Annotated in this window: 101 protein-coding genes and 1 pseudogene (1 of these 102 running past the window's edge); 61 read left to right on the top strand and 41 right to left on the bottom strand. The window is 59.7% G+C overall.

The window, feature by feature from the left end; all coding sequences use genetic code 11:
• The 6 genes from RDL77_RS06620 to RDL77_RS06595 all read left to right on the top strand — a co-directional run.
• Positions 1-88 carry the end of a transporter substrate-binding domain-containing protein gene (locus RDL77_RS06620; protein ID WP_223614896.1) on the top strand. 671 nt of this gene lie to the left of the window's left edge, so only the last 88 of its 759 coding nucleotides appear in the window; its start codon lies off the left edge, out of view; its stop codon occupies positions 86-88.
• A 46-nt stretch (positions 89-134) separates the two neighbouring features.
• Positions 135-1,460: a diguanylate cyclase gene (locus RDL77_RS06615; protein WP_288192249.1), complete on the top strand. Its 1,326-nt coding sequence runs from the start codon at positions 135-137 to the stop codon at positions 1,458-1,460.
• Positions 1,461-1,789: 329 nt separating this feature from the next.
• A complete protein-coding gene (locus tag RDL77_RS06610) occupies positions 1,790-2,461 on the top strand; it encodes a hypothetical protein (protein ID WP_288192248.1) in 672 nt (223 codons plus the stop codon).
• A 41-nt stretch (positions 2,462-2,502) separates the two neighbouring features.
• Positions 2,503-2,823: a DUF982 domain-containing protein gene (locus RDL77_RS06605; RefSeq protein ID WP_288192247.1), complete on the top strand. Its 321-nt coding sequence runs from the start codon at positions 2,503-2,505 to the stop codon at positions 2,821-2,823.
• A 138-nt stretch (positions 2,824-2,961) separates the two neighbouring features.
• Positions 2,962-4,032 (top strand): P1 family peptidase, encoded by a 1,071-nt coding sequence (locus RDL77_RS06600; RefSeq protein WP_288192246.1) that lies wholly within the window; start codon positions 2,962-2,964, stop codon positions 4,030-4,032.
• Positions 4,033-4,072: 40 nt separating this feature from the next.
• Positions 4,073-4,942 (top strand): D-amino-acid transaminase, encoded by an 870-nt coding sequence (locus tag RDL77_RS06595; protein ID WP_288192245.1) that lies wholly within the window; start codon positions 4,073-4,075, stop codon positions 4,940-4,942.
• A 54-nt stretch (positions 4,943-4,996) separates the two neighbouring features.
• Here the strand turns inward: RDL77_RS06595 and RDL77_RS06590 are convergent, their stop codons facing one another.
• The 7 genes from RDL77_RS06590 to RDL77_RS06560 form a co-directional block, all read right to left on the bottom strand.
• The gene (locus tag RDL77_RS06590; RefSeq protein ID WP_288192244.1) at positions 4,997-5,905 is read right to left on the bottom strand and encodes a LysR family transcriptional regulator; all 909 of its coding nucleotides are present in this window, start codon (positions 5,903-5,905) and stop codon (positions 4,997-4,999) included.
• Positions 5,906-5,996: 91 nt separating this feature from the next.
• A complete protein-coding gene (locus RDL77_RS06585; RefSeq protein WP_288192243.1) occupies positions 5,997-7,511 on the bottom strand; it encodes a serine hydrolase in 1,515 nt (504 codons plus the stop codon).
• An 11-nt stretch (positions 7,512-7,522) separates the two neighbouring features.
• Complete coding sequence (locus RDL77_RS06580) at positions 7,523-8,263, bottom strand: ABC transporter ATP-binding protein (protein WP_288192242.1); 741 nt, start codon at positions 8,261-8,263, stop codon at positions 7,523-7,525.
• Positions 8,260-9,090 carry an ABC transporter ATP-binding protein gene (locus RDL77_RS06575; protein ID WP_223614889.1) on the bottom strand — a complete coding sequence of 277 codons (831 nt, stop codon included), beginning with the start codon at positions 9,088-9,090 and terminating at the stop codon, positions 8,260-8,262. Before RDL77_RS06575 ends, RDL77_RS06580 begins: the two co-directional genes overlap by 4 nt.
• 8 nt (positions 9,091-9,098) lie before the next feature.
• Complete coding sequence (locus RDL77_RS06570; RefSeq protein WP_223614888.1) at positions 9,099-10,001, bottom strand: ABC transporter permease; 903 nt, start codon at positions 9,999-10,001, stop codon at positions 9,099-9,101.
• Positions 9,998-11,011: an ABC transporter permease gene (locus RDL77_RS06565; RefSeq protein WP_223614887.1), complete on the bottom strand. Its 1,014-nt coding sequence runs from the start codon at positions 11,009-11,011 to the stop codon at positions 9,998-10,000. Before RDL77_RS06565 ends, RDL77_RS06570 begins: the two co-directional genes overlap by 4 nt.
• The gene (locus RDL77_RS06560; RefSeq protein ID WP_223614886.1) at positions 11,008-12,606 is read right to left on the bottom strand and encodes an ABC transporter substrate-binding protein; all 1,599 of its coding nucleotides are present in this window, start codon (positions 12,604-12,606) and stop codon (positions 11,008-11,010) included. The genes RDL77_RS06565 and RDL77_RS06560 overlap by 4 nt, the downstream gene beginning before the upstream one ends.
• A 334-nt stretch (positions 12,607-12,940) precedes the next feature.
• Between RDL77_RS06560 and RDL77_RS06555 the strand changes: the two genes are divergently transcribed.
• On the top strand, positions 12,941-13,981 hold the full coding sequence (locus RDL77_RS06555; protein ID WP_288192240.1) for a dipeptidase: 1,041 nt from the start codon (positions 12,941-12,943) through the stop codon (positions 13,979-13,981).
• A gap of 33 nt (positions 13,982-14,014) precedes the next feature.
• Here the strand turns inward: RDL77_RS06555 and RDL77_RS06550 are convergent, their stop codons facing one another.
• Positions 14,015-14,404: a nuclear transport factor 2 family protein gene (locus RDL77_RS06550; RefSeq protein ID WP_223614884.1), complete on the bottom strand. Its 390-nt coding sequence runs from the start codon at positions 14,402-14,404 to the stop codon at positions 14,015-14,017.
• Between the two features lie 166 nt (positions 14,405-14,570).
• Complete coding sequence (locus RDL77_RS06545) at positions 14,571-15,953, bottom strand: FAD-containing oxidoreductase (RefSeq protein ID WP_288192239.1); 1,383 nt, start codon at positions 15,951-15,953, stop codon at positions 14,571-14,573.
• Between the two features lie 119 nt (positions 15,954-16,072).
• On the opposite strand from RDL77_RS06545, the gene RDL77_RS06540 reads away from it, so the two are divergent.
• The 4 genes from RDL77_RS06540 to RDL77_RS06525 all read left to right on the top strand — a co-directional run bounded on the left by RDL77_RS06540 (position 16,073) and on the right by RDL77_RS06525 (position 20,931).
• On the top strand, positions 16,073-17,233 hold the full coding sequence (locus RDL77_RS06540) for an FUSC family protein (RefSeq protein WP_288192238.1): 1,161 nt from the start codon (positions 16,073-16,075) through the stop codon (positions 17,231-17,233).
• Positions 17,234-17,459: 226 nt separating this feature from the next.
• Positions 17,460-18,359 carry a substrate-binding domain-containing protein gene (locus RDL77_RS06535; RefSeq protein ID WP_223614881.1) on the top strand — a complete coding sequence of 300 codons (900 nt, stop codon included), beginning with the start codon at positions 17,460-17,462 and terminating at the stop codon, positions 18,357-18,359.
• Between the two features lie 92 nt (positions 18,360-18,451).
• Positions 18,452-19,966 carry a sugar ABC transporter ATP-binding protein gene (locus tag RDL77_RS06530; RefSeq protein ID WP_288192237.1) on the top strand — a complete coding sequence of 505 codons (1,515 nt, stop codon included), beginning with the start codon at positions 18,452-18,454 and terminating at the stop codon, positions 19,964-19,966.
• Entirely contained in the window at positions 19,963-20,931 is a 969-nt protein-coding gene (locus RDL77_RS06525; RefSeq protein WP_223614879.1) for an ABC transporter permease, read from the top strand. Before RDL77_RS06530 ends, RDL77_RS06525 begins: the two co-directional genes overlap by 4 nt.
• Here the strand turns inward: RDL77_RS06525 and RDL77_RS06520 are convergent.
• On the bottom strand, positions 20,928-21,707 hold the full coding sequence (locus RDL77_RS06520) for a helix-turn-helix transcriptional regulator (RefSeq protein ID WP_288192236.1): 780 nt from the start codon (positions 21,705-21,707) through the stop codon (positions 20,928-20,930). The genes RDL77_RS06525 and RDL77_RS06520 overlap by 4 nt on opposite strands.
• Before the next feature lie 221 nt (positions 21,708-21,928).
• On the opposite strand from RDL77_RS06520, the gene RDL77_RS06515 reads away from it, so the two are divergent.
• Together RDL77_RS06515 and RDL77_RS06510 are read left to right on the top strand one after the other, a co-directional pair.
• Positions 21,929-24,151 carry a marine proteobacterial sortase target protein gene (locus RDL77_RS06515; RefSeq protein ID WP_374042678.1) on the top strand — a complete coding sequence of 741 codons (2,223 nt, stop codon included), beginning with the start codon at positions 21,929-21,931 and terminating at the stop codon, positions 24,149-24,151.
• Positions 24,151-24,771 carry a class GN sortase gene (locus tag RDL77_RS06510; RefSeq protein ID WP_288192234.1) on the top strand — a complete coding sequence of 207 codons (621 nt, stop codon included), beginning with the start codon at positions 24,151-24,153 and terminating at the stop codon, positions 24,769-24,771. Before RDL77_RS06515 ends, RDL77_RS06510 begins: the two co-directional genes overlap by 1 nt.
• A 2-nt stretch (positions 24,772-24,773) precedes the next feature.
• Here the strand turns inward: RDL77_RS06510 and RDL77_RS06505 are convergent, their stop codons facing one another.
• Together RDL77_RS06505 and RDL77_RS06500 are read right to left on the bottom strand one after the other, a co-directional pair.
• Entirely contained in the window at positions 24,774-26,381 is a 1,608-nt protein-coding gene (locus tag RDL77_RS06505; RefSeq protein ID WP_288192233.1) for an acyl-CoA synthetase, read from the bottom strand.
• The gene (locus RDL77_RS06500; RefSeq protein ID WP_374042672.1) at positions 26,378-27,247 is read right to left on the bottom strand and encodes an IclR family transcriptional regulator; all 870 of its coding nucleotides are present in this window, start codon (positions 27,245-27,247) and stop codon (positions 26,378-26,380) included. The genes RDL77_RS06505 and RDL77_RS06500 overlap by 4 nt, the downstream gene beginning before the upstream one ends.
• A gap of 225 nt (positions 27,248-27,472) precedes the next feature.
• On the opposite strand from RDL77_RS06500, the gene RDL77_RS06495 reads away from it, so the two are divergent.
• From RDL77_RS06495 to RDL77_RS06475, 5 genes are read left to right on the top strand one after another with little or no spacing between them, the layout of a single operon-like run.
• Positions 27,473-28,489: a TRAP transporter substrate-binding protein gene (locus RDL77_RS06495; protein WP_288192232.1), complete on the top strand. Its 1,017-nt coding sequence runs from the start codon at positions 27,473-27,475 to the stop codon at positions 28,487-28,489.
• Positions 28,490-28,500: 11 nt separating this feature from the next.
• A complete protein-coding gene (locus RDL77_RS06490; RefSeq protein WP_288192231.1) occupies positions 28,501-30,402 on the top strand; it encodes a TRAP transporter large permease subunit in 1,902 nt (633 codons plus the stop codon).
• Positions 30,402-31,205 carry an SDR family NAD(P)-dependent oxidoreductase gene (locus tag RDL77_RS06485; RefSeq protein WP_288192230.1) on the top strand — a complete coding sequence of 268 codons (804 nt, stop codon included), beginning with the start codon at positions 30,402-30,404 and terminating at the stop codon, positions 31,203-31,205. Before RDL77_RS06490 ends, RDL77_RS06485 begins: the two co-directional genes overlap by 1 nt.
• Entirely contained in the window at positions 31,198-32,055 is an 858-nt protein-coding gene (locus tag RDL77_RS06480) for a PCC domain-containing protein (protein ID WP_288192229.1), read from the top strand. Before RDL77_RS06485 ends, RDL77_RS06480 begins: the two co-directional genes overlap by 8 nt.
• Positions 32,056-32,089: 34 nt before the next feature.
• Entirely contained in the window at positions 32,090-32,857 is a 768-nt protein-coding gene (locus tag RDL77_RS06475) for an SDR family NAD(P)-dependent oxidoreductase (RefSeq protein WP_288192228.1), read from the top strand.
• A gap of 12 nt (positions 32,858-32,869) precedes the next feature.
• Here the strand turns inward: RDL77_RS06475 and RDL77_RS06470 are convergent, their stop codons facing one another.
• Complete coding sequence (locus RDL77_RS06470) at positions 32,870-33,916, bottom strand: LacI family transcriptional regulator (RefSeq protein WP_223614869.1); 1,047 nt, start codon at positions 33,914-33,916, stop codon at positions 32,870-32,872.
• A 350-nt stretch (positions 33,917-34,266) separates the two neighbouring features.
• Here RDL77_RS06470 and RDL77_RS06465 point away from each other — a divergent pair, with 350 nt between their 5' ends.
• The 6 genes from RDL77_RS06465 (at position 34,267) to RDL77_RS06440 (ending at position 40,453) form a co-directional block, all read left to right on the top strand.
• Positions 34,267-35,511 (top strand): ABC transporter substrate-binding protein, encoded by a 1,245-nt coding sequence (locus tag RDL77_RS06465; RefSeq protein ID WP_288192227.1) that lies wholly within the window; start codon positions 34,267-34,269, stop codon positions 35,509-35,511.
• 75 nt (positions 35,512-35,586) lie between these two features.
• Entirely contained in the window at positions 35,587-36,480 is an 894-nt protein-coding gene (locus RDL77_RS06460; protein WP_223614867.1) for a carbohydrate ABC transporter permease, read from the top strand.
• A gap of 2 nt (positions 36,481-36,482) precedes the next feature.
• Positions 36,483-37,379: a carbohydrate ABC transporter permease gene (locus RDL77_RS06455; RefSeq protein ID WP_374042677.1), complete on the top strand. Its 897-nt coding sequence runs from the start codon at positions 36,483-36,485 to the stop codon at positions 37,377-37,379.
• Between the two features lie 50 nt (positions 37,380-37,429).
• Positions 37,430-38,530: an ABC transporter ATP-binding protein gene (locus RDL77_RS06450; protein ID WP_288192225.1), complete on the top strand. Its 1,101-nt coding sequence runs from the start codon at positions 37,430-37,432 to the stop codon at positions 38,528-38,530.
• A 22-nt stretch (positions 38,531-38,552) separates the two neighbouring features.
• Positions 38,553-39,299, top strand: a complete 747-nt coding sequence (locus RDL77_RS06445) for a sugar phosphate isomerase/epimerase (RefSeq protein WP_288192224.1) — start codon at positions 38,553-38,555, stop codon at positions 39,297-39,299.
• A 14-nt stretch (positions 39,300-39,313) separates the two neighbouring features.
• The gene (locus RDL77_RS06440; protein WP_288192223.1) at positions 39,314-40,453 is read left to right on the top strand and encodes a Gfo/Idh/MocA family protein; all 1,140 of its coding nucleotides are present in this window, start codon (positions 39,314-39,316) and stop codon (positions 40,451-40,453) included.
• Positions 40,454-40,511: 58 nt separating this feature from the next.
• Here the strand turns inward: RDL77_RS06440 and soxR are convergent, their stop codons facing one another.
• Positions 40,512-40,982, bottom strand: coding sequence for a redox-sensitive transcriptional activator SoxR (gene soxR, locus RDL77_RS06435; RefSeq protein WP_223614862.1), 471 nt, complete (start codon positions 40,980-40,982; stop codon positions 40,512-40,514).
• A 218-nt stretch (positions 40,983-41,200) separates the two neighbouring features.
• Between soxR and ggt the strand changes: the two genes are divergently transcribed.
• Positions 41,201-42,877, top strand: coding sequence for a gamma-glutamyltransferase (ggt, locus tag RDL77_RS06430; RefSeq protein ID WP_374042676.1), 1,677 nt, complete (start codon positions 41,201-41,203; stop codon positions 42,875-42,877).
• 39 nt (positions 42,878-42,916) lie between these two features.
• On the opposite strand, the gene RDL77_RS06425 is transcribed toward ggt, so the two are convergent.
• Complete coding sequence (locus RDL77_RS06425; RefSeq protein WP_288192222.1) at positions 42,917-44,092, bottom strand: aminotransferase; 1,176 nt, start codon at positions 44,090-44,092, stop codon at positions 42,917-42,919.
• Between the two features lie 11 nt (positions 44,093-44,103).
• Positions 44,104-45,150, bottom strand: a complete 1,047-nt coding sequence (locus tag RDL77_RS06420; protein WP_288192221.1) for a LysR substrate-binding domain-containing protein — start codon at positions 45,148-45,150, stop codon at positions 44,104-44,106.
• A gap of 223 nt (positions 45,151-45,373) precedes the next feature.
• On the opposite strand from RDL77_RS06420, the gene speB reads away from it, so the two are divergent.
• The 10 genes from speB to RDL77_RS06370 all read left to right on the top strand — a co-directional run bounded on the left by speB (position 45,374) and on the right by RDL77_RS06370 (position 54,508).
• Positions 45,374-46,438, top strand: a complete 1,065-nt coding sequence (gene speB, locus RDL77_RS06415; protein WP_288192220.1) for an agmatinase — start codon at positions 45,374-45,376, stop codon at positions 46,436-46,438.
• A 75-nt stretch (positions 46,439-46,513) separates the two neighbouring features.
• Entirely contained in the window at positions 46,514-47,323 is an 810-nt protein-coding gene (locus RDL77_RS06410; RefSeq protein ID WP_223614857.1) for a transporter substrate-binding domain-containing protein, read from the top strand.
• A 3-nt stretch (positions 47,324-47,326) separates the two neighbouring features.
• Positions 47,327-47,995, top strand: a complete 669-nt coding sequence (locus tag RDL77_RS06405; protein ID WP_223614856.1) for an amino acid ABC transporter permease — start codon at positions 47,327-47,329, stop codon at positions 47,993-47,995.
• Positions 47,992-48,639 carry an amino acid ABC transporter permease gene (locus tag RDL77_RS06400; protein WP_223614855.1) on the top strand — a complete coding sequence of 216 codons (648 nt, stop codon included), beginning with the start codon at positions 47,992-47,994 and terminating at the stop codon, positions 48,637-48,639. Before RDL77_RS06405 ends, RDL77_RS06400 begins: the two co-directional genes overlap by 4 nt.
• Positions 48,640-48,707: 68 nt before the next feature.
• On the top strand, positions 48,708-49,796 hold the full coding sequence (locus RDL77_RS06395) for a PotD/PotF family extracellular solute-binding protein (protein WP_226904731.1): 1,089 nt from the start codon (positions 48,708-48,710) through the stop codon (positions 49,794-49,796).
• A gap of 129 nt (positions 49,797-49,925) precedes the next feature.
• Positions 49,926-50,963 (top strand): ABC transporter ATP-binding protein, encoded by a 1,038-nt coding sequence (locus RDL77_RS06390; RefSeq protein WP_288192219.1) that lies wholly within the window; start codon positions 49,926-49,928, stop codon positions 50,961-50,963.
• On the top strand, positions 50,960-51,814 hold the full coding sequence (locus tag RDL77_RS06385) for an ABC transporter permease (protein WP_288192218.1): 855 nt from the start codon (positions 50,960-50,962) through the stop codon (positions 51,812-51,814). The genes RDL77_RS06390 and RDL77_RS06385 overlap by 4 nt, the downstream gene beginning before the upstream one ends.
• Positions 51,811-52,611, top strand: a complete 801-nt coding sequence (locus tag RDL77_RS06380; RefSeq protein ID WP_288192217.1) for an ABC transporter permease — start codon at positions 51,811-51,813, stop codon at positions 52,609-52,611. Before RDL77_RS06385 ends, RDL77_RS06380 begins: the two co-directional genes overlap by 4 nt.
• A complete protein-coding gene (locus tag RDL77_RS06375) occupies positions 52,608-53,387 on the top strand; it encodes a carbon-nitrogen hydrolase family protein (RefSeq protein ID WP_288192216.1) in 780 nt (259 codons plus the stop codon). The genes RDL77_RS06380 and RDL77_RS06375 overlap by 4 nt, the downstream gene beginning before the upstream one ends.
• Positions 53,384-54,508 (top strand): FAD-binding oxidoreductase, encoded by a 1,125-nt coding sequence (locus RDL77_RS06370; protein ID WP_288192215.1) that lies wholly within the window; start codon positions 53,384-53,386, stop codon positions 54,506-54,508. The genes RDL77_RS06375 and RDL77_RS06370 overlap by 4 nt, the downstream gene beginning before the upstream one ends.
• On the opposite strand, the gene RDL77_RS06365 is transcribed toward RDL77_RS06370, so the two are convergent.
• Positions 54,490-55,401 carry a LysR family transcriptional regulator gene (locus tag RDL77_RS06365; RefSeq protein ID WP_223614849.1) on the bottom strand — a complete coding sequence of 304 codons (912 nt, stop codon included), beginning with the start codon at positions 55,399-55,401 and terminating at the stop codon, positions 54,490-54,492. The two genes, RDL77_RS06370 and RDL77_RS06365, sit on opposite strands and share 19 nt — an antisense overlap.
• Positions 55,402-55,704: 303 nt before the next feature.
• Between RDL77_RS06365 and RDL77_RS06360 the strand changes: the two genes are divergently transcribed.
• From RDL77_RS06360 to RDL77_RS06335, 6 genes are all read left to right on the top strand, one after another.
• Positions 55,705-56,910: an ABC transporter substrate-binding protein gene (locus tag RDL77_RS06360; protein WP_223614848.1), complete on the top strand. Its 1,206-nt coding sequence runs from the start codon at positions 55,705-55,707 to the stop codon at positions 56,908-56,910.
• 83 nt (positions 56,911-56,993) lie between these two features.
• Complete coding sequence (locus tag RDL77_RS06355; protein ID WP_223614942.1) at positions 56,994-57,737, top strand: ABC transporter ATP-binding protein; 744 nt, start codon at positions 56,994-56,996, stop codon at positions 57,735-57,737.
• On the top strand, positions 57,730-58,440 hold the full coding sequence (locus RDL77_RS06350) for an ABC transporter ATP-binding protein (RefSeq protein WP_288192214.1): 711 nt from the start codon (positions 57,730-57,732) through the stop codon (positions 58,438-58,440). The genes RDL77_RS06355 and RDL77_RS06350 overlap by 8 nt, the downstream gene beginning before the upstream one ends.
• Positions 58,441-58,443: 3 nt before the next feature.
• Positions 58,444-59,331, top strand: coding sequence for a branched-chain amino acid ABC transporter permease (locus RDL77_RS06345; RefSeq protein ID WP_223614846.1), 888 nt, complete (start codon positions 58,444-58,446; stop codon positions 59,329-59,331).
• 55 nt (positions 59,332-59,386) lie between these two features.
• On the top strand, positions 59,387-60,316 hold the full coding sequence (locus RDL77_RS06340; protein ID WP_374042675.1) for a branched-chain amino acid ABC transporter permease: 930 nt from the start codon (positions 59,387-59,389) through the stop codon (positions 60,314-60,316).
• A 1-nt stretch (position 60,317) separates the two neighbouring features.
• Positions 60,318-61,910, top strand: coding sequence for a GMC family oxidoreductase (locus RDL77_RS06335; RefSeq protein ID WP_288192212.1), 1,593 nt, complete (start codon positions 60,318-60,320; stop codon positions 61,908-61,910).
• On the opposite strand, the gene RDL77_RS06330 is transcribed toward RDL77_RS06335, so the two are convergent.
• The 6 genes from RDL77_RS06330 to RDL77_RS06305 all read right to left on the bottom strand — a co-directional run bounded on the left by RDL77_RS06330 (position 61,911) and on the right by RDL77_RS06305 (position 69,004).
• The gene (locus RDL77_RS06330) at positions 61,911-62,774 is read right to left on the bottom strand and encodes an energy transducer TonB (RefSeq protein ID WP_288192269.1); all 864 of its coding nucleotides are present in this window, start codon (positions 62,772-62,774) and stop codon (positions 61,911-61,913) included.
• Positions 62,774-63,223, bottom strand: coding sequence for a TonB system transport protein ExbD (gene exbD / locus RDL77_RS06325; RefSeq protein WP_288192211.1), 450 nt, complete (start codon positions 63,221-63,223; stop codon positions 62,774-62,776). Before exbD ends, RDL77_RS06330 begins: the two co-directional genes overlap by 1 nt.
• A gap of 11 nt (positions 63,224-63,234) precedes the next feature.
• Complete coding sequence (exbB, locus tag RDL77_RS06320) at positions 63,235-64,098, bottom strand: tonB-system energizer ExbB (RefSeq protein ID WP_288192268.1); 864 nt, start codon at positions 64,096-64,098, stop codon at positions 63,235-63,237.
• A 292-nt stretch (positions 64,099-64,390) separates the two neighbouring features.
• On the bottom strand, positions 64,391-65,485 hold the full coding sequence (locus RDL77_RS06315) for a siderophore-interacting protein (RefSeq protein WP_288192210.1): 1,095 nt from the start codon (positions 65,483-65,485) through the stop codon (positions 64,391-64,393).
• Positions 65,486-65,642: 157 nt separating this feature from the next.
• Positions 65,643-66,839 (bottom strand): RHE_PE00001 family protein, encoded by a 1,197-nt coding sequence (locus RDL77_RS06310; protein WP_288192209.1) that lies wholly within the window; start codon positions 66,837-66,839, stop codon positions 65,643-65,645.
• A gap of 74 nt (positions 66,840-66,913) precedes the next feature.
• Positions 66,914-69,004 (bottom strand): FUSC family protein, encoded by a 2,091-nt coding sequence (locus RDL77_RS06305; protein ID WP_288192208.1) that lies wholly within the window; start codon positions 69,002-69,004, stop codon positions 66,914-66,916.
• Positions 69,005-69,218: 214 nt separating this feature from the next.
• Here RDL77_RS06305 and RDL77_RS06300 point away from each other — a divergent pair, with 214 nt between their 5' ends.
• The 4 genes from RDL77_RS06300 (at position 69,219) to RDL77_RS06285 (ending at position 72,620) form a co-directional block, all read left to right on the top strand.
• Complete coding sequence (locus RDL77_RS06300) at positions 69,219-69,920, top strand: phosphatase PAP2 family protein (RefSeq protein ID WP_288192207.1); 702 nt, start codon at positions 69,219-69,221, stop codon at positions 69,918-69,920.
• A 262-nt stretch (positions 69,921-70,182) separates the two neighbouring features.
• The gene (locus tag RDL77_RS06295) at positions 70,183-70,530 is read left to right on the top strand and encodes a hypothetical protein (protein ID WP_288192206.1); all 348 of its coding nucleotides are present in this window, start codon (positions 70,183-70,185) and stop codon (positions 70,528-70,530) included.
• A gap of 18 nt (positions 70,531-70,548) precedes the next feature.
• The gene (locus tag RDL77_RS06290) at positions 70,549-71,982 is read left to right on the top strand and encodes a HAMP domain-containing protein (RefSeq protein ID WP_288192205.1); all 1,434 of its coding nucleotides are present in this window, start codon (positions 70,549-70,551) and stop codon (positions 71,980-71,982) included.
• Positions 71,979-72,620 carry a response regulator transcription factor gene (locus tag RDL77_RS06285; protein WP_223614835.1) on the top strand — a complete coding sequence of 214 codons (642 nt, stop codon included), beginning with the start codon at positions 71,979-71,981 and terminating at the stop codon, positions 72,618-72,620. The genes RDL77_RS06290 and RDL77_RS06285 overlap by 4 nt, the downstream gene beginning before the upstream one ends.
• 18 nt (positions 72,621-72,638) lie before the next feature.
• On the opposite strand, the gene RDL77_RS06280 is transcribed toward RDL77_RS06285, so the two are convergent.
• From RDL77_RS06280 to RDL77_RS06270, 3 genes are all read right to left on the bottom strand, one after another.
• Positions 72,639-74,390 (bottom strand): cation:proton antiporter, encoded by a 1,752-nt coding sequence (locus RDL77_RS06280; RefSeq protein WP_288192204.1) that lies wholly within the window; start codon positions 74,388-74,390, stop codon positions 72,639-72,641.
• A gap of 192 nt (positions 74,391-74,582) precedes the next feature.
• Complete coding sequence (locus tag RDL77_RS06275; RefSeq protein WP_288192203.1) at positions 74,583-75,509, bottom strand: SDR family oxidoreductase; 927 nt, start codon at positions 75,507-75,509, stop codon at positions 74,583-74,585.
• 48 nt (positions 75,510-75,557) lie between these two features.
• Positions 75,558-76,298, bottom strand: a complete 741-nt coding sequence (locus RDL77_RS06270) for an SDR family oxidoreductase (protein WP_223614832.1) — start codon at positions 76,296-76,298, stop codon at positions 75,558-75,560.
• Between the two features lie 113 nt (positions 76,299-76,411).
• Here RDL77_RS06270 and RDL77_RS06265 point away from each other — a divergent pair, with 113 nt between their 5' ends.
• Positions 76,412-77,302, top strand: a complete 891-nt coding sequence (locus RDL77_RS06265) for a LysR family transcriptional regulator (RefSeq protein ID WP_288192202.1) — start codon at positions 76,412-76,414, stop codon at positions 77,300-77,302.
• On the opposite strand, the gene RDL77_RS06260 is transcribed toward RDL77_RS06265, so the two are convergent.
• Positions 77,286-77,702, bottom strand: coding sequence for a VOC family protein (locus RDL77_RS06260; protein ID WP_223614830.1), 417 nt, complete (start codon positions 77,700-77,702; stop codon positions 77,286-77,288). The genes RDL77_RS06265 and RDL77_RS06260 overlap by 17 nt on opposite strands.
• A 55-nt stretch (positions 77,703-77,757) precedes the next feature.
• Positions 77,758-78,438 (bottom strand): outer membrane protein, encoded by a 681-nt coding sequence (locus RDL77_RS06255; protein WP_288192201.1) that lies wholly within the window; start codon positions 78,436-78,438, stop codon positions 77,758-77,760.
• Between the two features lie 221 nt (positions 78,439-78,659).
• On the opposite strand from RDL77_RS06255, the gene RDL77_RS06250 reads away from it, so the two are divergent.
• The 3 genes and pseudogenes from RDL77_RS06250 (at position 78,660) to RDL77_RS06240 (ending at position 83,217) form a co-directional block, all read left to right on the top strand.
• Positions 78,660-79,718, top strand: a complete 1,059-nt coding sequence (locus RDL77_RS06250; RefSeq protein WP_288192200.1) for a histone deacetylase family protein — start codon at positions 78,660-78,662, stop codon at positions 79,716-79,718.
• A 288-nt stretch (positions 79,719-80,006) separates the two neighbouring features.
• Positions 80,007-82,722, top strand: a pseudogene (locus tag RDL77_RS06245) (ABC transporter transmembrane domain-containing protein).
• Between the two features lie 45 nt (positions 82,723-82,767).
• Positions 82,768-83,217 (top strand): cyclic nucleotide-binding domain-containing protein, encoded by a 450-nt coding sequence (locus RDL77_RS06240; RefSeq protein ID WP_105733445.1) that lies wholly within the window; start codon positions 82,768-82,770, stop codon positions 83,215-83,217.
• Between the two features lie 18 nt (positions 83,218-83,235).
• On the opposite strand, the gene RDL77_RS06235 is transcribed toward RDL77_RS06240, so the two are convergent.
• Positions 83,236-85,005 carry a metallophosphoesterase gene (locus RDL77_RS06235; RefSeq protein WP_288192199.1) on the bottom strand — a complete coding sequence of 590 codons (1,770 nt, stop codon included), beginning with the start codon at positions 85,003-85,005 and terminating at the stop codon, positions 83,236-83,238.
• A gap of 200 nt (positions 85,006-85,205) precedes the next feature.
• Between RDL77_RS06235 and RDL77_RS06230 the strand changes: the two genes are divergently transcribed.
• Entirely contained in the window at positions 85,206-86,036 is an 831-nt protein-coding gene (locus RDL77_RS06230; RefSeq protein ID WP_223614825.1) for an MBL fold metallo-hydrolase, read from the top strand.
• Here the strand turns inward: RDL77_RS06230 and RDL77_RS06225 are convergent.
• Entirely contained in the window at positions 86,033-86,803 is a 771-nt protein-coding gene (locus RDL77_RS06225) for a polysaccharide deacetylase family protein (protein ID WP_288192198.1), read from the bottom strand. The two genes, RDL77_RS06230 and RDL77_RS06225, sit on opposite strands and share 4 nt — an antisense overlap.
• Positions 86,800-87,891 (bottom strand): glycosyltransferase family 4 protein, encoded by a 1,092-nt coding sequence (locus tag RDL77_RS06220; protein ID WP_288192197.1) that lies wholly within the window; start codon positions 87,889-87,891, stop codon positions 86,800-86,802. The genes RDL77_RS06225 and RDL77_RS06220 overlap by 4 nt, the downstream gene beginning before the upstream one ends.
• A 265-nt stretch (positions 87,892-88,156) precedes the next feature.
• On the opposite strand from RDL77_RS06220, the gene RDL77_RS06215 reads away from it, so the two are divergent.
• The gene (locus RDL77_RS06215; RefSeq protein WP_288192196.1) at positions 88,157-89,890 is read left to right on the top strand and encodes an adenylate/guanylate cyclase domain-containing protein; all 1,734 of its coding nucleotides are present in this window, start codon (positions 88,157-88,159) and stop codon (positions 89,888-89,890) included.
• A gap of 34 nt (positions 89,891-89,924) precedes the next feature.
• Here the strand turns inward: RDL77_RS06215 and RDL77_RS06210 are convergent, their stop codons facing one another.
• Positions 89,925-90,404, bottom strand: coding sequence for a class I SAM-dependent methyltransferase (locus RDL77_RS06210; protein WP_223614821.1), 480 nt, complete (start codon positions 90,402-90,404; stop codon positions 89,925-89,927).
• A 323-nt stretch (positions 90,405-90,727) separates the two neighbouring features.
• Here RDL77_RS06210 and RDL77_RS06205 point away from each other — a divergent pair, with 323 nt between their 5' ends.
• Positions 90,728-91,246 carry a sigma-70 family RNA polymerase sigma factor gene (locus RDL77_RS06205; RefSeq protein ID WP_288192195.1) on the top strand — a complete coding sequence of 173 codons (519 nt, stop codon included), beginning with the start codon at positions 90,728-90,730 and terminating at the stop codon, positions 91,244-91,246.
• Here the strand turns inward: RDL77_RS06205 and fhuB are convergent.
• From fhuB to RDL77_RS06170, 7 genes are all read right to left on the bottom strand, one after another.
• Positions 91,233-93,230 (bottom strand): Fe(3+)-hydroxamate ABC transporter permease FhuB, encoded by a 1,998-nt coding sequence (fhuB, locus tag RDL77_RS06200; RefSeq protein ID WP_288192194.1) that lies wholly within the window; start codon positions 93,228-93,230, stop codon positions 91,233-91,235. The two genes, RDL77_RS06205 and fhuB, sit on opposite strands and share 14 nt — an antisense overlap.
• On the bottom strand, positions 93,231-94,100 hold the full coding sequence (locus tag RDL77_RS06195) for an ABC transporter substrate-binding protein (protein WP_288192193.1): 870 nt from the start codon (positions 94,098-94,100) through the stop codon (positions 93,231-93,233).
• A 17-nt stretch (positions 94,101-94,117) separates the two neighbouring features.
• Positions 94,118-94,897, bottom strand: a complete 780-nt coding sequence (locus RDL77_RS06190) for an ATP-binding cassette domain-containing protein (protein WP_288192192.1) — start codon at positions 94,895-94,897, stop codon at positions 94,118-94,120.
• A gap of 13 nt (positions 94,898-94,910) precedes the next feature.
• The gene (locus RDL77_RS06185) at positions 94,911-96,989 is read right to left on the bottom strand and encodes a TonB-dependent siderophore receptor (protein WP_288192191.1); all 2,079 of its coding nucleotides are present in this window, start codon (positions 96,987-96,989) and stop codon (positions 94,911-94,913) included.
• Between the two features lie 269 nt (positions 96,990-97,258).
• Complete coding sequence (locus tag RDL77_RS06180) at positions 97,259-98,446, bottom strand: PLP-dependent transferase (RefSeq protein ID WP_288192190.1); 1,188 nt, start codon at positions 98,444-98,446, stop codon at positions 97,259-97,261.
• Positions 98,443-99,870 (bottom strand): MATE family efflux transporter, encoded by a 1,428-nt coding sequence (locus RDL77_RS06175; RefSeq protein ID WP_288192189.1) that lies wholly within the window; start codon positions 99,868-99,870, stop codon positions 98,443-98,445. Before RDL77_RS06175 ends, RDL77_RS06180 begins: the two co-directional genes overlap by 4 nt.
• Positions 99,867-100,808, bottom strand: coding sequence for a GNAT family N-acetyltransferase (locus tag RDL77_RS06170; RefSeq protein ID WP_374042674.1), 942 nt, complete (start codon positions 100,806-100,808; stop codon positions 99,867-99,869). The genes RDL77_RS06175 and RDL77_RS06170 overlap by 4 nt, the downstream gene beginning before the upstream one ends.
• A 260-nt stretch (positions 100,809-101,068) precedes the next feature.
• On the opposite strand from RDL77_RS06170, the gene RDL77_RS06165 reads away from it, so the two are divergent.
• Genes RDL77_RS06165 through RDL77_RS06155 form a run of 3 tightly spaced genes read left to right on the top strand, consistent with a single transcriptional unit; the run spans position 101,069 to position 106,681 of the window.
• Positions 101,069-101,275 (top strand): MbtH family NRPS accessory protein, encoded by a 207-nt coding sequence (locus RDL77_RS06165; RefSeq protein WP_288192187.1) that lies wholly within the window; start codon positions 101,069-101,071, stop codon positions 101,273-101,275.
• A gap of 39 nt (positions 101,276-101,314) precedes the next feature.
• Complete coding sequence (locus tag RDL77_RS06160) at positions 101,315-105,298, top strand: amino acid adenylation domain-containing protein (RefSeq protein WP_288192186.1); 3,984 nt, start codon at positions 101,315-101,317, stop codon at positions 105,296-105,298.
• 36 nt (positions 105,299-105,334) lie between these two features.
• The gene (locus RDL77_RS06155) at positions 105,335-106,681 is read left to right on the top strand and encodes a lysine N(6)-hydroxylase/L-ornithine N(5)-oxygenase family protein (RefSeq protein WP_288192185.1); all 1,347 of its coding nucleotides are present in this window, start codon (positions 105,335-105,337) and stop codon (positions 106,679-106,681) included.
• On the opposite strand, the gene RDL77_RS06150 is transcribed toward RDL77_RS06155, so the two are convergent.
• Complete coding sequence (locus tag RDL77_RS06150) at positions 106,678-107,445, bottom strand: 4'-phosphopantetheinyl transferase superfamily protein (RefSeq protein ID WP_288192184.1); 768 nt, start codon at positions 107,443-107,445, stop codon at positions 106,678-106,680. The genes RDL77_RS06155 and RDL77_RS06150 overlap by 4 nt on opposite strands.
• A 28-nt stretch (positions 107,446-107,473) precedes the next feature.
• A complete protein-coding gene (locus RDL77_RS06145; protein ID WP_288192183.1) occupies positions 107,474-108,373 on the bottom strand; it encodes an alpha/beta hydrolase in 900 nt (299 codons plus the stop codon).
• A 390-nt stretch (positions 108,374-108,763) separates the two neighbouring features.
• Between RDL77_RS06145 and RDL77_RS06140 the strand changes: the two genes are divergently transcribed.
• The 6 genes from RDL77_RS06140 (at position 108,764) to RDL77_RS06115 (ending at position 115,294) form a co-directional block, all read left to right on the top strand.
• On the top strand, positions 108,764-109,036 hold the full coding sequence (locus RDL77_RS06140; RefSeq protein ID WP_288192182.1) for a hypothetical protein: 273 nt from the start codon (positions 108,764-108,766) through the stop codon (positions 109,034-109,036).
• Between the two features lie 489 nt (positions 109,037-109,525).
• Positions 109,526-110,518 carry a helix-turn-helix transcriptional regulator gene (locus RDL77_RS06135; RefSeq protein ID WP_288192181.1) on the top strand — a complete coding sequence of 331 codons (993 nt, stop codon included), beginning with the start codon at positions 109,526-109,528 and terminating at the stop codon, positions 110,516-110,518.
• A 114-nt stretch (positions 110,519-110,632) separates the two neighbouring features.
• Positions 110,633-111,784, top strand: coding sequence for a polysaccharide biosynthesis/export family protein (locus tag RDL77_RS06130; protein ID WP_288192180.1), 1,152 nt, complete (start codon positions 110,633-110,635; stop codon positions 111,782-111,784).
• Between the two features lie 108 nt (positions 111,785-111,892).
• Positions 111,893-112,756, top strand: a complete 864-nt coding sequence (locus tag RDL77_RS06125; protein WP_288192179.1) for an FkbM family methyltransferase — start codon at positions 111,893-111,895, stop codon at positions 112,754-112,756.
• A gap of 54 nt (positions 112,757-112,810) precedes the next feature.
• On the top strand, positions 112,811-114,142 hold the full coding sequence (locus RDL77_RS06120) for a glycosyltransferase family 1 protein (RefSeq protein WP_288192178.1): 1,332 nt from the start codon (positions 112,811-112,813) through the stop codon (positions 114,140-114,142).
• Between the two features lie 9 nt (positions 114,143-114,151).
• The gene (locus tag RDL77_RS06115) at positions 114,152-115,294 is read left to right on the top strand and encodes a hypothetical protein (protein ID WP_288192177.1); all 1,143 of its coding nucleotides are present in this window, start codon (positions 114,152-114,154) and stop codon (positions 115,292-115,294) included.
• The last annotated feature ends 49 nt before the right edge of the window (positions 115,295-115,343 follow it).

The raw sequence follows: 115,343 nt of genomic DNA, 5'->3' as shown, positions 1-115,343 counted from the left end.
GCAGGTCAACGAGGCGTTGAGCCAGATCCGGCTCAACGGAACCTATGACCGGATCAACAACAACTACTTTCCCTTCAGCATCTATTAGGCCGTTACCCGACATGCGTAATCCTTTTCAGGGAATGCAAATTTCGATGCGGGCTGCAGGTCAGCTCCTGATTGCGCTTGTCCTCGTCTATGCCGTTGCGGCGGCCGGCTATTCATTCTTCCTGCTGCAAAAGATCGAAAGCAACGCCGATTACGCGCAGGAAAACCAGCTGCCGCTCGTCCTGGCCCAGAACCGCAATGCCCTGAAGATCGAACGGCTGGCCTCGCTTGTCCGCTCAGCCTATCTCGCCCGGGATCGCGAACTGGAACGGCAGGTGCAGCTGCAGACCCATGTCCTCGCCAGAAGCTTCACCCTGGATAACAATGCGCAACTGGCCGACAAGGTGCTGGAAGTCGCCGAACAGGTAAAGCGCATCATTGCCAAGCGGGAACAGATCAGGCGAAGCGAGACACTGGCCCAAACGAAAACCGAAGGGATTTCCGCCGCACAGCTGGATAAGCAGGCGCTCGAGGCCTATCAATCGGCCATGCATCTGACGGACAGCTTGACACAGGACCTGACGACGGACGCCGCAGCGCTCGCCTATGCGATGTCGGGCGATATTCAGAAGACCGCCAGGATGATCCAGCTGGCATGGATCGTCATCCTGATACTCCCGGTGATAATCGCCATCGGCGCGCTGTTCGTTGTGGCCCGCCACATCATTGCCCCCATCCATACGGCGATCAACTATCTCGGGTCGATTGACCGGCAGGAAGCGGGCGACGTCAAGTTCCGCCATCCCCTGTTCCGCGAACTTTCCACCATTTTCGATGCCATTCAGGCCTATGGCCGGGTGTCACGCGACCTGTTGGAGACCAACACCATTCTGCACACCCTGTCCGAGGAGGATGGCCTGACCCGGCTCGCCAACAGGCGCAGTTTTGAGCGAAAGCTCGTCGAGGCGTTCAACACATCCGTCGAGCGGGGCGATGATCTGGCCATCGTCATGGTCGATCTCGATCACTTCAAGTCCATCAATGACCGCTACGGCCATCAGGCCGGTGATACGTGTCTCAAAGCCGCCGCCAGCGTCCTCAGCGGCGTCTGCTCGGACCGGGTATGTCATATCGCGCGGTATGGCGGAGAAGAATTTGCACTTGTTCTTCCCGCCTGCAGCCTGGAAGACGGTGTCTGCGTGGCAGAGGCCATCCGGACCTCGATCAGCAGCCTGCGTATCAAGGCCCCGCAGGACGACATCATAAGAATGACCGCCAGCCTTGGCGTCGCGTCGATGCGAAGCGGCGTTTTCGACAGTTCGGAACAGATTCTGGAAAATGCCGACAAAGCGCTGTACCGGGCAAAACACAGCGGCCGGAACAATGTCAAGGCAATCGCCGGACACGACATTGCCGTGCCGATCGTCGCTTGAGCCGATAACCGGGCAGCCAACGCGCCGTTCTGACGCTGTGTGGATCAATCGGGAAGAATCCGGACAAATTGCGTCACTAGAAAGAAGGCGCGGAAACGTATAGGTTGTCGCTGCAACTTAAGGTTTTATTCATCCGAGGACAAAGCGATGAGTCGGCCCTCAAAGTGACAAAGGCCAGCACCACTTGCCTGGCAAATGCCGACCTATCACCCGAGCGGCTGACTGCCGTCGACCTCGGTTCCCCATATCCGATTGCATCGAACGATACTGATATAGGCAAGGCGCTTGATCGCCCGATCGAATTCTCTGTCAAATAGGAGAGAACGGCAATGACCTATCTACTTTCGACGTACTGGCCTTGGATGTTGATTGCGCTTCTTCTGGGCATCGCAGTGGGTTTCATGACCTTCCAGCGATCGGTCCAGGCATGGCGGCCGGTTTCCTGGCCAAGCTGGCTTAGACTGCTTTGCCTGCTCTTCGTCGTCGGCCTCGTCGTCGCGGTGCTGAAATGGCTGCCGGGTCTTGCCGGGCAGTATCTGGAAGCGGCTCTGCTGCTTGTCGGCAGCTACATCGTCGGTTATTTCGCCGGCAGCTGGCTGGCAAGTCTGCGCGCCGCCGAACCGGCTGTCCAACTGCAACCCGCCATGGCCCCGGCGGCGGCACCGGTTGCCGCCGCGCCGGCCGCAACGGCTCTGGCCAGCGACGGTCATCCCGGACAGCGCCCGCCGTCAATCGACAGGGTTGCGACCCCTGACAATCTGAAACGGATAGCAGGCGTCGGCCATACCAACGAGATCAAACTCAACGAGCTCGGCATCTGGACGTTCAGCCAGATCGCGGCGTGGAACCATCAGAATGCGGAATGGGTCGGGAGCTACCTCGCCTTTCCCGGACGCATTGAACGGGAAGACTGGATCGGTCAGGCGGCACGGCTTGCACAGGGCCTGGAAACGGAATTCTCACGCAGGGTGGATCATGGCGATGTCCCCACATCGCTCTGACCCAAGCATGCCGGAACGCCGGTTGCGGCAGGGATGACTCATTGCTGCCCCAAAATCCTGCGATCATCGAGACGTTGGAATCATGCGATGGAAAAGAGGAAGAGATGAGTGAAAAACGTTTTTCTGTCCCCGTTGCAGTACGATTGGGCATTGCGGGACAGAGGATGATCTACAGCACATGGGAAGCGGTAGAATGTCTCAAAATCCACTGGCCGCGCAATCACGGCCCCAAATACCGGAAGGCACTCCAATCCTGTATGGACGCCCTTGATGGGTGGAAACCAGCCCACAAGGCCCGGCGTGCATTTGTCGATGCGGCACGCGAGGCCGGCATTTTCCTTGAGGTCAAACCTCAGCATTAGCCTGCCTCGCCTGATCGTTATGGTCGCGGTAAATTGCGGTGCCATGCCTATTGCGCATTCGACATAGAACTATTCCACATTTGCGATGCCATCCCGTGCGGAAGAGCGCTATGAAAACGCCATAAGGGAGCGCACGGGATGGCACAGGCCAACGGCAATACACAACGATCGCGAGCGCGGGATATCGGCATTGCTCCCGGCCACTATCCGCCCGGTCCGCTCAACGCGATCACCGATGTGGCTGGCGTGCGTGTGGGGCACGTGACGATTGTCGAAGGCGAAACCATCCGCACCGGCGCCACCGCGATCCTGCCGCATGGCGGCAACCTGTTCCAGGACAAGGTACCGGCCGCGATTGCCGTGCTCAACGGTTACGGAAAGTTCGCCGGCTCGACCCAGATCGAAGAGCTGGGCGAGATGGAAACGCCGGTTCTTCTGACAAACACATTGGCAACCGGCAGGGCCATTGAAGCCATCAACCGCTGGACCCTGTCGCAGCCGGACAATGGCCAGCTGGTCTCCATCAACGCCGTGGTCGGCGAAACCAATGATTCCCGTCTCAATGACATCCGCAGCGGGCGCCCCAGCATCGAGGAGATGGGCGAGGCGCTTGCAGCGGCCACCGACGGCCCTGTCGCGGAAGGCAGCGTCGGCGCGGGCACGGGTACGGTGGCCTTCGGCCTGAAAGGCGGCATCGGCACAAGTTCCAGACGCGTCAGCACGGGCGGAAAGGATTATACCGTCGGCATTCTCGTCCAGTCCAATTACGGCGGGCATCTGCGCATCGATGGGTCACCCTATGCCAGTTCGGCAAGCGAAGACCGGGACGGCTCCATCGTCATCATCGTGGCCACCGACGCGCCCCTGTCGGACCGCAATCTGAAGCGTCTGGCCACGCGCGCTTTTGGCGGCCTCGCCCGAACCGGTGCGGCGCTGAGCAACGGTTCGGGCGATTACGCCCTGGCCTTTTCCACCGCAACAGAGGTTCGCCGCACGAAAAGGCAGCGCAAGAAAGTCACGGCAATACCGGATCTGCCGAATGAGCTTGCGTCGCCGCTGTTCGAGGCAGCCATCGAAGCAACGGAAGAAAGCATCCTCAATTCCCTGTGCATGGCGCAAACCACCGAAGGTTTCAACGCCGGCACATCGAGCCCCAACCGGGTCGAGGCCATCTCGCTCGAGACATTGAAGCGCCTCGCCCGCCGGTGATTTTCCGGCCGACGCACCCTTTTCATACCAAGGAGTTCCCATGAAACACACGGCCGACAGCCGCATCGCCTACGTCAACGGCGCGTTCGTTCCCGCTGCGGAAGCACGTATTTCCATCTTTGATCGCGGCTTTCTTTTCGGCGACGGGATTTATGAAGTCACTGCCGTTCTTGGCGGCAAACTGGTCGACAGCAAGCCTCACACCACGCGGCTGCAACGGTCGACGAATGAGATCGGCATCCGGATGGCGGTCTCCCCCGAGGAGATCGAGCAGATTCAAAAGACCCTGATCGAGCGGAATGCGCTCGTCGAGGGATTGATCTATCTCCAGATGACGCGCGGTGCCGAGGAACGGGACTTTCTGTTTTCCGATGACCTCGAGCCAACCCTTATCATGTTCACCCAGGTCAAGAAGCTGCTCGATTTGCCGGCCGTGAATACGGGGCTCGCCATCAAATCCGTCGACGACATGCGCTGGGCGCGCCGGGATATCAAGAGCACCTGCCTGTTGCCGCAGGTCCTGGCCAAGCGTATCGCAAGGGAAGCGGGCTGCCAGGAAGCATGGATGATCGAAGATGGCCTGGTCACCGAAGGCGCATCCTCGACCGCCTATATCGTGACACCGGAAGGCTCGATCGTCACCCGCGCCAACAGCAGCAAGACGCTGCCCGGATGCACGCGTCTCGCTCTTCTGCAGCTGGCACAGGAAACCGGCATGCGCATCGAGGAGCGCCCGTTCAGCCTCGCCGAGGCTCTTGCCGCCACGGAGGCGGGCATGAGCAGCGCATCCAACTTTGTCCTGCCGGTCACGACGATCGACGGACTGCCCGTTGGCAACGGTACACCCGGCCCCGTCATGCGGCGGTTGCGTGAATTGTATATCGAGCACGCATACAAGACGGCGGTCTGACCCTCGGCGCCGCGGATCTGCCTTTCCATATGCGGCAAGGCAGATCGCACGGCGTCAGTGCGATGACGTCATTTCGGCGATGGCTTGCCAGACGCGGCGAACCACGGGCCGCCGGTTTTGCCGGGACCGGTAAAGCCGGATGTCGACGCTGATATCCCAGCTTGGATCGGCAGCGCGGACCAGCGCGCCCTGCGCGAGATCGGCTCGCGTCAGGCTCTCCGGTGCCCAGGCGACACCCCAGCCGGCAAGCGCCATGCCCGTCAGTCCGACAGCCATGCTGCCCTCATGCACAAGCGTATAGTCCGGCTGCCGCCTGGCAAAGAGGTCGGCCATCAGCTGGCCGAAGAACGAAGCCTTTTCATAGCTGATATAGGCGACCGGTTTCCCCTCGCGGCCAAGCGCGTGCAACGGCTCTCCATCAGCGCCGGGTGCCGACACCGGAATGATATTTTCCGAACCGAGCAGCTGATACTCGAATTCCAGGGGATCGAGCAGCAACGGCACCGACGCATGGGCGTAGGTCAAAAGGAAATCGCATTCGCCATCCACCAGGGAATTGGCGTTCTGCTCCATGATGCCGGAGTCCGGGCGCAACCGGGAAAGGACCGGTCCGGTTTTTGTGTTCAGCGCCTTCAGCCATTCCGGGAAAAGAGTGAATGACAGGGTGTGCAGCGCCGTGAAGGTAATCGTGTGCGCATCGATCCCCTCGTCCACCTTGAATTTGCGCCGGGCCTGATGAAGCGTCTTCAACGCCTCCTGCGCGACGGGCACAAACTTGTCTCCCGCATCGGTCAGGCGGGACGGATAGGTCGCCCGGTCTATGAGGGTTGTTCCGAGCCAGGCTTCCAACTGCTTGATGCGCCGGCTGAAAGCGGACTGCGTGACATGTCTCTCATCGGCAGCTTTCGAAAAATTCAGCGTATTCGCCAGCGCGAGAAAGTCTTCGAGCCACTTGATTTCCAATGGGACGGTTCCTGCTTCACAACAAAAAGGCACCCGCGGTGAGCGGGCGCCTTCCCGTATTACGGAAAGCGATGCGGATTTCAAATCAAAATCAGCGTGCCAGCGTATATTCCATCATGCGGCTGCGGCTGAGAACCAGCTCGACTTTTCCATCGGCGAGGCAATGCAGGCAGATGCGCTTGCGCCAGGGTCCATCGATGAGAGTGAAGAGGAAACGGCCATTGCCCAGGGGAACCAATGGCATAGCATGGCGCGTCGGGCCGATCCCCATGCTTACCATGCCATCGCGTATATCGAAACGCGCCCCATATTCAGCGGCGACCCAATGGCCGTCCAGGTCGGCGGATGCCAGTCCCGGCTTTACCGGCAGGAACCGCCGGTTGATATAACCCGCCTCGCCTTCCAGGGCCGTGCCGGTCCAGCGCAGCCGCATCGGCGAGGAAGCGGATCGCGATGAAAACCAGCCGTCGCCATCGTCATAGAGCGTATCCTCGGCGTCGAGATAGGTGGCAATGCCGCCCGCCATTTCAATCCAGTACGGGCCGGTTTCCGTGACGTAGAGACCGTCGGGAATGGTGCAGTTTGTCTGTGGCAGCGGCAGTCCCGTGAGGGCACCCATCGCGGCCAGGGCAATCTTGTAGCCGTTGGTATCGTCGCGATTGGACACAACGACAAACCCGGTTCCCGCTTCCGGATCAAGGAGGAAATAGGATTTGTAGCCGGGGTGAGAACCGCCGTGGCCGACGAATCGGCGCCCGGCCAATTCCGACCAGCGCAAACCAAGTCCGTAGTTGGATGGGCGGCCATCGCCCATGCAGCGGGTGGCGGAAAGTGCCCCGAGCAGGCCCGCATGGCGATCACCGCCTGCAAGCAAATGCTGCAGCCATACGGCAAGGCTGTTGCCGCTCCCCGTCAGACTGCCGGACGCGGAGATATGCAGGCCAGCAGCACTGAGCTGCCACGTTTCATCATCCTTGAAATAGCCCGGCACGAGACCGGAAACCGGATCGTTCCACACTTCCGGTGCCTTGAGGAAGATACCCAGCGGACCGGCAATCTCATCCTGGACAAAAGCGTCGAAGGTCTTCCCCTTGCGTTCGAGAGCCGCTTCGACCAGACGATAGCCGGTATTGGAGTACGAAACGTCCGTGCCGGCGTCGAAGTTCAGCCGTGTCAATGAGCTGAGAAAATCCAGGAGCGGCTGTTTCTGTGTTTCCGTATAAACGGACAGCCCGAGAAGCGTCAGGCATTCGCGCACATCCGGCAGACCACCGCTCATGTCGAGGGCACGGCCAACGGTCACGTCGGCGAGCGGCGGCTGCAGCTCAGCAAGATGGTCACCGAGGCGATCATCCAGCGCGATAAGACCAGCGTTTTGCAGCACCATTGCCGAAAAAACATGCTTGGTCACCGAGGCGTAGCGTACCACGCTGTCAGCTGAAAACGCCGTGCCTGTCGCGAGGCTTTCCAATCCTCCGGCATAGGCGAAGCGGATGCCTTGCCTATCGAAACCGATGATGGCCCCGCCCGGCTCGTTGGCCGGCCATTGACTTGCAAAGTTTTCGGCACAGGCCGCAGCGGCCACCCAATTCAAACTGACGGACATCCGGTCCTCCGTTATGCCGGTTCTTCGAGATTGATGCTCAACGTGCGAAGCGCCGATGTATGCGCGTGTTTCGTGCGTCCTGCCCGCAGATCATCGGCACTCAATTGCTCGACCATCTCGCCGTTCAGCATGACGCCAAGCTGCGGACACAGATGCGCGATGACCGCCAGATTGTGACTGACGAGGACATAGGTCAAATTCCGTGCTTGCCTGAGATCGGCCAAGAGGTTGAGAATTTCTGCCTGCACCGACACGTCAAGCGCGCTGGTCGGCTCGTCCAGCAGCAGGACCTGCGGTTCGGCAATCAACGCGCGAGCAATGGCAACACGTTGGCGCTGGCCGCCGGAAAGCTGGTGCGGATAGCGAAAGCGCACGGTCTGCGGCAAGGCAACGTCCGAAAGTGCCTGCTTGATGCGTTTTTCGACGTCCGGCAGTTTGTGCACCAGGAGGAGTTCACTGAGAATCCGGTCGATGGTCTGGCGCGGGTGCAGCGAACCGAACGGATCCTGGAACACCATCTGCACCTGACGGAAAAAGACGGGAGGACGTTTCAGCGGCGCATCCGTGCCGTCGAAGGCGATGCGCCCGCTCCAGTCTTCATTGAGACCGGCCATCGCGCGCAAAACCGTTGATTTGCCCGATCCGCTTTCGCCGACGATGCCGAAGCTGCCGCCCTTGGCAACATCAAAGGAAACGCCGCGGACAACTTCATGCGTGCCGAATGAGATTCTGAGTTGATCGACCTTGATCATGGGTTGAGCCACGCTGCATCGCGAGTGAGAACGGGAAGTCTTTCCTTGGGGTGCATCAGCGACGGCATGCAATTCAGCAGGCCCTTCGTGTAGGGATGCTGTGCCTTGGCGAGTTCGGAAGCCTTGAGCTCTTCCACAACCCGGCCGGAATACATGACGGCAACCCTGTCGCAGAAATGCGAGACCAGCGGCAGGTCATGGCTGATCAGGATGAGGCCCATGCCCCGGCGCGACACCAGATCGTCGATAAGACGCAGGATTTCCGCCTGCACCGTTGCATCGAGTGCGCTGGTCGGTTCATCGGCGATCAGCAGTTCCGGATCGGGCGCCAGCATCATGGCGATCATGACGCGCTGTCCCATGCCGCCCGAAATCTCGTTGGGGTAAGCACCGGCCACCTTGCGAGGGTCGCGGATCATCACCTGATCCAGCAGTTCAATGGCAGCTTCCGCCGCTTCTTTCCGGCTGCCCTTCTTGTGGGTACGCCATGATTCGGCAATCTGGCTGCCCACCGTCTTCACCGGATTGAGCGAATATTTCGGGTCCTGCAGAATGAACCCGGCACGCTTTCCGCGGATCTGGCGCATGCCGCGTTCCGAAGCACCGAGAATATCGATGCCATCGAACGCAAGCCTGTCGGCTTCAATCTTGGCATTGCTTGGCAGAAGCTTCATCAGGGCGCGCGCCGTCAGGGACTTGCCCGAACCGCTTTCGCCGACGATGCCGAGTTTTTCGGTACCCAGCTGCATGGATACGCCGCGCACGGCCTCGAACCGGCTTGTTCGCGTTTCAAAGGCAATACGAAGGTTCTTGATATCGACCAGCATCCTGTTTCCTAATTCTGCTTCGGGTCGAGGACGTCGCGCAGGCCATCACCCAGGAAGTTGAAGGCGAGCGATACCATGAAGATCGCTATTCCCGGGATTGTCGCAACCCACCACTGTTCGAAGATGAAGCGTTTGGCCGTGGCAATCATCGCGCCCCATTCCGGGGACGGCGCCTGCGCGCCCATGCCGAGAAAACCGAGACTGGCCGCAGTGATGATGATCGAACTCATGTCGAGCGTGGTGCGCACGATCAGGCTTGGCACGCACAGCGGCGCGATATGGCGCAGCATGATGCGCCAGCGCGATGCGCCGGTCAGGCGGTACGCGGCGACATAATCGGTGTTGCGGATCGTCATGGTTTCCGCCCGGGCCAGCCGGGCATAGGGCGGCCATGCGGTCAAGGCGATCGCAAGGATTGCACTCTCCACGCCGGGCTTCAGCGCAGCGACGAAGGCGAGGGCAAGAATGAGACGCGGAAACGCCAGAAACACGTCGGTGATCCGCATGAGAGCGGAATCGACCACCCCGCCCATATATCCGGCAACACAACCCACAGCCAGACCAATCGGCGCAACGACGGCTACCACCGACACCACCATTCCAAGGGTGACGCGGCCGCCGAACAGGATGCGCGACAGGATATCCCGCCCCAGTTCATCCGTTCCGAACCAATGCACAGCCGAGGGACGCGCCAATCTGTTGCCGAGATTTTGCAGGCTCGGATCATAGGGCGCGATCAAGGGTGCCAGCAGCGACAGCAGGGCAAACAGAAGGATGATGCCGAGGCCGATCATCGCCAGAGGATTGGACTTCAGGCTCAGCCAGATACGGTACCGGCGTCCCCAATTGGCTTGCGAGCGCGAGGCGGGGGTTTCATCCAGCGCCCAGTTACGAAAAGATGTCTGTATCATCGGACGCGTGGATCCAGGAGTTTGTATAAGATATCGGCGAGCAGGTTGAGAACGACATAGATCAGGCCGATCAGCAGCGTTGCGCCCACAACCGGGTTCATGTCCGCATTCATCAGCGAGATGGTCAGATATTGCCCAAGGCCCGGCCAGCTGAACACCGTTTCCGTCACGACCGCCCCTTCCAGCAAACCGGCATAGGTGAGCGCGAGAACCGTGACGAGCTGGACTGCGACGGTCGGAAAGGCATGTTTCCAGACAACGGCGGCGGCAGAAAGCCCCTTGGCACGCGCGGTAATGACAAACTCGCCCTTGAGCGCATCCAGCATGAAGGCGCGGGTCATGCGCGTGATGTAGGCCATGCTGAAATAAGCGAGGATGCAGACGGGCTGTATCATGTGGATGAGCGCGTCATAAAGCGCATCCCAATCCCCGGCAATGATGGAGTCGATTGTCAGGATGCCGGTGACGTGCGGCACCATATCCTGAAAAATGATGTCCTGACGCCCCGGCCCCGGCGCAATGCCGAGCACGGCGTAAAACACCAGCAGCGAAATCATCGCCAGCACGAAAACCGGAACGGAATGGCCGGCGAGGCAGATGACGCGGATGGTCTGGTCGACATAGCTTCCCTGCCGAACGGCGGCCCAGACGCCAAGCGGAATGCCGATCACGGCGGCAAGAATGAGCGCCGCGGTTGCCAGTTCCAGCGTGGCCGGGAAATAACGCGCGATATCGGTCGCCACAGGATTGCGGGTCAGGATGGATTTGCCGAGATCACCCTGAACGATCTGCGCGAGATAGTGGAGGAACTGGATCACCACCGGCTGATCCAGTCCCATTTCGATCCGCGCCCGGGCGATGACGGCCTCGGGCGCATTGTCGCCCACGGCGGCGATCACGGGATCGACCGGCATGACGCGGCCGATCATGAACGTGATCACCGTCAGCCCGAGCAGTGTCAGGAAGACACTGCCGAGAAGGCTGGACAGATTTTTTATCCGCGCGTTCAAGCCTTTGCGATCCCTGCATAGGAGTGGGAGTCGGACAATGTGCCAAGGCGCATGCCCGAAACAGCCTTGCGGCAGGCAGCCGTGGTTTTTGTCTGCAGCATCAGGGCAAAGGGGCTGTGCTCCATATGCGCCTTCTGCAAGGCTTCGTAGAGCTCGATGCGCTTCTGCGGATCCTTCTCGTCGCGGGCTTCTTCGGCCTTTTTGGTCATTTCCGCATCCTGCCAGGACGAGCGCCAGAGGAACGGCTTGGTCTTTGCGTTGTCCGAGTTGTCGAGATTGATGTTGAACACATCGGCATTGGCATGCGGATCGAAATAGTCCGAACCCCAGGCGGACAGCGCCATCTGATGTTCACGGGCACGCATTTTCGTCAGAACCTGGCGGTTTTCGGCCGCCTGCAGCTGAACGCGAATACCGATTTCGGCAAGGTTCGCCTGAAGAGCCTGTGCAATATCCGGATAGGGCTGGGCCGAATAATGGTCCATGACGATATCGAAACCACCGGCAAGGCCTGCCTCGGCCATGAGTGCCTTGGCCTTTTCAACATCCTTCTGGAAGGGTGTGTCGTTCACGGCGCCGGGAAAGCCCTCAGGCAGGAAGCTCTGATGGATTTTGTGCGTCAGCGGCACGATGTTCTGCTGGATGCCCTTGTAGTCGATCGCCCACTTGACCGCCTGCCAGACCTGCGGCTTGGCCAGATTAGGGTTCTTCTGGTTGAGCGAGATAAGTACCAGCGAAGCCACGCCCTTCTGCACCAGCGTATAGTTCTCGTCGCCCTGAAGCGTGCGCAGCTGCTCGGTCGTCAGGTTGCGCGCGATATCGGCGTCGCCCTTCTGCAGCATCAGCAGCTGGGATGACGGATCGACCACATGGCGCAGGATGATGCGCTTGATGTTGCCCTTATAGGCGCCTTCCGGATTGACCTTGAGCGTGACGCTTTCGCTGGGCTTCCAGGCCATGAGCACCCACTCGCCGGAACCGGCGCTGTTCTTCTGCAGCCAGCCATTGCCGAAATCGTCGCCCGCCACGTTTTCCAGAACCACCTTCTTCTCGACGATGCTGCCGACATTGGCGGACAGGCAATAGAGCAGGAAGGACAGGGAAACCGGCTTTTCAAGCGTGATCTTCAATGTCTTGTCGTCAACAGCCTTGATCTGCTGCTCGACATTCTCGGCGGTAAAGCCGAACTGCGTGATGATGAACGCGGGTCCCTTGTTCATCTTGACGGCGCGCTGCAGGGAAAATGCCGCGTCTTCGGCTGTCACCGGCGCACCGCTGGCAAACTTTGCACCCGCGCGCATCTTGAACGTGAATACCTTGCCGTCGGTATCGGCTTCCCATGATTCGGCAAGGCCGCCATCAACCTGATCGGCATTTTCGAGATTGGGATGTACCAGCTTGTGATAGATATTGCCGGCAATCTCGCTGCCGACCGCCTCAAAGCTTTCATGCGGATCGAGGCTTGTCATGTTGTCGATCTGCTGCGCGACAACAAGGATGTCCTTCGGTGTATCGGCAAATGCCTGGGTCAGATTGACATAGGATAGAAACGGTATCGCTGCGCCGCCAATCAACAGATTGCGTCTTGAGATCATGTTGCGTGCCCCTTTGCTCATGGTTCTTTTGTTCCCGGACGCCGCCCCGCCGCAGACATCGTCTGACTGGCTCGCCGCCCAAATTTCTTGCGTGTCAATTTTTTAAGCAGGCTCTATCATGCTGGTTGAACGGGCGGCCAATGCCGATTTTGGCAGTACCTATGCACACTGTGCATGCGGCGGGAACAGAGGTACGGAACAGGCGCGCCGATGCGTTGCGCGCATGGGCAGCGACCGAAAACGCATTTGCCATTTGCCGGTATTCGCGCCAAAGCTGGTGACAGCTTCGGGACTCGCTCCCGCCACCGCAAAACGCACCAAGGTTTCCTGACCCATGACCAGCCATTCAATCGTCCCGGTTTTCGACGGGCACAACGATGTCCTGCTCCGCCTCTGGATGTCGACCGAACCGTCGCCGGAGAAGCGCTTCATCGAGGGGGAAAATGTGGGTCATATCGACCTGCCGCGCGCGAAAAAGGGCGGACTGGCGGGAGGACTGTGCGCGATTTACGTTCCGACGCCATCGCCGCAGAAAAATACCAATGGCGACTACAACACGCCGGACATGGAAAGTGCGCTCAACACCACCCTGGCCATGGCCGCGCTTCTGACACGGATCGAACGGCAGGCGGAGGACCGCCTGCGCATCTGCCGGACGGCGGATGATATCCGCAATGCAATGAAAGACGGGGCGTTTGCCTCGGTGCTCCATATCGAAGGCGCGGAAGCCATCGGACCCGACCTCAATGCACTCTACGTCCTGCATCAGGCGGGGTTGCGCACGCTCGGACCCGTGTGGAGCCGCAGCAATATCTTTGCCCACGGCGTGCCCTTCCGCTTTCCCAGTTCCCCGGATATCGGGCCGGGCCTGACCGACCATGGCAAACAGCTGATCCGGACCTGCAATGAGCTGCGGATCATGGTTGATCTCTCCCACATGAACGAACAGGGCTTCTGGGATATTGCGGCCATATCGGACGCGCCGCTCGTGGCCTCGCATTCCAATGTGCATGCGCTGTGCACGCACAGCCGCAATCTGACGGACCGCCAGCTCGACGCGATCCGCGATACAGGCGGACTGGTCGGCCTGAACTTCGGCGTCCTGTTCCTGCGTCAGGACGGCGTGAGAAATCCCGACACGGATTTGAGTGAGCTGGTGCGGCATGTCGATTACATCGTCGATCGCATCGGGATCGATCATGTTGCACTTGGATCGGACTTCGATGGCACAACCATTCCAGCCGCCATGCGCGATGCCGGCGATCTGCAATTGCTGGTCGATGCCCTGCGCCAGGCGGGCTATGATGGGGAGGCGCTCGACAAGATCTGCCACGGCAACTGGATAAGCGTTCTCGAACGCACGTGGACGAACTGACCGGAGTTTCGCCGGTCGGTTCTCTGCTTTTGTTTACATGGTGATTCTGGAGCAATGGGCCAGGGTAACGGCCCAGTCATCCGCCGTGCGGCTCCAGACACGGGTAAAGGCCAGTTTTTCAGAAAACTTTTCGCCGTAATAGGTTCCGGTAAACCTGACCCGCAACGAAACCAGAACTGCATTGCCAAGCGGCCGGATGATGCTGTCGAGGACGTCGATCTGTTCGAGCGCCAGGACACCGCTGCGATGCGCTTCAAGGTCCTGCGCCTTTTCAATCCGGCGTCCCTGATGATCGATGAAAATGAGGTCGTTGGCCAGCAGCACATCGAGCGCTTCAACGTCGCTGCGCAGCATCGCAGACCTCAGGCGTTCTTCGCACTGCTGAATGGCGGCTTCATCGGCTGTATCGAATGCAGTGGTCATCTCATCATCTCCTCCCCTTTTATTCCGTATCGGCCGAAACCACCGGAGGGCGTGGGCATCGACCGCAAACACGCATAAAGGCTATCCGTCATATCTGAACAAGGCAATAACCTCTAATTTTCTCCGGAACAAGTTGCGCCGTCGCTCCACTTTGACGCGGGCCTTGTCAGAGCGCCGGGGCGGACAAATCGCCGAGAACTGTCGGGATCAGTTCGGAAACGGTGGGGTGGACAGGCACCGCCCATTTGAGCGTGGGGTAGCCCACCTTGGCGCTCATCGCGTCGATTATCCCATGGATCGCCTCATCGCCGCTGGTACCCAGAATCGCCGCGCCCAAAATCTGCTGTGTCTGCGCATCGGCAACGATCTTCATGAAGCCCTGCGTTTCGTCTTTCTCGACAGCCCGGCCAACCCGGGTCATGGGTCGCTTCGACACCAGAATGGGGCGGCCCGTTGCTCTGGCCAGGGTTTCGCTCATTCCGGCCCGAGCGAGCGGCGGGTCGATATAGAGCGCATAGCCGGGAACCCGATCGCTGACCTTGCGGCGCTCGCCATCCAGCAGATTGGCCGCCACGATTTCATAATCATTATAGGCCGTGTGGGTGAATGCGCCCTGCCCGTTGCAGTCTCCAAGCGCCCAGACACCGTCGGCACTCGTCGCCAGAAAGTCATCGACCTTGATGTAACCCCGCTCGTCCGTCTCGATGCCTGCCTTGTCCAGACCGAGATCGTCGGTATTGGGACGGCGGCCAATCGCCAGCAGCACGTGCGAGCCGACCACACTGCGCGCGCCGGAATCGCAATCGAGATGAACTTCCGTGCCGTCGGCATGCGGTTTGAACGCGATGCAATTGGCATCGAGACGGCAGGCAACGCCTTCATTGTCCAGGATGGACCTGATCGCCTCGGACACATCGGCGTCTTCGCGTCCAACCAGCCGGGGACCTTTCTCGACGACAGTGACCTGCGATCCGAAGCGCCGGTACATCTGCGCGAATTCGAGGCCGATATAGCTGCCGCCAACCACCACCAGATGCCGAGGCAAGGTATCGAGCCGCATCATGGTCGTATTGGTGAGATACTCCACATCCCGAATACCCGGCATGTCCGGAATGTTGGCGCGCCCGCCCACATTGATGAAAATGCGCGGCGCCTGAAAAAGCGCGCCGTCGACAGCAATCGTATGAGCGTCGACGAACCGGGCATGCCCCTCGACAACCCGGCAATTGTGCATGCCGCGCAGCCAGGTCTCGACACCCGTGCGGGCATTGAATGAAACGGAATCGGCACGCTGCCGCACACGCTTCATGTCGACGCGAACGGGCTGTTCTATCACAACGCCATAATCGGCCCCGCGCCGGGCAAGGTGCGCCGCGTAGGCGCTGGCAACCATCGTCTTCGTCGGCATGCAGCCGGTGTTGACGCAGGTGCCGCCAAACAGTTTTCGCTCGACAATCAGCACGCTCATGCCAGCCGCGGTCAGCCGGCTTGCGAGCGATGGACCCGCTTGCCCCGCCCCTATGATGATCGCGTCGAATGCGTGGCCCATGACAGTGCTCCAGCGTTAAGGGTGTGCGAGAGTAACAAGAGCGGCATTGGTTCGGAAGCCGCGTCTTGCCCGGAAATCGAAACATCGACAGCTGGCTGCAAGATCGGTAGAAGCAAACAATGAACTATCTGCGGCAAGCCACAGCCAGCCTTACTGTTTTCGCAACCGCAAGCGTGCGGGAACTCCGGTCGTTGGCAAGGCCCGGACCGCGGATGGTCGACGAGTTCGAGTGCGTCATATCCGTGCTGCTCGCCATCATCTTCGCGCACGTCCTTGGGGCGAAAAACATCGGTTGGGCGGCGTTCAGCGGCTACATGGTGATGCGCTCGCATGTATCGGAAAGTCTCACCCGCGGCATTCTGCGCATCATCGGCACATCGGCGGGTGCGGGTACCGCTTTGGCCCTGGCCCCGCTTGTCATCGGCAAGCCGTTTCTTCTCAGCCTGTCGCTGGTCATTATCGGCGGCGTCACGCTTTACTTCGCCCTCGTCGGAAAACGCAGCTATGCCTGGCTGTTCACCGGGCTGACATTCTGCATGGTGCTGATCGACGGCATGAAACATCCATCGGAATCGGTGCTGCCGTTCGCCCAGTCGCGCCTCGTCGAAATCCTTGCCGGCACCCTCGCCTGCATTCTCGTCAGCGCGGTATCGACCTTTACCATCCGGCGCCGGCTGCCGCGACAATCCCGGGAAACGCCCGCGCAGACCGCGATAAGACACTCCGTGATCTGGCACAGGGGCGCCGCGAAGCATGCGCTGCAAGCCGCCATCGCTCTGGGGCTGATTCCATGGATATGGCTGTGGACGGGCATCACCTCCCTCAGCCAGTCGAGCATCACCATCATGGCCGTGATGATGATTCCGGCGAGCCGTCTGGCCGCAAGCGTGCTGAACCCGATCACATCGCGGCTTGTGCTGCGCTTTGTCGGCTGCAGCGTCGGCGGCCTGATCGCCACGATCATCCTGCTCGGCAGTCATCATTCGCCCGTCCTCATGACGCTTGGCGTGTGCATCGGTGTCCTTGTCGGGCGGCATATCGAAAACAGCAACTCCTCCATCAGCTATATCGGAACGCAGTTCGTCCTTGCCTTTCTTGTCGTCCTCGTGCCCGACACCTACACCAGTGCCGCGCTGGAACCCGGTATCGAACGGCTTGCGGGCATCCTGTTCGGCGTGGTCATCCTGGAGCCGGTTCTCCTTGCCTCCCACTATCTCTTCCGTGATCACACGCCGCGAAATGACGGCCCTGACATCAAGCAGCCATCATCAAACGAATAAATACCGTGGCGAATGCGGATCATCTTTCTGCAATAAACTTTACGCGCGCAAATTTTTATATTGACACAGCAACATAAATTGAACATCCATGCGGCGGACGAAGGTGGGAGGAGCATCGGCCATCGCCAACGGACGAAGCACGGCAGAACGGCCATGCAGTATCCGGTTGTGTATCGCCAATGCCCATCTGCCGGCTTTCGAGAAAACAACTGTTCTGGAGGGAACAATGATCCGTACCCATTTTACCAAACTGCTGCTTGCTGGCGCCGCCGCACTGATGGCCACCGGCGCTTTTGCCGAAGGTATCGGCGCTTCGCTGCTCACCCAGCAGCATCCATTCTATATCTCGCTTGCTTCGGCAATGACCGCGGAAGCCAAGGCGGAAAACCTGCCGCTTGAAATCGCGATTGCCAATCAGGACCTGAACAAGCAACTCGCCGATGTGGAAGATTTCATCACCAAGGGCGTCAGCGTCATCATCATTTCGCCTGTGGACAGCACGGGCGTGAAATCCGCCATCGCCAAGGCGCAGAAGGCTGGCATCAAGGTGATCACCGTGGACGTTCCCGCCAAGGGCGTTGAAGTCACCTCGCATGTCGGCACCGACAACTATACCGGCGGCGTCAAGGCTGGAGAGCTGATGGCCAAGCAGATCGGCGACAAGGGCAATGTGGCTGTCATTGACTACCCGACGGTGCAGTCGGTGGTTGATCGCGTCGAAGGCTTCAAGAAGGCGATTGCCGCGCATCCCGATATCAAGATCGTCTCCATCCAGACCGGCATCACCCGTCCCGAGGCGCTTGCCGCCGCCCAGAACATCCTGCAGGCGAACCCCGATGTCGTCGGCATCTTCGGCTTCGGCGACGATGCGGCCCTTGCTGCAGCCTCGGCCGTCAAGTCGGCAAAGCTGCAGGATCAGGTCAAGGTCATCGGCTTCGACGGCATGGAAGAAGCCCGCAATGCGGTCAAGAACGATCCTATCATGGTCGGCGTGATCGCGCAGTATCCGGACCAGATGGGCAAGGTTGCGGTTGCGACCGCGGGCAAGGTCATCAAGGGCGAGACCGTTGACGCCAAGCAGCCGATCGTTCCTGGCGTTGTCACCAAAACAGGCGAAGAAAAGTAACCCCCGCCAACGTCAACAAACAACAGTGCCATCCGCGCAGGACCGCCGCGCGGGTGGCAGTCCAGGAAGACCTGCGGTAAGGATTGTCATTCATGGCCGTTTCATCCAACGCACCTGTGCTTGAAATCAAGGACGTCGCCAAGACCTTCGGTCCGGTGACGGCACTCAAGCGCATGAACCTTTCCGTGCGGCCCGGGCGCGTGCATACGCTGCTGGGCGAGAACGGTGCCGGAAAATCCACGCTCATGAAAATTCTCGTCGGCCTGTTCCAGCCGACATCGGGCTCGATTATGCTGCGCGGCGAGCCATACGCTCCGAAGAACCCTATCGAGGCAAAGGCACTGGGCCTCAGTATCGTGTTCCAGGAGCTCAGCCTCTGCCGCAACCTGTCGGTTGCCGAAAACATTCTGGCGACGCATGAACCCAACCGGTTCGGCTTCATCAATGAACGCGATCTCAACGCACAGGCCGCGCAGATCGTTCAGGACCTCGGCCTGCCCGTCAATGTGCGCACCAAGGTCGGCGATCTGTCCATCGCCCAGCGCCAGCTGGTGGAAATCGCCAAGGGGCTCAGCCGTCCCGCAGACGTGGTCATCCTTGACGAGCCGACATCCTCACTGTCCGACAGCGAAGCGGAAATCCTCTTCACCATCATCGAACGCCTGAAGGCCAAGGGAACGGCCATCATCTACATCTCGCACCGCATGGAGGAAATCATGCGGATTTCCGATGATATCACGGTGATCCGCGACGGTTCTTTTGTCGCGACAACGGAAAAGCAGAACACGAGCATCGAAGGCCTGATCGCGCTGATGGTCGGGCGGGAGATGAAGGACATTTACCCGCCGCGTCTTGTCGAACGCCCTTCATCTGCGGTGCCTCCGGTTCTTGCGGTTGAGAACCTGTCCGAAACGGGAAAATTCGAGAATGTCTCGCTGGACGTGCGCCCGGGCGAAGTTGTCGGCCTGTTCGGCCTGATCGGGTCCGGCCGCTCCGACGTGATGAAAGCCTTGTTCGGTTTCGGGCAACCGGCCGGGACAATCCGCCTCAACGGCAATCCCGTGCATCTGCGCTCCCCGGCCGATGCGATCCGCCACGGCATCGCCTTCGTTACGGAAAACCGCAAGGAAGAGGGACTGGTGCTGCAGCACAGCGTCGAGCGCAACATCAACATGGTCGCGCTGGGCCAGCTGGCCGGACAGTTCGGCTTTACCCGCCCGGCCCGCGAACGGGCGGCGGCCAAGACGGAAGTCCTGCGCCTTGCCATCAAGACCGCCTCCATCGATACCCCTGCCGGCTCGCTCAGCGGCGGCAACCAGCAAAAGATCGTCATTGCCAAATGGCTGCAGACGCAGCCCAAAATACTCATTCTTGACGAACCGACACGCGGCGTCGATGTCGGTGCGAAATTCGAGATTTACCGCATCATCCGCGAGCTTGCCGCCGCCGGGACGGCAATCCTGATGGTATCGTCGGAATTGCCGGAAGTGCTCGGCCTCAGCGACCGGCTCGTCATCATGCACGACAAGCGCGTGGCGAAAACGCTGGATGCGCAGGGCCTCAGCCCCGAAACCGTTATGACCTATGCAGCAGGAATACACCAATGAGCAATTCGACCGAGACGAAGCAGGCGCTTCTGGCTTCCCCCCTCATCCGGCAATATGGTGGCATCGTCATCTCGCTGATCATCCTGTGCCTGGTCTTCTCCTCGATCAGCCCGCGGTTTCTCGCCTTCAACAATTTCATGAACATCATGCAGCAAGTGGCTGTGATTGCAGTTGCTGCCTATGGCATGACCTATGTGATCCTGCTCGGCGATATCGATCTTTCCGTCGGCTCGATCATCGCCGTGGCGGGCATGGTGGCCGCGCAGGCCTTTTCCATGGGTTTTGGCTTTGCACCGACTGTGCTGATCACGCTGGCGGCAGGCGCCATCATGGGCGGGCTCAACGGCGTCCTGTCGGCAAAACTCATGCTGCCATCCTTCATCGTCACCGTTGCGACCATGGGCATCTACCGCGGCGCTGTCAGCCTGCCGACCAACGGCGCCCCCGCTTCCATCGAGAATGAAACATGGCTGGCCATCGGCAGCGAAAGCTGGCTTGGCCTTCCCATCATCATCTGGATCGTCATCGCCCTCTTTGCCATCAACCACATCGTCCTCTCCCGCACGATCTTCGGCCGCCGCGCCTATCTGGCCGGCGGCAACCGCGAGGCGGCGATCTATTCCGGCATCCGCGTCGACCGGTTGAAGATCATCATCTTCATGATCTCAGGCGTCATGGCGGCGATCAGCGGCATCCTGCTGTCCTCGCGCCTTTCCTCGGCCCAGACCAATGCCGGCATGGGCTATGAACTCGACGCGATTGCCGCGGTCGTGCTCGGCGGCACCAGCCTTGCCGGCGGCGTCGGCACCATGGTCGGCACCATTCTCGGCGCGCTCATCATCGGCGTCATCAACAACGGCATGAACATGCTGGCCGTGCCCTATTTCTACCAGCTTATCTTCAAGGGCATCGTCATTCTCTTCGCCGTCTGGCTGGACGTGCGCAGCAAATCAATGCGGGCCTAACCGGAGACAGCAGGCCCGGGGAGGAACACGGCAAACGGTTCCTCCACCGTACGTTTGAGATAGGCGAGATAGGACACGTAGCTGCCGTGATCGGGCGCGATGCGCCCGAACTGTGCGTCCGGCATGGATGCCATCGGAATGAGAACGATAGGTGCTGATATCGGCGTCAATTGCGCGCCGCGGCCCGCCTGCAATGTGGTCAGGATTCCGTACATTTCGCCCGTAATGGACGGGCGCGAAACGATGATCAGGCGCTGCTGTCCCGACGTATTGGTCGCGAGATAGATGTGGCCGGAAAGATTCGGGATCGCCACCGTCCCCTGCTGGGTAAAGGCCGCATCGAGCCGTTCCTTTTCAATGAACCGCAGATTGGATGCGGCATCGTTCCAGCCGATCTCGGTGCAATAGGCAAAGATTGCCTTCGGGTCGCCGAAGGAAGGGCGCAACGTCAGATACCGGCCTTCAATCCACCCGGCTCCTGCGCGGGAATAGGCGCCGAATTCCTCGCTGGCATGTCCACTGTTCACCGCAACCGGGCTATCGAGCTGGTCCGCCGCGCGCAGACGCATGCCCAGCGCTTCTTCGAGCCGGATCGTGGTTGCCAGCGTAAACGGCCGGTGGCCGGAAAGCGCCTTTTCCAGGGTGGACAGGCTGATCTTCGCCTGGTCGGCCAGATACTGCCGCGAAACCCGCCGCCGCGCCATTTCCTCGCGGATCTTCGTGGCGACCGCCTGGTTCTGCCGCTCCGATAGCTGACTGTCGATATCCCCGGCCATAGGCCTCGCTCCCGTCAAATCACGTACATTCCTTCACATATCCACACAAGGCCGTCGGGGGCAAGACATCTCGTGACGGGGCCGTGCGGAACATTCCCGAAGCTTACGCTGGCGGCAAAAAGGCCCATGTATGAAATGGGGAAAGCTTCCCGATGGGAGCACCAACAGGAGCTTTCCCGATGAAAACCGCAACCTTCCATACCCAGCAATCCCCACACGCGATGCCCCATTGGCTGCGCCGTACCTGCCAGGCACTCTGGTTGATCAACGTCGTTGGTCTGCCATTTATTGCGCTCGCCGTATTCTTTTTCAGTTTGGCGACGGCGCATGCCGAAACCGCCCGGTCGCCACTTGTCACCCTCGATGAGGTCAAATCCGGCACACTTCTGCTGAAGAGCTCGGAAGCCGGCCGCTACATCGAAGCGCCGCGTGTCGCCACGGATGTCGACATCGTCGTCAGCGGCCCCACTGCCCGCGCCCGTATCACCCAGATATTCACCAACCCTTCCAATGGCTGGGTCGAGGCTGTCTATGCGTATCCGCTGCCGGAAGACAGCGCCGTGCATGCCCTGAAAATGGTTGTCGGCAAGCGCGTGATCATCGGTGACATCAAGGAAAAGAAGGAAGCCAAAGCCATCTATGAGACGGCGAAGGCATCCGGGCAGAAAGCCAGCCTTGTCGAACAGCAGCGGCCGAACCTTTTCACCAACTCCGTCGCCAATATCGGCCCGCACGAACAGGTTGTTGTCCAGATCGATTATCAGGAGCCCGTGCGCCTGTCCGGCGATGAATTTTCCTTGCGCGTGCCGCTGGTTGTCGCTCCGCGCTACAATCCTGCACCGATCACGCAGACCGCCGACCTTGCGGCCGATGGTTCCGGCTGGGGCACCACAGCCGATCCTGTCCCCGATCGCAGCAAGATCACGCCGCCCGTGCTTGATCCGCGCATCAACGCCCCGGTCAATCCGGTCAGCATCAAGGTTCGTCTGCAGGCTGGATTTGCCCTCGGCGAGGTGAAGAGCCATCACCATTCCGTCAACACCGAAACCGTTGATCCGCAGACGCAGGTCATCTCGCTGGCGGGTGACAACCACGCCGACCGCGACTTCGAACTGACCTGGAAACCGCAGAATGCCAAGGCACCCGCTGTCGGCCTGTTCCGCGAAACGGTCGGCAAGCATGACTATGCCCTCGCCTATGTGACGCCGCCGGTTGTCGAACAGAAGCAGGAGCAGCGCCCGCGCGAAATCGTCTTTGTCATCGACAATTCCGGTTCGATGGGTGGAACATCGATGAATCAGGCCAAGGCCAGCCTTGACTATGCCCTGAGCCGCCTCAAACCAGCTGACCGCTTCAACGTCATCCGCTTCGACGACACCATGACCTCGCTGTTCCAGGATACCGTCAGCGCCGACCGCGAGAACGTCTCCACCGCCCGCGAGTTTGTCGGCAACCTTGAAGCGTCCGGCGGCACGGAAATGCTTGCGCCGCTGGAAGCAGCCCTCAACGACCGGCGCCCCAACGATCAGTCCTTTGTCCGCCAGATCGTGTTCCTCACCGATGGTGCCATCGGCAATGAGCAGCAACTGCTCGATACCATTGCCGCCAAGCTTGGTCGGTCACGGGTTTTCATGGTCGGTATCGGCTCGGCTCCCAACAACTATCTGATGAACCGCGCCGCTGAACTTGGCCGCGGCACCTTCACCTCCATCGGCTCGACGGATCAGGTGGACGAGCGCATGCGCAATCTCTTTGCCAAGCTAGAAAGTCCCATCATCACCAACCTCAGCGCCACCTTCTCCTCCGGCAATGCCGATGTGACACCGGCCATTCTGCCTGATCTCTACCGCGGCGAGCCGCTCGTCATTGCCGCCAAGCTCGGTTCGCTCTCCGGCACACTGACAATCAAGGGCATGATCGGCAAGCAGCCATGGGAAGTCACGCTGCCGGTTGCCAAGGCCGCTGAAGGTGAAGGCCTGTCAAAACTCTGGGCCCGCCGCAAGATTTCCGATGCTGAAGTCGAAAGCACCCTCGGCAAGATCAGCCGTGACGAAGCCGACAGGCGCATCCTGAAACTCGCGCTTGAAAACAGTCTCGTCTCGCGCCTGACCAGTCTCGTTGCCGTCGACACAAATCCATCACGGCCGCAGGACAAGCCGCTGACCCGCGCCGACGTCCCGCTCAATCTCCCGGCAGGCTGGGATTTCGACAAGGTGTTCGGTGAACAGGCAACACGCAAGGCCAGCCTCGACAATGGCCCGGACGTCCAGTTTGCCAAGCTGGCGGCAGGCAAGAAGCCGGTTGTCCAACAGGCGCCTGCCGATCAGCTTCCCCTGCCGCAGACGGCAACCGATGCGGAACTGCGCATGATGGCCGGGTTGATGCTGCTCTTCGCCAGCGCCGGGCTGTTCTTCTTCAGCCGCAAGACAATGGGGAAAGCATGATGAGCACGATCCGCACACGGTACGGCGTCTCCAAGCAGAAAGGCAGGGCGGTTCTCCGCCCTGCCCTGCGGGCCGGAATGATCGTGATGGCTCTGGTCGGGCTGGTACTGGTCAGCCAAGGCCTGTGGATTCACGCGAAAGCCATGGTGGCGCAGGTGCTTCTGGACCGTGCCTTTACCCGGAGCGTCGCAACCGGCCAGCCGGTCAAACCCTGGTCATGGGCCGACACCTGGCCGGTTGCGCGGCTTGAATTCCCGCGTATCGGCGAAACGTCCATCGCCTTGCACGGGGCAAGCGGACAGGCCTTGGCCTTCGGTCCCGGCCATGTGGACCGCAGTGCAGAAGCAGGCGACAACGGCACCGCCGTCTATGCCGCACACCGCGATACGCATTTTGCCTTTCTGAAGGACGTGCAGGTCGGCGATGCAGTCCGGATTACCCGGCGCGACGGCAAAGTGTTCACCTATCAGGTCACGGTAACATCGGTTGTCCGCTGGGATCAGTCCGGCATTGATACGAATGCCGCCGGCAAGAATCTGGTTCTTGCCACCTGCTGGCCATTCGATGCCGCAACATCGGGGCCGATGCGTTATCTGGTCAAGGCACGGATGCTGGAATGAGCTTAGCTATCCAGTTCCCCCCGCCGGATCAGTTCTTCTCTGATGAGCTTCTTGGCGATCTTGCCATAGGCGGATTTGGGCATATCCGGCCAGAAGACGAAACGCTTCGGCAGCTTGTAGCGCGCCATCTTGCCGTTCAGCCACGCCATGACAGCCTCGCCATCGGGGGCGCTGCCGGATCGTGCAACACAGACCGCCAGCCCGACCTCGCCCCACACCGGATCGGGAATGCCCAGCACCGCCACTTCGCCGATATCCGGATGGGTGAGTATCTTTTCCTCGATCTCGCGCGGATAAACGTTGGAACCGCCGGAGATGTACATATCGGACGCCCGGCCCGTGATGTAGACGAAACCCGCCTCGTCCATGTGGCCGAGATCGCCGGTCCGGAACCAGCCATCGCGAAAGGCTTTCGCATTGGCGTCGGGGTTGTCGTAATAACCCGCAAACACGGCCGGCCCGATGACGCAGATCTCGCCGGTTTCGCCGGGATTGACCTCTTGGCCGGTATCGTCCTGAATGGCGATCTGCATGCCGGTCCGCGCAAAGCCGCAGGTGCCGATCCGTGCATCGGGACCATCCTGCGTCGTATGATAGGCAGGCGGCAGGACCGTAATGTTGCCGGTTACTTCGCCAAGACCGAAATACTGCACGAGCACCGGCCCAAGCGTCTTCAACGCATGAATCTGGTCGGTCCGGTACATGGGCGCACCGGCATAGATCACGTAGCGCAGGGAGGAGTGATCGCGCTCATGCACCGACGGGTGTTCCGTCAGCATTTTCAGGATCGTCGGCACCGTGAACATATTGCTCACGCGCCATCGCTCGACCAGCCTCCACGCTTCGGCAACATCGAACTTCTCCGTCGGCAGCAGGATCGTCTTCGCACCGCGCGCCACCTGGGTCAGTTGGTGAATGCCCGCGCCATGCGACAGCGGCGCAACCACCAGCGAAGCATCTTTTTCCGTGGTGCCGGGCATGAGATCGCAGAGATGATTGGTGATGACGAACGCCATCTGGCCATGGGTGAGAACCGCAGCCTTGGGACGGCCCGTCGTGCCTGACGTGAAGAAGAACCAGCAGGGATCGTCGTGATCGACGGCGGCGGTTGCAACTTTCCGGCCGTCAAAGCGGGCGACGATGTCATCGTAGTCGTCGCCGAAATCCGCCTTGCCGATGGCAATGACGAAAGCGAGATCGGGGTTCATGTCCCGGCTTGCCGCGACATGGTCGGGGAAGAGGTGACCGCAGATCATGCCCTTGGCTCCGCTCGCCTTGGCGAGATAGGCGACCTCATCCGGTGTCTGGCGGAAATTCGCCGGCACCCAGACGACACCCAGCTGGAAACAGGCGAACATCGATTCGAACATCTGGTTGCAGTTCTGCGACTGGATCAGAATGCGGTCGCCCTTGACGACACCGAATTCGCTGTGCAGTGCCGCAGCCATCGCATCGACACGCCGCTGCAGCTCGCCCCAGCTCCAGCTTTTCTCTCCCCAGACAAAACCTGTTTCATCCGGCAGGCGGCGCGCGGTCTGCGCCAGGAAACCGGACAGGTTCATCACGCGTTTCGACATGGCCGTGATCAGGGCTGTGTCCGTGCTGCTCATGCTTTCATCCGTTCGGGTCTTGCTCTGGATTTAACACCGGCCGCCGAAGCCCGTTTCGGCCGATCATTGAGCGGCTGGAGATGGGCCAGCCGCGCCTCGATCTTCTTCACTTCGATACGCATCAGCTCCGCCAGTTCCTGCTGACGTGCCGGCTGCATGCGGCTGTCGATGGCCGCGATGCTCAACGCGCCGGCGGCCCGCCCATCCGGAAAATGGATCGCAAGGCCAATACCCCAGGAATTGGCCAGGATACGCCCGGGGTTGAGGGCAAAACCCTGTTCCCGCGTTGCCGCGATATCCTCCCTGATCTGCCACGGCGGAAGATTGGGGTAATCGGCAAGCAGCACCGCCTCGTTGGCGGCCAGGATGATATCGATCTCGTCATCCGGCATCGTTGCAAGGATGGCCAGCGAACCGCCGCCGACGCCGAGAGGATGCCGGTACCCTGCCTGCAGCGCATGGGTGCGGATGGGATAGGTGCCTTCCTCCCGGTGCAGGCACACCGCATAGGTCTCGCGCTGAATGGAGAGAAAACTGGTATCCTGCGTTTTGGCGGAGAGAATGCTGAGGCTGTCGCGCGTGATCTGCAGCAGGCCGTAACGGCGGGTGGCAAGCGTTCCCAGCACATAGGCTTCCTGCCCGAGATAGTAACGCCGGGTCTGCGCATCCTGTTCGACCAGCCCCGAGCGGATGAGTGCAAGCAGCAGCCGCCGCGTCGTCGGCTTGTTGAGGCCGCCCTGCTCGACAATCTCGCTCAGCGATCCGCCCTGATCGCCGAAATAGCTGACAAGACTGAGAAGACCCAGTGCCCTGTCGACACTTTGCGACCCGTTGAGACTGGCCGGTGCCGTCATCTTTTCTTCCATGCTCTCCCACACGCATTTTGATCCATATTGTGGATCATTTTGTTGTTCTATTGAACTATGGCATAAAAATTATTGCAAGATACCAGTATTTGTTTATGGTTTTATCCAATTCAAGGAGGAATTGCATTCTATAATATGGACCTATGATTTGAATCGATGCGATGGAGGTTGCATTCGTTCAATGAGTTCCGGGGGAATGCGCCATGCTGTTCGGGAGGAAATCACATGAATAATCTGTCACGCCGCCAGGTCCTGGCCGGCACTGCTGCAACGCTGGTTGCCAGCCCCTTCATCATGCGGCGTCCGGCCCATGCTGCCGAGTTTTCCTATAAATACGCCAACAACCTGCCGGTGTCTCATCCGATGAACATCCGGGCGCAGGAAGCCGCCGACAAGATCAAGGCGGAAACCGGCGGACGCTTCGAACTGTCGATCTTCCCGTCGAGCCAGCTTGGTTCCGATACGGATACGCTCAGCCAGCTGCGTTCCGGCGCGGTGGAATTCTTCACACTGTCCGGCCTGATCCTGTCGACACTCGTTCCGGCCGCGTCGATCAACGGTATCGGGTTTGCCTTCCCCGACAGCGCCACCGTCTGGAAGGCGATGGATGGCGATCTCGGCGCCCATGTGCGCAAGCAGATCGAGAAATCCAATCTCGTCGCAATGGAAAAGATCTGGGACAACGGCTTCCGCCACATTACGTCGAGCACCAAGCCGATTACCACACCGGATGATCTGAAGAACTTCAAGATCCGTGTTCCGGTCAGCCCGTTGTGGACATCGATGTTCACCGCTTTCCAGTCATCACCCGCCAGCATCAACTTCAACGAGGTGTACTCCTCGCTGCAGACCAAAGTTGTCGAGGGGCAGGAAAACCCGCTCGCCATTATCTCGACGGCCAAGCTCTATGAAGTGCAGAAATACTGCTCGCTGACCAGCCATATGTGGGACGGCTTCTGGTTCCTGTCGAACCGCCGCGCCTGGGAAGCCTTGCCCGACGATATCAGAACCGTCGTTGCCAAGCATATCAACGCCGCCGGTCTTGCCGAACGCGACGACGTGGCCAAGCTCACCGAAACCTTGCAGGCCGATCTGAAAACCAAGGGTCTTGAATTCAACACGCCGGACCCCGTGCCCTTCCGCGATGCCCTGCGCAAGGCAGGCTTCTATTCCGAATGGAAGGGCAAGTATGGCGAGGAAGCCTGGGGTCTTCTGGAAAAAGTCGTCGGCCAGCTGGCATAGTGGCGCACCCGATGGCAGGGCTCAGACTGACCGAAGGCGCCGTGGTGGCGGAGGGCGAAAGCATTCTTTCTCCCCCGCCCCGCAATGACCACTCCATCGCATCGAAACTCGACCGGCTGCTTGGCCATCTCGTCGAGTTTCCCGTGGCAATCCTCGTTGTTGCCGAGGTGGTCATCCTGTTTGCCGGCATCATCGCCCGCTATGTCGTGCATCAACCGCTGATCTGGTCGGATGAACTCGCGTCGATCCTGTTCCTGTGGCTCGCCATGCTGGGTGCCGTGGTGGCGTTCCGGCGCGGCGAGCACATGCGCATGACGGCGCTGGTCGGCATGATGAACCCGCAGCGCCGGGCATTTTTCGATGTCATCGCCATTGTTGGCGCAATGGCATTTCTCCTGCTCATCGTCTACCCCGCCTACGACTATGCCCACGAAGAAACCTACATCACCACGCCCGCATTGGAGATAACCAATGCATGGCGCGCGGCGGCATTGCCCGTCGGTGCCGGACTGATGATCGTCTCGGCGCTTATCAAACTCTTTCAGGTGTCGAACCTGCGGCATGTCGTGACGGCGATAGCCCTTATCGGCGTGCTGACGCTTGTCTTCTGGCTGCTCGGACCTTCCCTGAAGCCGCTGGGCAACATCAATCTGCTGATCTTCTTCGTCGGCGTCGTCGCAGCCCTCGTTCTCAGCGGCGTTCCCATCGCCTTTTCCTTCGGTCTTGCCACGTTCGGCTATCTCGCCCTGACGACGAATGTGCCGATGATCGTGGTCATCGGACGCATGGACGAAGGCATGTCGCACCTCATTCTCCTCGCCGTGCCGCTCTTCGTGTTTCTCGGCGTGCTGATCGAAATGACCGGCATGGCGCGCGCCATGGTGCAGTTCCTGGCGAGCCTCCTGGGGCATGTGCGTGGCGGTCTGTCCTACGTGCTGATCGGCGCGATGTATCTGGTCTCCGGCATATCGGGCGCCAAGGCCGCCGACATGGCCGCCGTCGCGCCGGTGCTCTTCCCGGAAATGAAGGCACGCGGCGCCAAGCCGGGCGATCTGGTTGCCCTGCTCTCCGCCACCGGCGCACAGACGGAAACCATTCCGCCCAGCCTCGTGCTCATCACCATCGGCTCGGTCACCGGCGTGTCCATCGCGGCGCTGTTCACCGGCGGCTTGCTTCCCGGCGTTGTCCTGGCTGTGATGCTGTGTTTCGTCGTCTGGCGGCGCTACCGTCATGAGGACCTGTCGCATGTCACCCGCGCCACCGGACGGCAGATCGGTCGGGCTTTTGTCATCGCCCTGCCCGCCCTGGCGCTTCCCTTCATCATCCGTGCTTCGGTGGTCGAGGGTGTGGCGACGGCAACGGAAGTATCGACCATCGGCATTGTCTACTCCATCGTGGCGGGGCTTTTCATCTACAGGCAATTCGACTGGGCACGGCTGAAGCCGATGCTGGTGGATACCGCCTCGCTCTCCGGCGCCATCCTGCTGATCATCGGCGCTGCGACCGGGATGGCCTGGGCATTGACGCAGTCCGGCTTCTCGCGCGAACTTGCCGCCGCCATGACGGGCCTGCCCGGCGGTCCCATCACATTCCTTGCCGTTTCGATTGTCGCGTTCATCATTCTCGGCAGCGTGCTTGAAGGCATACCCGCCATCGTGCTTTTCGGCCCGCTGCTGTTTCCCATCGCCCGGCAGGTCGGCGTGCACGAGGTGCACTACGCTATGGTCGTGATCCTTTCGATGGGCATCGGCCTTTTCGCCCCACCCTTCGGCGTTGGCTATTATGCTGCCTGCGCCATTGGCCGGGTCAACCCCGACGAGGGCATGCGGCCCATCTGGGGCTATCTCGCCGCCCTCATTCTCGGCATCATTCTCGTGGCTGCCGTCCCGTGGATTTCGATTGGCTTCCTCTGATGACTGAACGACTGAAAGATAAAATCGCCATGGTTTTCGGGGCAGGCTCGTCCGGCCCCAGATGGAGCAACGGCAAGGCTGCCGCCGTCGCCTACGCCCGGGAAGGTGCAACCGTCGTTTGCATCGACCTGCAACAGGAAGCCGCCGAGGAAACGGCAGCAATCATTGCGGCAGAGGGCTTTTCCGCCATGGCGGTTACGTCGGACGTCACCAGCAGCGCTTCCGTTACAGAAGCCGTGAACGCCACGATCGAGCGCTATGGCCGGATCGACATCCTGCACAACAATGTCGGCGTCGCCACAGCGGGCGGACCGGAAGACCTCGATGATGAAAAATTCCGGATGTCGCTCGATATCAATGTCGGCTCGGTGTTCCGCACCGCCAAGGCCGTCCTGCCGCATATGAAGGCGCGCAAATCCGGGGCAATCGTCAACATTTCCTCGCTGGCAGCCATCCGCTGGACCGGCTATCCCTATTTCGCCTATTACGCGGCCAAGGGCGCGGTCAATCAGGCGACCGTGGCGCTTGCCCTGCAATACGCACCGCATGGCATCCGCGCCAATTGCATCATGCCCGGCATGATCGATACACCGCTGATCTACAAGCAGATTTCCGGCAACTACACATCGAACGAAGAGATGGTCGCCGCACGCAATCGCCTTGTTCCGCTGGGGCAGATGGGCAGCGCGTTCGATGTGGCCAATGCCGCCGTCTTTCTTGCCTCAGACGAAGCAAAATTCATCACCGGTGTCTGCCTGCCCGTCGATGGCGGACAGAGCTGTTCGGCGGTGGTCGGTGCCTGAGCGCCGGTTGCAGCAACCCGGCCCGGCGGCCGCGGAACGGTTCGAGAGTGTCGTCGGCACCGGGCGTACATTCAGCTTTGAGCTCCAGCCGGGTCTCTGCCTCAACGACGCCATTGCCATCCCGCTTGCCGCCGCCAATCTGCGCGCCGCATCGCTTGTCATCGAAGGCGGCGCTTTTGCTCCGTTCCATTATCTCATGCCGGCACTCTCGACCGATGGCCTTCATGCGGCATGGTACAGCGATACCTTCGCACCGGCAGGCGAAACCGTGATGGAACGGGGCAATGTCACGTTCGGCGAGCGCGACGGCGCAGCCTTCATCCATTGCCACGCCACCTGGATTGAGCCGGATGGCAGACGTTGCGCCGGCCACATCCTGCCGCACGAGACAATCGTCAGCCGGCCAATCCGCGCCACGGTCTGGGGCGTCGAGACCATCCGCATGGTGTCGGAGCCGGATGCGGAAACGGCATTCACCATTTTCCATCCCGTGCCGGTCAGCGCACCTGCGGCCGATGACGCCGGTCCGCGGACAATCATCGCCCGTGTCCGCCCGAACGAAGACATCACCGGCGCGCTCGAAGCGATCTGCCGCAAGCATGGCTTTGCCGGGGCACATCTGCGTGGCGGCGTCGGCAGCCTGATCGGCGCCCGATACGCCGATGGCGGTCGCGTCGAGGATATCGCGACGGAAGTGTTCATCACCGGCGGGGTTGTTTTGGCAGATACCAGCAGGACCCGCATAGAGATCACCATGGTCGATACCGGAGGCGGCATCACCCGCGGCAATCTAGTGCGCGGCGACAATCCCGTCTGCATCACCTTTGAACTGTGTCTGGAAGAGGCCTGACCACCTCTTCTTCCGCAACAGAGAGGACCACGTCATGACGACATTCGATACCGGCGAGCGCACCGCCCTTGTCACCGGCGGCGCATCGGGGATAGGCCTTGCGACGGTCCATGCCCTGGCCAGCGACGGCTGGAAGATTGTCGTTGCTGATCGAGACGTGAAGGAAACGGTGAAGGCAGACCTCGGCAAGGCCCATCCCGGCCGCATCCGCTTTGCCCAGGTCGATGTCACCGACGAGCACGCGGTCGGGGCACTCATGGCGGAGACGGAAGCAGGGTTCGGTCCGATCAGGGGGATTGTCTGTTCGGCGGGGATCGGCCGCGATACGCCGTTCTTCGATACCACGGCGGACATGTTCCGGCAGATTCATGAGATCAACGTCATCGGCACATTTCTGGTCACGCAGGCCGGTGCGCGCATCATGGCGGCGAGCGGCGGCGGCGCCATCGTCAATCTCGCCTCGATCTCCGGCATGCGCGGCAATATCGGGCGGGCGGCCTACGGCGCGTCAAAGGGGGCGATCATCAATCTGACCCAAGTGATGGCGGTCGAACTTGCGCCCTACCACATCCGCGTCAATGCCATTGCGCCCGGCCCGGTTGAAACACCCCTGGCCGCCGCCGTGCATACGCCTGAAATACGCGAGGGCTGGAGCAAAACGGTGCCGCAACGGCGTTACGGCCAGCCGGAGGAAATCGCCAGCACGATCGCCTTTCTTCTCGACGAAAACCGTTCAAGCTATGTGACGGGCCAAACGCTTGCCGTCGACGGCGGCTTCACGGCCGGTGGCCTCATCGGCTAGCAAACCGCTGGCTTACTCGGCCTCCGGGTAGCTCAGGCTTTGCAACTGCGTCGGGTCCGCTCCTTCGATGCGCCGCAACACGGCCCGGGCAAGTTCGCGCCCGGCATGCCGCACGTCTTCGTTGAACACGATGATTTCCGGGCGGAACCATTGCAGGAAATGCGTCGTCTGCTTCGACACCAGATCGATGTCCCGGCCGAGTTTCATGCCCGTTGCCTCGATACCCGCGACAACAGCAACGGTCAGGCCGCCGGTGCAGCAGATGATGCCATCCGGCGGATTGGGCTGGCGCATGAACATTTCCGTCCGGTTGCGCACATCGTCCAATGAAATGCTGCCGTTCCAATGGTCGAGCATAACGGGCACTGCCCCGCTTTCCTGCAGGCCCCGCCTGAAACCATCGTCGAGATGCCAGTAATAAGTATGGGCCGGGCCGGGCCCGGCAACCATGGCGATCCGGCGGCGGCCACGCTCAACCAGACTTTTCACTGCCGCATAGGCATAGGCTTCGTTGTCGAAATCGTGGAACGGATGCTCGATACCCATTCGCGTCCGCCCGTGCGTGGCGAAGGGAAAGTGATGATCCGTCAGATAACGCACGCGCGGATCCGACGGCTGGGTCTGGGACATGATGATCCCGTCAGCCGATCCGGTTTCAATGATGTAGCGGATGGGCTGCATCGGATCGTTCTCGGGCGAGTATGGCGTCACGATGAGATGGTATGGCGTTTCAGCCAGGACTTCGGAAATACCGTAGACGAGATTGGAGGTAAGCCCCATGATCTCGCTCTGCGCATTGAGCACCAGGCTGATCACATTCGTCTTGCCGGTCCGCAGGCGCACACCCGCGCGGTTGGGCCTGTAGCCGATCTGCTTGGCGATCAGCTGCACGCGGGTCTTGGTTGCCTGCCCGATTTCCGGCGCATCCTTGAGCGCGCGCGAAACGGTCGTCACCCCGAGCCCGGCCATGAACGCGATGGTTTTCAGCGTCGGCCTCTCGCCGTCCGCGAGAGCCGCCACTTTTTCCCCGTCATCAGGGTGATGCTGCTTGTCGTTCATGTCAATTCAACCGGTTAACCAAAACCCGCCTCCTGTATGGACCCGCGAAGAGCGATCTTCAAGATACCTTCTGCAACTTTCTGTATCGTTTCAGATTCCAGGAAAATTCAAGGAACATCCATGCCTATTAGATCAAGTGATTAGATTGATATCTCCCATATTTCTAGAAAACGTCGGAAATCCAGAGAGCATATATCTAACCAAGAGCAGCATAATGATTTGTTTTTATTGCATATATTTATCAGTCCTGTGGATTATGTCGATGATCGAAAAAAATCGGATGCGCCTGATTGCCTCATTCAAAGTTTTCAATTACCGTACCTGTAACGTTTCAGATTTGGGAGGATACGATGCGTTACCGGACATCCCTGGCCATTTTGGCTGCATCCACATTGTTATGGACGACCGGCATGGCCGGCGCCGTGGACCTTGAAGTCACCCATTGGTGGACTTCGGGCGGCGAAGCGGCTGCGGCCAGGGTCCTTGCGGAATCCTTTGACAAACAGGGCGGCGACAAATGGGTTGACGGCGCCATTGCCGGCAGCGGCTCGACGGCAACCCCGATCATCGTCAGCCGCATCCTGGGCGGCAACCCGATGGGCGCAACCCAGCTCAATACGGGCCGCGATGCGGAAGACCTGGTCAAGGCCGGAATGATGACCGACCTCTCGGAACTTGCAGCCAAGGAAGGCTGGGCCGATTTCATCCGCCCGGCAAAACTGCTCGATGCCTGCAAACATGACGGCAAGATTTATTGCGTGCCGGTCAACATCCATTCCTGGCAGTGGATGTGGATCAATCCCAACACCTTCAAGGATGCGGGCCTGCCCGCTCCGGCGAACTGGCAGGAATTTGTTGCGGCGGCGCCCAAGCTGAAGGAAAAGGGTATCATCCCGCTCGCCACCGGCGATGCCTGGCAGGTGACCGGCATTTTCAACGTCATGCTACCCTCGCTCGGCGGCAAGGACCTGTTCCTGAAGGTCTATCAGGACAAGAATGCCGAAGCCGCCGCCAGTCCCGAAATGAAGGCGGTGTGGGAAGCTTTCGCACAGGCCCGCAGCCTGGTCGATCCCGGCTATGTCGGCCGCTCCTGGAATGAGGCAACCACGCTCGTCATGACCGGCAAGGCCGGGGCACAGGTGATGGGCGACTGGGCGCAGGGAGAATTTGGTGTAGCCAAGAAAGTTGCCGGAACCGATTATGACTGCCTGCCCGGGCTGGGCGGCAACGCCATTCTCGATACGGGCGGCGATGCCTTCTACTTCCCCAAGAACCAGAACCCCGAGGTGACCAAGGCGCAGCTGAAGCTGGCGAGCCTGCTTCTTTCCAAGGAAACGCAGGTTGCCTTCAATCTGGCCAAAGGCTCGCTGCCGGTGCGCGGCGATGTCGATCTGGAAGCCGCCAATGCCTGCATGAAAAAAGGCATCGAGATTCTGAAAAAGCCGGAAAACATCCTGCCGTCGCTGAACCAGAACCTGACCGCGGACACCAAGGGGCAGATCGAGGATTTGACCAAGGAGTTCTTCGCCGACGCCCACATGTCCGTCGATGATGCGCAGGCGCGCTTCGTCGCTATCATCAAGCAAGCCCAGTAGAACCGACCTTCCTCCAGGCACCCCGCCGGTCGCGCAAGCGATTGGCGGCCGTGCGGAGAGCTGACGGAGAACGCCATGAGTTCCACCGCGCGTCCCAACACATTGTTCAAGAACCTGAACGCCAAGGTTGCGGCCCTGCCGATGATTGCAACCGTTCTGGTGGTCTTCATCGGCTGCACGCTGTGGACTGTCGTTTATTCCTTCACCGCGTCGCGGGCATTGCCGGAACTGACATTCGTCGGTTTCGACCAGTATACCCGCCTCTTCAACACGCCGCGCTGGAATATCTCCGCTGTCAACCTTGCGATCTTCGGCGTCTTCCTGCTGTTCTTTTCATCAGTCATCGGCTTCATTCTCGCGGCGCTGATGGACCAGAAAATCCGTTTCGAGAACACGTTCCGCACCATCTTTCTCTATCCCTATGCCCTCTCGTTCATTGTCACGGGGCTGGTCTGGCAATGGATACTCACGCCGACCTACGGCATCCAGAAGGTGGTACGGGATCTCGGCTTTGAAAACTTCACCTTCTCGATCCTGAACGACCAGCGTTATGCCATTTATGCCATCGTCATTGCCGGCCTCTGGCACGGTACCGGCCTTGTCATGGCGCTGATGCTGGCAGGCCTGCGCAACATCGACGAGGAAATCTGGAAGGCCGCGCGGGTTGACGGCATCCCGATCTGGAAAACCTATCTCTTCATCATCATTCCGATGATGCGCCCCGTCTTCATCACCACCATTGTCCTGATCGCCGCCGGTATTGTCCGTGTCTACGACCTCGTCGTCGCCCTGACCGATGGCGGCCCCGGCAATGCCAGCGAAGTACCGGCCAAATATGTCTACGAATTCATGTTCCGCCGCGCCAATCTCGGACAGGGCCTTGCCGCGTCCACCATCATGCTGACCACCGTTCTCATCGTCCTCATTCCCTGGGCTTTGATGGAATTCCGCGAGGGCAAACGCAAATGACCATGGCAAGCCAGACCGCCGCCGAACCGCGCGGCAAACGTCCCACGACGACCTTCGCGCCGTCGACAATCATGATCTATGGCGTCCTGCTGGTGGCCGCGATCTACTACCTGCTGCCGCTCTACGTGATGATCGTCACCTCGCTGAAGGGCATGCCGGAAATCCGTCTCGGCAATATCTTCTCGCCGCCCGTGGAAATCACCTTCCAGTCGTGGAGCACGGCCTGGGACAGCGCCTGTACCGGCCTCTACTGCGAGGGCCTGAAGGTCGGGTTCATGAACTCGGTGAAGATCACCATACCGAGCGTCGTCGCCTCGATCCTCATCGCATCGGTCAATGGCTATGCCCTGGCCAACTGGCGCTTCAAGGGTTCGGAGGTGTTTTTCAGCATCCTCCTGTTCGGCGCCTTCATTCCCTATCAGGTGATGCTTTACCCGCTCGTGATCATCACCCGCAATCTCGGCATCTTCGGAACGCTGACCGGCGTCATCGTGATCCATACCATCTTCGGCATGCCGATCCTGACCCTGCTGTTCCGCAACTACTTCGCTTCGCTGCCGGCGGAACTCTTCAAGGCGGCCCGCGTCGACGGGGCGGGTTTCTGGCGCATCTTTTTCCAGATCATGGTGCCGATGTCCGCGCCGATCTTCGTCGTCGCGATCATCCTGCAGGTCACCGGCATCTGGAATGACTTCCTCTTCGGTGTCGTCTTTGCCGGCACGAAAAACGTGCCGATGACGGTGCAACTCAACAACATCGTCAACTCGACGCAGGGCGTCAAGGAATACAACGTCAACATGGCAGCCACCATCCTCACCGGCCTGGTGCCGCTGCTCGTCTACTTCTTCTCAGGCAAATATTTCGTCAGGGGCATTGCCGCTGGCGCCGTCAAAGGATGATCGCGCATGCAGCCAATCTTTCTACAACAGTTTCACGGGAGCGGATCGGTATGACCCAGCAGAGCCCCAGCGTTTCGATCAAGGATCTTTCGCTCAACTACGGTTCGGTGAGCGTGCTCAAGGAGCTCAATATCGACGTGGCCGATGGCGAGTTTCTCGTGCTGCTCGGACCATCGGGCTGCGGAAAATCGACCTTGCTCAACTGCATCGCTGGATTGCTTGAGATCTCGGACGGGCAGATTTTCATCAAGGACAGGAACGTCACGTGGAAGGAGCCGAAAGATCGCGGCATCGGCATGGTGTTCCAGTCCTATGCGCTCTATCCGCAGATGACGGTCGAGAAAAACCTTTCCTTCGGCTTGCGGGTAGCGGGCCTGCCCAAGGCGGAGATCGACAAGCGGATCGCCAATGCGGCTGATATTCTGCAGATCGGGCCGCTTCTGCAACGCAAGCCCGGCGCGCTTTCCGGCGGCCAGCGCCAGCGCGTCGCCATCGGCCGCGCCTTGGTGCGCGACGTCGACGTATTCCTGTTCGACGAGCCCCTGTCCAATCTGGATGCCAAGCTGCGCTCGGAGCTGCGTGTCGAGATCAAGCGCCTGCACCAGAAGCTCGCCAATACCATGATTTACGTGACCCACGACCAGATCGAGGCCCTGACGCTGGCGGACCGTATCGCCGTCATGAAGGGCGGATTGATCCAGCAGCTGGACGAACCGCTCACCATCTACAACAAGCCGCGCAACCTGTTCGTCGCCAGTTTCATCGGTTCGCCGTCGATGAATTTCCTCAAGGGCGAGATTGCAGAGAAAGATGGCAAACCCGTCTTCCGCATCGCCGACCTCGATATCTCCCTGGAAAACTACGCGGCACAGGAATCCTTGCAGATCGGGCGGTCCGTCATTTTCGGCTTCCGTCCCGAGCACATCACACTCGGCGATCAGCCCGGCCCGGCAGGCCGCTCATGCAAAGCGATCGTCGATCTCGACGAGCCCATGGGCGCCGACAGCCTTGTCTGGCTGAAAGTCGCCGGCAAAGCCGTGTCGGTGCGCGTGGATTCCGGCCGCCGCTACCAGAACGGCGAAACCGTGCACCTCACCTTCGATCCAGCCCTCGCCTCGCTTTTTGACTCCCAGACTGAAGACCGCATCTGACAAACCTTATGGAGTACTGACCGTGACCGACTTTTCCTACCAGCTCTACAGTTCCCGCAACTTTCCCCCGCTCGATAGAATTCTTCCGATCCTGCAGAAGAATGGTTATGCGCAGGTGGAAGGCTATGGCGGGCTTTACGCGGATGCGGCGGCAACCCGGGCCGCGCTCGACGCCCATGGCCTCACCATGGCATCAGGCCATTTCAGCATCGACCTTCTGGAGAAAGAGCCGAACAAGGTGCTCGATATTGCCGGAACGCTGGGCATGAAAGCCATCTACTGCCCGCATCTGGCCGTCGAGCAACGCCCTTCAGATGCGTCCGGCTGGTCGGATTTCGGCAAGCGGCTCGAAGCGGCGCATGCCACCTACAGCAAGGCAGGGTATCTCTTTGGCTGGCACAACCATGATTTCGAGTTCAAGGCACTGCCTGACGGCTCGATCCCGCAGAAGCTTATCCTCGATGCTGCGCCGAGTATTTCCTGGGAGGCGGACATCGCCTGGATCATCCGCGGCGGCGCGGACCCGTTCCGGTGGATCGGGGATTACGGCTCCCGCATCAGCGCCGTTCACGTCAAGGACATCGCACCGGCTGGCGAAAACACCAATGAAGACGGCTGGGCGGATGTCGGTTACGGCACGGTCGACTGGAAAGCACTCTTTACAGCGCTGAAGGGCACACCGGCCCGGTATTTCGTCATGGAACACGACAACCCGTCGGATGACGAACGGTTTGCCCGCCGTTCCATCGCCACGGTCAAGGCATTCTGAAGAAAGACAGCATCATGGCAAAAACACTTGGTATTGGCATCATCGGTGCCGGCAATATCTCCGCCACCTATCTGAGGCTCGGGCCCCTGTTCAAGGGCATCGAAATCCGTGCCGTCGCTGACCTCAACAAGAAGGCGGCGGAAGCGCGCGCCAAGGAATTCGGCATCGAGGCACGCAGCATCGACAAGCTGCTTGCAAGCGATGACATCGACCTTATCGTCAACCTGACGGTGCCGGATGCGCACTTTGCCGTCTCGCACCAGATCCTGTCGGCCGGCAAGCATCTCTATTCGGAGAAGCCGCTGACCCTGTCGCTCAAGGATGGCCTTGAGTTGCAGAAACTCGCCAACAAGAAGGGGTTGAAAGCCGGCTGCGCGCCGGACACCTATCTGGGCGGCGCGCACCAGCTGGCGCGCAAAGCGGTGGATGACGGCCAGATCGGCACGATCACATCGGGAACCGCCCACGTCATGAGCCACGGCATGGAGCACTGGCATCCCAATCCGGACTTCTTCTTCCGTCCAGGCGGCGGCCCGATCCTTGACCTTGGCCCCTATTACGTTGCCAATCTGGTCAACCTGATCGGACCGGTGAAGCGGGTGGCCGCCCTGACATCGATGGCTACACCGACCCGCACCATCACCAGCGAACCGCGCCGGGGTCAAACCATCGAGGTGACGACACCGACCACCATTCAGGCCCTGCTTGAATTTGCCAGCGGCGCGTCCATCACCCTGTCGGCGAGCTGGGATGTCTGGGCGCATCATCATCCGAACATGGAGCTCTACGGCACGGATGGCTCGCTGTTCCTGCCCGATCCGAATTTCTTCGGCGGCGATGTCAAACTGGCCAAGCCGGGCAAGAAGGCGAAATCACTGAAAAGCTGGGCGCATCCTTTCGGCATTCCCAACCAGAAGCATTCCGTCGGCATGATGGCCAATTACCGCACGGCCGGACTTGCCGACATGGCGGCAGCGATTCTCGAGGGCCGCGATATCCGCTGCTCCATCGACCGGGCGCTGCACGGTGTCGATGTCATGGTTTCGATCCTGCGCTCCGGCGAAGAAAGGAAGTTCATCGACATCAAGACCAGCTGTACCCGCCCCGAAGCACTTGGGATCAAGGAAGCCAAATCCCTGCTGAGGAAGAAATAAGCCTCCCAAGGCTGTTCACCCCCTCTGCCCCGTGCGGCAGAGGGGCCTGGCCCGTGCTTTAATCGGCGCTTGGTGCTGGATCGAGCAATCGCGGCCCCGGTCCCTGCTCCGACAGCTCATCCCAGGGGTTGCGCAAGGGGCATTCCTGCATTGACAGGCAACCACACCCAATACAGCAGTTCAACTGATCGCGCAGGCCGATCAGTTTGTTGATCCGATCATCCAGATCCGCCTTCCAGCCTGCCGAGAGCCGCCGCCAGTCCGCGGGCGTCGGTGCTCGTCCCTGCGGCAGGGTCGACAGGGCTTCGGCAATCGATGCCAGTGGTATTCCCGTCCGTTGCGCCACCTTGATGATGGCAACACGCCGCAGAACCTCGCGCGAGTAGCGGCGCTGGTTGCCACGGTTGCGTTCGCTGTGGATAAGGCCCTTGCTCTCGTAGAAATGCAGCGTCGAAACCGCCACGCCGCTGCGTGCCGCCACTTCCCCCACCGTCAACTGCCTGTGCCGCTCACCCGGTTTGATTGTCATCCGCTCAACCCATACCTTAACATTACTTCAGGTTTATAGCGGCCTCCGCAAACTTTGTAAAACTTGCGTACAAGTCGCTTTCATACTGGACATCACATGCGGGAGAGGTTCCTCTAGCTGTTCCCAATATTGCCAGCAGGAGGAAAAGTATGCAGACCCGTTTCACAACGGTGGTTTCTTTCACCGTTTCCCTCGCCTTGAGCACGATCCCTCTCGGCATGGCCTTTGCGGCATCGCCTGAACCGGCAAAGGCCGAGCATGGCATGGTCGTGTCAGCCCAGCATCTGGCAACGGAAGTCGGCGTTGACGTTCTGAAAAATGGCGGCAATGCCGTGGACGCCGCGGTAGCGGTCGGTTATGCACTTGCCGTGCTTTATCCTACGGCAGGCAATATTGGCGGGGGCGGATTCATGACCGTCCGCCTCAAGGATGGCAAGACCACCTTCCTCGATTTTCGCGAGCGCGCTCCGCTGGCATCCACCAAAACCATGTATCTCGATGACAAGAGCAATATCGTCAAAGGTTTGAGCCTCGACGGGTATCTGGCGGTTGGCGTGCCGGGAACCGTTGCGGGATTTGAACTGGCGCGTGAGAAATACGGCACCAAAAAACGCGAGGAACTGCTGGGACCGGCGATCCGTCTTGCGCGGGATGGTTTCCAGTTGGTTCAGGGCGATATCAATTCGTTCAAAGCCGGCAATAAGAGGCTTGCCAAGGATCCGGCTGCTGCAGCAATTTTTCTGAAGCCCGATGGCAAGCCCTACGCGATTGGTGAAACACTCGTCCAGACCGATCTTGCCGCGACGCTGTCCGGCATTTCCGACAAGGGGCCTGATTCCTTCTACAAGGGCGCCACTGCCGACGCCATTGCGAAAGCCAGCCAGGACAAGGGCGGCATTCTGACCAAGCAGGATTTCGAGCAGTATTCGGTGCGCGAGCTGGAGCCGGTGAAGTGCAATTATCGCGGATATGACATCGTGTCGTCACCACCACCCAGCTCCGGCGGCGTCATCATCTGCGAAATCCTCAACGTGCTCGAAGGCTATCCGCTGTCCTATCTCGGCTACGGCTCCGCCGAAACCGTGCATGCCATGGTCGAGGCCATGCGCTACGCCTATATCGACCGCAACTCAGCGCTTGGTGATCCGGATTTCGTCAACAATCCAGTCTCAAAATTGCTCGACAAGGCCTATGCCAAGGAAATTCGCGAGAAGATCAGCCCGTTCAAGGCCGGTGTGTCGAAAGAGCTGATGCCGAAAGGCCTCGGCGAGAGCCATGAAACCACGCACTATTCCATCATCGACGATGAAGGCAATGCGGTTGCCGTCACCTATACGTTGAACGGCTCCTTCGGCGCGGGTGTCGTTGCGCCTGGAACCGGCGTGCTTCTCAACAATGAAATGGACGACTTCACCTCCAAGCCCGGCGTTCCCAATCTGTATGGGCTGGTACAGGGCGAAGCCAACGCCATCGCGCCGAAGAAGACGCCGCTCTCCTCGATGAGCCCGACGATCATTTCCAAGGACGGCAAGCCGTTCATGGTGATCGGCAGCCCCGGCGGTTCGCGCATCATCACCATCACGCTGGAAGCGATCCTCAACGTCATCGATCATGGCATGAACATCCAGGAAGCCATTGACGCGCCGCGCGTCCATCATCAGTGGCTGCCGGACAAGGTCTACATGGAGCCCTATGCCCTCTCGGCAGATACGCGCAAGGTGTTGAGCGATATGGGCCACACTGTCCAGATCGACAAGGATTGGTCGATCTGGGGCCAGGCCGCAGGCATCCTCGTCGGCGGCGCGAGCCTTTCCGATATCGAAAAGGGTGACGGCGCGCGTTATAACGGCGCCATCGACAGCCGCGCCAGCTCAGGCGAAGCAAAGGGCTACTGAAACCCCAGGGGCTGGCAACGATGTTGCCAGCCCCTGCTGTCAGATGCTGAAATCGACCATGCGGCCACGCAGCTGCCGAATAGTTGCGGCATCTGCATTGGCAAAGGCAAAGCGCAGGAACTGCGTGTGTCCGGCGCCGAAATATTCACCGGGAATGGCCAGTATGCCCGCCTGTCTGGCCAATTGCTCGGCCACTTCGACCGAGGTCTTGTCCGGGAAGGGGTGGCGGACAAACGCGAAGTAGGCACCGACGGCTTCGAGCTTCCAGCCGCCAAGACCGGACATGGTCTCACGCAGGGCCTGGGCGCGGGTCTCGATTTCCAGCCGGTTGGCGGCGCGCCAGTCGCTCAATGCGGGAAGCGCATGCGCTACGGCAATCTGCGGTGCGCGCGGCGCGCAGATCTGCAGATTGTCCATGATCTTGGCAATTTCCGTGACAACGGTTTCACCCGCTGTTACCGCCCCCAGCCGGTGTCCCGGAATGCAGAAGGATTTGGAAAAGCTGTAGAGCTGGATGAGGTTGTCTTCCCAGCCGCTTTCATTGAAAAGACCATGCGGTGCGCCAGCGCCATCGGCGAGAAAGTCGCGGTAGGTTTCATCCAGAATGAGCCAGATGCCATGCTTGCTGCAAACCTCGAAAATTGCGCGGAGCCGGTCGGGCGAATACACCGCGCCGGTCGGATTGTTCGGGGTGACCAGCGCCAGGGCACGCACGCCCGGCACCAGCGCTTTTTCCACCGCCTCCACTGTCGGCACGAAACCGTCTGCCGCACCGCAGGCGACAAACCCCGTCTTGATACCGAGCATCGACAGCGTGGTTTCATGGTTGAAATAAAAGGGATCGGTGACAAGCACCGTTTCACCCGCGGCGGCCACGACCATGGCGGCGCAGATGAAGGCCTGGTTGCAGCCTGATGTAATGTGGATGTTCCGGCCGCTGATTCCAGCGCCATAAAGCACCGACACATGCGCGGCATAGGCATCGCGCAGAACCGTTTCGCCCTCGATCGGCCCGTAATTGGCATAGGCGACAGAAGACGCCGCCTCGCCCAGCCAGCGCAGCATGTCCGGATGCGGCGGATAGCCGGGAACCGCCTGCGACAGATCGATCAAGGGGCCATGTCCGCCGGCATAGGCCCGGCCCCAGGCCTGCACGGCCGGAATAGGCGGGGGAGACAGGCGGGTGACGAGCGGGTTCAGCACAGCAGCAGTCATGGATGATCGTCCTATCGGGTATCGGCCTTGGCACGCCGTTTCTGCGTGCGGTCAGGCCTTTTGGCTCGTGTTGTGGGAATGGATGGCGGCGCCGCCACACGCTCGGGCGCACTGATCTTGCCATTGCGCCGTCGGATGATCCGGCGGGCCGAGGTCTGCGGTTCCGTGATGGTATCGGTTTCCAGCGACGCGAAGAACCAGTCGATGAAAACCTTGACGATGGGCGCATTGCGCACCTCGTTGCGGCAGGCGACATGGAATGCGTCATTGGCGGGCACAGTCAGGTCGAAAGGAACGATGAGTTCACCCTTGGCGATCAGGTTGCTTGCCGTGATCGTATCGCCAAGCGAAACGCCCTGCCCGTAAAGCGCAGCCTCCGTCGAGAGCCGCGCATCGCTCATGAAATGCTGGGCACCGCGCGCAAGATCCGTGGCATCGGCTGCTGCCAGCCAGGTGTTCCATTCGCGCCCGTCATCGCCATGCAGGAGCACATGGTTGCGCAGGTCGCGGACCGAGCGCAGGGGGCGGCTGTTGAGCAGCGTCGGGCTGGCCACCGGAAAGAGCTTCAGCGTACTCCACAAACGCGACCAGCAGTCCGACCATTTGCCATCGCCATAGAGCACGCAGACATCCACATCCGGCGACTGGAGATGATGCGCCTCATTGGTGGCAATCAGTGTCAGCCGGATATCGGGATATTGTTCGGTGAACTGGTTCATGCGGGGAATGAGCCAGAGCGACAGAAGTGCCGGCACGCAGGTCACCGTCAATTCGCCTTTGGTCGTAGGGCGCTTCATCAGGGCCGTCGCCGTCGCAATATCCTCGAATGCCTTGGAAATGGTCGGCAGCAGCAGCGCGCCCTGCGCCGTCAGTTTCAGCCGCTGCGCACCGCGCTCGAACAGTTGCACATCGAGCGTTGTTTCCAATGCCTTGATCTGGTGGCTGATGGCACCGTGGGTCACGTTGAGTTCGCGGGCAGCGGCGGTCACGGAACCGTGCCGCGCCGTCGCTTCGAAGGCGCGCAGGGGATTCAATGGAGGCAACCGGCCAAGCGTCATGAGAGACTCCAATAGACATCAAATTCGGATTTGTCATGTGAGATTTTCTCACACTAATCCCTACAACAATGTCAATTGCTTTTCCATCGCCTTTGCATCGATAATGTGGCCAACGAAGGCGAAAAGCCCAGGGGAACTGACAGAAGCGGATCACATCGGACAACCCTAGCAAGGGCAATCCCTCCCGCGTTTCCCCCGAGCTTTCAGAGAACGGGATAGTGTCATGACATCATGGGATGAGAAGAAGCTGAGCGATCTTCGGGCCAAATATGGCGAAAGCCATGGCGGCGAGCTGTTTGATCCAACCTTCCGCAAGGTTGCGGACAAGATTTTCTCCAAGAGCGGCACGCGGCTTGCACCCTATGCGGGCATTCCGACGTTCCTCACCGCGCCCTATATGCCGGTCGATGCAGCGACACCGGATTTCGGCAATCTGCAGGTGGCCATTGTCGGCGTCCCGATGGACCTTGGCGTGACCAACCGTCCCGGCTCGCGCTTCGGTCCGCGCGCCGTGCGCACCATCGAACGCATCGGACCCTATAATCATGTGCTCGGCTGCGCGCCCGTTTTTGACCTGCGCGTTGCCGATATCGGCGACGTTCCCTTTGCCAGCCGCTACCGGCTGGAACAGAGCCATGACGATATCGAGCGCCGGTTCAACCAGATCGTCGACGCCGGCGTGGTGCCGCTTGCCGTCGGCGGCGATCATTCGATCAGCCATCCGATTCTCAAGGCCGTCGGCAAGAAGCGTCCGGTCGGCATGATCCACATCGATGCCCACTGCGATACGGGCGGCGCCTTCGACCAGACGAAGTTCCATCATGGCGGGCCATTCCGCAATGCGGTACTCGACGGGGTGCTCGATCCGACCCGCACGGTCCAGATCGGCATTCGCGGCTCGGCGGAATATCTGTGGGAATTCTCGTACGAATCCGGCATGACCGTCATCCATGCGGAAGAGGTAACCGGCCTTGGCATGCCCGCCATCATCGAGAAGGCCCGCAAGATCGTCGGCGACGGTCCGACCTATCTGTCGTTCGACATCGACAGCGTCGATCCGAGCTTTGCGCCGGGCACCGGTACGCCCGAGGTGGGCGGCCTGACCACCCGCGAAGTGCTCGAACTGATCCGCGGCCTCAAGGGCATCAACTTGGTGGGCGGCGACGTGGTGGAAGTGGCACCGCAATATGACGCGACCACCAACACCGCCCATGCGGGCGCACAGGTGCTGTTCGAAATCCTGAGCCTGATGGTGTTCAGCCCGTTCGTTGCAGGAAATCGCGGCTGACACGCATCAACAGACCAACAAACGGTGCGGCGATACCATTCCGCACCGTCACATAATAACAAGAAGGGGACTGCCATGACATTCAAAACCACGCTCAAATCATCCTTTGCCGCGCTTCTGCTGCTGGGTGGTGCAACCATCGCCATGTCGGCAACAGCGGCGCGCGCCGACGCCATCGACGACATCACCAAAGCCGGCGTTATCAATGTCGGTGTCTTTGCCGACTTCCCGCCTTTCTCGTCGGCAAGCGCCGACATGACCCTGAAGGGTTATGATATCGACGTGGCACAGGCTCTTGCCGACGCATTGAAGGTCAAGCTCAAGACTGTCAGCGTTACCGGCCAGAACCGCATTCCCTACCTTACGGAACATCGCGTCGACCTGCTGATGAGCGTCGGCTACAGCAAGGAACGCGAACAGGTTCTCGATTTCGCTGCGCCTTACGCGCCGTACTACATCGCGGTGATCGGGCCGAAGGCGCTTGAGATCAAGAACAAGGACGATCTTGCCGGAAAGAGCATTGCCGTCAATCGCGGCACGCTGGAAGACACATCCCTGACTGCGGCGGCACCGGCTTCGGCCGATGTGAAGCGCTTCGACAATTACAACGCCGTCATCCAGGCCTTCATCTCCGGCCAGACGCAGCTCATGGTGGTGGGCAACGACGTGGGCGCACAGGTGCTCGCGCGGCAGGAAGCCCTTGCACCGGAACAGAAATTCCAGCTTCTGACGTCTCCCTCGCATATTGCCCTGAACAAGAAAGAAGACCGTCTCAAGCAGGCTGTCAACGATGCCGTCGCGAAGATGCTGGCGGATGGCTCGCTCAACAAGAGTTCCGAGGCCTGGCTGAAGACACCGCTCAATCCTGCCAATCTCAAGGATTGACCTGTGGGTTATGCGCTCGATTTCGGCTGGTTGAACGATGCGCTCGGCATGATTGCCAGCGGTGCGGCCATGACGGTCTTTCTAATCGTCGTGACCTCAGTCGCTGGCACATTGCTCAGCATCTTCGGTGCCATCGGGCGCCGCAGCCGCCATGCGATCCTGCGCAAGCTGGTTGCCGGATACGTCGAGCTCATCCGCAACACACCGTTTCTGGTGCAGCTGTTCTTCATCTTTTTCGGCCTGCCGCGCCTCGGCATCCGCCTTGATCCCGTGGCGGCAGCGATCCTTGCCATGACCCTGAACATGGCGGCCTACAGCACGGAAATCGTTGGCGCCGGGCTGGATGCCGTTCACAAGGGACAGACCGAAGCGGCGAAGGCGCTTGGCCTTCGCCCGAGGATCATCTTCATCAAGATCATACTGCCTCAGGCGTTGAAGGTTATCTTCCCTGCCCTGACCAGCCAGATCGTTATCATGATGCTGGAATCCGCCGTGGTTTCGCAGATCGCCGTGCGGGAGTTGACCTACGAGGCCGACATGCTTCAGGCGCGCACCTTCCGCGCTTTCGAAACCTATTTCATCGTGACCCTGGTCTATCTCGGGCTCAGTATCGCCCTGCGCAGGCTGCTCTATGCGGCCGGACGCCGATCGATTGCCGGAGGCATGGCATGATCGAATTCACCTTCTGGGACATAGCACGCAATCTGCTGCTGGCGGCCCGCTGGACAGTATTGCTTTCCATCGTTGCTTTCACCGGTGGTGCCATCGTCGGCGTGGCTATCCTCCTGGCACGCATCTCGAAACGCAACTGGTTGCGGCGCGGCGCCCAATATTACATCGGCCTGTTTCAGGGAACACCGCTGCTGATGCAGCTGTTTCTGCTGTTCTTCGGCCTGCCGCTGCTCGGCTTCCGCATCGAAGCCTGGACGGCCGCGGTGCTGGGTCTGACGCTCTGCGCCAGTGCGTTCCTTGCCGAAATCTGGCGGGGCGGCGTGCAATCGCTGCCAGACGGACAGTGGGACGCCGGCAGCAGTCTTGGCCTGCATTATTTCGCGCAGTTGCGGCTGGTCATCCTGCCGCAGGCCTTTGCCATCACACGGGCACCGACAGTCGGTTTTCTCGTGCAGCTGATCAAGAGCACGGCTTTGACGTCGATCATCGGATTTGAGGAACTGGTCAGGACTTCGAACGCCATCAACAATGCAACTTTCGAACCTTTCACCGTCTACGGGCTGGTGGCATTGATCTATTTTGTTCTGTGCTATCCGCTGACGCGCTACACTAAGAAACTGGAACTTCGTACCGCACAGCGCTAGAGCGCGCGCAGTGTTGGTAAAAGAGTGGGAATCAGCCAGAAACTGGCCAACAAGAAGGAGATCGGACTATGGATACAATTATCAAAACAGCCGTCAACCGGCGTACCGTGCTGGCTGCCGGGGCTTTGGGCACCGCAATGCTTGCCATGCCGTCCGTGCTGCGCGCGCAGGACAAGTCCCTGAAAATCGGCGTCTATGGCGGCTACTTCAAGAATTCGTTCGACAAGAACATTTTCCCCGAATTCACCAAGGCAACCGGCATTGCCGTTGAATCCGTCGCGGAACCGACGGGCGAAGCATGGCTGGTTCAGCTTGAACAGGCTGCCAAGGCCGGGGCTGCCCCCGCCGATATTTCAATGATGTCGCAGGTTGCCATGATCAAGGGCCAGTCGACCGAACTCTGGACGCCGCTTGACACGGCGAAACTGCCGAACGCGAAGAACCTGCTCGACCGTTTCATCAACAAATATCCCGATGGGCGCATCGCCGGTATCGGCGCTGTCGCATGGTATATCACGCTCGTGACCAATACCGATGTCTACAAGGAAGCGCCGACATCCTGGCAGGCCTTCTGGGATCCCGCAAACGCCGACAAACTCGGCCTGCTTGCCCTCGTTTCCAACTCGTTCCTTCTGGAAGTGACGGCAAAAACCTTCTTCGGCGGCACCAATGCCCTCGATACGGAGGAAGGTATCCTCAAGGTCTTCGACAAGCTGGCCGAAGTGAAGCCGAATGTCCGGCTGTGGTACCGCGACGAAGCGCAGTTCGAACAGGCGCTGAAATCAGGTGAAATCCCGATGGGCCAGTATTATCATGACGTTACCGGCCTGGCAGCGTCTGAGGGGCATCCTGTCCGCTCCACCTTCCCGAAGGAAGGCGGCGTCCAGGATTCAGGCTGCTGGGCGGTGTCGCGCGCATCAAAGAAGATCGACGAAGCGCATATCTTCATCGATTACATGAGCCAGCCAGCCATTCAGGCGACCCTGTCCCGCAAGGTGGGGACGGCTCCGACGGTCAAGCGCGAACTGCTCGACCTGAATGAAAAGGAGTTCGCGGCTGTATCGTCGGACATCGAACCTATCCTGCCGCGCTACGACCTGCTGACGACCAAGGCCGACTTCCTCAACCAGAAATGGACCGAGCTGATCGTTGGCTGATCGCGTTTGCCGCCGGTTGCGGATACGCTTTCCGGAACCGGCGGCAGCCTGCCGGATTCTACAAAGGTGAAACCCGGCCTATTCCGAACCGGGTTTCTTTTTAACGATGACGAATGAAACGAGGGCTCGATGTCCGGACTGGTATTGAACGGTGTAACCAAGCAATTTGGTACATTTACCGCCGTGGAGAATGTGCAGCTTTCCGTGCCGCACGGCACGTTTGTGTGCATGCTCGGGCCATCGGGCTGCGGCAAGACCACGCTCCTGCGGATGATTGCCGGGCTCGACGATCCGACCGGCGGCTCAATCCTGCTCGACGGCGAAGACATCACCAAGGTCCCGACCCACAAGCGCAATCTGGGCATGGTGTTCCAGTCGCTGGCCCTGTTCCCGCATTTGAGCGTTGGCGAAAATATCGCCTATCCCCTGCGCATTCGTGGCAAAGGCCGCGAAGACCAGAAAAAGCGCGTCGATGAACTGCTGGCCCTGATCCACCTGCCCGGCTACGGCGACCGGCCCGTTTCGAAACTGTCCGGCGGCCAGCGCCAGCGCGTGGCCATCGCCCGCGCTTTGGCGCTTTCGCCCAAACTGTTCCTGCTCGACGAGCCGCTCTCGGCGCTCGATGCAAAGCTGCGTGAAGCAATGCAGGTGGAACTGCGGCAGCTGCAGCAGAAGCTCGGCATCACCACCATCGTGGTGACCCACGACCAGCGCGAGGCCATGACCATGGCCGATACGGTGGTGGTCATGAATGGCGGCCATATCCGCCAGGCCGCCCCGCCGATCGAAATCTACCGCAAACCCGCCGATACGTTTGTCGCCGACTTCATCGGCTCGACAAATCTCATCGAGACGACGGCCGACAGTTCTGGCGCCGCCACCATCTTCGGGCACAGCGTGCCCGGTCTTCTCCTGCCTGCAGGCCTGCAGAAAGCAACGATTTCCGTGCGTCCGGAAGATGTGCACCTGACGGCGCCGGGCAATGGCGCCATCAACGGCACCGTGACCTTCGTGCGCGATCTTGGCGGCACCATAGAGACTTTCGTCGAAGCGGGCGGCAAGCAGATCGTCGCCGTCTCAACGCCGCGTGCCCGGCCTGAGGTGACAGCCGGACAACAGGTCGGCATCGTGCTTGCACCCGATGTCTGCGTGGTGCTGAAACAATGAAGCGCGAAGCCCCCCAATCCATAGCCGATTACGGGCCGCTGTTTTTCCCTGCGGGCATGCTGCTGGTGTTTTTCGTGGTGCCGTTCGGCACCATGATCGCTGTGAGTTTTTTCCAGCGCCAGCAGGGCGGCTTCTATACGCCTGCCTTCGTCTTCTCCAATTACGAGCGCTTTCTCAGCGTCTTCTTCGGCGGCGTCCTCGGCTTCTCGCTGATGCTGGCTGTCACTGTCGCTATCTGCTGCGTCGTGCTTGCCCTGCCCTTCACCTATCTCCTGTCCAAGCTGCCGCGCCGGTTGCAGGTGATCTGGCTCGTGGCCCTGCTCTCCGTACTGTCGCTGTCGGAAGTCATCATCGGCTTTGCCTGGTCCACCCTGTTTTCGCGCACGGCGGGGATCACCAACATTCTTGTCCAACTGGGTTTGATGAAACAGGCCGTCGCCCTGTCACCGAGCTTCGGCGCGGTGCTGACGGGTATGGTCTATCAGGCGCTTCCCTATACGGTCCTTGTCCTTTACCCCGCCCTTGTCCGCCTCGATCCCACCCTGATGGAGGCGGCGCGGACATTGGGTTCGTCGCCGGTGCGCGCCTTCTTCAACGTGCTTGTGCCGGCGCTGCGCAACACGATCATGGCGACGCTGATCATGGTGTTCATCTTCGCGCTGGGCTCGTATCTGCTGCCGCAGATTCTTGGCAGGCCGCAGCACTGGACGCTCTCCGTCCTCATCACCGATCAGGCGATCTACCAGTCCAACATGCCGTTTGCGGCGGCCATGGCCGTGTTTCTGGTGCTTGTGACGCTTGGTCTGGTGGCCCTGACATTGCTGATCGGACGCAAGGGAGAAAAGGCATGATGACCGCACTCCGACGCTTCTACTTCCTTGTCATCGGCCTGTTTCTGGCGCTTCCGCTCATCGTGGTTGCCGGCGTGTCGGTCAACGCGAAGCAGACGCTTGCCTTTCCGCCGCAGGGCTTTTCGCTGGCCTGGTACGGCGAAATCTTCCTCAATCCGGAATGGCGCAGTGCTCTCGTTGCCTCGGTCGTCCTCGCCACCACGTCGGCGGCTTTGGCCGTGCTGATTGCGCTGCCGCTTGCATGGTTCCTGTGGCGGCGCATTGCACCGTGGGCCAACATCTTTCAGGTCCTCGGCATTGCGCCGTTCACGCTGCCGCCGGTCATCACCGCGCTCGGCCTTCTGACATTCTGGGCCACCACCGGCTTCTATGGTCAGCCGTGGACCGCTGTCATCGGTCACGCGATCTTCTTCGTCACCCTGCCGCTGGTGACGCTGTCGCTCGGCTTTTCATCCATCGACCGCTCCTTCGTCGAGGCTGCGGCCACCATGGGCGCGAGTGACCGCACCATTTTCCGCACGGTCATCCTGCCGCTGATCCTGCCCTATCTGGTTTCCGGCTACGCCTTCGCTTTCGTCTTGTCGCTCAACGAGTATATCGTTGCCTACATGACCGTCGGCTTTACGCTGGAAACGCTCCCCATCAAGATTTTCAATGCACTGCGCTACGGCTATACGCCGACCATGGCCTCGGTGACCATTCTCTTCGTCGCCACCGCCGCCGTGATCTTCTCGCTGGTTGCAAAATTCGGCGACCTGCCCAAGCTGCTTGGTGCCATGGCCACGGACGACAAATGATGCGGATGGCAGCACTCCAGATGCAGGCGGTTTGCGGCGATGTCGGCGCCAATCTGGCACGCATCGAGCAAGCCGCAAAAGCTGCCGCCAAAGCCGGTGCCGACCTGCTTGTCGCGCCGGAACTCGCCCTGACCGGTTACGGTGCGGGAGAGACGATCACGGGATTGGCAGAGCCGGCCAATGGCAGACAGATCGATCGGTTGCAGGCCATATCCAAGACCAACGCCATAGCCATCATCGCGGGCTTTGCCGAACGCGATGGCGACCACATCTACAACAGTGCAGCCTTTGTCTGCGGCGATACCCAGCCTGCCGTCTACAGGAAATCGCATCTCTATGGCGATTATGAGCGGGCCCTGTTTACCCCGGCAAAACCGGCCAGCTGCATTGTGCCGCTTGCCGGGCTGAAGCTGGGCATGCTGATCTGCTACGATGTGGAATTTCCGGAGAATGTCCGCCGCCTGGCGCAGGCGGGAGCACAGATGATCCTCGTGCCGACGGCGCTTCCCGCGGGCCCATCCGGGGAATTCATCGCCGCGCACATGATTCAGGTACGCGCGTTCGAAAACCAGATATTTGTCGCCTATGTCAATCACGCCGGCAGCGACGAACGCTTCACTTTTGCCGGCCTCTCCCGTATAGCCGCGCCGGATGGCAGCCTCGTCGCTGCCTGCACGGACGCCAATGAACACCTGGTTTTTGCCGACATCGACCGGCACGCCTTTGCAGCGTCGATTGACAGCAATCCCTATCTGAAAGACCTGACGCGGACATGACCGACATCATCGACACCGACATTCTCATCATCGGCGCCGGCATTGCCGGCGTTGGCGTAGCCGCCGAGCTCGCCGATACGCACAAGGTGATCATACTCGAACGGGAGAGCCAGCCGGCCTACCATTCGACGGGACGTTCCGTCGCCATATTCCTCCCCAATTACGGCAACGATGTCATTCGTGCGCTCAATCATTTCAGCGCGCCGATGTTTGAACAGCGCGACACAAACCTGTTTCCCGAACCGCTGCTGACACCCCGTGGTGCCCTCACGATCGCCGATGAAACCGGCATTGCAAGCTGCGAGGACATGATCAAAAACGGCGTCAATGTCGAGGAGATCAGCGTAGACCGGGCCGTGGAAATGGTGCCTATCCTCAACCGCGATCATATCAAGGCGGTCTGCTATCAGGCTGAAGCGCAGGACATCGACGTGAATGCCCTACATCAGGGCTGGCTGCGCAAGGCGACGGGCCTTGGCGCCGAACTTCGCACGTCATGCGAAGTCATCCGTGCGAACCGGGTGAACGGCTTTTGGCTGGTCGAGACACCGGGTCAGACATTCCGCGCCCCTACGGTCATCAACGCTTCCGGCGCATGGGCCGATGTCATCGCAGGCATTTTCGGCGGCAAGCCGCTTGGGTTTACCCCCTTGCGCCGTTCGGTCGCCGTGCTGCCCGCACCGGAGGGATACGACACTCGCAGCTGGCCGGTGGTCGACGATGCCAATGAGAGCTGGTACCTCAAGCCTGACGGCGGACGATTGTTCGTCTCGCCCGGTGATGAAACCCCGGTGGAACCGCATGACGCCTATGTGGACGACATGATCCTCGCCGAAGGCCTCTACCGCTATGAACAGGCGGTCACGATACCGGTCAACCGTGTCGAACGGAGTTGGGCCGGGCTGCGCACCTTCGCGCCGGACCGTACACCCGTTGCGGGATTTGACGCGGAACTCAGCGGGTTCTTCTGGCTCGCCGGACAGGGAGGATATGGTATCCAGACTGCTCCGGCGCTATCGCAGCTTGCTGCCAAGCTCATCCGCCAGCAATCCTTGCCGGATGGTCTGGCAAACATCGCCCCGCGCCTGTCTGCTGCCCGCTTTCAATCAAGCAGGGGATAGCCGCCAAAAATCGCCGTCTGGCTGCCAACCTCCGAGCGGATGAAATCGCTGAGCACGCGGATGCGCGGCGTGTTGACGATATCCTCATGGCAGATCAGCCAGTAATCGCGATTGAGGTGCATTTCCTTTGGCAGCACCGGCACCAGTTCCGGATAATTGTAGGCAATGAAGTAGGGCAGGATGCAAAGCCCGAAACCCGAGCGGGCGGCGCTCAACTGGGCAAAAATGCTTGAGCTCTGGTAGGCCGGCCGCAGACCTGGAAGAATCTCGCGCATATAGTCGAGCCCGGGCGTGAAAATCATATCCTCGATATAGCCGATGAAGCGGTGAGCGGAGAGATCGGCGCGTTGCCGGATCGCCGGATGCCGGGCGAGATAGTCTTTCGCCCCATAGATGAACAAGCGGTAGGGCATCAGTTTTTCCTGATGATAGGGGCCCGTGCGTGTCGGATTCAGCGTGATCGACAAATCCGCCTCGCGGCGCGACAGCGAGACAATCTGCTGGATCGTCACCATTTCCACGGAAAGACTGGGGTAGGACTGCGCCATGATGGGCAGGCGGTTCGCCAGGAAGAAATTGGCTATCCCTTCCAGAATGCTCAAGCGCACGACACCGCTGAGCGAGACCGTTCCGCCGGAGGCTTCATTCTGAAAGCGCTCGGCTTCGCGCTCCATGATTTCAGCCGATTCAATCAGCTTCTCGCCGAGTGCCGTCAGGATATATCCACGCGGATTCCGCTCGAAAAGACGCGCCGAAAGCGCCTCCTCCAGCCTGTCAATGCGCCGGGAGACAGTGACGTGATTGGTGCGCAGGCGACGCGCCGCCGTCGTGAGCTGACCGGTCCGCGCCACCGCCAGGAAATATTGCAGATCGTCCCATGTGTATTGCCGCAAGGCGCACCCATATGTACGTATTTGTACTTATTCTGTGCGAAAATAGGTGTTTGTGTACTTATTTGTCAATGCTACAGTTTTTTCAACAGGATGGTTGCCCGCCGCAAGAAACGGGACAATCATAGGGGCAAGAAATATCCGGCAGAGAGGAATGGCTGACCGGATTGAGGAGGAAACCGAACCGATTGGGCGCAGACATCTCTGCGTCATGGCTTTGGGTCATTTTCAGCCGAGACGATCAAGTCCGCGACGGTCCATCATGCGATGATCCTGTGAGCGGCATTTCTTTGGGAGGAGAACAGAATGAAATTGTTGGCAATTGCAACCGCTGCCCTGATGGCTGCAACCGTTATGCCCGCTGCGAGTGCAGGCATTTCGGACGGCAAAGTCAAGATCGGCATCCTGAACGATCAATCCGGTGTCTATGCGGATTTCGGCGGAAAGTGGTCGTTCGAAGCGGCGAAGATGGCCGCCGAAGACTTCGGCGGCAAGGTTCTCGACGCGCCGATCGAGGTCATCACCGCCGACCATCAGAACAAGCCGGATATTGCCTCCAATATCGCCCGCCAGTGGTATGACACGGAGCAGGTCGATGCGATCATGGAATTGACCACCTCGTCCGTCGCGCTCGCCGTGCAGGGCATCTCCAAGGAAAAGAAGAAGATCGATCTTGTGACCGGTGCGGCCACGGCCGAACTGACCGGCAAGCAGTGCTCGCCCTATGGTTTCCATTGGGCCTATGACACCCACGCTCTCGCCGTCGGCACCGGCGGTGCGCTCGTCAAGCAGGGCGGCGATACCTGGTTCTTCCTTACCGCCGATTACGCCTTCGGCTACTCCCTGGAAGAACAGACGACCAAATATGTGACGTCGAAGGGCGGTAAAGTGGTCGGCTCCGTGCGTCATCCGCTGGCAACAGCCGACTATTCCTCGTTCCTGCTGCAGGCGCAGTCATCCGGTGCCAAGGTGATCGGTCTGGCCAATGCCGGTCTCGACACCGCCAATGCCATCAAGCAGGCCGCTGAATTTGGCATCGTATCGGGCGGCCAGCGTCTGGCGGCGCTGCTCTTCACCCTGGCGGAAGTGCATGGCCTCGGCCTTGAAGCAGCCCAGGGCCTGACCCTGACGGAAAGCTTCTACTGGGATCGCGACGACCAGTCCCGCGAGTTCGGCCGCAAATTCTTCAAGCGCACCGGCCGTATGCCGAACATGATCCAGGCCGCGACCTATTCCGGGGTCATGCAATATCTGAAAGCCATTCAGAAGGCCGGCACCGATGACACGGAAAAAGTTGCCGCTGCCATGCATGAAATGCCTGTCGATGACGTCTTCGGGCGCGGCGCCAAGGTCGGTGCCAATGGCCGCCTGATCAGCGATGTCTATCTGATGGAAGTCAAGAAGCCATCGGAAAGCAAGGAGCCATGGGACTATTACAAGGTTCTGGCCACGGTTCCGGGCGCTGAGGCCTATATAAAGCCAGCCGAAAGCGGCTGCGATCTGGCCAAGTAGTCCGGATGACAGCTTCGTTGAGCAGTACGGCATTCGGGGGAGGTCATGCCTCTCCCGGCAGCGCCGGTAACGCCGGATCCCGGGTGGTTCTCTCCGCCCGCGGCCTGCGCCGGGATTTTGGCGGTTTCATCGCCGTAAACAATGTGGATCTGGATATCCATCATGCGAAGGTCCACGCACTGATCGGCCCAAACGGCGCGGGAAAAACCACGGTTTTCAATCTCCTGACCAAGTTTCTGCAGCCGTCGAGCGGCACGATCACCCTGCTCGATCAGGACATTACCAGAACCGACCCGGCGAAAGTCGCCCGTATGGGGCTGGTTCGCTCATTCCAGATTTCTGCGGTTTTCCCGCATCTGACCGTTCTCGACAATGTGCGCGTGGCCCTGCAACGCCCGGCCGGCCTGTCAACGCAGTTCTGGCTGCCGACCAGCGCGCTCAACCGGCTGAATGATCGGGCCATGGAACTGATTACGGCCGTCGGATTGCACGACGCCCACAACAAACTGGCCGCTGACCTCTCCTATGGTCGCAAGCGCGTGCTGGAGATCGCAACGACGCTGGCGCTCGATCCCAAGGTCCTGCTTCTGGATGAACCCATGGCGGGCATGGGCCACGAGGACGTGCACATCGTTGCCGAGATCATTCGCGAGGTGGCCCGCGACCGGGCAATCCTGATGGTCGAACACAACCTGAAGGTCGTTGCCGATCTTTGCGATCAGGTCACCGTCCTGCAGCGCGGCGAAATTCTCATCTCCGGCGACTACCAGACGGTCAGCCAGGATGAACGGGTGCGCGTTGCCTATATGGGGACCGAACATGAGTGATCCCAAACCCCTCCTCGCCGTCCGCGATCTTCATGCCTGGTATGGCGAAGGCCACGCGCTGCATGGCGTCAATCTCGATATTCATGAGGGCGAAACCGTCACCCTGCTTGGCCGCAACGGCGTCGGCAAGACCACGACCCTGCGTTCGATCATGGGCATTATCCGCAAGCGCACCGGCAGCATCGCCTTTGACGGCAGGGATATGATGCGCGTGCCCCTGCACCGCACGGCCCATGCCGGCATCGGTTTTGTGCCGGAAGAGCGCGGCATCTTCGCGACACTCTCCGTCGATGAAAATCTCAACCTGCCGCCCATCGTTGCCAAGGGCGGCATGTCGATACCGGAGATTTATGATCTTTTTCCCAATCTGAAAGAGCGGCGCAACAGTCCCGGAACCAAACTTTCCGGCGGCGAGCAGCAGATGCTGGCCATTGCCCGCATCCTGCGCACGGGGGTCAAACTGCTGCTGCTTGACGAGCCGACCGAAGGACTTGCCCCGGTCATCGTGCAGCGCATCGGCGAAGTGCTGGTGACGCTGAAGCAGCGCGGCATGACCATTCTGCTGGTCGAGCAGAATTTCCGTTTCGCCAGCAAGGTCGCGGATCGCTTCTATGTGGTGGATCACGGCAAAATCATCGACAATTTCCATGTCCGGGAACTGCCGGAACGCATGTCCATGCTTAACGAAGCGCTGGGAGTCTGACCCATGACCATGATCTTCGGCGTTCCCCTGCAGGCCTTCCTCGGACAATTGCTGATCGGCCTCATCAACGGTTCCTTCTACGCCATGCTCAGCCTTGGCCTCGCGATCATCTTCGGCCTCTTGCGCGTGATCAATTTCGCCCATGGCGCGCAGTATATGCTGGGCGCCTTTGTCGGTTATCTGCTGCTTGCCCAGCTCGGCATCGGCTATTGGCCCGCCTTGATCCTTGCACCCGTCATCGTCGGCGTCGCCGGTGCGATCGTCGAACGCGTCGCACTCTCGCGTCTCTATAATCTCGATCATCTCTATGGCCTGCTTTTCACCTTCGGGCTCGCGCTGGTGATCGAAGGGACCTTCCGCTATTACTACGGTGCGGCGGGACAACCCTATGCAGTGCCCGCCGCTCTCACCGGCAGCTATAATCTTGGCTTCATGGTCCTGCCGAAATACCGTGCCTGGGTGGTGCTGGCATCCCTTGCCATCTGTCTTGCCACCTGGCTTCTGATCGAGAAAACCCGGTTGGGTTCCTATCTGCGCGCGGCGACGGAAAATCCGACGCTTGTTAGGGCCTTCGGCATCAACGTGCCGATATTGCTGACCTTTACCTATGGCCTCGGCGCCGCGCTTGCCGGTCTTGCGGGCATCATGGCGGCACCGATCTATCAGGTGAGCCCGCTCATGGGCACCAACCTGATCATTGTCGTGTTCGCCGTGGTGGTTGTCGGCGGCATGGGTTCCATTCTCGGCGCCATCGTCACCGGTTACATGCTCGGTATTTTCGAGGGCCTGACCAAGGTGTTTTACCCCGAGGCCTCCAATATCGTGATCTTCGTCATCATGGCGATCGTTCTGCTTGTCCGTCCGGCAGGCCTGTTCGGAAAGGAGGTCTGACATGACCGATACGACAGTTTCCCCAGGCCAGAAAAGCAGGTTTCTCAATCTTGAAATGCTGCTGATCCTCGTCGGCGTCGCGGCGCTCGTTCTCGCGCCCTTCCATTTCTACCCGGTCTTCCTGATGAAAGTCCTGTGTTTCGGGCTGTTCGCCTGCGCCTTCAATCTGCTTCTCGGCTATACCGGCATACTCTCGTTCGGCCATGCGGCATTCTTTGGTGGAGCCGCCTATTTTACCGCCCATTCCGTCAAGGAATGGGGCTTTCCGCCGGAGCTCGGCATCCTGCTCGGCGTCTTCGGCGCAACGATACTCGGACTGATCATCGGTTTCTTTGCCATCCGGCGTCAGGGTATCTATTCGACGATGATCACCCTCGCCCTGTCGCAGATGTTCTTCTTCTTCTGCCTGCAGGCGTCCTTCACCAAGGGCGAAGACGGCATTCAGGGTGTGCCGCGCGGCAAGCTCCTCGGCTTTATCGATCTGAACGATCCGCTCAACATGTATTTCTTCGTGCTGGCCGTGTTCCTCATCGGTGTCTTCATCATCTGGCGCATCATCAATTCGCCCTTCGGCATGATCCTCAAATCCGTCCGGGAAAACGAGAACCGCGCCATTTCGCTCGGTTATTCCGTTGCCCGCTACAAGCTTGCGGCCTTCGTCATGTCGGCAGCGCTCACCGGCCTTGCCGGCGGCTTGAAGGCGATTGTCTTTCAGTTTGCAACGCTGACCGATGTCAGCTGGCAGATGTCCGGCGAGGTCGTGCTCATGACCCTGCTTGGCGGCATCGGCACACTGGTCGGCCCGATCGTCGGGGCCGGTTTCATCACGGCGCTGGAAAACTATCTCGCCACGTCGGAATTCCCGGTCACGGTGATCACCGGCATCATTTTCATGGTCTGCGTCCTCGTCTTCCGCCGCGGCATTATCGGCGAGCTCTACGCCTCGCGGTTCGGCAAGAAACTCGAGAGCAGCTCCGGGCACTGACATGACAGCCAGCTATGACTACATCATCGTCGGGGCAGGCACGGCAGGCTGCACCTTGGCCAACAGGCTGTCGGAAGACCGGAACGTGTCCGTCCTCCTGCTTGAGGCTGGCGGCAAGGACAATTACCCCTGGATCCATATTCCGGTGGGCTATCTCTACTGCATCTCCAATCCGCGGACGGACTGGTGCTTTTCGACCGAGGCTGAACCGGGCCTCAACGGCCGCATCCTCAACTATCCGCGCGGCAAGGTGCTTGGCGGCTGCTCGTCGATCAACGGCATGATCTATATGCGCGGGCAGGCGCGCGATTACGATCTGTGGCGGCAGGATGGCTGTGCCGGATGGGGCTGGGACGATGTCCTGCCCTATTTCCGCAAGTCGGAAGATTACTATCTCGGCAGCGATGAATTTCACGGATCGGGCGGCGAATGGCGCGTGGAAGAGGCGCGCCTGCACTGGGATATTCTCGATGCGTTCAGGGATGCTGCCGAAGCGGCGGGGATCCCGCGCACCGACGATTTCAATCGCGGCGACAATGAAGGCAGTTCCTATTTCAAGGTCAACCAGAAACGCGGCATCCGCTGGAACACGGCAAAGGCGTTTCTTCGCCCGGCAATGAAGCGTGCGAACCTGACGGTCGAAACCGGAGCCCATGTCCGTAAGCTCGTTATCGACAATCTGACAGCCGGGGGCGTGGAGATCGAACAGGCGGGAGCCATCCGCACGATCCACTGCCGCCGCGAGGTGATCCTGGCGGCAGGCGCCGTCGGCTCGCCGCAGATTCTTGAATTGTCCGGCATCGGCCGCGGCGATGTCATGCAGAACGCCGGAATCACTCCGGTTCTTGAACGGCGCTCGGTTGGTGAAAACCTGCAGGATCACCTGCAACTGCGCTGCGCCTATAAGGTGACGGGCATTGCGACACTCAATGAAAAGGCCAACCGCCTTTTGGGCAAGGCATCGATTGCCCTGGAATACCTCATCAACCAGTCAGGCCCGATGTCGATGGCCCCAAGCCAGCTGGGGGTATTCACCCGCTCCGATCCGTCTTTTGCGACGGCGAACCTGCAATATCACGTGCAGCCGCTATCCTTGGAAAAGTTCGGCGAGAACGTCCATCCCTTCCCCGCCTTTACCGCCAGCGTCTGCAATCTGCGGCCGGAAAGCCGTGGTTCCGTTCACATCAAATCACCGGATTATCGGGCGCATCCGGCCATCCGGCCGAATTACCTGACAACGGACAGCGACCGCCGTGTCGCGGCGGATTCAATCCGCATCACCCGCAACATCGTGGCGCAAAAGCCGCTGCAGCGCTACAGGCCGGAAGAATTCAAGCCGGGGCCGCGCTATCAGAGCGAGGCGGAGCTGATCGAGGCGGCAGGCGCCATCGGCACGACGATCTTTCATCCTGTCGGCACCTGCCGCATGGGCGCCGATCGGGAGTCGGTGGTCGATCCCCAGCTGCGCGTGCGGGGTATAAAGGGATTGCGCATCGCTGATGCATCCGTCATGCCGACCATTACGTCGGGCAATACCAACGCGCCGACGATCATGATTGCGGAAAAGGCAGCGGAAATGATCGCCCGCGCCTGATCACCGGATGGTAATAGGAACACTCATGGAAGCGCGCGAACCAATATAGTCGTCTGGTGCGGAGGGAGCAGGTGACGCTTTGCGCACTGTTTCAAGTGCATATCTGTCAACCTCTGGATTACCGGAACTGCCCGTTATGCTGGACGATACAATGTTGCCGTCTCGGGTTAAGGTGAACGTTATACGCACATTACCTGCTCCCCGGTTGCGCGCGCCTGCACGTCGGGCGTAGCGTGCCAGATAGGAATTCACTTTTTCACTCCACGTCTGTGCAGCACGCGCAGCGCTTGCACGAGACACGCTTGGCTGCTGCCTGGCTTCCACAACGGTATCGCTTTTCACGTCCGTGACCTGTGTCTTCACCGGCTTGCGGACGACCTTCTTCGGCATGTCCTTTTTGGGCACATCCGGCTTTTTCTGTTCGGGACGCACAATGGGCAACGGCACTTCCGCCTTCGGCAGCTCAACCGTTTTTTCCGGCTGCGGCTCCTCCGGGACCACCTGCTCTTCCGGCACTGGCTGTTCGACGGGCTGCGGCTCAGGTTCGGGTTCGACCGGCTTTTCCGGCGGCATGTCAGGCGCCTTGGCTTCCTGCTGGACAGGCTCCGGTGTGATCTTCTCCGGCTCGACCGGCGGCAGCTCGGCAACGGCTTCCGGGATCACGGGAGCCGGCAGCGGCTCCATATCGATCATCACAGCGGCGGCAATATCTCCCGCCTTCGCTTCCGGCTGGTACCGATATCCGTACCATCCCGCACCGGCATGCAAGCCGGCCATCACAATGCCGGCGGCGGACCACAGGCCTATTTCGCGCCAGTTCAGCTGAAACCGTCCCGCCCCGCGTGCTGTCGGCTCGCCCGACATCACTGCGCACTTCCAGCGGGCACCGACGGGGCACTTTCGAGCCCGACGAGGGCGATCTTGAGATAGCCATTGTCACGCAACGTGTTCATCAAATCCATCAGCGCGCCATAGTCCACGGCCCGGTCGGCACGCAGGAACACGCGCGTTTCCTTGTCGCCCTGCGTCTTCTGATCGAGGAAGGCGCCCAGCGTTTCCTTCGCCACCGTGTCATTGACGATCGCAATGGTATGATCGTCCTTCAGCGTGAGATAGAGGGGCTGGTCGGGCCGGGTGGCAGGCGCCGCCGTCGACGCCGGCAGGTCGACATTGATATCGACGGTGGCGAGCGGTGCCGCCACCATGAAAATAATCAGCAGAACCAGCATGACGTCGATGAATGGTGTCACGTTGATTTCGTGGTTTTCCTGCAATTCGTCATCGGAAACGTTGTGCCTGATACCGCCGGCCATGATCTCTACCTTTACTCCGCCGCAGCGGCACGGGGCTGATGCACCGGCGGCACCAGCGCAAAATCCACGTCGCGGCTGACAAGCCGTTCAACACCTGCCGAGGCGTCGGCCAGCAACTGGCGATAGCCGGTGATGGATCGGGCAAACACGTTGTAGATGACGACTGCGGGGATCGCGGCGACAAGACCGATGGCGGTCGCAAGCAAGGCTTCGGCGATGCCCGGCGCGACAATGGCAAGATTGGTCGTCTGCGATTCTGAAATGCCGATGAAGGAATTCATGATGCCCCATACCGTGCCGAAGAGACCGACGAACGGCGCCGTTGAGCCGATGGTCGCAAGCACGCCCGTGCCCCGGCTCATGCGGCGGCCGGCCTGCGCCTCGATGCGCGACAAGCGGGAGGAAACACGCTCCTTCAAGCCGTCAGCACCCGCATAACTCTGCGCTTCCTGCGACAGGCGCACTTCCTCGCGTGCGGCATTGACCAGTTGGGCCCCCGGTCCGCCGCGGCCTTCCAGTGCCTTTTCGGCATCGCGCAGGGTGCGCGCACTGCCGATGGCGTTCAGCGCGCGATGGGCGCGAACCCTGGCCCCGGCCAGTTCCAGCGTCTTGGCCAGCCAGACAGTCCAGGTTACGAGCGACGCGAAAGCCAGTCCGATCATCACCCCCTTCACCACCCAATCCGCCGCCATAAACATGCCCCAGGGAGACAAATTGTGCGGGAGGGTTGCCTTGGTGACGGCGGCCGGTGCGGACGGCGCCGGAGCGGCCTGGAGAACGGGCGCAGGCGCCGCTTGAGGTGCCGGAGCGGCTTCAACCGGGCTTTGCTGGATGGTCTGAGGCTGCGCCGCCTGCGGCGCGCCTTCTTGCGCCATCACTGGAGAAGCCAGCAACAACAGGACCGGAAGGACGACCGTCCCTGCCCTGATACGCCCTGAAACATTCCGCTTCACTGGAAATCCGCCTGTGCTTTTGCGCATGACTCTTATCTTTCGCTTCTTCCGCCATCTCAGCCATCGGGCCGGAAACTCTGTCAGCTCTCAGCGGGTCCGATGCGTGGCGTTTGATCTGGTGGAGCGGCTGTAATATTGTTGAGTATAATAATCAACAATTAACTTCTGCAACCCCAAGTTTTAGGGCAAGGGCATTTGGGGCATTTTGCGCGTCTCAATCGTCCCGCCTGGCGCTGTCGCCGTCAAAACCGCGCCGCCAGTAGGCCACAACAAGATGCTTGGAGCGCTCATGTTTTCGCTCCTTGCGCAGATGCGCCCGGATTTGCTTGAAATCGGCGAACTCACAGCCGGCCCAGACAAAGGTGTCGGGGGAAATGATGGAGGAGTCGAGGCCTTCAACGATCCCGGCAAGCCTGCCGGTCGTCCCGGCGGGTGCGCCATCGCGATACACCCAGCGAACATCGACTGTTGCTGCCGATTGCAGGGGTTGCCTGTCAGCGGGGCTGTCGATCTCAAGAATGACGGTCGCCTCGGCCTCCGCAGGCAGCGTTTCCAGAATCCGGCCAATTGCGGGCAAGGCTGTTTCGTCGCCGACCAGGAGATATCGCCGCGCGTCTTCCACGCCGCCGCCGCCGGGGCCTGTCATTCCGACAATGCCGCCCGGTTTGGCATTCAATGCCCAAGTCGATCCCGGCGTATCGTTGCCGGGATGAACGACCATGTCGATGTCGACTTCGCCACGCTCAATGTCGATGGTACGGATAGTATAGACGCGGGCGATCAGCGCATCGTCCCCCTCCGGCCAGACCGGACGGCCATCGCGCCCCATGGTCGGCCAAACCGGCTTTCGGCCTTCCGGCGCGAACAGCAGCCGGATATGCAGGCCGCCAATCGCAAACCGGGCAAGATTGGCACCGCGCAAGCGGATGCGCCGCATATGGGGTGTGAGATCGCGGGCGCTCACCACCCGCATTTCGCGGAAGTAAGGCAGTTCGGTACTGGCCAGACCATCGCCCACCCATGACAGTTGCGGCTTCTCCGTGCCGGCGAAGCCCAGAAGACTATCGGCCAACACCATGCGGACGTAGGCCAGCGATGTTTCATCATCGGCCTCGACATCGAGAGACAGGATATCGCCGGCAATCGTCAGATGCGCCTTGCCATAGGGCGTCTCAATGCGCCCCTCCGCATCATCACGTTCGACGCGTGCATGCTCGGAAAAGACGTTGCAGAGCTTGTCCAGCATGTCCTGCGGCGCCTGAAGTTTAACCGTGGCGGAGCTGCTCAGAACGGTCGGCATGGCAGACATGGGTATTCTCCTGGCATTGCGCTTCCGCCGTCTATCCATTGCGGATGACCATGCGGGGCCGCCGGGACCATATTAAAATATGAATAATTAAGTCAAGTATTAAAGCAAAAATTTCCGCCTGCATGAAGGCAAGCCTGCCAGCCCCCTTCAGGAATCGTCAGACGATACCCCAGGCGCGGTAGCGGCCCCGCCCGGTCATCTCCCGCACACCCAATTCGGCAATGAGATTGAGCGCGCCCCGCGGCGTCACTTTCAGCTCCTTGGCAATCAGCGCCGTTGAAACCATCGGCCGTGACAGAATGAGATCGATCATGCCGGGCAGGCTGGATGTCGAGCGGCGGTCCTTCAGCTTGCGTTCCATCTGGACGCGGGCGAGGCTCAACCGGTCGATCTCTTTCAGACTGGCAATGGCCGATGATTGCGCGGCTTCCAGAAAGGCCGTGAGCCGCGTGTTGCGGTCACGGGCGCGGCGGCGATCGCGCGGTATCGCGCGCAACCCCGCATTGAAGACCGCCAGATGCGCCCGCGTCTTCATGCGCTCGCGCAACATGGAGGCGACCAGCATCGGGCCAAGCCAGTGCTGGTGCTGCAGTGGCTCGATTTCCTCCCACGCATCCCAGAGCAGAGCCGCGGCCAGCATGGGCGGCAGATCGCGGGTGCGATCCATGACCGCGAACCATTCCTCCATCCTGCCGTCTTCATCCCAGTCCGGATCGTAAATCAGAGAATCTCCATCCGGCGTCAGATGACCGGGAGAGATTGCTTCCGCTCTGGCCGGTGCAGTGTCACGCGTTTCCTTGGGCTGCTTCAGCAGGCGTTCCGAACGGTCGAGCAGCGCATCCAGCCTTGCCAGTTCTTCCTCGAAAGCGCTTTCCGCTTCTGACCCCGGCTCGGAGGCAGCCTCGATGTCGAGCCCGCGCACCGGTTCGCTGATAATCGGCGCGAGAAGCGCATCGCTACCCCAGCGCCCGCGCAGGCTGGCAATGCCCTTCGGGCTCAGTGCCCATTGTGCGGGACTGGAGGCGATCTGACGCCGGGTTCGCAGAATTGCGTGCGCCCGGGTCAATTCATGGGTTGGCGTCCTGATATCCATGCGGGCGTCGTGCAGGACAAGGTCCTCCACATGAACAAGTTCACCCGCCAGCCACAGCGCGTTGCAGGCTTCCATGAAATGCGACCGGGCAATCCAGCCTTCGTTTTCGCGCAACAAGCCGTCTTTGGACTGGCGGCTGCCCAGCGCACCGAAATCGCCCTTGCGCGCCACCCGTTCATCCAGCCGTGCAAGTGCATCTTCCGCGGCGACAACCGGGCGAAGCAGGTCTTTCAGGGAATAGTTCGTAGAATCATAAGCCATTGAAATCATGATAGGGGAATAGTGAAAGTGAAGCTATTGCCCAAGATGGAAAACGGCGTCCATCCATCCGGATATCAAAGAATGCCGAAGCGGAAGGCGCCCTTTTTATCCCCGCTCGACCGGGCGCGGGCGCCGAAAACCAGAGAGGGATGGTCCTCGATCATGACGGCGATGAGCCGCAGCGACGCTGCGGCCTGCAGGGCCAGCGGGCGCGCCGACATCCCGGGAATGTCCGCTGCCATTGACCGGGCGGATGCGACATAGCCTGCGACGGCTCCGGTGTCCTGCGTCTGCAGGCTTATCATTCTCGCCAATTGCGCCAGGTTTTCCGAAACGCGATCGGCAATATCGTGCTCGAGCCGCCCCCATGACAACAGCCGCCGCAACCGGATGATTTCCGCCCCGAGGGTGACCGATGACAGGGCGTCGTCCAGCAGGGTTTCCCCCGCCTCCCGCATGGTCCTGAGAATCGGCATCAACTGGTTGATGCGGTCATAGGCAAGGCTGTTGAATGCGGACGGGCTCGGAACCCGGTCACGCAGACAGAGCCGGACAATATCCGTTCGCAACGCGCCCATCATCCGGTTCACCGTCACCTGCGGCCGCTTCGGTAGAACAACAATGAAGACGAGAAGCCCGATGAGGATGCCGACCAGAACCGACAGTGAGGTTTCCATGAAAACCTGCGGTTCAAACACCATCGCCTCATGCGGCTTGAGGAAGACGATGAAATTGATGGCGAAAGCGGTTGCCGGCCCGACATGGCGCGGATCTGCCATCAGCAGCGCCGCCGGTACGAGGATGGGAACGATGAATAGGGCAAACCAGAACAGACCGGGGAAAGACGGCAGGATCAACTGTCCCAGAACAAAGGCAAACGGAACGGCGTACAACGTGCCCTTGAAAAATCCCCAGCTCGTCTGCAGCGGGTTGGGCATCGATGCGAACAGGCTGCACACCACTGCGACGATAATCGCCGCCGCCGCCGCATCCGCATGCCGGCTTTCCATCCAGTAGGCCGTCATCAGGGCTGTCGCGACAACAGCGCGAACCGCATTCACCAGGGCCGTGCTGTGATCCCGGTAGACCGGCAATGCCGGCGGCTTCCTGCTGCCAGCCATATATTGCGAGCGGCTGCGCAGCGCCGAAAGACCGTTCAACGTCGCCTTGAGCCCGTCGAGAAACTCACCCAGCAGCGTCAAACGGGCCATCATGCCGATGCTGTCATCGCCCCACGGTCTGCCTTTCAGCTCGGCAATTTCGGCTGCGATGATATCCACCCTGCCGAGCCACGGCTCAACGGCGTCAACCTTGAAGTCACGCGCCATGTCGTCCAGCAATACCCCGAGTTTGTCACGCAGGCTGCTCCATGTCCCATCGGACGAGGCCCGATGCGCGACAAGGATGTTCACAATCGACAGGCATGACATGAGATGCCCCACCGTATGGCGGGAATGGCGGCCATGCGTGACAAGGCTGGGGGCTTCCAGCCGTGCGTGAGCCCGCATGGCGGCAAGCGCCTGCGTGTCCGCGATCAGCTTCCTGTGCGCCGCCTTCAGGTGCCCGGCATCGCGCCCGGCAATCGCATCGCTGGTATAGCGCGCCAGATCGGCGATGCAGTTTTCCAGGCCTTCCACCAGCGCCGTTCGCGCAAGCTGCGGTTGAAAAAAGCGGCTGGCCACACCGGCACAGACGATGCCGAGCATAATCTCGGTGCAGCGTGCATAGGCAAATTCTGTCAAGAGATGCGGATGGCCAAACGCCGGGAGTGCGATAATGACGGCGGTATAGCCCGCAAGAGCCGCACCGTAGGATTCCGGGTTCCGCAACATCGAGGCCGCGTAGGTGCACAATGCCACCCACAGGGCGATCGATGCCACAAACAGCCATCGCACATCACCTGTCGCGGCGGTGATGGCCATCGCCGCCAAAGCCCCGATCAGTGTTCCGGCCAGACGAAACAATCCCTTGCTGATGACCATGCCGGCTATCGGTTGCGACACGATAAAGACAGTCATCATTGCCCATTGCGGCTGCTGCAGGTTCAACGCAAAGGCTGCCGTGAGGGCAAAAAGCGCCGCGACATTCGTTCTCAGCGCAAATACCCAGGCCGTCCGGCCGGGCCATGCGGGATGTTGCATGATGGTGTGGATGGATTGAAACATGGCGTCCGATCTGGCAGCTCCCCGTCCTCAATATATTTCACAGACAGGCGGCACAACGGAAAGACGCTGCATGGCCGTGCGTCTTCTTGCCACCTCGGCTTCATCCCAACTCTTGCCGGGCAACAACGCCTTCAATGGTCCCATTGTGTCACAAACGTGACATCCAACGGGCGCATGATTGCATGGCGACCATCACCCTAACGAGGACCATTTTATGCGTAGATTGCTCAGTCTGCTGACAGCGTTTGCTTTTGTTGGCCTTACCGCCGCCTATGCCGGCGAGGTCAAACCTTTCAGCGATAGTAAGGAAATCGACCTCCTGACCATTTTGCCCCCGCCTCCCGCCAATGATTCGGCACAGACCAAGGCAGAAATCGGCGAAGTTCTTACCTTGCAAGTGACGCGGACACCGGAAATGGTTGCCCGCGCCCAGGCCGATGCCGAGGAAAATGTCTGGCGTTTCGCCGACGTTCTGGGGCCGGATTTCAACAAGGACAAATTGCCGAAGCTTGCTGCTTTTTTCGACCGGGTTGTTGAAACCGAAGGCGCCGTCGTTGATCCGGCAAAGGATGTGTTCAAGCGTCCGCGTCCGCATCAGCTGAACGATCTCGTGAAGCCTGCCGTCAAGCCTTCCAATTCCGGTGCATGGCCCTCCGGTCACACGACCGTTGGCACGCTGATGGGCATTGTTCTGTCCAACATGGTTCCGGAAAAGAAGGCGGAAATCATGGCCCGCGCCTGGGAATACGGCAACAACCGCATCGTTGGCGGCATTCACTATCGTTCCGACGTGGAAATGGGCCGCATTTCCGGCAGCGTCATTGCCGCGACAATCATGAAGCATGACAACTTCAAGGCCGAATACGAGCCTGCGAAGGCAGAGCTGCGCGCTGCGTTGGGTCTCGGCGGCGCCTGATAGCATCTGCGCCGGCCATTTCCCCGACAATGCCCGCCATGCGTGTTCTTCACGCATGGCGGATTAACCATCTACGACTTTGGTCGTACGTTCGAGCCTGACCTTCGCCCGATGCACGAACGACGGAACAGGGTTACTTTCCGGCCCAACGCTTCACGAAAGCGTGATAACTGGAAGAGACAGCTATGTTCAGACCAAACCAGACGTGGCTCGCACCGCAGGTTAAACCCGCTGTTCCTGGCCACGCATCCACGACGGCCGCATGATCATGCGTTATCAGATACAGTTGCTTTCCATTGAATATTTTGCCCTGTCGCTTCTGCTTGGCCTTGTGCTGATACCCCTTCTCTCGTCTGATTTCTGGAACGCTTTGCGCGATAAAGTGATGATCCTGTTGAATTTTGCAGGCGGATGGAGAAAAGGGACAGCCGCGCGACAGGATGAATCCGCCAATCTGACGGAATCGGCGTCAATGCGCCCCCATCCGTCCTATCGATTGCCTGAGGGTCATCGCACAACGCCGAAGCCCCGTTACAAGAGCAAGGGTGGCATTCGCTCCGCCGAGTGGTATGGAACAAGGAACCGGCCAGTGAGACGTCGGCTTAAATAACCGGCGAGGAATGAAAACGTGAGTTTTTTGCATGCTCTTCGTTTGCGTGGTCTGTTCGTCAAACTGGTGCTGATGTTCATGATCGTCGGCTTTGGCGCGCTTTTCCTCGTCAGTATCCTCATGAGCCAGTTTTCCTCCGGCCGCTACGAGAGCAGCATCCGGAACTTCTTCAATGGCCTCGATCAACAACAACTGACCGCTCTGGCATCGGGCACTGATCCGCGCGACAAGGAAGCCTGCACCGTGCTGGCCAGCAAGATATTCTGGAATGTGGTTCGATCCGGCGTCACGCGGGTATCCGATTTCGGCATCATGTTTTCGTTTTTTCACAGCGGCCGGATGCAGGTCCGGATCATTGATGATAACGGCATGGTGTGTGCCACCCAGCCGGACGCGACGCCCCTGCTCGGCAAGGCGCTGAGCGAGGCGGCGCATGACGAACAGCCGAATTTCATTCAAAGGGACAATGACGACTGGGCCATGGTCAAGCGGGTAGCACTGCCGCTGGCCAACAACACCCAGGCATTGATCGGGCTTCATTACTGGTCGCAATGGGAGCTTTACGACGAAGTGCTCGATGCCACCGTTTATGACTATATCCGCACATTCATCCTGATCAACTCGATGGGGGCGAGTGTTGCGGCGTTGTTTGTCTGGCGGCTGTTCCGGCGAATCAAACGGGCGACAAACGCCGCGGACCAATGGGCCGCAGGCGATCTGCGGGCCCGCATCAAGGACGGTTCAAGAGATGAATTCGGGCGGCTGATGCAACGCTTCAACAGCATGGCGGATGCAATATCCAAGAGCTTCGATACGCAGAAGGCGCTGGCCATATCGGTGGAACGCAACCGCATCGCGCGCGACCTGCATGATACCGCCAAACAGCGCAGTTTTGTGCTTGGTCTGAAGCTCACCGAACTGGAATATGAGGCGCAGGGGCACGCGCCGCTGCTGCCGACGGTGGAATCGGCCCGGCGCCTGGCCGATCATTTGCAGCAGGATCTGGAGAACGTCGTTTCCGGCTTCAACCTGCCCGCGATTGCCGATTACGGCCTGTATGAAACATTGCTGCGCAGCGTCCGCGATCTGCTGGCGGGATCAGGCGTGCAATGGTCGATCAATTGGCCTGAAAATGCCCGCTCCGCTTTTGACGGCGTCCCGGAAATAGCCCAGGAATTGCTCATGGTCACCCACGAAGCCGTGGCAAACGCCCTGCGCCATGCGCAGTGCCGCAACATTCGCATCGACTGCAAGCCCGGCGCCCGCTGGCACTGGAGCATTACCGATGACGGCCAGGGTTTCGATATCGGCAAGGCTCCCTTTGGCATGGGATTGTCGAACATGCGCTGGCGTGCGAACACATTGCCCGGCGGCATCATAACAATCCAATCGGAAGCAACCGGCACATCCGTCGATGTGTCGTTCAAGCTACCCGTGGCGGGGCAATCATGAGCACAACAATAGTCATTGCCGATGATCATGCCGTGGTACGCGAAGGCATTCGCGGGCTGCTGCGCATCGATCCCGGTTTCACTGTCCTTGCGGAGGCCGAAAACGGCGAGACCGCCATATCGATGGTGCGCGAACACCGCCCCGACGTTCTCCTGCTGGATTTGATGATGCCGGGAATGGGCGATGCTGCGGAAGCCATGATCGGCCTCATCCGCAAGGCGAGCCCCGAAACCCATATCATGATTTTGACATCCAGTGACGACGACCGGCTGGCTTTCAAAGCCATTGAGGCCGGGGCCCATTCGTTCCTGCTGAAATCCATGCGCGGCGAACATTTGATGAATGCGATTCATGCGGCCAGCAAGGGGACGCCGACACTGCACCCCCTCGTGGCGCAGCGCCTTCTCAATTCCATCCGCAACCCGCAGCCGCGCCAGTTCGAGGATCTCACGGCCCGCGAGCTTGAAGTTCTGCGCTGCCTGGCCGAAGGCGGCAGCAATGCGAAGATCGCCGCCGAACTCAACATCACGGAAAAGACAGTGAAAGCCCATCTGGGAAGCATCATGTCAAAGCTGGACCTGACCGACCGCACCCAGGCGGTCGCCCTCGCCTGGCGCGCCGGCCTGATGAAGCAATAGCGCGAACGGAAACCCAGCTCAGGCAGCACCGGACGTCCGGTCCGGATTGCGCCGCAAGGTGTTCATTTCCGCTCTTTCCCGCGCCATGTTGCTGACTGCCGCCCGCAGGGTCGGATGCCGCGACATGAAGACGTTGAAATCACGGCGATCAAGCACAAGAAACTCGCAGAAATCGATGGCGACGACATCCGCCGTGCGCCGTCCGCCGCTCAGCAGCGCCATTTCTCCGAAGAATGCTCCGGGCTCAAGCCGCACCGGTTCGCTGTCGAGCTGGACCTCCACCGCGCCCGAAGCAATGAAATACATCCCATCGCCGCGATCGCCGATCCGGATGATCCGTTCGCCGGGCGATGCGGATTTGGGTTTGAACAGCAGCAGGAGTTCCTCCTGCGCGTGCTCATCCACTTGCGCAAACAACGGGAAAGTGTCGATCAGCTGCTGCATCTTGAGCTGGTGCTGCCGGTTGCGCTCCTCATTGATCGCCCGGATATCGCCGAGTTCACGCGCCAGCGCTTCCTCCCGCCTTTTGCCGTAGCCGGCAAAAAATACCGGCCACCGGCGATGGATGCTGTTCTCCACCCCCTCGGCGGCCAGAAACACCAGCGGATTGATGGTGATCGAGAGGATTGCGCCGGCAAGGATGATATCCTGGCCTTCCCGTGGCAGCAGGCCGAGCGTCACACCGAGACCGGCGAGAATGAACGAGAATTCGCCGATCTGCGCCAGGCTGGCCGCGACCGTCAGGCCCATGCCCACAGGGAAACGCAGCAAAAGCACGATGCAGAACGCAATCAGCGACTTGCCGAAAATAATCAGCGCGAGCGCGCCCAGCACGGCCATGGGTTCGCGCAGCAGGATGGACGGGTCGAACAGCATGCCCACGGAAATGAAAAACAGCACCGAGAATGCATTCTGCAGCGGCAGCGAGTCCGCCGCCGCCCTGTGACTGAGGTTCGACTCACTCATCACGACGCCGGCGAAGAATGCTCCAAGCGCAAAGGACACGCCAAAGATCTCCGTCGCTCCGAACGCGATACCGAGGGCAATGGCAAGAACCGAGAGGGTGAACAACTCCTGCGATCCCGTCCGCGCCACCAGGGTCAGCAGCCACGGCACAACCTTCGGGCCCAGGAAGATCGCCATGACGGCGAAGGCCCCGACCTTGAGCAGGGTGATCGCAATGGTCAGCACCAGCGGCATTCCGCCCGCAGCGGCCTGTCCGGCCGCACCGCCGGCATGCGCACCCAGAATTTCTGCGAGGGCCGGCAGGAGCACCAGCGCCAGCACCATCGCCAGATCTTCCACGATGAGCCAGCCGACGGCGACGCGCCCGTTGGCGGAGTTGACGAGATTGCGCTCTTCCAGCGCCTTCAGGAGCACGACCGTGCTGGCGACCGAAAGGCTCAGGCCCAAAACCAGCCCGGCACCGATCCCCCATCCCCACAGCGAGGCCAGGCCGACACCAAGCAGGGTCGCCAGCACGATCTGTGCAACCGCACCGGGCACGGCAATACCGCGGACAGCCAGCAATTCGGAGGCGGAGAAATGCAGGCCGACACCGAACATCAGAAGGATGACACCCATCTCGGCAAGCTGCGATGCGAGCGCAGCGTCGGCGATGAAGCCCGGGGTAAAGGGCCCCATCAGAATCCCGGCGACGAGATAACCGACCAGCGGCGGCAGACGCAGACGATCCGCGAGATAGCCGCACACCGCCGCAAAAACAAAACTGACCGCCACAGTGGCAATTAAGGAAACTTCGTGATGCACGTCCGCCCTTCGGTTTTTATGAATTCCCGCTCCGTCCAGGCACCGCTGGCCCGGCTCCAACCCATACAAGCTAGATTGCTCCGAACATAGCCCAATTTCGCGCTGGACAAACCAAAGATCGGCGGTTCGGGCAAGCTGGAATCGTCTGGTAACATCCGCATGGTGTCTGGCCGGGCCGCGGCGAAAGGATGCCTACCGGATCGACCGGGGCGGACAGCCCTGCGCGCCCTTCGGCTTCAGCAGGTCTTCAAGACCAATGCGCCGGAACATCTCGGCGCGGACGCGGTCCGCGACGCCGTTGACGATCTCGGCGCCATCCTGCGACGGATCGATATGTGTGCGGAACGGGCGGGTTCCGAACGGCCTGCCAATCACATCGACAATCGCCGTGGCGACGGCACCGGCATCCGCGTCGGCTGGCTCCAGCGCAGCGAGGCCTTTCAGGGCCTGTTCCGAAACACCGGCATAGGGCCCTTCATTGTACTCCTCCGCCCGTTCCTTGTCGGCGGGCGAACCGGAATGGGCAAAGTGATTGGTGCCCTTGGTGAAGGCGCCGGGAACGATGATTGCAGTTTCAATACCCCAGCGGGTGAGTTCCGCTGCATAGGATACGGCGAGCGAATCCATTGCCGCCTTGGCAGCGAAATAGGGCGACAGGTATGGCGGCGTGCCGCCGCGGGTGCTGGAGGAGGAAACCCAGACAACCAACCCCTTTTCCTGCCTGCGCAGATGGGGGAGTGCCGCGCGGTTGACCCGCTGCGTCGACAGCACGTTGATGTCATAGAGTTCGGCGAACTGTTCCGGTGTGAATGCCTCTGCGGGACCGAAAGACATGTGACCGGCATTGTGCATGACCACATCGAGACGGCCCGCCTCGGCGATGATTTTGGCTATACCGGCTTCCACGGATACGTCGGAAGCAACGTCCAGTTCCACCGAACGCAGATCAACGCCATGTTCAGCGGCGAAGGCGGCTGCCTCGGCGACCTGCGGCGCGTTGCGCCCCTCAGTCGCCCGCATTCCGGCGTAAACCGTGTGGCCTGCCTTTGCCAGGGCACGGGCCGTGAGAGCGCCAAAACCGCTGGACGCGCCGGTGACGACGATAACTTGCTTGTTCATGATCATAGTCCTTCCTGTTTCGTGATGGTTGTCTGCAGGAGATACAGGTCAGGCGACGCCGCCATTGGCACGCAGGATCTGGCCATTGATCCAGCCGGCATCGGGACCGGCAAGGAAGGCAACGACGCTGGCGATATCGTCCGGCTGGCCCAACCGCTCGAGCGGCGGCATCTTGGCAAACTGCGCGACAAGCTCGTCGCTCTTGCCATTCAGGAACAGGTCGGTGGCGATCGGTCCGGGAGCCACGGCATTGACAGTGATGTTGCGGCCGCGCAGTTCCTTGGCAAAGACGCGGGTGAACGCTTCGACGGCAGCCTTGGTGCCGTTGTAAACGGCATAACCCGGCATGTTCAGCGCGAGGGTCGTGCTGGAGAAGTTGACGATCCGGCCGCCATCATTCAACCGCCTGGCGGCTTCGCGCAGGGTATTGAACGTTCCCTTGACGTTGATGCCGAAATGGCGGTCAAACTCCGCATCGCTGGTTTCGGCGAGGGGAAGCGTCTTGAGAATACCGGCATTGTTGACGAGCACATCGACACCGCCGAACGCGGCTTCGGCCGCATCGAACATGCGCGCAACCGCCTGCGCATCACTGACGTCGGCCTTGGCGGTCAAAGCCCTGCCGCCGCTCGCTTCGATCCGGCGAGCCAGTTCTTCAGCTGGCGCAGCATCGCCGGAATAATTGATGACGACTGTGAAATCATCCGACGCCAGGCGCCGGGCGATGGCTGCACCGATACCGCGCGATGCGCCGGTGACGATTGCGATCTTCTTTTTGGCTTGTGTCATGGTCTTTCTCCTTCATGTCTGCGCCGCAGCGCTGTTGATGAAGGCACCATGCATCATTTATTTTTCGGGATAATCATGCGATAACTGGCATCACTATTCGAGATTTGAGAACAATGGACACATTGGATGCCATGCGGGTTTTTGCCCGCGTCGTCGAGCGCCGCAGTTTCACGCTGGCGGCGGAAGATATCGGCTTGCCGCGTTCGACCGTGACCAATGCGGTGCAACAGCTGGAAGCACGGCTGGGCACCGGCCTGTTGCAACGGACCACCCGGCATGTCAGCCCGACGCTGGATGGCGAGGCCTATTACCAGCGGTGTCTCACCATTCTGGCTGACATCGAGGACGCCGAAGGTGCGTTTGCCGGGGCAAAACCGAAAGGGCCGCTGCGGGTGGATGTGCACGGAACGCTGGCCCGGCACTTCCTTCTGCCCGGACTGCCGGCATTCCTGCAGACCTATCCCGGGATACAGTTTTATATGAGTGAAGGGGATCGCCTCGTTGATCTCGTGCGTGAGGGTGTCGATTGCGTGCTGCGCGTCGGCGATCTCGCCGACAGCGATATGATCGCCAAGCGCGTGGGCATGCTCGACGAGATCACGCTGGCCTCACCCGGCTACATCGAGCGGTTTGGCATGCCGCAGCATCCGGACAACCTTGCAGGGCATCAGATGGTTGGCTTTCGTTCAACCGCGACAGGCACGATCCTGCCGCTCGAGTTCCTCGTGGAAGGCACCATACGCACCATCACCCTGCCGGCACCCGTCTGGGTCAACGCGGCGGAGAGCTATGTGACGACCGCAAGACTGGGGCTTGGACTGATCCAGATCCCGCGCTATCACGCCGAAGCCGACCTGGCCGCAGGCACGCTTGTCCACGTTCTGCCTGATTTCCCGCTCTCACCGACCCCGGTTTCCCTGCTCTATCCGCGCAACCGCCAGCTTTCGCCAAGGGTGCGCGTGTTCATTGACTGGATATCACAGAGGTTTACGCACCTTCCTTGACTTCCGGGTCCTGCCCCTGACCAACCTCATAAACTTCTATGGGAAGTCCATCCGGATCGGCGAAGAAGGCGAATGCGCGCTTGGTATAGGGATCAATCCGCACCGGTTCGGTTGCAACGCCCCGCGCGTGCAGCCAGGCCAGCGTGTCCTCTACGGACGCGACGGCAAAAGCCAGATGCCGTAGCCCGCAGGCTTCGGGGCGCGACGGACGTGCGGGAGAATGCGGAAAGTGAAACAGTTCGATCTGGGTATCGCCGGATCTCAGATCGCACTTCCATGACTGGCTGTCCGGGCGCCAGTTTTCAGCAATGATCCCGTAGCCGAGCTTCTCGGTATAAAACTGCTTGGAGCGGTCGTAGTCACTGCAAATGACGGCAACGTGATGAAAGCGCGAGAACATTGGTTTCCTATCTGCTGTCCCGGAAAGCGGTGGCAAACCGGCATGCCAGTGCGGATCACCAGGTGTTGAAGCGAACACCCGCCCGGATCTGATGGGTTTTGATGCCATCGTCGCAGATGGTCACATCGCCATTCTGATACAGGTCCTTGCCGCCGATATCCGCATAGCGATAGCCCAGATCCAGCTTGAGGCGCGGGGTTATATCAACCGCAATACCGGCCATGAGCGCCCATTCAAAGCGGTTTGTGCCGCCGGATTTAAGCCGTGCATCGACGGGACCCTGATAGTCATAATTGACATTGGCAAAGCCGATGCCGCCGCCCACATAGGGTGTAATTCCGTAGTAATTGCCAAGGTCAACATAGGCGTTCGCCATGGCTTCCCACAGATCCGTCGTCGTTTCATAGTAGTTGCTGTCGCGCTGACTGTAACCGACGGTTGCGTCCGCACGCAGGTAGTTATTGAACTGATAGCCCACGCCGATGAAGGGCGAGAAGCCCCGCTTCAACTCATATTCGCTTGGCGTACTGCCGCCGGGATAATCAACGTGAGCCTTGACCGTCGACGAAAAATTGTAGGCAACGTCGCCGCGCAGATACCAGCCCGATGCAGTCTCAACTGGCATATACGGCGCCCGTTCCGGAAAAGTCGCCGGACCAAGATCAGCCGCAAGAACATGGCTGCCAAGCAGAGAGAAGAAGGAGGCAGCAGAAAGGAACGTTTTCGTATAACGCATTATCAATCCCCAAGGTGATTCACTCTGGGGACCCCGCCCCTTATCTCTACATTAGGATGAGCCCGTTAAGTTCCGGTTAAGCATGATCAGTAAAAGCAAAGCCCCGTGAAATACCAATCAGGGCGGGGCTGGTTCGGTTGCAGCAAGACTTCCCGGATTGCATTGCCTGCGGCAGCGAATAAGCTTTCGCTACGACTCACCGCGACAAAGCGACGGAACGCATGAAACTGTTCTTTGACAGCCGGCAGATGGCCCATCAACCCAAGCAATACATGATCAATGGCAGGATCACCGACCCGCTTGAGAACCCGGCACGCGCCCATACCCTGATCGATGCTCTCGCCAAACTTGGATTGGCGCAGGAAGAGCCGGGCGATGCGGGGCTCGATCCCATCCTTGCCGTGCATGCCGATCACTACGTCGCATTCCTGCAAACCGCCTATGACAGGTTCATGCAACTGCCCAACCACGGGCCGGAGGTTTTGCCCAATGTGAATTCCTATCAGGGCGCCGGCCGGGATTTCGGCGTGCGCGCACGTCCGCGCCCGACAGGCATTCTGGGTCAGGCGGGCTGGTACATCAACGGCCTGTCCTGCGCGATGATGGAGCACACCTACGCGGCTGCCTATGCCTCGGCCCAGACGGCCATTGCCGCTGCCGATGCCGTCCTGAATGGCGCGCGCCAGTCATTCGCCCTTTGCCGCCCGCCCGGCCATCACGCCTATGCGGACCGCGCCGCGGGTTTCTGCTATTTCAACAATGCAGCCATTGTCGCCCAGCATCTGCGCAAGCGCCATGATCGCGTTGCCATCATCGATTTCGACACCCATCACGGCGATGGCACCCAGGCCATTTTCTACACCCGTGACGACGTGTTCTTCGGCTCCACCCACACCGACCCATCGAACTACTATCCGCACTACAGCGGCTATGCCGACGAAACGGGAGCAGGCGCAGGCCAGGGTGCCAATCTCAACCTGCCTCTGTCCGAAGGCAGCGGCGATGCCGCATTTATCGACGCCAACCGTCGGCTTGCCGCCGCCGTGGCCGCGCATGGATCGACGGCGCTGGTGATATCGGCGGGTTGGGACGCCCACCACGACGACCCGCTCTCACGCCTGAAGGTGACCACGGACGCCTATGCGGAAATCGGCGCTCTATGGGGGGCTGTCAATCTGCCTGCGGTTATCGTGCAGGAGGGCGGCTATTCGCTGAGCGCCGTTGCCGAAGCGGCTCCGCGTTTCATGGCCGCTTATCGCGCATCGCGGGGCGAGCCGTAAACGGAGACATTTCCGCGTGCTGAGCGGGGACGGAAAAACGTCCGTGCCCCAGCCCCCCGGATATCCATACAATTGGGTGTGACCATATAGCGTTCGGCTACCCTGTGTTGTAAACTGAACAGTTGAAAGGTTCGGGGGATTCCTGCCAATCCCGGAAGATATAGACACTACCATCCATTTTTGCCCTCCACGTCATTGCACCGAACGGTTTCAAAAGGAGGCTCTCACCGGAATACAACCTATTCGAATTGTTCAGAATTCAGCTTATTTGACAGCTTACGGTTACCCATGGAAAAAAGTTTAACGCGCTATATCTGGTCGAACACGCGGTTCCAGCAAATATGGATATTGATGGTCGTTGCGGCCTCGATGATCCCGTATTTCCTGTCGTTCGATTTGCCGAAACAGATTGTCAACGGCCCCATACAGGGCACGGGATTCGAAGTGGAAGGCGCAACGCAGACCTTCATGCGCATCCAGTATACGCTGCCCTATTTCGGCAAGGTGATGTTCTTCAAAGGGCTCCAGCTGACGCGCTTCGAAATGCTGATGGCGCTGAGCCTTGTGTTTCTGCTGCTTGTGGTGATCAACGGCCTCTTCAAGCTCTACATCAACACCTATAAGGGCCGGCTGGGCGAGCGCATGTTGCGCCGCATCCGCTTTGAATTGATCGATCGCGTTCTGCGGTTTCCCCCGAGCCAGTTCAAAAAGGGTGAAATCGGCCGAAATTGCAACGATGATCAAGGATGAGGTGGAGCCGATGGGCGGTTTCACCGGCGATGCATTCGTTCAGCCAGCCCTCCTCGGCGGACAGGCCATCACGGCGCTTGTCTTCATCATTCTGCAGAATTTCTGGCTTGGCATGATTGCCGCCGGGATTGTTGCCGTGCAGGGCGTCGTCATTCCGCGCATGCGCAAACGATTGCTGGAGCTCGGGCGGCAGCGTCAGTTGACGGCACGCGAACTTTCGGGCCGCGTCGGTGAGATCGTCGATGGTATCGGCACCATTCACGGCAACGACACGTCCAATTATGAACGCGCGGATATTGCGGCGCGTCTGGGGCTGATCTTCTCCATCCGCTACGATCTTTACCAGTGGAAATTCCTGGTCAAATTCATCAACAACTTCCTCGCACAGATCACGCCCTTCCTGTTCTATTCCATTGGCGGCGTTCTCGCCCTGCAGGGCCGGCTGGATATCGGCCAGCTGGTTGCGGTCATCAATGCCTATAAGGATTTGCCCGGACCGCTGAAGGAACTGATCGACTGGGATCAGTCGCGCCAGGATGTGCAGGTGAAATATGCGCAGGTCGTCGAGCAGTTCAATGTCGATATGCTTGTCGATCCGCATATCCAGGCGGTTGTGCGCGAACCGGTGGGAAAACTGGAACATTCGCTGAATGCGGTGAACCTTACCCTGTCCGACGATAGCGGTGCGCGCCTTGTCGAGCACGTCTCGCTTGAGATCAAACTGGGCGAGACGGTGGCCATCGTCGGCGCAAGCGGCGGCGGCGGCGAGGCGATGGCGGAAGCCTTCGGCCGCCTGATCTGGCCTGATTCCGGCCGCATCACCATTGACGGCACCGATATTCTCGAGCTGCCGGAATCGATCACTGGGCGGCGCATCGCCTATGCCGCCTCCGATGCCTATTTCTTCCACGGAACGCTGCGCGACAACCTTCTCTATGGCCTCAAGCATGCGCCCCTGACCAAGGTCGAATATGACGGGACCAAGGCCGCCAAATACAAATGGAACATCAACGAAGCGCGGCTTGCCGGCAACCCGGACCTTGATCTCAACAGTGATTGGGTCGACTACCAATCTGCCGGCGTCACGGGACCCCAGGATCTTTTCAGCGTCGTGCGGCCGGTGCTCGAAGCGGTCATGATCTCGCAGGACATCGTCGATCTGGCGCTTCGCTCGCAGGTGGACACCGCAACCCATTCCGACCTGACGGGCCGTATCGTCGAACTGCGGCAGGCCCTGCGCAAAACCCTGAAGGACGAGAACCTTGACGGGCTCGTCGTCCCGTTTGAACCGAAGGTCTATAATCCGCAGGCAACCATCGGTGAAAATCTCCTCTTCGGCACGGTGAAGCGGCCGATGATGACCAACCTTCGACTTGCCGCCCATCCCTATTTCCGCTCGATCCTGCGCGAGAGCGGCCTCAATGTCGATCTTTACAAGATGGGTCTGGAAATTGCGGCTAACGCCATCGAACTGTTCGAGGACCTGCCGCCGGACCATCCGTTCTTCCAGCAGCTCACCTTTATGACGGCAGACGATATTCCGGCCTATCAATTGCTGTTGCAAAAGCTGCAGGGACGCGATTTTGACGCCGCCTCGCCTGATGAACGATCGAATATCATCCGCCTGAGTTTTGCTTACATCGAGCCGCGGCACCGCTTCGGTCTGTTGACCGATGAACTCATGGCAAAAATTGTCGAGGCACGGCTTCGCTTCCACAAGAATTTGCCGGATGATCTCAAGGCCGTCATTGAACGCTACGATCCCAAGAAATTCATTACTTCGGCTAACCTGATGGACAATGTTCTGTTCGGAAGGATCGGATACGCGCAGGCCGATGGGCCGGATCGGATTCGCGTCATCCTGCGCAATCTCTTTGACGAACTCGGGCTTTATGACAGCGTCTTGTCTATCGGCCTTGATTTCGACGTCGGATCGGGCGGCAAACGCATCACCAATGTGCAAAGACAGAAGCTGAATGTCGCCAGGGCTCTGCTCAAGCGGTCCGATTATGTGATTTTCAATCGCCCGCTGCCTGCACTCGACCAGCGTGTCCAGGATCAGATCACGCGCAATATCATGCAGGATCTGCATGAGGAAGGTCACGCACCCGCGATCATCTGGGTGCTGGCTAATTCTTCACTGGCAAACCTGTTCGATCGCGTCCTTGTATTCGATCGCGGAGCTTTGGTCGAAGATGGAACACACGCGACTCTTTTGGAGAAAAACGGTATATTCAAAGAACTGGTATCGTAATACTCTATGTCTGGGTAGAGTGGCACTTGGGGGTATTGGACGTTCATGCTTCTGAAAGACGAAGTCGAAATGTTGCGGCGGATTCCGCTGTTTTCTGGTGTGGCGCCAGCGAAGCTCAAGCTTCTGGCCTTTACGTCGGATCGCGTCAGCTATCGCGCGGATCAGGCTTTGTTCCGTCAAGGCGATATGGGCGATGCCGCCTACGTTATCCTGTCGGGTACGGCCGAGGTCAGCGTCGATACACCCAACGGACAGATCAAGGTCGCTGAAGTCGAGCACGATTCCATCGTCGGCGAGATCGCGATCCTTTGCGATGTCCTGCGCACGGCCACGGTTACGGCCTCAACCCCGCTTGAAGCCCTGCGCATCAGCAAGGAGCATTTTCTCAAGCTGCTGAGCGACTATCCCGAGATGACCATCGAAATCATGCGGGTTCTCGCCAGCCGGCTGAGCCATACGACAGCGGAGCTCTCGGAAGAGCGCAGCAAGCACTGACCGGCATTTTTCAAATTATCAGACTTTTTCGATGCTGCCGGTGGCAAGATCGATCCTGAAATGGCGCGACGGCAATCCTGAGAGATAGCAGCCCATCATGCGCACAATCCGGGCAAACAGCTCCTGCGCGCCGCCCGTTTCCAATGCATCGGACCCGGCAAAAACATCGATCAGGATGTGATAGATGGCCAGTCTTCCCGCTGGTATGCGATCGAGCGCCATTTCGCTGCCCATTCTGAGGCGGTACCAGTCGCCCAGAAATTCCTGCACCGTGATCCCGTCGAAAGACTCGAGGGCAACCTCCCTGCCCGCCAGCAAGGCATCCAGCCTGGCTTTGGTCTCGGCACGTCCGCGCTCGGCATGGACAAGGATGATGGTCGCATCCATATCCACGGGCTGATCGAACAGGCTGAGTGTGAGCAGGTCACCGAGGGTGAGCAACGGCAGAGCCCGCGCCATGTCCCTGGGCCACTCGCGCCGCAGGTACCGGTGCACGACCAGCTGATCGACGTGCTCGGAGATGAAGGCTCCGTAATCCGCGGCATCGAGCATCTTTCCGATCTTCTTGCCGGTCAGATCGATTTCGGTCCGGTACAGGGCGTTCAGGCGCGGATCGATCGCCTGTCGGTCAATCCCGACGGTTTCAATTTTAAGGGTCTGCGCCTCGAAGGTGACGACCTTGAACGCGGGCGGAAATGCCACCAGTGACGGCACACCGATATTGATCAGCCAGGACGCATCCTGCGCAACCCTCGCGGTGTCATTGACGTGCAGATGGCCGCTGAAATGTATCCTCATCCCGGCATCCATCATCGCGGCGGCAACATCCGGCAGCGGCATCCGCTTGACCGAGCCCGTGTTGCCGATGACCTGCCTTTCATCGTCATGCGTGCCATCAAGGATATCCAGCATCGGGTAGTGCGAGAATGTAAGCAGCTTCTTACCTTCAAGCTCCGCCCGCCTCGTGACGTCCTTGATCCATTCCATGACAAACCGCTTGTGCCGCAGCATGGCATTCCAGCCGGCATTGGTGCTGTCGATGAATGCACCGGAACTGCCGCGCTCGAAATCGCCGTCACGCGGTTCGAAAACATTGGCGTCGATCATCAACAGCCAGAGGTCCGCCACCGGCTCGACAAGATAGGATGCATCCATCAGGCGGTATTCATTTGTGCCGTCGGCTGAGCGCACCGGATAGAGCCGCTGTTCCGGCGCATCGTCCAGCCCGAAGGGCGTTTCCCAGTGCAGATCGCCCGCGCGGCGAAAGAACCCGAGATCCGGCAGAGCCCGCAATCCCTCGGGATAGCCTGCGCAGAACATCTTGTCCGTTACGACCATCCCGTCCGCATCCTCGTCAACGAATGCGCTGTCACTGGCGACGATGGTGTATGTGCCGTCGGGGTTGAGCAGGCGCTTGGCATGATGCCGCCCTTCGGGGCCGAATATGTCGTGGTTTCCCGGAGTAGCGGTAAAGACCAGCCCATGCGCTTTGGTGTAGCCATCCAGCAAAAGCCGAAGTGCGTTCAGCGTCGAAACCTGCCCGTCATCGGAATAGTCCCCGAGCAGGACGACCTGCTTGATTCCCCGTTGCACGACCTCGTCCAGGGCCGTGCGCAGGGCAAAATAGCTTTCGTTGAAAACCCGGGTGGAGCGCACCGTATCCGTCAGGCGCCGCGCTGTCATGCGCCGGCCGCCGGCCTCTACCCCGGCAAAATCATAATCGCCGTAAAGATCGTGAAAATGGGCATCTGCGATGATGGCGACAGGCGGAAATGCGGATGAGGACATGAATCAGATGTTCCGATGATTTTATACATTTGTATCAGCGATTGTCATAAAGCTTAAAAAACAAATCGCTATCGCCTACATATGCTGAATGGCAGACTTTTATTGCGCACTTAGCCAATAAAACAAAATCCAAGCCTCGCATAACGTCTGCAGTTTGGTTACGATGACCAAAAAAACGGGGAATTGGGTGTGAGAAACGTATGAGTGAAGAGATATTTCGGGTGAAATTCTGGGGAACGCGTGGCAGCGTACCAGTTTCCGGCCCCGAATTTGAACGCTATGGCGGAAACACGTCATGTATCGAAGTGCGTTGCGGTGAACATAGAATGATCTTTGACGGGGGCTCCGGCCTGCGTCAGGCGGGTGATGCCCTGTCGGTGGAAGGCGTGGACCAGATCGATATTATTTTCACCCACAGCCATTATGATCACATTATCGGCCTGCCGTATTTTGCCCCCCTCTACAATCCGATGATGAATGTACGGCTCTGGTCCGGCCACCTGGCGGGGATCATGACCACCCGGGAAATGGTCCGCCAGTTCATGCGGCCACCCTGGTTCCCCGTCGAGCCGGATATTTGCAAGGCAAGTCTTGGCTTTCGCGATTTCCGCTCCGGCGATGTGCTGACCCCGCGCGAGGGCGTCACCATCCGGACCGACAGCCTGAACCATCCCGGCGGCTGTATCGGCTACCGCATCGAATGGGCGGGCAAGGTACTCGCGCTCATTTACGACACGGAACACGAAGCCGGTATCCTCGACCCGGCCGTGCTGCGCCTGATCGATGGTGCCGATCTCGTCGTCTACGACTGTACCTACACGGAAGACGAGATGCCGCGGCGCTTCGGCTATGGCCATTCCACATGGCAGCACGGTGTCAAGCTGGCGGCGGCCGGCAAGATCGGCAAACTGGCGCTCTTCCATCACGCGCCTTCGCGCACCGATGACGAGATCGACGCATTCGAGACATTGGCCCGAGAGCGCTTCAGCGGGACGTTTGCTGCCCGCGACGGTCAGGTCATCGATCTCTAACCCCCTGGCTTCTGGCTCTTCATCAGATCAGCAATAGAGAGCCAGCGCCCGCCCGGGGTTAGCGCAACGACCTGAAAGAGCTTGGTCAGGAATACCCATGCCGACTCGTCGTGAACAAGATGATGGGTCAGAATCCCGATTGGCTCACCGCTTCCGTCAAACCGCAGCCGCAGCTGTTCCACGATGGCGCCGACCAGTTCCGCGTGGTCGCGGCAGCCGCGCGTGCCGTGCCAGTCCATCAGATCGACATGGGTGTTGATCTGCGGCACCGAGGTTTCCACCGGCTTGGCCGGGCCAAACACGGAGAGCGCCTTGAACCCGCAAGCTTTGAGATAGGGCAGGAGTGCCGCATCAATCCGGTTCCAGGGCGGCACAAGAACGGGCACAAACCGATCAGGATACAGCCTGGCAAGCAGCACGCATCCCTCGCGCAATTGCCGCAGCACCAACTCGTGAGGGCGGTCAGGGCCGAGCTCCTGCTTCTTCCGGTCCTTCGGCGCATGGTTTTCATGCGACCAGCCGTGAACCGCCACGCAGATCCGGCGCTCCGCTGCAAGGCGTTCCGCCAGCGCCTCGCCCGTATGGGCTGGTATCACCGCGAGCGTCACCGGCACGTCAAAATCGTTGGCCAGGCCGATGAGGCGGTCCAGCGCGGCGGTCGGCTCGACTGCATCGTCATCGCGCAACCAGAATTTTGCACTGCGGCTGGCATGGATCCAGCGCGCGAGTTCCGCCTGCAGAGGCTGCCAGATTGGGTCTTCCGTCATCGGCTCCGTCCCATGAATTGTGTCAGCACAGCATCCAGTTGTCGTACCGCATTCTCCAGCGATCGCTCCTCCAGAACAAACCGCCGCGCCCGCGCGCCCATGGACTGCCGCAGATCATTGTCATCCAAAAGGCTGGCGATGGCGGCGGCGTAAGCCGGCACATCATCGTCCCGCGTCAGGAAACCGGTCACACCATCCTCGACTACTTCGGGAACGCCAGCCGTTGCCTGCGCAACAACCGGCAAACCCGCTGCCTGTGCCTCAAGATAGGCGATACCGTAGGCTTCGCCGCAACCGGGCCAGACATAGGCACCACCCTGACGCAACAACGCGGCAATGTCACCGGCGTTCCGCTGTCCGAGCCACTGGATGCGATCACCGAAAGCGGCAAACAGCGCCTGCACGTCATTGCGGGCCGGACCGTCGCCGACAATCATCAGGGTCCAGGGCCGTTCGACAATCCGTGACAGAGCCTTGGCCAGCATTTCATAGCTGCGGAACTTGTCACCCGGCCGCATCATCGCCACGGTGACCAGCCGATGCGGATTATGCCCGACGCTGCTTTCACGAAAAGGCGCGGTATCGATAAACGGTTGCAACCGGGCAAGGCGCGCACCGGGAATATTGCTTGCGAGCCCATCCATGTCGCGCTGCGTAAAACACAGGTTGACCGCTGCTGCGCGCACCGCTTCGGCCACGAGAATCTGCGTCCCGGTCCAGCCAAGCGCATTGCGGCGCGGCGAATAGGATGCTTCCGCGGTGATGTAGGGAATAGCCATCTCCGCTGCCATGACGGGGCCGATCAGGTCCGGCGCCTTGTAATAGGGGTGATAACAGAACCAGAGATCAGGCTTTCGTCCGGTCTGCCAGAGGCCTGTGAGGCGCTCAACCTCGGCGCGCGCCGCCGCGGCGATGGGTTCGCGCTCTTCGATTGCAGGCGATGCGCTGAAGCTGCGCAGCTCCGACACGACTTCGACCTGGTGTCCGGCTTTGCGCAGCGCTGACATGAGCAGCCGAGCCATCTCACGATCGCCCGACGGCGTCGCGTGAGTGGGTGATTTCAAGGGCGCGTAAAAGGCAACCTGCATGCGCACGCAATCCAGTATTTCACAATCGTTTCAACCATTTCGGCGAACGCGTGCCGATTCCGGCAAATCTATAGCCGGTTCGGGGCGTCTGACACTAACAATCTTTTGATCTGTACCGCCATGATTGTTTGTCAAAAAGCCATCATTGCGCTTGATCGCTCGCCTCCCGCTCGCCAAATCAGATGGGCTCGCATAAGCTTTGCACGGCGACGGAGGACAGGGGAAACCATATGGCTGACAAGATGCGGGAATTGATGCGGTATTCATGACGATAACAACGATAGCACCCATGCTTTCCGAGCGGTCCCTGCGCAGGGCGCGGCTGGCATCGGGCTTGATCATGCTCACATTCCTGACCTTGCATCTGACCAATCACGCGCTCAACCTCATCTCGCTTGCCGCCGCCGAGGAAGGACGCCGATGGTTTCTCGCCATTTGGCGCAATCCCGTCGGCACCACCCTTTTCTACGGCGCTGCGGTCACGCATGTCATGCTCGCGATGCGGGCACTCTACCTGCGACGGACCTTCTACATGCCGGTGGGTGAAGCGCTGCAGATCATTCTGGGGCTGGTGATCCCGCTGCTCATCATCGACCACGTGGTCGGCACGCGCATCCGCCATGAGTTATCCAACTACTACGACAGCTACGAAGCGATCATACGCGGTTTCTGGATCACCTCGCCCTTCAACGGCGTCAAGCAGACCCTCGCCCTGATCGTCATCTGGTGCCACGGCTGCATCGGCATCCATTTCTGGCTGCGCTACCGGCAATGGTATCAAAGCGCTGCACCGGTGCTGTTGACCGTCGCCATCCTGTTGCCGGTTCTCGCCCTGCTTGGTTTTGCCAATACCGGCCGGACCATCGCCAACATGTCGCCCGCCTCGGGCTACGGCGAGTTCCCTTCATCGGGCTATCAGGGTCACAAGAACTTCAATGCCACGCGCTACGCCTCCCCAGCCGAACGCGCCGAGGTCAAGCAAGACGAGTTTCTGATCAAGACCGGATTGTACGGCGCCTTTGGCGGCGGGCTGGCGCTGGTTGTCGCCTTGCGAATCCGCCGCCGCTGGCGCGAGCGTGCGACCCAGATTGAAATCCGGTATGCCGATGGCGAAAGCGTGCGCGTTCCCCTCGGGTTCAGCGTCCTTGAAGCCAGCCGCCTCGGCGGCATACCGCATTACGCGGTCTGCGGCGGCAAAGGCCGGTGTTCAACCTGTCGTGTCCAGGTTCTGGAGGGCGCCGAGACCCTGCCTCCGCCCGAACCGATCGAGCAGACCACTCTCACCCGTATCGGGGCGGATTATGGCGTGCGTCTCGCCTGCCAGTTGCATCCAACCGCCAATATCAGTGTTGCACCGCTTCTCGTGCCCAGCCTTGAAAGCATCGTACCGGCAGGCAGCCAGCAGGCGAGCCCCGGACGGGAGCGCGAAATCGCCATCCTGTTTTGCGATATCCGCAGCTTCACCATGCTGACGGAAGCCCGACTGCCCTATGATATCGTTTTCCTGCTCAACCGGTACTTCGCCATCGTCGGCCAGGCCGTCGAGCGTTCGGGGGGACGGCTCGACAAATTCATCGGCGATGGGGCAATGGCGCTGTTTGGCCTCACGGGTTCTGCCGCCGACGGTTGCAAGAACGCGTTGAAGGCGGCGGCAATCATCGTCAAGGAAATCGAACGGCTGAACGATGAACTGGCGGGTGAGCTGAGCATGCCCCTGCGCGTTGCCATCGGCATTCACACCGGTCCGGCTATTGTCGGCGCGATGGGGTACGGCGCGGTGAAGAGCCTGACCGCGATTGGCGACACCGTCAATGTCGCCAGCCGGCTGGAAGCCGTTGCCAAGGAATTCGACGTAACCCTCGTGGTTTCAGAACCGGTCGTCACCCTCGCCGCTTCCGATACCGCAGGACTTGAGGTCAGGGACGTTGCCATTCGCGGGCGGGCGCTTCCGCTTCGGGTCTACATTGTTCCGCAGGAAAGCAGCATTCGTTTCGGGTAAGGGGCGCGCGACATATGCCCTTTGGCGCGCGGGATCAGCGGCGGCGATAGAGGAAGTAACGTCCCGGCTTGACGCTGGCAGGCAAGGGAAGCAGTTCAAGCGCGGGATGATCCAGCGCCAGGCCACTGGCGACGATACCGTGACGGGCAAGCAGTCCAGCGGCCAGCTGCGGCAGCCATGTCTGGGTAATGGCATCCTGGTCCGGATAGCCCGTACCGATGTCCGCATGCACCAGGGCCGCGTCGATGCCGACAAAGCTTTGCGCGGTTTCCCTGATTTCCCCGATAATCATGTTTTCCGGATCGGGCGTGGAAGCCTTGTAGGCATGGGATGCCCGATCAAACGCAATGATCCGCCGATCCGGAAACCGCTCGCGCAAATGATCGTAGGTGCGGCCATTGCCGAGACCCAGCTCCAGCACCGGCCCCGGCAATTCCCTGACCGTGTCGCTGATATGGTTGAGAACATCGCGCTGGGCCGTCACGCGGCGGATGAAGCTGTCAAGACGGCTCATGGTGATCGGGTATCCACTGTCAATTCACTACAGGCTTGGCTTAGCAGGCCGACGCAGCCGGGTCGACCGCGCCAAACGACATATCCGGTAGATTCTTTTTGATCGCTTCGGGCGGAACCACCCTCGAATCCCCGGCTTGCCGCCGCTTTGATGGTGCCTCTTCAAATCGCATTTTCTTTAACTTGACTCTTTTTCTCAAGTTCTTGTATAGCTGCACTCGCGATAGTTGCAAAGCTGGATATTTCAAAATTTGAAATATTTCTGGCCGTATCTCATGTTGCCATGAGCGGCAATACAATCCTATGCAAAAAAGAATAAAGATCATGCCTAAAGAAAAGAGTCTTCATGATGAAAATGTTCTTATTGATGCACTGGTTAAATACAAAAATAAACTGATATCTATTGCCGAAAGTGTATTGCACTCCCATGCACAGGCGGAAGATATATTTCATGACGCCATCGTCAAAGCTTGCACCATGCAGACAAATTGCATTCATTGCCCGGTCGGATATGCCTGCCGCATGGTCTATAATCTTGCGCTCGATGAGGCGCGCAAGCGGCAATATGAGAAGAAGAATCTCATGCCGATGGACGGTGTGGATTCCGTGCCGGCGCCGTGCGTCAACGCGCTTGATTGTATCGTGATGACAGAGGCGCTCAACCGGGTCATGACCTCATTGAACGATCTGCCCAAGCGCACCCACGACGCGTTCATCCGCCACCGCATCGAAGGTGTGCCGCAGAAGGATATTGCGGAAGAACTGGGCGTCTCACGCACCCTGGTGAACTTCATGATCAAGGATGCCCACCGCTACTGCGAGCAATCACTCAAAGTTGCTTAGCCGCCTTGCGCGGGCGCAGGAGCAGCAGCGCAAACACCGGACCGCCCAGCAGCGTCGCGATCAATCCCGTCGGCAATTGCCACGGGAAATAGGCCGTGCGGCCGATGAAATCCGCGACCGCCATCAACAACGCGCCAAACAGAGCCGTACCGAGAAGATGCGGAAATCCGCGTGTCAGTCCGATGCGCTGGGCCAGGTGCGGCGCCATCAGACCGACAAAGCTCAACGGCCCGACGACGAGCGTCGCGACAGCCGTCAACAGGGCGGCAAAGCCGAGGATAAGGATGCGGAATGTCCTGACATTGACGCCATGGGAATGGGCGGACATTTCGCCCAGCGCAAAATGCTGCAAGGGCCGCAGGAAGACCGGCACCACCGCCATTGCCGCTACAGCGCAGATCAGCGAAATGATCGCCGCGGGGCCGGTGACACTGTAGGTCGATCCCGTCATCCAGCTGATCAGCGACATGGCGCGCGGATCGCCCGATGCCAGGATGACTGAAATCAGCGCCGTCAGGAACGCACTCAGCGAGACGCCGACAATGAGGAACTGGTTGCCCGACTGCGCTTTGCGCCAGCTCATGGCAAACAGCGCCACAAGCACGGCGGATGCGCCGAGAAAACCGCCCAGCAACCTGCTGATATAATCGGGCTGCGCCACGACAAACAGGACACAGAGCAGCCCAAAGGCCGTACCCGCGCTGACGCCGAGCACCTCGGGGCTGGCCATGGAATTGCCGGTCAGCCGTTGCAGCAGGCTGCCGGCAAGCGCCAGCATGGTTCCGGCAGACAGCGCCGCAATCAGCCGGGGCAGCCGCCACGGCAGCAGGGAGTCCAGCGTGGCGCCGGTATGAATGGCCCAGGCCGTGTCGATGCCCCGGCCGACAAAGACGGCGGTAACACAGGCAAGCAGCAGCAGACCGGCAAGCGCGGTCAGGATCAGCGCCGGGTGCCGGCTCCTGCGCACCGGCGATGCAGCGGCTGTCGGCTGCCCCGCGGCCTTGCGGCGCAACATGACGATCAGCAATGCCGGCACCCCGATCAACGCCGTCACAGCGCCGGTCGGCAGCAGGATGCCGGTCACGGCCGCCTGCATCTGCAGGAGCTGGTCGATCAGGACAAGCAGCCCCGCACCGACAAGGGGCGCGACGATCAGCCGATCCTTGATGCGCCGTGCGCCGGTCGCCCGGGCAATGGCTGGCGAGGCGAGGCCGAGGAAGCCGATGATGCCGACCACGCTCACCGTGAATGTCGTCAATGCCACGGCAACCACGAGGGTCAGGGCACGCGTGGTTTGAAGCTTCATGCCGAGCCCCTGCGCCGCCTCGCCAAGGGTCAGCACATTCAGTTGCCGGGCGAGAAGAAACGCCAGAAACGTGAAGAAAGCGATTTTTGGCAGGAGTGCACTGACGTCGCGCCAGTCGTTCTGATTGAGCGAGCCACCGCCCCAGACGAACAGGCCAGCGAGATAATGATTGTTCATCAGCACCAGAATGGTCGTGATTGCGGTGCAGTAAAGCCCCATGACGAGACCCGCCAGGATAACGGTGACAGGCTGGAACTGGAAACGCCACGCCACAGCAAAGACGATGGCCATGGCCGCGAACCCGCCAATGGCCGTGGTGAGGTCCCGGCTCCAGCCAAGCAAGGCCGGAAACCACAGGATCGCCACGCCAAGCGCCAGTTGCGCCCCGGCCTCGATACCCAGCGTCGAGGGCGATGCCAGCGGATTGCGCAGCACATGCTGGAAAAGCGTGCCGGACAGCCCGAGGGCAAAGCCGCAGACGACGGACATGGCCAGACGCGGCAGCAGGCTGTAGTGCAGGAGAACCGCCTCACCGTCGCTTGCCGGCGGGGGCAGGAAAACGGCATCAACACCGAGCTTGCCGATCATCGGCCACAGATTGAAAGCAGCAACGCCGAGCGCAACCAGCCACAGAGCACCTGTCCAGATCAGACGTTGGGATGACGACGTACGCAACATCTAGACTTTTACCTCAGCCAGAAGACGGGCGAAGCGGGAGACCGACGGCAATGCGCCGAACATCAGCACACTGGCCATGCGCTCGGCATGGCCCCTTTGAACAAAGGGCATGGCCTGCCATAGAGGGCTTCCCGCCAAGCCAGCCAGAACATCCGGCGGAACCGGATCCATGTAGAAAATGCGGCTGTCGCCAATGGCAATGAGATCGGCAAGCCCGGCATCGCTGAAACCCCATTCATTGGTTCTTCTTGTCCAGGCATTGTGCAGGTCGAGCCGGTCGAGAACGTCCTGAAAGATACCGCCAGGGCCATACACCCGAATGTTGCGGGCGTCCAAAAACGTCATGATGGCCAGTTTCTGCTCGGCGAGACGCCGGGTTGCCGCCTTCGCCGCCAGCAGCTCCCGCTCGGTGCGGTCAATCAGGGCCTGCGCTTCCTGCGGCTGCCCGACGATCTGCCCCAGCTCCAGCGTTGCAGCAACGATGTGCGGATATGGCGAGGATCCGAGCGCATGGATGGGAAAGGATTTGACCGGCGCGATTGTCTCGAGCTGCGGCCTGATCCATTCGAGATAAGGTGTCGAAATGATCAAATCGGGCTGCAGCAGCTGCAGCATTTCCATATTGATCTCATAGTTCGAACCGACATTGGCAATGCCCGGCGGCAGGGGCGGCTCCATGACCCAGTCATACCAGCCCTGTGTATCGATCAGGCCAACGGGCGGCGTGCCGAATTCGATCAGCGTCTGCGCCAGACCGTAGTCCAGCGAAATGATGCGCGGCGGCGCAGCCCTGGCAGCACGCGCGAGCAGCGGCGATGCGAGCAGAAGGCTTGAGCCGAACAGAAAATCGCGGCGGCGCAGCGCGGCCATCATCAATATCCCGATCCTTAGAGAACGTAGCTTATGGGCGACTGTGTTTCCGGATGGCGGAAAATACCCATGCGAACCCCGTAAATGGCGTTGAGCTTGTCGGCCGTGATCAGCGCATCGGTCTCGTCATGGGCCACAAGCCTGCCGCCCGACAGGGCGATCAGCCGGTCGCAGAAGCGCGCGGCCATGTTGATATCGTGCAGGACGATCAGGACCGAGCGATCATGCTCATGCGCCAGCGTGCGGATGAGGCTCATCACTTCGATCTGGTGGTTGATATCGAGCGCCGAGATCGGCTCATCCAGCAGAAGACATTCCGTATCCTGCGCAATGAGCATGGCGAGAAAGGCGCGTTGCCGTTCGCCGCCGGACAGCGTGTCCACGATACGGTCGGCAAACGGTGTCAGTCCCGTCAACTCAAGGGCTTCGGACACTTTGGTGCGGTCGGTGAGCGAGAAGCGACCAAGCGCCCCGTGCCAGGGATAACGCCCGAGCGAAACCACTTCCCTGACCGTCATGCCATCGGTGTCCGGCGTCTGTTGCGGCAGATAGGCAACCTTCCTGGCATAGTCCTTGGGGCGGAACGAGGCGAGCGGCTGGCCGTGATAATCAGCCTGCCCCCGCGTCGGCACCTGGAACCGGGCCAGGATTTTCAGCAGCGTCGACTTGCCGGAACCGTTATGGCCCAGAATGCCGACCACCTCCCCTTTCGGAACGTCCAGTGTCAGCGGATGAAGCAGGGTTCTTCCGTCGATATCGAAACCGACACCACTGAGGGAAAAGGACGTTCCGTTCATTTGATGTTTGACCTTAGAATTTGACCGACAAGGTACCCTTGATTGTCCGGCCTTCGCCGTAGATACACATCGGTGCATTGTCATAGTCGGTCGAGCAGGTGGAATAGTAGCCCTTGTCAAAGAGATTGCTGACCTTGAGCGCGCCCTTCCATCCATTCTTCTCATAACTGACGGCCGCATCGACCAGCGTATAGTCAGGAACGTTCACCTGCTTGCCACTGGCACCACTGCCGACGGAACTGCCGACATAGCGGATACCGGAGCCGATGTTCAGCCCCTGAAGAAGGCCGGAGTCAAAGGTGTACTTGGCCCAGAGCGATGCCTGGTTCTTGGGCACCATCGGCGTGCGGTTGCCGACTTCGGGCAGAGAACTGGCCGTGATTTCAGCGTCGAGATAGGTGTAACTGCCTGTCAGGCTGACATTGTGGAAGAGATCAACGGTGGATTCGAACTCAAAGCCGCGATGGCGCACTTCTTCGATCTGGCGATATGCGCCGTCGCTGACAAAGGCCAGCACATTGGTTTTCGTGATGTCGAACAAGGCAGCGGTAAAATGCGCCGGCATGAAATCGGGATCATACTTGACGCCGACCTCGTACTGCCGCGCCTTTGACGGGGCATAAGGGGAGCCGGTCAGGGCATCCTGGCCGATATTGGTCACGAACGAGGTGGAGTAGCTCGCATAGGGTGTGATGCCATTGTCGAAGAGATAGCCGAGGCCGACATTGCCGGTGAAGGCATTGTCCGATGTATCCGTTCTTGTATTGCTCAGGCGGTCATCCGTCTTTTCCTCGAACCAGGACTGCCGCCCGCCGAGATTGAGCAGCCAGCGATCGTTGATCTTGGTCTGTGTCTGCGCATAGATGCCAACCTGGTCTGTCGTGGTCTTCCGGTCGACAATCGTTCCCGGCATCGGCACATCGATGCCATAGACCGGGTTCTCGAAATTGAGACCGGGTCCGGGTGCATATCCGTTGTGACCGTCAACCGTGTAGCGATTGTAATCGAGGCCCATCAACAGCGTGTTCTTGATATGATCGGACTGGTAGTCGTACTGCGCGCTGTTGTCGACGCTGAAGATGGTCGCCGTTTCATCAACCGTGAAGGCGGCTCTGCCCAGGGTCTGCTCATCCAGCATCTGGGTGTAATAGAGGTGCCGGTAATCCGTGTCCTGCGAGGTGTAGCGAAGATTCTGGCGAACCGTCCAGGCATCGTTGAAACGATGCTCGAAAGAATAGCCGATCGAGCCATGATTGGCGTTGAAGCGGTCAAAATCCGGATCCGACGTTGTGAAGCTGCGCGAGAACTTCGGCAGGTTGGGATGAAGCGGGCTCGCAACAGGCAGGAACGTATTGGGCGGAAGCTTATCCCACTGATAGTTGGCGAAGACCGTCAGAGAGGTGTCGGCGCTGGGAGACCAGGTGATCGCCGGTGCAATGAACACGCGGTTGTTCTTGGAAAAATCAATCGCCTCATGCCCCTCGCGGAACAGCCCCGTCAGGCGGTAGGTCCACACGCCTTCCTTGTCCAAGGGGCCGCCGGCATCGAGACCGACTTCATAGGTATTGTGCGAGCCATAGCCGGCATAGGCGCTATACAGCGGGTCCTTGGTTGGCCGCTTGGTCGTCAGGTTCACCAGACCGTCGGCGCCGTTCTGACCATAGAGCACCGAGGCCGCCCCCTTGATCACCTCGATGCGCTCAAGTCCGTAAGGCTCGGCCTTGAAGCCGGAGAAATCAATGGTCCGCTGCGGCAGCCCGTCGCGAGATACCGCATAAGGGCCGACGTCGAAACCACGGATCATGAATTGATTATAGCGTTCGTCAACACCCCAGGGCGAACTGGTCACCCCCGCCGTATAGGCCAGCGCATCCTCGATTCGTTGCGACGGACGGTCATCCAGCTGTTCGCGCGTGATAATGGAAACAGAACGGGGAACTTCGCGCAGCGGCGTGCTCGTCTTTGTTCCTGTCAAGGTGCTGTTGGCGAGATAGCCATTGCCGGGGCCAGTGGCATCGTCGCCGCTGTTGATGACAATCGGATTGAGCTCGATGGTCGGCGCCTGCTGCGCATAGGCGATATTCGCAGTCATGAGCGTTGCCAGCGATGTGGTCATCAGCAGACGTTTGTGCGAACGCTGCTTGCGCCCAGCTGAATTGACCCCGTTCCAAATCATCGTCCTGCAACCCCGCATGACCAAACCCCCGTTAAAACCCTGAGACTATTCGATATTTAATATGAGTATTATTCTCATATTCAAAACATGACTACATTTGTCATGTTGTCCGAGTCAAGGCGCGTTCGACGAAATGTCCGTCTTTTTCACCCGCCTTGACCAACTTTGTTTTGCCTGTGTCCGGCCTACAACCTGGCGGCGTGGAGCGCCTGCTGGATGTCGTTCCAGATGACCTCGGGCTCCTCCAGACCGACAGCGAAACGGATGGTCTGCGGATTGACGCCAAAGCGCACGAAGGAGGTCATCCGGTCAGGAATCTGCAAGGCGGCTTTGGCAGGAACCACCAGCGTTTCCGGTCCGCCCCAGCTGACGCCAAGGCGGATATGGCGCAGCGCGTTGACAAAGCGCGCGACGTCGATGTCCGGATTCAAATCGAAGGCGAAGAGGCCGGAAAAGCCCGTCAGCGTCTTCTTGCCCGGATGATCCGAAAATGCGGGATGGCGGACAAGGGCGATATCGTCATGCTGCTGCAAGTGCTTGGCGAGGACCAGCCCGTTGTGCATGTGCTCTTTCAGCCGCACTTTCAGCGTACGCATGCCGCGCAGCAGCAGCCACGCTTCGAACGGCGAGAGTTTTGCGCCGATATAGGGATAGGTCGAGCTGTTGATCTTGGCGATCAGGTCACGCGGCCCGACAACAACGCCCGCCACCGTATCGCTGTGGCCGCCGAGATATTTCGAAGCGGCGTGGATGACGATGTCGACGCCGTGCTGGATCGGCTTCTGGAAGAGAGGCGTTGCCCAGGAATTGTCGATGACGGTCGTCACGCCATATTCCTTGGCCATGGACGTCAGGGCTTCGATGTCCTGCAGTTCGAACACCATCGATGTCGGGTTTTCCAGATAGAGCAGCTTCGCACCGGGCAACGCCGCGCGCACTTCGTCGTGATTGGATGGGTCGACGAAATCCACCGCGACACCAAACCGGGCAAGCAGCTTCACGAACAGCCGGTAGATATCGTTGTAGAGATGCTGGACGGCAACCACCCGGTCACCGGACTCGACAAGGCTGAGAATGGTCGCTGTGATTGCGGCCGTACCGCTGGAGAAGCCGCGTCCGTCTTCCGCGCCTTCCAGGCGGGCGGTCAGCAGTTCGAATTCGCGCACCGTCGGGTTGTCGCCGCGCGAATAGATGTAATTGCGCGCACGCCCGGCAAACACATCTTCCATGGCTTCATAGGTGTCGTAGGTGAAGAGCGACGTCTGGAAGATCGGCGGCGACACCGCATTGAAGGCAGCCGCATCGACCGGTGAAAACAGGTCGTCCGGCATTTCCATTGGATCGAATTCGTGGGGTGGCATGGATTTGTTCATGATGCCCTCTCAGACACGGTGTTGTTGAAGGTTGCGATGGGAAGATCGGTAGCGCCACGCAGCTGGCGCAGCGTGGTGAAAAGAATGACGGCAGAGAGAAGTGCGGTCAGCGCAGGGGCAAGGAACAGGCTGGCAAGAAGGCCGTCAAAGCCGAGGAAATGCGGCAGGACAAACAGCAGCGGCAGGAGGAAATAGCCGTTCTGCGCGATGCTGATCGTGGCGGCGAGCCGCGCCCTGCCCTGTGCCTGCAGGAGCACGACAAGGATTTGCCGCATGCCGAAAAAGATGAACGGAATATGGGTGACGATGATGGTCAGCGCGGCGATCCGGGCGATCTCCAGATCATCGGTGAAAATGGCTGCAATGGGATAGCGCAGGAGAACGGCGCCAAGCCCGTAGGCCACGGAAAAAGCCGAGGTCAGCATCAGGAGCAGGTTCGATGCCGCCAGCAATCGCGGCGTCTTCCCCGCGCCCCAGGCGAAGCTCAGGACCGCCTGGCCGCCGAGCGACAGACCGACGATGGGAAGCATGCCCAGAGTGAGAACCCGCAGCGCGATACCGACGCCGGCAATGCCGCTGTCGCCCCGATAGAACCCGGCATAGGTAAACAGTACGGCGAAGCTGATGCTGCTCAGCATGCTGGTCAGCGTCGTCGGCAGGCCGATGGAGAATACCGGTTTCAATATATCCGCCCGGAACGCGGCAAAGCGCGCCGAAAGGTGCAGTGTGCCCATGCGCTTGCGGAAATAGAGTGCATAGGCGCCGATTGCCGCAATTTGAGACAGGATGGTTGCCATGGCGGCGCCTGCGAGCCCGAAGCCAAACCCGAAGATCATGATCGGATCGAGAATGATATTCAGGGCAAAACACCCGAGCAGCGTCCACATGCTGAAACGCGTATTGCCTTCCGAGATGGCGATGAAATCCGACACTATCTGCAGCATCGTCAACGTCACCGAAAAGGCGACGATGATCAGGTAGTGTTCGGCAAGCGGCATGATCGCTGCGCTTGCACCGAACAGGCCGAGCAGTTCACGCCGGAAGACAAGAATGCCTGTCGTGAGCACGATACCCAGCGGCACCGTCAGAACCATGAGTGTCGATGCCGTCACATTGGCGCGCTGCGGATTGGCGCTGCCCAGCGCACGCCCGACGGCGGTCGCCACACCGACGCCAAGCCCCTCGCCGATGGCGCCGATCATCATCAGGATCGGCAGGACAACCGTGATGGCGGCAATTTCATGGGCGCCGATCATGCCGACAAACACCATGTTGATCGTGTGATGCACCGCATTGATCGACAGGCCCGCTACGGCCGGCAGGCCGAGCCGGAAGATCAGACGCGTCAGCGCCGGATCGTTGAGATCGTCTGGCGCAAAATAGGCGCGCCTTGGCTTCATCTGCCCGATTTCTTCGGGATTCATGGTGCGGGCACCCAAAGCCTGTCGTCGAAAAAGCGCTCGCGCAACAGCATGACCAGCATGGCCCTCTTATGCGGGAAATCGAAGTGCTTCACCTTGGAAAAGCCCGATCGGTCGAGATTGCGGATCTGCTGCTCATGGCTGGCGCGCGGCTCGCCGACAATGCGCTGGGTGCGCGGATCGTCGAGAAACATGAAATGCATCAGCGACGGCAGCCACGCCGTGATCCACTGTTTGCCGCGATAGGCCGGCTCGCCGATGGCCACATGCCAGCCGCGATCGTAATCCTGCGCGTCATAATAGGGCCCGAGGCGGTTTTCCCTAGCCCAATAGACCTCGAAATAGCCGAACGGCACGCCATTGAAACAACCGATCAGGGCAAGGATATGCGGATCGCGCAGCCGCTCCTCGAGAATGGCGGCGTGTTTTTCCCTGTCGCCGCCATCTTCCCAGATCACATTGACCTGCTCGTCATTCATCCAGCGATGGAAATGCCCGAGATCCGTCTGCGGATCCGCAGCCCGGAACGAAAGCACCTGATCGAGCCAGGGAATGTAACGTTCATAGACAACGCCGACCGGCTTGCGCGGGCGTTTGGGATGATACTGGCCATTGGTCATGACGTGCACCTGCGGGTGCGGCCAGGCGGGATTGGCAATCCACGGCATCGGCCATTGCCAGAATTCCCTGACATCGACGGTCAAGGAATTGCCGCTGTGCATCCCCATCGGAAAATCCGATGGCTGCACATTGTCAACTTCAACCAGACTGATATTGCGCGACTGCGCCGACAGAAATTCGATGGCCGAGGCCAGAACCGAAACGGTTTCGTCGGCATTCAAATCCGGCAAACGAACGCGGACACTTCCAGCCCTTGGCTCGACATCCGCGAGATAGCGCCCGGCCACAGTTGAAATCAGCATCTGACCCGGCGTTTTCATTTCGGCAGATTTCAGGAAGCACGACAGGCCCGAAGCTGGAAGCGGCGAAACATTGGCTTCTTGGAAGATACTGGAAACAAGGGTCATGGTGCGCTCCGCAGCCTGCTCGCTGGCAAGTTTTGACAAGATGGTTGCTACAGAGACGGTCGGCACACCGCTCGATTTAGCCAAAACTTTGAAAAATTTTTCTCCCGTTCCGCTTAAATCGGGCGCGGGTTCATCCGTCTCTTGGTCATGTCTTTATTCTGCAAGGAGCCCGCATGATGTCGAATGCCGAGACGTCGCCAGAGACCTGGAGCATCGTTCGCGATCAGGAACACCGCTATTCCGTCTGGTCCAATGACAAGGCTCTGCCCATCGGCTGGAGCAAGGAAAGCTTTTGCGGCACCCGCGAGGAATGCCTGATTGAAATCAAGAAAATCTGGGTTGATCCGCGGCCGCTCGCGCTGCGGCAGGCGATGGCGTGATTGCCAGCAATCCCTTTCAGACAACAGATCGGTGACACCATGAACAAACTCTTCGCTCAACCCGAACCCAATGAACCGGTTACCGTGGACGGCATCGCCAGCGGCGTGGCCGAAAGCTTTCCGCTGACGCTGGCGCAAAAGCGCATCTGGTCGCTCGAGCAGATCGGCAACTCAACGGTTTTTCCCTTCCAGGTGCTTTCCCTGCAATGGGAGAAGGGCGTTGCACTTGATCAGGTGCAGGGCGCCCTCGACCGGCTGGCGCAGCGGCACAGCGCCTTGCGCACGCGCTTTCGCCGTTTTGCTGGCGGCCGCATTGAGCAGTTTTCCGTTCCGGGCGACGTTCCCTCCAATGAGATTGTTGGTAGTGACAGCAATCCTCTGAGCGCGACGGAAGCCGAAACGGAAAAGGCGGGCTTCATTGCCCGCCCCTTCGATCTCCTGAACGGTGTTTCCGCCCGCTATCAATTGATTGCCGGAAATAACGACCAACTGATCTCGACAATCGTGCTGCATCCCATCGTCTGCGATGAGGCAGCGCTTGCCATTCTGCGCAGCGATCTCATCGCGCTCGCCGAGGGCAGGGAATTGCCAGTGCTTCCCGGCGACAGCCTGCAGCGCGGCGTGCGCGAAGAAGAAGCGCTGGAAACGCCACAATTTGCGGCGGCCCTCGCCCATTGGCGCGATCTGATTGGCGAGGAGTACAATGCGACGACCCTGCCCACACGCTTCAATGCTGCCGGATATGCCGGCGCCAGACGCAAGCGCGTGCCATTCACACACGATGCGAAGCTTTGGACCGGCATCCAGTCCTATGCAACGCTGAAAGGGTTGAAGGTTAAAGAGCTGCTTTCCGCCGCCTTTGCTGTTCTCCTGGCCCGCTACAGCGGCACCTATTCGCTGCAGTACGGAACTTTGCTTGGATCCACGAGCCAGGAGACCATAGCGCGCAGCGAGCAAATCCTGCCGCTGAAGCTTGAACTGACATCGCGCACTGCCTTTCTGGATGTTTGCAAAGCGCTTGAATCGGCGGTTGCCACAGGAACGGAATATCTCGTTCCGTTCGAACGCCTTGTGCAGGAAATCCAGACGCATGAGGAGCGGGAACAGGACGCGATCGTCAAATCCCTGTTCGAGTTCCGTCAGCCGCCCCGGCATTCCGCATTGGCGCAAGACCATGTGCCGGCCGTCGCGCCCCGCTCGGATGCGGAACTGGCACTGGTGCTGACCCCGAAGGCGGACGGCACGCTCGCCGGCCTGTTCGACTATGCCGAAGACATCTATGAGCCGGCATTGATCGAACGCGCGGCCATCCATTTTCAACGTATCCTGTCCCAGGCCATTGCCGGAGAACAGGTCCGCATCAAGGATATCGACCTCATCGCCGAGGATGAACTCGATGTTCTCTCGGCTCCCTATGAGGATGACACTATCAACGATGACCGAGCGGTGCATGAACACATCGCCGCCCATGCCCAGCGCACGCCCGATAAGACGGCCATCATCTTTGCCGACGACGTGTGGAGCCACGCCAGGCTTGACCGCAGCGCCAACCGGCTGGCGCACCGGCTGATCAAGCTCGGCATCGGTGCCGACATCAGCGTGGCGATTGCCGTCAAGCGTTCTCCCGAAGCCATCGTCGGCATTCTTGCCACGCTCAAGGCGGGCGGCGCCTATATCCCCGTCGAGCCGGATCATCCGACCAGCCGCAACCACCATATCCTGCGCGATGGCGGCGTGAAGGTCATCCTCACCAACAGCTGGCTGCTTGACCGTATTCCGGAAGGCCTTGATGCGGTCATCCTCGAACTCGACAGACTCGACCTGTCGGAGGAGCCGGACAGCGTCCCTGACGTCAAAGTCCACAAGGACCAGCTCGCCTACATTATGTACACATCGGGCTCAACCGGCCTGCCCAAGGGTGTTGCCGTCGAACATGGGCCTTTGACCCATCACATGCAGAACACCTCGCGCGTCTACGGTATGAGCGCGGACTCGCGCGAACTGCCGTTCCTGCCCTTCAGCTCCGATGGCGGACACGAACGCTGGATGAACCCGCTGATGGAAGGCGGCAGCATCATTCTGCCGGACCAGCCCCTGTGGACCCCGGAGGAAACATTGACCGCCATGCGCAAGCACGGCGCCAACAATGCCAGTATTCCCACCACCTATCTGCAGCAGTTGGCGGAATGGGCTGATCTCACCGACAGTGCTCCGCCGATGCGGCTCTATTCCTTCGGCGGCGAAGGACTTGCCCAGCAGACCTTCGATCTCCTGTCCACGGCTCTGAAGTCCGAATGGTTGATCAACGGGTACGGCCCCACTGAAACCATCATGACACCGATGGTCTGGAAAGTGCGCGCAGGGCAGAAATTCGAAGGCACCTATGCACCGATCGGCCGTGCTGTCGGCAATCGCCGCGTCTATGTCCTCGATCCCGACCTCAACCCCTGCCCCATCGGCGTGACGGGCGAACTTTATATCGCCGGCGAAGGCATGGCCCGCGGCTATATCGGCAAAGCCGATACGACAGCCGACCGTTTCATTCCCGACCCGTTCTCCAAGGAGGGCGGGCGTCTCTATCGCTCGGGCGATCTGACCCGCTGGCGCGAAGACGGCACCGTAGAATTCGTCGGCCGCGTTGACCATCAGGTCAAGCTGCGCGGTTACCGCATCGAGCTCGGTGAAATCGAAGCCGCGCTGCTCCAGCTTGACGGTGTCGGCGAGGCGCTCGTCGTCCTGCGAGACGACGAAGCCACCAGGCAGAAGATGCTGGTGGCCTATACCGTGCCGAAACAGGGCATTGAGCTTGATGTGACGCAGATGCACGCGGCGCTGGAACGCATGCTGCCCGCCTATATGGTGCCTTCGGCCATTGTTCCGCTGAAAGCCATGCCGATCAATCCCAACAGCAAGCTCGACCGGTTCGCCCTGCCCGCACCGACGCCGATGAAGCGCAACATTGTCGAACCGGAAAGCGCCATTGAAGAAGAAGTCCGCGATATCTGGCAGGACATCCTGAAAACCAGCCCGATCAGCGTCGAAGACAACTTCTTCGCCATCGGTGGTAACTCTCTCGGAGCCATCCGCATCCTCACGGCCCTGCGGCAGCGCAAGCCGCAGAACCGCACGACGATTGCCGATCTCTTCAACAATCCGACGATCCGTGCATTCGCGGAGGTCGTTGAAAACGGCAATAGCGAGGCGGGCAGCGAAGTGATTGTGCTGCGCGCATCCGGAACCAAGCCCGTGCTCTATTGCTTCCCCGGCCTTCTCGTCAGCACGCGCGAATATGTCAAACTCGTCGACTATCTCGGCGCCGATCAACCCGCTACCGGGTTCATCTGCTATTCGCTCTCCGAGCAGAAGGAAATCGGCTCATCCGTCGACGATATCATCCAAGGCTATGTGGAATACATCCGCCGCGAAAGCAAAGGCCGGCCCTGCTATTTCCTCGGCTGGTCGTGGGGCGGACTGCTCGCCTATGAAACCGCGCGCAAGCTCGGCGACGAGATTGATCTGCGGCTGATCACCATGGTCGACGTCTGTGATCTGGGCACCGAGTTCGCCATCGGCGCCAAGCCGCGCTTCAAGCCGGGCGAACGCGACCAGTTGCACGCGACCGTGCAGGAGTGGTTGTCGCGCACCGCCATGCGCGCCGAATGGGACCGCCTGCTCAACGTCATGGACGAGGATACCTATGAGCAGTTCCTGCGCTTTGTCGGCGATGAGAAAGACGAGCTGCCGACGGATGGTCCGGATATCAGCAGCCGCGAACACACGTTCTGGATCCTCATCGATAACGCTCTGATTTTCAGGCGTCATGAACTGAAGCCGCATGACGTGCCGATCCATTCCTGGGCGGCCGACGACAGCCTGAATCGGGGTCTCAACCTGATCGACTGGCGGCGCTACTCTCCCCGGGCCAATCCGGCGGAAATCATCTCTGGCACCAACCATCTGCACGTAATCGGATCACAGGCATTCCACAGCCGCCTCTCCCACCGGCTGGACGAGGCCCGATAGGGCCCTTTGGAATCAAGATCACGGAAAGGAATTCTGATGACTGCCATGTTTGCGAACAATGATCATACGCGCCAGCCGAACGAGACCCTCGATCTGGCGGGTATCGGTGTCGGACCTTCCAATCTGAGCCTTGCGGCGTTGCTCGACAGCCTCGGCGGCCTCAAGGCGCATTTCTACGAACGCCGGGCGAATTTCGACTGGCATCCCGGCATGATGCTGCCCGATGTCGAGCTGCAGTCGTCCTATCTGAAGGACCTGGTCACACCCGTCATGCCGACCAATCCATGGTCGTTCGTGTCCTATCTCGTGGCCCACAAGCGCCTCTATGCGTTCCTCAACGCCCATTACGACGCCGTGCCGCGCCGGGAGTTTGCGCAATATCTTGCCTGGGTCGCCGGACAGCTCGACAATGTTTCATTTGATGCTGCCGTGCGCGAGGTCAAACACGACAAGGACAGGTTCGTGGTGCAGTTCGACAATGGCAGTGTGGCCGCAAAGAACATCGTGCTGGGAACAGGAACCACGCCCTTTGTCCCTTCATGGGCGACACCGTTCCTCGGCGAACGCTGCTTCCACAATTGCGAAGCAAAATTCCGGCTGCCGGACCTCAATGCAGCCCGTATCGCGGTGATCGGCGGCGGCCAGAGCGGCGGCGAAGTGGTCGAATCCCTGCTCAACTCCAAAGCCAATCTGAAAGAGCTCAACTGGTTCAGCCGCCGGCACAATTTCGAACCGATCAACGACACAGCCTTCTCCAATCAGGTGTTTTCGCCGGAATATGTCTATGCCTACCTCAACCTCAACAATGACCAGAAGCTCGAAGCATTGAAAGCTTCGATCCTGACCAGCGACGGCCTTTCGCTATCAACGATCAACGCGATCTACCGCCGGCTCTACAGCCTGCGCTATCTGGAAGGCCGCAGCATCGAGGCAAAGCTCTCGCCCAACCGCGATGTGATTCAGGTGGAAGCGGACAAGGACGGCTATAGGCTGATCGTGCGCAACCGTTTTGACAGCGGTGTCGAGGTTGCCCATGCCGATGCCATCATTCTCGCCACTGGCTACCAGTTCAAACTGCCCGAGGCCCTCTCCGGGTTGCAGGACCGTATCCAGTTCGACCGTCACAGCCGCCCCGCCCTCAATGACGAATACTGTCTCAACTGGAACGGTCCGAAGCAGAACCGCATTTTTGCCCAGAACGCCGGGCGCTACAGCCACGGCATCGCCGATTCTCAACTGAGCCTGATGGCATGGCGCAGCGCCCACATCATCAACACGCTTACAGGTCACGAGCACTTTGATCTGGAGCCGCATGACTCGCAGGTCAACTGGCTGTCGAGCGGGCACGAGACCATCGGCCAGTCCATCGCCGTGGATTACTAGAACCGGAAAATCGGATCGGGCAGGCTCTGCTGGCGGAATACCAGCCCTGTCCGATCCGATTGCGCGCAAACCGCAATCATATGCCCGCTCGGAGACAGAAGCAGGCGGTGGCACCAGTTGTCCCGATCTCCAGGCAGATCATGCTCCACGCGGATTGCCCGGCTTACCGGATCGACCCGCACAGTCAGCCGATGCGGCTCGACAGCCAGCCCGTGGCCGGTGGCCTTCAAAAAGCTCTCCTTGAGTGTCCAGAAAGCGAGCAGCAGCGCCTCACGTTCGGCGCCTTGAAGCATCGAGAGCGTCGCAAATTCAGCGGTGGAGCAGATGAGTTGCGCCGCCCCGGCCTCAAGTGTCGCCGAGCGCATTTCGGCATCCACGCCAACAGCCGTACACGCGCGGCTGACTGCAAGCACCGCCAGACCATTGGTATTGCTGAGATTGAATGCCAGCGCCGTTTCGCCGGCAAGATACGGTTTGCCGTGTTCGCCGGCAGCAATGTTCAAGTCCTCCGCCGCGTCTCCGGTGTAGAGCGACAGGACGCTGCGCTGGAGGTAACGCCCTGCCATGAACCCGGTGGCATCCCGGTCGAACCTAAACGCAGCCGCCCGCTCCTGTTCCTGCTGGGAAAGTGCCGACCTGACCTTTCCCCAATCCGTTTGGCCTTCAGTAAAGGCCCACCACCAGATATCAATCGCAGCGGGATGCCCAAGGGTCCGGGCCGGGCTGGCCTCCGGCAAATCCGTGAGACGATCGTATGGCAGCATCGGGCCTCTCCCTTCCCCCGGGCTGTGTTCAACCGTCCTGGCGTGGCTTTACAACGGCGAAGGCAGCCTGAATGGCACGATTGACCGCCACCGGCAGCAGAGACATGTGGTTTTCACCGGCGTGAATCTCGAACTGCGTCCGGACCGGCCGGTCAGGCAGGGCGTTCAACCGGCGCATGAGTTCGACGGAATGAACATCATTCAACGTGATTTTCTTCTGCGCCAGCCGGTCCGCCTCGTCGGCCGCACCGTGCTGGAATGGTGCCAGCTTGTCCGTCTCGTACTCGCCGCAGGAGAGATAAAGCGCCGCCCCCGGCCGCGTCGCATGCGCTGCTTCGAATTGGGGAAGATAGGCGTTGATCGCACAATTTTCCCAATAGATCGACGCGCTCGCCGCAATCCATGTTGTGAAGGCCGATGGGCGGGTGAAGAGACTGTAGAGTACGAAGAGGCCGCCGAAGGAATGACCGAAGATCGCCTGGCGATTGCGATCAATGGGAATATCCGCTTCGATCATCGGCTTGATCTGATCTTCGATGAACGTCAGGAACTCCCCGGCCCCGCCGGTCCTGACTTCAGGGGTGTTTGCATAGAACGGCGGATAGACCTGTCCGGGCGGCGGCCCGAGATCCCAGGAGCGTCGCAACGGATCATAGGCGCCGTCCACGGGATAGCCGATGGTGACAATCACGCCATAAGCCACATTGGTGCCGCTGGGATAACTCGCCTGCGCCCGCATCGCGTCGACGGCCGTGCCGATCACCGCATTGCCATCGGTCATGTAAAGCACCGGCCATCCATCGCTTGGCGGCTCCCCGCCGGGACGGTAGACGAAAACGCGGTACACCAGGCCATTCTGGTTCGAGACCACGTCATGGAAGGTGGTGTTGCCAATCATGGCCGGTGATGAATTGGAGAATGCTGTCATTGGTCCGTATCTTGTGAAGGGAAGGAGAACCCTTCCGCCATCGGAGCAGCTTGCATGGTGCAAATCCGGCTACCCTGTTATTAAACATGACTATAATGGTCAATATTTATTATCCACTGGCGCTGGAAGGACCGTTGCGACGCAGCGCCAGGTGTTTGAATTCACCATCGCCAAACTGTTGCGGGACCATAGGCTCTCAGCCTGCAAGAAAGCTGCGCTAACCATATATTCCATTTCCCCTGGAACAATTATGGAAAACCTCTTGCAGCAACCCAGTTAATTTCCGATGTTTACTCAGATACCGGAATTCTCTCTCTTCATATGTACAAGTAAATTACATACTGATCGTTCTTTTTGCCTTGAAGTTATCAAAGAAGTGAGAAGAAATATATGAATACACACGAAAAGCTGATCGAATCCATGGCAAAGGCTATCCACGCCCAGAAATATACTGGAAGCCACAGCTGGGACAGCATTCCGGATTTTGTCCGTCAGACATACCGGGAATATGCCAAGGCGGCCATTCCGATCGTGTATAATGTCTTGCGTGATCCAACCAACGAAATGATCGATGCCGCCAACCGAGCGCGCCCATCCGTCACGTCAAGAACGATTCAGGCGGCCGTGGATGCATCGCCCCTCAATCCGAACGGTAAAATATAGCGCATTTCCGGTAGAATCGGCACCATGGGTGCCTCTGCCCCGTCAAGCACACCCGTAATTTTGTCGTGTAAATGCCTTCGGGGGATAGCAGGTGCGATCTCCCGGGTTGGTTCGCCGCGACATTTCATCCATACAAGGCGCCGTCCATCCCCGACGTGCGCGATTTGGCATCACGCGTGTAAATTATACACATCACGACAAACATATATAATAAACGTCAATTTATTTCCTCTCGTATCAATATATATATTGAAAAAAGTGTTCAAAAATCTCACGACTTGAACAATTGTTTTGTATTGTACGGGATATGTAAACTTGTATTTAAATTTTGAATTAATCAAAATAAGTGAAAAACTTGCGATGACAATTTCTTTAGTTGCTATTTCTGTAAAACTTCTCGTAGTCTGAACTTCCTTGAACGTCTAAAGTTGATCTTGAACTTCCTTTGTAGAAGTTGCTTGAGGTATTTGGGTTTTTTGGGGGGAGTGAATGTATAAGAATCCGATGGAACGTTCTGAATACAGATCTCTTTCGAGCTCAAGCGGAGACATATCCAGCAACGTTGAAAAGATGGACGGGAATTGGCGCTGGTCGGGCTTCCCTGATGAACAGGGACGTTATGGCTTCAAACGCCAGGTGTGTCCATTACATCAGACATCCATCGTTTATGGTGAAACAAGCGGCCGATTGGAAGTTGCATCCAATGGTATTGGTGCAACGTTAAGCTTTGTATTCATGCTCAAGGGCGCGGTTGATCTCATCGATACCAAGAACCGCAAGATACAGAATATTCCGGCGGGAACCGCCACCGGCGTGTTCGACCGCCCGGGGGTCAAGGCGAAACTTTATCCGGCCAGTTCCTGGGTGAGTTATCTTGTTCCGGTACCGACATTGCGTGAACACTTCGAACGCCTGATGCGGCGCCCGTACTTTCAGGAGCTCGCATTCTCGCCCTTGCATGATTTCCGCACCGGCAGTGCTTCCGCGCTATACCAGACGCTTTGCTACGTGAGCGAGGATATAGCGGCGGCCGCGGGTTCAGGCCGCGATGTCCTGGCGGGCGTGTATGAACGATTGCTGCTCGCCAAGCTGTTCATGACCAAGCCTGACAACGTCAGCGCCCTGAGCAGCCAGTCCTCCCGGAGAATTTCACCGCGCTATCTGCAGAGCGCCGAAGCATTCATGCGTGAGAACATTCACAATTCGATCACGCTCGATGAAATTGCGGCGGCGGCAGGCTGCAGTTCCCGCGCACTGCAGCGTATGTTCAAGGAATATCGCGATACCAGCCCCATGCACATCCTGTGTGCGTACCGATTGTCGGCGGCGCATGATGCAATCGTCAGCGGCAGTGCGCGCAATGTCACCGACCTGGCCATGCACCTGCAGTTTTCAAATCCGGGACGGTTCTCGTCCCTGTATCGGAATGCCTATGGAATGAGCCCGTCGGCAATGATGCGATTTCACGAAAAGAGCACGTAAGACATGCTGAAAAGGCAAGCTGGACCTTCACTGCCAAGCATCGTGATGCCACTCTATCCCTTTCATCGGTATTTGGAGCCGAGACGATCCGCATCGGCGGGGCTGGTTCTCACCATGATGTCTGCAATTGCCCTCTCCGGCTGCGCACTTCCCGGTTCGGGTCCTTCAACCGCGCAGATCGTCGAGCAGCGGAAAACGGAAACGCACACCAACTACGCCATGGTCGATGTGAACGACGCCGTGCTTTCCTATGCGGCAACGCGGCCGCGCGAAAGCCTCGTCAATCGCTTTGGCGCCGGGCCGCGCACGAGCGACCTGCGCATTGCAGTCGGCGATGTGGTTGGCGTCAACTTGTGGGAAGCGCCGCCCGGCAGCCTGTTCGGCAGCAACATCACCGCAGCAGGCTTTCAACAATCCTCCGGCGGATCGACGGTCATTCCGCCGCAAACCGTTTCGGGCGATCGCACGATTGCCGTGCCCTATGCCGGACGCATTGCCGTTGCCGGGCGGACTCCCTCCGAAGTGGAGCGCCAGATCGCAGCGGCCCTTGACGGCAAGGCCGTCCAGCCCCAGGCGCTTGTCACCATTCAGCGCAGCACAGCCAATTCCGTCACCGTCACCGGTGAGGTTGCCTCCGGCGCGCGGATTTCCCTTTCGGGTGCTGGCGAACGCATACTGGATGCCATCGCTTCAGCGGGCGGTATCCGGGCAGCAGCCAGCGAGAGCATCATCCGGTTGACGCGCAATGGCGTGACTGCCCGTATTCCGTTCGACGTGCTTATCGAAAATCCGGCGGAAAACATACGCCTGAAATCCGGTGATCTCATCACCGTCGTGCGCGAACCGCGCACCATTCTTGTATTGGGTGCGGCTGGACGCAATGCCGAAATTCCGTTTGAAGCATCCCGGATTTCCATGGCCGACGCGCTGGCCAAGGCGGCAGGCCTGAACGACAACCGCGCTGATGCCAATGGAGTCTTCGTCCTGCGCTACGAACTCGCCTCCGTTGCCAGACGCTTCCTTCCCGCCGGCAACCCGCTTCTCAACTCCGGCGAATATATCCCCGTGGTGTACCGCTTCAACATGAAGAACACGAGCACGATGCTGGCAATGCAAAGATTCGAAATGCAGCCGCGCGACGTCATTTACATTGCCAATGCATCCGGGGCCGAATGGCAGAAGGTCATGGCAATCTTCCAGGGTGTCGCATCCCCTGCCCTGTCCGCCACCTCGATCGGCATTAGCGCTGCGGCAGCAACGAAGTGAAACTGGCAAGAGAGAGTAACGTCTGATCCGCCGATATGCGGGGACTTGAACAACGAGACCATTACCGTCCTATGCTTCCCCTGGGAGCAGCTGCCGTGAGAGTAAACAATGCCATCCCAATCGTTGCTTCACCTCCATGAGATTGCAAGCTTCAAGCGCCCGGATCTGGAATTGGCCGTTCAAAACCTCGCACGCAGCGCCTATCTCGGCGACTATACAGCGGTTGCGCGCATTCTGGGCCGCTACAAATTCTATATCGACACCCGGGACCGCGGTTTTGGATCACACCTTCTCCTGGACGGGTACTGGGAAATCTGGCTGACTCAGTTTTGTGCCCGGAACGTGCGCGATGGCATGGTCGCCGTCGATGTGGGGGCAAATTTCGGTTACTATTCGGTCCTGCTGGCGGAGCTTGTCGGCGCGTCGGGGCAGTTGCTTGCCATCGAACCCAACCCCCATGCCATGGATTTTCTCAGGCGCAGCATCGATCTCAACGGTTTTCTGCGTCGTACCCGCCTCGCACAAATCGCACTCAACGATACGAACGACAAGCTTGTCTCCCTCTACATCCCTCACAATGAGCCCAAAAACGCGGCAGTGGTGGAGCCCGGCTTCGTCGCGGACGCTGTCTCGGGGTCCCTCGTCAATGTTCGCACGGCGACGCTCGATCAGCTGTGTCAGTCCTACGAGCGGGTGGACTTCATAAAAATCGATGCGGAAGGTGCGGAGGAACATATTTTTGATGCGATGCAAGAAACCATCGAACGCCATAAGCCCATGATTGTCATGGAGTTTAATGCGCTCCGGTATGCAAACAGCGTTGAATTCATTCGCCGGTTGACGGCGGTCTACGGCACGTTGCGGCGCCTGGATTTCAAGGGGCAGACACATGTTGTGACGCCCGAACAGCTCTCCGCAAATGACACTGGCGATGACTGGCTGCTTGTCTTGTCGGCTCACGAACCCGCATGATTGTACGATTTTGGGCTGATTTGCATTTCTGCGCTGCCCTGAAAGGAAGCCGACTTGGCAAGAACCATACTGTATGATGGTCTCAATCTATCCATGCAAAAGGGCACAGGCGTGGCCACCTATACACGCGGTCTGATCCAAACCGCGCGCCAGCTCGACTACCAGACGGGCATTGTGCATTCGGTTCGCGGCAAGCTCCCCAAAGATCCGGCCCTGCGGGAAGTCATCCTTTTCGACGATAATTCAAACAGAAAACTGGCTCCGGTTGCCCAGGCGAAACGCTGGCTGCGCCGGCAGATTGGCGCCCCGTTGGGGGCGACCCCTACCCCCATTCCGCTGACCGGCACCGTCATCGTCAAATCGCTGCAGGGAAACCTGATGGATTCAGAGTTTCTCTATGCGCACAATGATATCTTTGCGATAGCCCGTCAGCACTTCAAGACTTTCGGGAAATGCCTGCCGCTGTCATTCGACAAGGCTCCTGATCTTCTTCACTGCACATATCCGCTGCCGCTCAGAGCGCGCAAAGGCCTGAACATCTGCACCATTCATGATCTGGTTCCATTGCGTTTGCCCTATCTGACCGAGGACAATAAGCGATACCACTACAAGCTGCTGCGCCATCTGACCAAAACGGCCGATCACATTGTCACGGTCTCCGAAACCTCCAAGCAGGACATTATTCGCATCCTCGGGGTAGACGAGAAACGCATCACCAATACCTATCAGGCCGTCCACGTCCCTCTGGATTTACGCGAAAAGCCGGAGGGCGTGGCGGCCGATGAAATTGCCGGCATCTTCAATCTCGACTGGAAGAAATACTTTCTGTTCTTTGGCGCCTTTGAGCCGAAGAAAAACCTGTCCAGGCTGGTTGAAGCCTATCTCTCGGCCAAGGTGGATTTTCCCCTGATCATCGTCGGCGCGCCGGGTTGGAAAGGCGACCAGACACAGCTCCTCATCGACGACGAGCGGTTTCGCTTCTACACACACGTCGAAAACCGGGTTGTTCCTGGCCGCCGAATCCATCGTTTCGACTTCGTTTCCTATTCTCTTCTCATCAGTCTTGTCCGCGGCGCGCGCGCCGTGCTCTTTCCATCGCTTTATGAGGGCTTTGGTCTCCCGGTCCTCGAATCCATGCAGCTTGGCACACCGGTCCTGACATCAACGGAGGGGTCCGTTCCAGAGATTGCCGGTGACGCTGCGTTGTTGATCGATCCTTACGATACGGATTCCCTGCGCAATGCGGTCAAGGCGCTTGCCCGCGATGACGACCTCTGCAGCCATCTTGCCAATCTCGGACCCAAACAGGCTGAACTTTTCTCGCCTGCGCGATATCATCAGGCTGTCAGTTCACTGTACGACAACCTCTTCAACGGCGGGAGGTAGACAGGCCAGATGACCCTTCAGATTGCTTTGGGGATACCGGGTCTGATGTCGACCTGGGGAATCCATGCCCTGAAAGTCATAGCGGACGAAGCATTCGACGATTACAATTACGCGTCCGTGGAAACGTTGGACGACATGCGCAATGCCTGGACAAGCCGGAGCAGCCAGAATGTCATCCTGTCTTCGCTCTACCCCGATGCGGCGTTGTGCGCATTTCTATGCCGCTCAAAGACACCTTACATCATCTTCAGCGAGAGCGCCCTGGATTCCATTGCACATCTCATCCATCAGTTCGCGAAGCAGGATATAGCACTCGTTCGCTCTCTGTCGGCCAGCATTGCCTGCGTTTCGCAAATGCGCCCACACCCCTTTCTCGTCCATCTGGACCGTTCAAAAATCGGCAATGTGCGCATCCACCGCATCATCGCTCAAATGTGCCGGCAGCTCGGTGTCTCGCTGACACCCGCCGGCATGATCCGGTGCCTGGAACAATTGGGCATGGACAGCACCGGTTCAACCACAGAAACCGGGCACATTCCGACCCTTGAGGAGTCCGCCGCCAGGATCAGCCCGCACGATGTGTATCAGCCGGACAAGGTGGAAGGGCTGTTGAAGATTGTGCAGCACGCGATTGAACCGTTTGATGGTAAAATACTTAAGGGACAGGTCGCTTCTCTCACCTGGCCACAGGAAAGCTTCCTGCTTGCCGACAAGGGAGGCGAGCCCGCGACAGGTGAAATCGACCTCGTCGGACAGGCCCGCTGCCTCGTCTATGGTCCCTACTTCCATCTTCCGGCCGGCGAATGGAACGTCCGGTTTTTCCTGGATATTGATCAGAATATCTACGGACAGATTTTTACGATCGAAATCTACAGCGAGGATGTACTGGGTAAAATCCGCGTTCGCCCGTCCGGAACAGGGTCGTTCGCAGCGGAAACGACCTTCCGGGTTGAAGGGCCTAAAATACCGATTGAAATTCGCCTCTTTACAGAAACAGGCTCCATCGAGGGCGCAATCGCGCACTGGCACGCCGAATTAAGTCCGGTCCATAGCGAGATTGGCACTCTCGAAGATTACCAGGCTGGTTCGGATTCGGGGCCCGAACAAGATACGGTCGAAATGAAACTGGAATCCGTTAACCATCAGGACTGATGCGATATTTCCAACTGCAATACAAAACGCGACAAACACAGACATCTTG

This window comes from uncultured Phyllobacterium sp. (genome assembly GCF_902479695.1).
Lineage (GTDB): Bacteria > Pseudomonadota > Alphaproteobacteria > Rhizobiales > Rhizobiaceae > Phyllobacterium > Phyllobacterium calauticae.
Note: the sequence above shows the minus strand (reverse complement) of the source record. Positions and strands in the feature narration are given on the sequence as shown.

Bases quoted from the DNA above. Each gene is read 5' to 3' on its own strand.
- RDL77_RS06240 (WP_105733445.1), top strand. From the start codon at position 82,768: ATGCTTCTGAAAGACGAAGTCGAAATGTTGCGGCGGATTCCGCTGTTT.
- RDL77_RS06490 (WP_288192231.1), top strand. From the start codon at position 28,501: ATGGCAGGGCTCAGACTGACCGAAGGCGCCGTGGTGGCGGAGGGCGAA.
- RDL77_RS06535 (WP_223614881.1), top strand. From the start codon at position 17,460: ATGATCCGTACCCATTTTACCAAACTGCTGCTTGCTGGCGCCGCCGCA.
- RDL77_RS06485 (WP_288192230.1), top strand. From the start codon at position 30,402: ATGACTGAACGACTGAAAGATAAAATCGCCATGGTTTTCGGGGCAGGC.
- RDL77_RS06230 (WP_223614825.1), top strand. From the start codon at position 85,206: ATGAGTGAAGAGATATTTCGGGTGAAATTCTGGGGAACGCGTGGCAGC.
- RDL77_RS06360 (WP_223614848.1), top strand. From the start codon at position 55,705: ATGAAATTGTTGGCAATTGCAACCGCTGCCCTGATGGCTGCAACCGTT.
- RDL77_RS06155 (WP_288192185.1), top strand. From the start codon at position 105,335: ATGACTGCCATGTTTGCGAACAATGATCATACGCGCCAGCCGAACGAG.
- RDL77_RS06610 (WP_288192248.1), top strand. From the start codon at position 1,790: ATGACCTATCTACTTTCGACGTACTGGCCTTGGATGTTGATTGCGCTT.
- RDL77_RS06195 (WP_288192193.1), bottom strand. From the start codon at position 94,100: ATGGCCGCGCTGCGCCGCCGCGATTTTCTGTTCGGCTCAAGCCTTCTG.
- RDL77_RS06495 (WP_288192232.1), top strand. From the start codon at position 27,473: ATGAATAATCTGTCACGCCGCCAGGTCCTGGCCGGCACTGCTGCAACG.
- RDL77_RS06440 (WP_288192223.1), top strand. From the start codon at position 39,314: ATGGCAAAAACACTTGGTATTGGCATCATCGGTGCCGGCAATATCTCC.
- speB (WP_288192220.1), top strand. From the start codon at position 45,374: ATGACATCATGGGATGAGAAGAAGCTGAGCGATCTTCGGGCCAAATAT.
- RDL77_RS06505 (WP_288192233.1), bottom strand. From the start codon at position 26,381: ATGAGCAGCACGGACACAGCCCTGATCACGGCCATGTCGAAACGCGTG.
- soxR (WP_223614862.1), bottom strand. From the start codon at position 40,982: ATGACAATCAAACCGGGTGAGCGGCACAGGCAGTTGACGGTGGGGGAA.
- RDL77_RS06125 (WP_288192179.1), top strand. From the start codon at position 111,893: ATGCCATCCCAATCGTTGCTTCACCTCCATGAGATTGCAAGCTTCAAG.
- exbD (WP_288192211.1), bottom strand. From the start codon at position 63,223: ATGGCCGGCGGTATCAGGCACAACGTTTCCGATGACGAATTGCAGGAA.
- RDL77_RS06305 (WP_288192208.1), bottom strand. From the start codon at position 69,004: ATGTTTCAATCCATCCACACCATCATGCAACATCCCGCATGGCCCGGC.
- RDL77_RS06470 (WP_223614869.1), bottom strand. From the start codon at position 33,916: ATGAACGACAAGCAGCATCACCCTGATGACGGGGAAAAAGTGGCGGCT.
- RDL77_RS06255 (WP_288192201.1), bottom strand. From the start codon at position 78,438: ATGCGTTATACGAAAACGTTCCTTTCTGCTGCCTCCTTCTTCTCTCTG.
- RDL77_RS06520 (WP_288192236.1), bottom strand. From the start codon at position 21,707: ATGGCCGGGGATATCGACAGTCAGCTATCGGAGCGGCAGAACCAGGCG.
- RDL77_RS06170 (WP_374042674.1), bottom strand. From the start codon at position 100,808: ATGAAAACGCCGGGTCAGATGCTGATTTCAACTGTGGCCGGGCGCTAT.
- RDL77_RS06300 (WP_288192207.1), top strand. From the start codon at position 69,219: ATGCGTAGATTGCTCAGTCTGCTGACAGCGTTTGCTTTTGTTGGCCTT.
- RDL77_RS06420 (WP_288192221.1), bottom strand. From the start codon at position 45,150: ATGACGCTTGGCCGGTTGCCTCCATTGAATCCCCTGCGCGCCTTCGAA.
- RDL77_RS06175 (WP_288192189.1), bottom strand. From the start codon at position 99,870: ATGAATCCCGAAGAAATCGGGCAGATGAAGCCAAGGCGCGCCTATTTT.
- RDL77_RS06595 (WP_288192245.1), top strand. From the start codon at position 4,073: ATGAAACACACGGCCGACAGCCGCATCGCCTACGTCAACGGCGCGTTC.
- RDL77_RS06510 (WP_288192234.1), top strand. From the start codon at position 24,151: ATGAGCACGATCCGCACACGGTACGGCGTCTCCAAGCAGAAAGGCAGG.
- RDL77_RS06205 (WP_288192195.1), top strand. From the start codon at position 90,728: ATGCCTAAAGAAAAGAGTCTTCATGATGAAAATGTTCTTATTGATGCA.
- RDL77_RS06390 (WP_288192219.1), top strand. From the start codon at position 49,926: ATGTCCGGACTGGTATTGAACGGTGTAACCAAGCAATTTGGTACATTT.
- RDL77_RS06145 (WP_288192183.1), bottom strand. From the start codon at position 108,373: ATGACAGCATTCTCCAATTCATCACCGGCCATGATTGGCAACACCACC.
- RDL77_RS06560 (WP_223614886.1), bottom strand. From the start codon at position 12,606: ATGATCTCAAGACGCAATCTGTTGATTGGCGGCGCAGCGATACCGTTT.
- RDL77_RS06130 (WP_288192180.1), top strand. From the start codon at position 110,633: ATGATGTCTGCAATTGCCCTCTCCGGCTGCGCACTTCCCGGTTCGGGT.
- RDL77_RS06460 (WP_223614867.1), top strand. From the start codon at position 35,587: ATGAGTTCCACCGCGCGTCCCAACACATTGTTCAAGAACCTGAACGCC.
- RDL77_RS06575 (WP_223614889.1), bottom strand. From the start codon at position 9,090: ATGCTGGTCGATATCAAGAACCTTCGTATTGCCTTTGAAACGCGAACA.
- RDL77_RS06530 (WP_288192237.1), top strand. From the start codon at position 18,452: ATGGCCGTTTCATCCAACGCACCTGTGCTTGAAATCAAGGACGTCGCC.
- RDL77_RS06180 (WP_288192190.1), bottom strand. From the start codon at position 98,446: ATGAACAAATCCATGCCACCCCACGAATTCGATCCAATGGAAATGCCG.
- RDL77_RS06150 (WP_288192184.1), bottom strand. From the start codon at position 107,445: ATGCTGCCATACGATCGTCTCACGGATTTGCCGGAGGCCAGCCCGGCC.
- RDL77_RS06385 (WP_288192218.1), top strand. From the start codon at position 50,960: ATGAAGCGCGAAGCCCCCCAATCCATAGCCGATTACGGGCCGCTGTTT.
- RDL77_RS06465 (WP_288192227.1), top strand. From the start codon at position 34,267: ATGCGTTACCGGACATCCCTGGCCATTTTGGCTGCATCCACATTGTTA.
- RDL77_RS06275 (WP_288192203.1), bottom strand. From the start codon at position 75,509: ATGAACAAGCAAGTTATCGTCGTCACCGGCGCGTCCAGCGGTTTTGGC.
- RDL77_RS06265 (WP_288192202.1), top strand. From the start codon at position 76,412: ATGGACACATTGGATGCCATGCGGGTTTTTGCCCGCGTCGTCGAGCGC.
- RDL77_RS06425 (WP_288192222.1), bottom strand. From the start codon at position 44,092: ATGACTGCTGCTGTGCTGAACCCGCTCGTCACCCGCCTGTCTCCCCCG.
- RDL77_RS06165 (WP_288192187.1), top strand. From the start codon at position 101,069: ATGATGTCGAATGCCGAGACGTCGCCAGAGACCTGGAGCATCGTTCGC.
- RDL77_RS06450 (WP_288192225.1), top strand. From the start codon at position 37,430: ATGACCCAGCAGAGCCCCAGCGTTTCGATCAAGGATCTTTCGCTCAAC.
- fhuB (WP_288192194.1), bottom strand. From the start codon at position 93,230: ATGTTGCGTACGTCGTCATCCCAACGTCTGATCTGGACAGGTGCTCTG.
- RDL77_RS06555 (WP_288192240.1), top strand. From the start codon at position 12,941: ATGACCAGCCATTCAATCGTCCCGGTTTTCGACGGGCACAACGATGTC.
- RDL77_RS06215 (WP_288192196.1), top strand. From the start codon at position 88,157: ATGACGATAACAACGATAGCACCCATGCTTTCCGAGCGGTCCCTGCGC.
- RDL77_RS06545 (WP_288192239.1), bottom strand. From the start codon at position 15,953: ATGGGCCACGCATTCGACGCGATCATCATAGGGGCGGGGCAAGCGGGT.
- RDL77_RS06115 (WP_288192177.1), top strand. From the start codon at position 114,152: ATGACCCTTCAGATTGCTTTGGGGATACCGGGTCTGATGTCGACCTGG.
- RDL77_RS06295 (WP_288192206.1), top strand. From the start codon at position 70,183: ATGATCATGCGTTATCAGATACAGTTGCTTTCCATTGAATATTTTGCC.
- RDL77_RS06225 (WP_288192198.1), bottom strand. From the start codon at position 86,803: ATGACGGAAGACCCAATCTGGCAGCCTCTGCAGGCGGAACTCGCGCGC.
- RDL77_RS06550 (WP_223614884.1), bottom strand. From the start codon at position 14,404: ATGACCACTGCATTCGATACAGCCGATGAAGCCGCCATTCAGCAGTGC.
- RDL77_RS06160 (WP_288192186.1), top strand. From the start codon at position 101,315: ATGAACAAACTCTTCGCTCAACCCGAACCCAATGAACCGGTTACCGTG.
- RDL77_RS06370 (WP_288192215.1), top strand. From the start codon at position 53,384: ATGACCGACATCATCGACACCGACATTCTCATCATCGGCGCCGGCATT.
- RDL77_RS06455 (WP_374042677.1), top strand. From the start codon at position 36,483: ATGGCAAGCCAGACCGCCGCCGAACCGCGCGGCAAACGTCCCACGACG.
- RDL77_RS06540 (WP_288192238.1), top strand. From the start codon at position 16,073: ATGAACTATCTGCGGCAAGCCACAGCCAGCCTTACTGTTTTCGCAACC.
- RDL77_RS06190 (WP_288192192.1), bottom strand. From the start codon at position 94,897: ATGAACGGAACGTCCTTTTCCCTCAGTGGTGTCGGTTTCGATATCGAC.
- RDL77_RS06270 (WP_223614832.1), bottom strand. From the start codon at position 76,298: ATGACACAAGCCAAAAAGAAGATCGCAATCGTCACCGGCGCATCGCGC.
- RDL77_RS06315 (WP_288192210.1), bottom strand. From the start codon at position 65,485: ATGTCTGCCATGCCGACCGTTCTGAGCAGCTCCGCCACGGTTAAACTT.
- RDL77_RS06585 (WP_288192243.1), bottom strand. From the start codon at position 7,511: ATGTCCGTCAGTTTGAATTGGGTGGCCGCTGCGGCCTGTGCCGAAAAC.
- RDL77_RS06410 (WP_223614857.1), top strand. From the start codon at position 46,514: ATGACATTCAAAACCACGCTCAAATCATCCTTTGCCGCGCTTCTGCTG.
- RDL77_RS06570 (WP_223614888.1), bottom strand. From the start codon at position 10,001: ATGATACAGACATCTTTTCGTAACTGGGCGCTGGATGAAACCCCCGCC.
- RDL77_RS06600 (WP_288192246.1), top strand. From the start codon at position 2,962: ATGGCACAGGCCAACGGCAATACACAACGATCGCGAGCGCGGGATATC.
- RDL77_RS06500 (WP_374042672.1), bottom strand. From the start codon at position 27,247: ATGGAAGAAAAGATGACGGCACCGGCCAGTCTCAACGGGTCGCAAAGT.
- RDL77_RS06235 (WP_288192199.1), bottom strand. From the start codon at position 85,005: ATGTCCTCATCCGCATTTCCGCCTGTCGCCATCATCGCAGATGCCCAT.
- RDL77_RS06475 (WP_288192228.1), top strand. From the start codon at position 32,090: ATGACGACATTCGATACCGGCGAGCGCACCGCCCTTGTCACCGGCGGC.
- RDL77_RS06345 (WP_223614846.1), top strand. From the start codon at position 58,444: ATGACCATGATCTTCGGCGTTCCCCTGCAGGCCTTCCTCGGACAATTG.
- RDL77_RS06580 (WP_288192242.1), bottom strand. From the start codon at position 8,263: ATGATCAAGGTCGATCAACTCAGAATCTCATTCGGCACGCATGAAGTT.
- RDL77_RS06375 (WP_288192216.1), top strand. From the start codon at position 52,608: ATGATGCGGATGGCAGCACTCCAGATGCAGGCGGTTTGCGGCGATGTC.
- ggt (WP_374042676.1), top strand. From the start codon at position 41,201: ATGGCCTTTGCGGCATCGCCTGAACCGGCAAAGGCCGAGCATGGCATG.
- RDL77_RS06395 (WP_226904731.1), top strand. From the start codon at position 48,708: ATGGATACAATTATCAAAACAGCCGTCAACCGGCGTACCGTGCTGGCT.
- RDL77_RS06380 (WP_288192217.1), top strand. From the start codon at position 51,811: ATGATGACCGCACTCCGACGCTTCTACTTCCTTGTCATCGGCCTGTTT.
- RDL77_RS06285 (WP_223614835.1), top strand. From the start codon at position 71,979: ATGAGCACAACAATAGTCATTGCCGATGATCATGCCGTGGTACGCGAA.
- RDL77_RS06515 (WP_374042678.1), top strand. From the start codon at position 21,929: ATGCCCCATTGGCTGCGCCGTACCTGCCAGGCACTCTGGTTGATCAAC.
- RDL77_RS06250 (WP_288192200.1), top strand. From the start codon at position 78,660: ATGAAACTGTTCTTTGACAGCCGGCAGATGGCCCATCAACCCAAGCAA.
- RDL77_RS06220 (WP_288192197.1), bottom strand. From the start codon at position 87,891: ATGCAGGTTGCCTTTTACGCGCCCTTGAAATCACCCACTCACGCGACG.
- exbB (WP_288192268.1), bottom strand. From the start codon at position 64,098: ATGGCGCAAGAAGGCGCGCCGCAGGCGGCGCAGCCTCAGACCATCCAG.
- RDL77_RS06330 (WP_288192269.1), bottom strand. From the start codon at position 62,774: ATGTCGGGCGAGCCGACAGCACGCGGGGCGGGACGGTTTCAGCTGAAC.
- RDL77_RS06135 (WP_288192181.1), top strand. From the start codon at position 109,526: ATGTATAAGAATCCGATGGAACGTTCTGAATACAGATCTCTTTCGAGC.
- RDL77_RS06525 (WP_223614879.1), top strand. From the start codon at position 19,963: ATGAGCAATTCGACCGAGACGAAGCAGGCGCTTCTGGCTTCCCCCCTC.
- RDL77_RS06340 (WP_374042675.1), top strand. From the start codon at position 59,387: ATGCTGCTGATCCTCGTCGGCGTCGCGGCGCTCGTTCTCGCGCCCTTC.
- RDL77_RS06310 (WP_288192209.1), bottom strand. From the start codon at position 66,839: ATGGCTTATGATTCTACGAACTATTCCCTGAAAGACCTGCTTCGCCCG.
- RDL77_RS06400 (WP_223614855.1), top strand. From the start codon at position 47,992: ATGATCGAATTCACCTTCTGGGACATAGCACGCAATCTGCTGCTGGCG.
- RDL77_RS06350 (WP_288192214.1), top strand. From the start codon at position 57,730: ATGAGTGATCCCAAACCCCTCCTCGCCGTCCGCGATCTTCATGCCTGG.
- RDL77_RS06335 (WP_288192212.1), top strand. From the start codon at position 60,318: ATGACAGCCAGCTATGACTACATCATCGTCGGGGCAGGCACGGCAGGC.
- RDL77_RS06615 (WP_288192249.1), top strand. From the start codon at position 135: ATGCGGGCTGCAGGTCAGCTCCTGATTGCGCTTGTCCTCGTCTATGCC.
- RDL77_RS06260 (WP_223614830.1), bottom strand. From the start codon at position 77,702: ATGTTCTCGCGCTTTCATCACGTTGCCGTCATTTGCAGTGACTACGAC.
- RDL77_RS06140 (WP_288192182.1), top strand. From the start codon at position 108,764: ATGAATACACACGAAAAGCTGATCGAATCCATGGCAAAGGCTATCCAC.
- RDL77_RS06210 (WP_223614821.1), bottom strand. From the start codon at position 90,404: ATGAGCCGTCTTGACAGCTTCATCCGCCGCGTGACGGCCCAGCGCGAT.
- RDL77_RS06185 (WP_288192191.1), bottom strand. From the start codon at position 96,989: ATGACTGCGAATATCGCCTATGCGCAGCAGGCGCCGACCATCGAGCTC.